The sequence below is a fragment of the Exiguobacterium sp. s7 genome, from assembly GCF_018618195.1.
GTDB lineage: Bacteria > Bacillota > Bacilli > Exiguobacteriales > Exiguobacteriaceae > Exiguobacterium > Exiguobacterium mexicanum_A.
In genome coordinates this window covers 114,392-199,235 of record NZ_JACSLO010000006.1, presented here as the reverse complement: position 1 = coordinate 199,235, position 84,844 = coordinate 114,392, and the positions used below count along the sequence as shown (strand labels likewise).

Sequence of the window (84,844 nt, the reverse complement as noted above, 5' to 3'; positions counted from 1 at the left end):
CCATAAAAAGGAGAAGAGGCCACCTGGCGCGAACGAGTCGCGCCAGGTGGCCTCTTTCTTATAAATCTACTGAGTTATGTCCCAGCCTCATTTCATAGACGCTCGAAATACGGTTTGACGAACAACTCGAACAGCTCTGCGTCGAGCAAATAACGATTCGAGTAGAACGGGTCGTTATCCGGCGTGATCGGATTCGGGCTCAAGATGAACGCCTGTTCGAACCCGAGGTCCTGCACCGTCTCGGTGACGGCGTCGCTCGTGTTGCCGAACGGATAGGCAATCGTCGTGACGCGCGTCCCGAGCTCTGACTCGATGGCGGCGACACTCGTCTCCAAATCTTGCCGGAGCTCATCTTGCATGGCTTCCGGCAAGAACACGGCGCCTCCGTCTTTGACGTAGTGCATGTCATGCGTATGTGTCCCGAAGTCGGCGAGTCCGCTCGCCTGCATGTCCTTCAGTTCAATCCACGGGGCGAGGTCCAAGTTTTGGAACGCCTCGCCAACGTGACCGGTGATGATGAACAGCGTGAACGGGATTTGCTTGTCTTTTAAAATCGGGAACGCGTTTTCATAGACAGTGTGGTCGACGTCGTCGAACGAGATCCAGACGCATTTGTCCGGAATCGGTTCACCGGCGCGATAGCCGAGCAAATCGGCCTGCGTCGCGAAGTGAACGCCCTCCTCTTGGAGCCACGTCATCTGCTGCTCGAACTCGTCGGCGTAGACGTTGTAACGAACAAGTTCGGACGATCCGGTCACGTTCTCGACGAGCTTGTTCCACGTGTTCGGTCGTTTGACCCGATGATAGTTGAGCCCGAGACAGACGTTCTCGGTCGGGAGGAGTGCCGCATCGGGCACATTCTCATGTGTCGTTGAAGATACGTCGTACACTTTCCAGGCGATGCCGCAAATAATCAGAAGAGCGAGAAGCCATTTGACGTAGCGCATTATTTCAACTCTTTCACTGGGTTTTCTGTGAACACGATGACCTTGTCGGATTGAAGCCGGGCGATATCTTCCGGTTCCATCAAGTCGAGTTTAAGCCAATCGTCGAGCGTTGTGTCTGTCGGCATCTGCCGACGGTTGAGCGGGCCGTACTTCCGCTTGTTGTACGTCCGCCACAAGAACAGCAACAGGGCGGCGATGAACGATGAGACGAGCCCGAAGTAGAGCAACTCACGGATATCGGCGTTCGTGACGTTCAAGGCGGTCTTGAGGATGGCGATATAGCGGTCGTTTACGTCGACGACGGCACTCAAGAAGAACCATGTGACGATGAACGTGTAGAACCAAAAAACGACTGTGAGCAACAGCTCAATCCCTTTGCGGAACACGTTCTGTTTCGTCTTGACGAGAATCTCTTGCTCGTAATCGTATAACTCACTTACAGGCTGCTTCTCCGTGTCCCCCGGTCTGGTGAACTCCATGTCGCATAGCCTCCTTTCACACGGGCTCTAATCGCTTTCGGCGTCGCCGCGATGACGACGAACGTGTTGAGCATCCAGTAGATGACCGGATACCAAGCGGCCCAGACATAGTATTTGAACACTTTATCGTAACGGGCGTCGTTCCAGAGCGAGATAATCAGCTGGACGTGGCTGACGAGGACGAGCGCGAACGAGTTGTACGTGAACCAAATCAACATGTCCTGCCACGTATCGGCCGTCGCGAACAGATACACCGTGACGATGAGCCACGCATACGCCCAAAGGACGCTGACGACCTGTTCGATATAGACAGGCCAAATCCGGCGTTGGCGCCAGTCTTTGAAGATGTCGAAGTGACGCAAGACGACCTCTTGCCCGCCTTGCGACCAGCGCACGCGCTGTTTCCAAATGCCGGAGATTGACTCTGGGACGAGCATCCAGCAGAGGGCGCGCGGCTCATAGCGGATGTCCCAGAAGTTCTTCTGGAGCTTCCACGAGACGGCGATGTCCTCGGTGATCATGTCGCGGTCCCAAAGACCGACCGACAGCAATGCTTTCTTCCGGAACATGACGATAACGCCGGAGACGGTCATGATTTTACCCATGACGCGCTGCGTCCGTTTGATGGAGCCGATAATCGACGAGTATTCGACGAGCTGCATTCGGCTAAGGAGCGTGTCGCGGTTGCGGATGCGCGGGTTGCCGGTGACGGCGCCGACGCGTTCGCCGCGATTCAAGAAGTGACGGACGAGGTAGTACGGTGCCTCTTCACTGAGGAAGGCGTCCGAGTCGACGCAAAGCAAGTACTCGGAGCGGGCGGCGTGGGCGGCCATATGTAGCGCGTTCGCCTTGCCTCGGTTCTCATGACAGTCGATGACGCGCAAGCGCTCGTACTCGTCGGCGAGTCCGACGAGAATGTCGCCGGTCTTGTCACGGCTGCCATCGTTGACGGCGATAATCTCAAAATTTGGATAGGTGAGACGGTCCAAGTATTCGATCGTCTCGGCAATCGTCTCTTCTTCGTTATAACAAGGAATCAAGATACTGATGAGCGGCCATTCCCGCTCGTTCAAATCGAGTTCTTCCTCTTTCTCCCGCGTCAAGCTGAATAAGAGAGCGCCTGAAATCCAAAACAGCGCCATGAAGAACGGATACCAAAACACGAATTGGGCCAGTGGTTCGATCCAAGGTGCGATGTCGAGCCCGTAAAAATTCATAATTGTCTCCCCTTATTTTCAAAAAAACCATGTACTGAACGTATGATAGCATCAAAAAATTGTTTTCCCATATTTAGCGAAAAAATTGTACGGAAATTCAAAAAGACATTCGACGTGTGTCAAATGTCTGGGTGCTTGTTCAAGTTCGTCCGTCTGTCTTTGCGCCATTTCCAAACGAACAAACCGATCAGCGCGAGGACAGGGGCCGCAACCCAAGGGCGGGCTTCGATGATGGAGACGAGTTCGAAAATCGAGAGCCATCCGCTGATCATGATGAGAATCAGCAGGAAAGTCTTGAGTCCACCTCGAATAGGAAACCAGTAGAACACGAAGAGCGTAATCAAAAAGAAAGCGAGCAATCCCATGCGGTTATTCCTTTCTAGCCTCATTTTGACTCATTATAGCAGAGAATATTCAGAGAGTGTTAGAGCCTTCCCTTGCACGCCGCTTTTCGGTACTGTTAATAGAAGACTATTGAAGGAGGAACTATCGTGAAATTTGGAATCATCGGCCTTGGCTATGTCGGGCTGGCCACCCTGTGTGGGCTAGCAAAAGCGGGGCATGAGGTCATCGGTGTCGAGAAAGACCAGCCGAGACTGCTCCGTCTCATGAACGGGGACGTCCCGTTCCACGAACCGGGCATGGCAGACGTGTTACGCGATCATCACGGTTCAATCACATTCACGGACTCGATTGCCGATACAGAAACGGTCGACTACCTCGTCCTCGCCGTCGGGACGCCGAGCAAGCAAGACGGAAGCTGTGACTTGACGTTCGTCGACGCGGCCTTGTCCGAGGTCGCGTCGAAACATAAAATCATCATCCGCAGCACGGTGCCGCCGGGGACGACCGACATGTTGTCGGTCATGTACCCAGCCTATACGTTCGCCGTCGTGCCGGAATTTCTTCAAGAGGGGCGTGCCCTCGCCGACGTGTTGAAACCGCACCGCGTCGTCATCGGCAGTAACAACCTCGAGATGTGTGAGGAACTTGCCGGTATCTATGGACGCCTCGGGGTGCCAATCGTCTGTACATCACCGATTGACGCCGAGTTCATCAAATACGCCTCGAACGCGTTCCTCGCCACGAAAATCAGTTTCATCAACGACTTGGCACGTCTCGCCGATAAGGCGGGGGCGGACATCACGACGATCGCCGATGGGATGGGTCTCGACCCGCGCATCGGACGTTCGTTCTTGAACGCCGGCCTCGGTTACGGGGGCTCGTGCTTCCCGAAAGACATGCATGCGCTCTTGAACGTCGCCCACGAGAACGAGCTCGACTTGCCGGTCATCAGCGCCGCCATGCACTCGAACGACGCCCAGATGGGTTACGTCGCCTCGAAAGTCGAGCACAAGAGCGGCCTCAAGGTCGCCTTCCTCGGTCTCGCCTTCAAACCGGGTACGGACGATATGCGTGACGCACCGTCGGTCACGCTCGCTCGCCACTTGGCGTTGCGTGAAATTGACATCATCGGCTATGACCCGCTCGCCAAGTGGGACTATCCACAGGCGATGACGGTCGAGGCGGCGCTCAAAGGAGCGGACGTCGCCATCCTCGTCACGGAATGGGACGAGCTCGTCAACTTGAAGCCGGAAGCGTTCGACGGGATGCGGACAAAACGGTTAATCGACGCTCGTAACGCGTGGAAATATGCATGCGACCCGGGTACTGTCCAATACGAAGGGATTGGCCGGATGCAAAACAAGGCGAATACGCCGTCATCGATGTGACGAAAGGCGAGACCCCGCGGGGCCTCGCCTTTTTTCACGCCTTCATCTGTTCTTTCGTCGGGCCCATGACGCCAGGGACCGTGAGTCCCGCTTGACGGAGGAGCACCGTCATTTGGCCGCGGTGGTGCGTCTGATGGTCGATCATCATGCGCAAGACGGCACCGCGCGGTTGCTTCGCGCCGTGGACGTCGACTTCTTCGAGCAGGTACTCGTCCGAGAACTGTTCGGCCGCCTTCGCGATCTCATCGGCGTAACGCGCATATTGATCGGCGATCAATGCCGCGTCGGTCGGTTGTGTCAAACTCTTCAGGGCCGACAGCCGGAAGCCGAGCAAGTTCGTGAAATAACCGAGCGCGGTCGTCACGTGCCAACCGATCCAGCCGAGTGAGTTATGGCCGGGAACGATTTCCTGGCCGAGCGCCTCGTCGGTGACGGCGCGGAGCACGTCGAGCGTGCCGGTCGATGACTTGGTCCAATCTTGTAGAAAGTCTGCTTTTGTCCGATACATCGAATTCCTCCTTGAGCGTTCTGACTCCAGTATAAGATATCGTCCAAGTCATTGGCACGCCTTATGATTTTGAAACATTTGGTCCGTTTTTCTCGTACACTATAGTAGAAAGGGGGACACCTCTATGTGGGGACTCGTGATTGCAGCACTCATTTTATTCTTGCTCGGATTTGCCGTCCATCGCTTGGGCTGGCATTTCCTCATCTCGGGATATAACACGATGAAGCGTGAGGACAAGGCGCGTGTGGACATCAAGGCGGTGGCACGATTGCTTGGCTTCATGTGTTACGGCATCGCAAGCATCTTTCTCGTCATCGTCGCCATCGACATGTCTGGTCTCGACATCCCGCTCGAGCCGTTCTTCCTGCTCATCGTCTTGCTCGTCGTCGTCACGCTATGGCGCAGCCAAAAGTATGACGGGAATATTTTTGATGAGCGCGGGAAACTTCGTCCCGGCGGCAAAAAACGGCTCATCCCGCTCGTCCTCGTCTTGACGCTCATCTTGGGTTTTGTCGGAGGTCTCTTGTTCTGGTTCAACCAACCGACCGAGGTGACGTTCACCGACTCGGCGCTCGTCATCGAAGGCAGCTACGGCGAGACGGTGCCATACGATGAAATCGAAACCGTCACGTTGACGTATCGGCCGAGCCTCGACCGCCGGACGAACGGTGCCGCCGTCGGCTCACGCTTGACAGGTCACTTCCGGACGACAGGCGGGGAAGATGTGCTCGTCTTCCTTGACCGGGATATCGAGGCCGCCGTTCGCATCGACTGGAGCGGCAAGCCGATCTACGTGAACGTGGAGTCGAACGAAGCGACGGAGGCGTTGTATGAGGAGGTACGATTGAAATGACCCAACCCTGGTACACACGTCATATGCCGTTCTTCTTCTTGACGTTTTTGTTCGCACCGCTGACGTTACTGCTTCTCGTCTGGCGCTGGGAGAAGTTCGAGGGCCATGAGCGAGGCGTCAAGCTGTTCTTCGCCATCGGGATGACGATGTTCATCGTGTTCGGGCTGTTGCCACGCAGTTCGCTGCCCGTCATCTTGCCTGTCATCGGACTGTTGATCGCGTTGAAGCTCGTCTTTAATCTCCTCAAACGAAAAACCGGCTGACATGTGTCAGCCGGTCGAACGGGGCCCTCGCTTAGGCGAGACGGCCTCTTTTTTCATTCACCCACGCCTCGAACGCAATCGTGTCGAGGGCCGGGGCGTAGTAGTAACCTTGGCCAAGCTCGACGCCTTCGGCGAGGATGCGGTCCAAGTCTTGCTTCGTCTCGATTCCCTCGGCGAGCGAGGTCAGTTCTTGTTCGCTCGCGAATCGGGAGACGGCGCGGAGGAACGACGTGCTGTCCTTCGCTTTTCCGCTGACGTACATGCGGTCGATCTTCACTTCTTGGATCGGCAAGTGCCAGATCGCTTCGAACGAGGCGTAGCCGGTACCGAAATCGTCGATCGACAGACAATAACCGAGGTCGGCGATATCTTCGAGCCGCTCGAGTTCGTTCGTATGTGACATGATGTCGGCCGACTCGGTCAGCTCGATCTTCAACCGGTCTGGGAGCCATGGATACGTCTCGACCAAGTCACGTAGCTTTGTGACGATCGACGGGTCGACGGAATGGGCCGACAAGTTATACGACAATGAGATGTCGGTGAACGGGGTATCGCGCCAGGAAACGAGCTGTTGGACGACCAAATCAAGGATCGAGTGCGATAACCAAAGGATTTGATCGGATCGCTCGGCGATGCGGACGAACTCGTTCGGCGGCACGTAGCCGATATCTGGATGCTGCCAGCGCGCGAGCGCCTCGGCCCCGACGACACGGCCCGTCTTCAACTCGACTTGCGGCTGATAGGCGACGGTGATATGGCCTTGTTCGATCGCCTCCGGGAGCGCCTGTTCGATTAAGGCGGCCCATTGGAGCTGGGCGAGGATGCTCGAGTCGTACCAGACGAACGGCGTCCGCGTCTCTTTGGCGTGTTGGAGCGCCTTCGTCGCCTCGAACAGGCAGTCGTTATAGTTCGGCGTCGTATGGGTCGCCCCGATTTGAAGGTGAACGGTCTGGCGTTTCTGGTTGATCAACAGCTCGGTCGGGAACAGCTCCAGCAACTCGGTCTCGTCGACGTTACGGAGCCCTTTCACATACAGCATGAGCGTATCGTCACGGTAGCGGCCGAACAAGTGGTGTGCGTACTTCTCGAGCCGATCCTCGACGTGCCGGGCGAACTCGGTCATGAGCAGGTCGGCATACGTCGGGTCGTACCAGTCGACGAGGTGATGGAAGTCGTTCAGTTTGATCAACAGGAACGTGCCGTCGATGTCTTGTTTCTCCCATGCGCGGAGGAAACCGTACTCGTTATATAGCTCGGTGGCGAGGTCGAAGCGGACGAGCCGGTCGACTTTGCGCTCACGCTCGACACGCTCGGTCTCATCTTCGAGGATGAGGTAATACGTGAGCGTCTCGCCGCGTTTGAGCGGGATGATTTTGACGTTCAAGAAGCGGACGTGCTCACCTTTCAAGTGCAAGATGAACTGGGCACTCGTCCCGTTCTCCGTCACCCCGGCGAGCGCCTCGCGCAACAGGCGGCGTCCCGTGTCGGTGAACAGTTGGTTGATCTCATACAAGTTGCGTTCCCCGAAGAACTGGCGGAACACATCGTTTCGTTCGATGAAGTCGTACGTGTCATCGATCAAGGCGATGGCGAGTCCCGTCTCGGAGAAGAGCGACGACCAGCGCTCGTGATACCGGAGCAGGTCGTCCGATTGTGTCTCGAGCGTGTGCACCGTCGAGTGGACACTGACGGCAATCTCGCGGAGCTCGTCCTCGATGCCGCGGAAGTCATGGTTCGGCGGGAACGATTCCGCGACCGGTTCCGTGCTCGGGTCGATGGCGAGGGCACGGGCCTTCAAGTGCGCCAAGTCGTGGGCATACATCTTGCGTGTGTAGCAGAGGGCGAGCAGAAGACCGGCCGACAACAGAATCGTGAGGAGAAGGGCGGCGATGGCGAGCGTACCGTAACGGTCACGCTCGGCCATGAGCGTGTCATCTGCCGTCGACCGCACGGTTTGAAGGGCAGCGTGTGAGTCCTCATAAAAGCTCGTCCCGTTGACGTAACGGGCCTCGAGCGTCGAATTGGCGGCCGTCACCCGTCCGAGTGCGAGCGCGCTCTCGATCAAGTCTTCGACCGATTTGGTTTTCAGCGACGGATCGGTCGCGACGATGTCTTCGATCAGCCGGGCCTCGTTCGCGATCGTCGAGACCTCGAAGTCGAGCTGGTCTCGGTCCGGCGTCTCGGCGAGCAGGTTCGTCACACCTTCGACGAACGCCATCTGCATCCGCATGACGGCGTCGGTCAATTCATAGGCGGTGTTCGCCTGGGCGGTCCGCTCGAGACCTTGGTAGAGCCAGCGCCGATTGATCGACTCGATGACGTCGAACGGTACGGACTCGAATCGGCTCGACCCGTCTTCGTTCAATGTGTCCTCGAGCTGTTCAGAGAAACGGAGCAGGGCGTCCCGTTCACGCTCATCGACCCCCGTCTCGAAGTCGTCGAGCAATTGAAGATTGTATTGGAGCGCCCGTTCACGGTACGGGGCCGACAACAGGGCGGTCGGTTGCTCGGAGTTCGCCTCGTACAGTTTGGCCGCGTGATGCAAGACGAGGTACGACTCGACCCCGGCCAAGTCAGAGGCATGATTCAAGTCGCGCACCGTTTCATCGACGGCGACGTGCTTTTCTTTCCAGTAATAGCTCAGTCCGAGCCCGAATAACAATACGCCGATGAGACAAGCGACGGCGAGGGCCATCGTGTAAGTTCGGTACGGAATTTTAGCGAATCGATTATTTCCCATCGGACACCTCCTTCTTTCTCTTCCCATTCTATCTTTCGTGTTCGAGTCTTTCGAGGGAAATCCTGCCCCACGAAAAAAAACCCGACAAAGGTCGGGTCTTCCAATGCGCCGAAGGTCACGGTCGTTTGTAGCCGATGACGCGTGATTTCCAATATGGCTCTTTGCTGATCGTGTTGTAGCCGAGTCCGTACGTCCCGGCATGGATGAACGTGTCCGAATCAATCATGATCCCCATGTGTGACGGGCCGGCCGTGTACGTGTTCTCGAAGAAGACGAGATCGCCCGCTTTCGGGACGAACGTCTTGCTGAGCTGTGTCCCGAAATAAGACCCGGACCAATACGTGGCGACGTTCGTGCGGGGCACGCTGTAGCCTGCCTGATTGTAGGCGTAATAGATGAGTCCAGAGCAGTCGAACCCACCGTTGGCCGGGTTCGAGGATGCCCAGATGTAAGGCGTGCCGACATATTTCTTGGCGACCGCGATGGCGGCAAGACTCTTCGCTAGTCCGTCAGACGAGCCTGACGGTGCCGTCGTAGAACCTTTCGGCACCGCTTTGACGTATGAAGCCGCGACAAAACCGGTCGTGTTGCCGATATAGATTTGATGCCAGCCGTTCGACGTTTGGACGACGCGGAGCGTCTGTCCAGCCGTGACGCTGCCGATGACGGCAGAGCTTGTCGAGGCCGAGGCGCGGACGTTGAGCGATGGCGTATTGACGACATAGTCGAACGATTCGTTGCCCGCACCGCCGTCTCCGGCGTTCGGAGTGACCGGCGCGCTCGGTGCCGTCGTCGTCTGTTTCAAGTAACCGGTGCTGACATACCCGCTCTTGCCGTTATACGTGACGTACACCCACGTGCCGCTCTGTTTCGTCGCTTTGACGGTCGTGCCGTTCGGGATGTTCGTGACGAGGGCGTAACCGATCCCTGGGCCTTGACGGACGTTCAAATTCGCCGTCGTGACGTAAGACTGGTTGATGCTCTCTTCTTTGATGGCCGGTTTCGACGGTGCGACCGGTTGGCTCGGCGTCGTCGGAGTAGTCGGTTTGACGGATGAATTCGTCAAGTAGCCGTTATGTACCCAACCGGTCTTCCCGGCATAGCTGACTTTCGTCCAGGCACCGCTCGTTTTGATCGGTGTGAGCGCTTGACCTTTCGGGATGGTGACGAGTACGTCGTGCCACGTCCCTGCGGCGCGGCGCAGGTTCAAGTCGGCTGTCGTCACGGTAGTGTCGCTTGACGTGACCGGTGTGCTCGGTGTGGCTGGAGTCGGTGTGCTCGGTGTGCTCGGTGTGGCCGGTTTGACGGATGCGGTCGTCAAGTAGCCGTTATGTACCCAACCGGTCTTTCCGCCATAGCTGACTTTCGTCCAGGCACCGCTCGTTTTGATCGGCTTGAGCGCCTGGCCTTTCGGGATCGTGACGAGCACTTTATGCCATGTGCCTGCGGCGAGGCGCATGTTCAAGGCGTCTGTCGTCACTTGCGTCGAACTTGACGTCGCCGTTGTAGCGGCGGGTTTTAATGTGCTCGGGGCGCTCCCGCTCAATTTGAGCGTTTGGCCGATGGCGAGACGGTCAGAGCTTAAGTTGTTGCTTGCTTTCAACTGGGCGACCGACACGTTATGTGTTTGGCTGATCGACCAAAGTGTGTCACCGGCACGGACGACGTGTGTGCTGGCTGCTGCGACTTCGTCGGCCTGGGCGATGATGCTTACGGCGGCGATGGCTGCGAATGAGTACATGAGGCCGGACTTAGGGGACATGGGGTCACTTCCTTCTCTTCAATTTCAATTGACAATTATCGACAGGTAAAACGATACAAGTTTATTGTAGGGTTTACACATACGGCAAGCAATGGTGGAAATGGCTCAATCAGTGGATTCCGTTGAAAATAAGGTCAATAATTTTGGGCGTGGACGAAGAAGAAGTACTAAAGAAACAGGGTAATCGAAAATTGACTTTCTGTTGAATTTTGGAAACCTATTTATATATCTTTTCGTGCTATCATGAATGCAAAACGTTTGAACGAGAGTAGGGGACTTATGAACGAGGGGAACAATTCATCACAAACATACCGACAACATCAAGAGAAACTGTTCGAACTCGTCCGGATGCCCGACGTGACGGAGGAAGCGGTGCGACAGACGCTTCATTACATGTGCGAAGTCGTCTCCGATATGCTCAACGTCGATACGGTCTCGATTTGGCACTTTGACGAGACGTACGCATCGATCAGTTGCCAAGTCGCCTATTCGAAAGAGAGTGGCCCGAGTGAACCGGCATTGACGGTCATGCGTGGGGACGCACCGGTCTACTTCGACGCCCTACGGACGAACCGGGTGTTGCCGTTTGAGAACGTCCGGACCCATGAGTGGGTGAAGGACTTGTACCAGCAACATTTCGTGGAAGGGCAGCGGGTCTACTCGATGCTCGACGCGCCGATCTATGCGAACAATCGGGCCAAAGGGGTCATCTGTTGCGAGACGTTTGAGCCGCGGCAATGGACGTTCATCGAGGAATTGATTGTCAGCACGCTGTCCGATTTTATCGCCATCCTTTATCTCCGGCTCGACCGTCAAGAGATCGACGACCATCTCGCCAAGCTCGCCTATACGGATGAACAGACCGGACTCATGAACTTGAACGGCTTCATCGAACGGGTGGACGCGCTCCGGGAACAGACGCCGCATCAGCTCGGGTCATTGATTTATTTGCGGGCGGACGAGTTCCGCTCCGTCGAGACGGCGATCGGTATCCAACGGGCAGACGAGATCGTCATCGAACTGTCAGAACGAATCCAGCAAGTCGTCGATTCGACATTACTCGCGCGCATCTCCCAGTCCGGTTTCCTGCTATGGACGCCTTACGGGGACCGAATCAAAGTCAAAGGATACGCCGATTTGATTTGCGAGACGGTGACGAACGAGCCGTTCGCGGTCGGGGAACTCGATGTCGTCTTGACGATGAGCGCGTTCATCTCGATCGAGGACAAGTCACGTTCGACGCTCGAGATGATGGATACGACTCGGATCACGGCCAATGAGCGTCACGTGCAGCGTGGAGGGATCGCTTTTTACGAAGAAGAGATGAGCGAGAAAGCGACGGCACGCCTGACGCTTGAGATGAACCTCCGTAAAGGGCTCGCCTTGAACGAGTTCACACTCTACTATCAGCCGAAGATCGAAGCGGCGACCGGAAAACTGAATGGATTTGAAGGATTGATGCGTTGGATTCATCCGAAACACGGGTTGATCCCACCGCTCGACTTCATCCCGATCGCCGAGTCGACGGGCGTCATCATCGCCCTCGAGGAATGGGCACTCGCTGAGGCATGCCGTCAGTTGAAAACGTGGCACGCCTCGGGACGGATGTATCAACTCGCACTGAACTTGTCGGCTCGTCATTTTCTATCGGACGGGGTCGTCGAGAAGTTGGGCCAAATCGTCAAAGAGATGGATGTCTGTCCGAACTATTTGACGTTCGAGATCACCGAAAGCGTCGGGATGGAGAATCAACAGCACGTCATCGAACGTTTCATCGCCTTCCGGGAACAAGGTTTCTCGATCTCGATTGACGACTTCGGGACCGGCTTCTCGGCGTTCGTCTATTTGAAGCACTATCCGATTCACGAGATTAAAATCGATCGTCAGTTCATCCAAGTGACGGATAACGACCCGACCGGCAACGTCATCGTCCAGTCAATCATCGAGCTCGCTCGTGGGCTCGAATTGAAGACGGTGTGCGAAGGCATCGAGACGCCGGAACAGCTCGACACGCTCCGTTCGCTCGGCTGTGATGAGATGCAAGGGTATTACTTCTCGCGTCCGCTCCCAATCGACGAACTCGAGATGTGGATCGAAGATTATGAAACGACAAAAAAGGATTCGCTCCGTTGAGCGGATCCTTCTGAATGGACCGTAGACATATCAAATGTCTGCGGTTTTTGTTTGTCCCCCCAGACACGACTCGCTTTTCTGGGGGCAAGCAGGGAGCCGTATTGCGACTTTGTCGCTGCCAGGTATCCCTTTGCTTGCTAATCCCCTAGAAGTCGATTCGTGTCCTTGGTCGGGCTAGCTGTCTGTAATTGATTGTGTCATGCTGGCAACTCGATGCGAATCGTCGTCCCAGACCCGCGTTCACTCGTCACCGTGACGGTGCCGCCGTGCGCTTTGATGATGTCCCGGGAAATGGCCATCCCGAGCCCGCTCCCGAGCGCATCGGTCGTGTTCGTGCCCCGATAGTAGCGCTCAAAGATGTACGGGAGGTCCTTCGCATCGATGCCGGTGCCATCGTCTTGAATCGTGATCGTGTCGTGCGCAACGGTGACACGGACCGCGACCGTCTCGTCGTTATGGAGCAAGGCGTTATACAAGAAGTTGAGCAACGCCCGCTTCATGAAGTGCCGGTCGATGTTCCGCGTGGCCGCATCCGTGCTCGCGAATGAGATGTCACGCTCGGAAAACCGCGCGTCGTTCAACACGTCGATGACGAGCTCACGGACGAACGGCTCGAGTCCGGTCTCGATCGTTTCGAGCGGGAAGTCACCGTGCTGGAGCCGCATCGTCAAGTTGAAGTCGTCGATCAGTTCTTTCATATACAAGGCTTGGCGTTCGATGACCTCGGCGTATTGTCGTCGCTCTGCTTCCTCGAGGTCACGATCGTCGAGCAGCTCGGCGTAGCCTTGGATCGAGGCGAGCGGTGTCTTCAAATCGTGGGAGACGTTGCTCATCCACTCTTTCCGGCGTGTCTCGAGCTCTTCCCGTTCCGACTCGTACGTCGTCAACGTCTCGGACACGTCGTTCAAGTTGGCGAAGACGGGTCGATACATGCCGGGTCGTTTCGGTTCGACGGTCGAGAAATCACGGGCCTTCAACTGGGCAATCCGTTCGGTCAATCGATAGACGGGTTTCGTCAAAATCGAGGTGAAGGCGAGTCCAATCAGTGCGGCGACGGCGAGGTCGACGATGAGCAAGATGAGCCCGGCCTTCGACAAGTAGGCGAGGACGGACTGGGGATCGATCATCGTGACGATGCGGCCCTCGGTCGCCTCGGGGAAGCCGACGAGATAGCTGTAGTCCTCGAACTCGCCGATGAAATAGAGGACGAGGTCGTCGTCCTTATATTTATAGATGTGAATCAATTCGATCGGTGAGTACGCGTCCGGTGCCGTCGCCGGCGCATCAATGTCACTGACGACACGGCCCGACTCATCGAGCACTTGCAGGAACGCGTTGTTCGCCTCGAGCGCGCGCACCCCATCCGGACTGACGACCGGTTCGCCGTCCTCGAGCGTCATATATTGGTTGAACGTGCGTGTGAACGTCTCGCCGGAGCTGCTCTCGACGTCATCAATCCCGGTCCGCTGATTGATGAGGAGTGTCACGAGGATGATGACGTTCAAGATGACGACGATGGCGACGATGGCCAGGATCGATACTAAATAACTGCCGGTCAGTTTCCATTTCATAAGAGACCGCCTCCTATGCCTCGAACTTGTAGCCGAGCCCTTTGACCGTTTTGATGTAGGTCGGTTGGGACGGGTTCGGTTCGATTTTTTCTCGGAGTCGGCGCATGTGTACCATGACCGTGTTGTCGGCGCCATAAAAATCTTCGCCCCACACTTGCGTGAACAGCGTCTCTTTACTGAGGATCCGGTTCGGATTGCGCATGAAGCAGGCGAGCAGGCCGACTTCTTTGGCCGTCAGCTCGAGCCGGACCCCGTCGCGATCCACCTCGGTGCCGTCCGCGTTCAACCGGAACGGGCCGACGACCGTGTCATTAGGGAGCTCGGGCGCATCATAGAGCGACACGCGGCGGAGTTGCGCCTTGACACGGAAGGCGACTTCTTTCGGGCTGAACGGCTTCGTGATATAGTCGTCGCCGCCGATGGCGAGGCCGAGGATCTTGTCGACCTCGTCGGACTTGGCCGACAAAAATAAAATCGGGATGTTCGACGTGTTCCGGATTTGCCGGCACAGCTCGTAACCTTCGCCGTCCGGCAACATGACGTCGAGGATGGCGAGATGGGGTGCGAACGCCGTGAACGTTGCGAGTCCGTCTCGAATCGTGTGGGCCGTCCGAATCTCGCGGAAGCCTTCTTTCTCTAACGCTTTTTGGATGAGCGTACATAAGTCTCTCTCGTCATCGACGATTAAGATACGTGGTTGTTCCATGATCATCACCTCTCGTTCAAGCATAACATTTAAGGATTTCGTAAGGTACGCGTGATTTTCAGTTAAGGTACGGCCTGTATCGTTGTATTCAGAAAGAGGTGCTGAACAATGAATCCATTACTACAAGTTGATGCCATTAAAAAAACATACGTGACCGGGGGCAACGCCTTCCATGCACTCGATGGGGTGTCGTTCACGATCGACCACGGCGAGTTCGTCGGGATCATGGGGCCGTCGGGCGCAGGGAAGTCGACGCTGTTGAACGTGCTCGCGACGATCGATACGCCGACGGACGGGGACATCCTCGTCGACGGCGAGAATATCGCCAAGCTCGAAGAAGAGGCGCTCTCCGACTTCCGGCGCGACCATCTCGGCTTTATTTTCCAAGACTATAACCTGCTCGACTCGCTCACGGTCCGGGAGAACATCTTGCTCCCGCTCGCCGTCACGAAGACACCGGTCGAGGAGACGCGGTCGCGCGTCGATGCGCTCGCAAAACGATTCGGGATCCAAGCGATCCTTGACCAATACCCGTACCAAATCTCAGGCGGTCAGAAACAGCGGACGGCGGTGTGCCGCGCGCTCATCTCCAATCCGAAGTTGATCTTTGCCGACGAGCCGACGGGTGCGCTCGACTCGAAGTCGGCGACGGATCTGCTCCAGACGCTCGCCGGGCTGAACGAGGCCGAGACGACGATCATGATGGTGACGCACGATGCCTACGCCGCGAGTTTCTGTCGCCGGGTCCTCTATATCCAGGATGGACGGTTGTCGAAAGAACTGATTCGCGGCACGACGTCGCGCGACGCCTTCTATCAGACGATTCTCGACGAGCTGAAGGGCGGTGCGTCCGATGACGCTGTTTGATTTAGCGAAGAAGAACGTCGCCCGGAACTTGTCGCGCTATGCACTCTACGTCGGGACGACCATCTTTTCGATCATCATCTATTTCACGTTCGCGACGCTCAAACATAGCGATGAGATCAGCGGCATGGCCGAGACGTCGGGGCAGATCCGCAGCCTGATGAGCGCCTCGACGTTCATTCTGCTCGTCTTCGTCGCCTTGTTCATCGCCTACTCGAACGCCTTCTTTTTAAAAGGACGGAAACGCGAGGTCGGGCTCTATTCGCTGCTCGGGGTGCGCAAGAAACAAATCGGGACGCTTCTTTTGTTCGAGAACCTCGTCATCGGGGCGGTGTCGCTCCTCGTCGGGATCGGACTCGGTCTGCTCGGTTCGAACGCGTTGTTACAGCTGTTGCTCCGCTTGATGAACAGCGATTTGTCGATCGGCTTCACCGTCTCGACGTCGGCGCTCATCGAGACGACGCTCGTGTTCGTGGCGATTTTCTTGTTCACGTCGTTCCAAGGCTACCGGGTCATCTATCGCTTCAAATTGATCGAGCTGTTCCATGCCGACCAGAAAGGAGAGGACGTCCCGGAAGCGAGCCCGTTCATGGCGCTCCTCGGGGTGCTCGTCCTCGGTGCTGCCTATTGGCTCGCCTTGCAAGACTTGGCGACGTCACCGCTTTGGGGATACCTCACAGCAGCGATGCCGCTCCTCATCATCGGTCTCACAATCGTCGGGTCGGGCCTATTGTTCCATAGCGTCCTCATCTTCATCCTCGGCCGCTTGAAAGCGAATGAGCGCTGGGCGTGGCGTCGGCTCAACTTGTTGACGACGTCACAGCTGTTATACCGGATCCGTGGCAACGCGAAGACGCTGACGCTCATCAGCATCATCAGTGCGACGGCGATCACGGCCGGCGGTGCCATCTTCAGCGTCTATTATTACGCCGAGCAACAAGTCACGTCGTACGCCCCGTACACGTTCGCCTGGCAAGGGGAGACACGTGACATCGACGCCGACGTGCTCCATCAGACGACGGTCCTCGAGAAGACGGTTCGTGTCGCTGGAGAGATGGGAGAACGCGAATATGGCGTCATCGACGAGTCGACGTTCCGTGACGTCGCGTCCAATCTGGGCTGGGATACACCTGAAACGCTAGCCTCCGACCAGGTCTACTTGATCGATCCGTTCTATGACGAGCGGTTCTCAGAAAACGTGACCGCGGTCGAGCTTGATGGCGTGACGCATGAAGTCTCCTCCCGCTATGAGGAGACACCGCTCAACGTCATGACGTTCGGCGGCTTGCTGCTCGTCACGCCGGACGACGTGTTCACGGCACTGCCGGGAGAGGCGTTGGCGTATCAGGCTGTCTCGGTCGCCGATTATAAAGAGCAGACCGCCTTATCCGAGTCGTTGTCGATTGAGGCGAACTTCTCGAGCGCGACAGCGTTGTATAGCGAGGCGATGGCCGTGCACGGCGCGCTGTTGTTCGTCGGCAGTTTCCTCGGACTCGTCTTCCTCGTCGCCACCGGTAGCATCATTTATTTCAAGACGATGACCGAGGCCGAGGAGGACCGGGCCAAATACGCGGTGTTGCGGAAAGTCGGCATCTCGAAGCGGGATGTGAAACGGACAATCCGTCAACAGATTGCCGTTGTGTTCCTGGCGCCGTTCTCACTCGGGATTGTGCACGCCTCGGTCGCCCTCGTCGCATTCTCACGATTGCTGGCGATGGATTTCACGGTGCCGGTGCTCGTCTGGATGGGTGTGTACAGCGCAATCTATGCGCTCTATTACGTGCTGACCGTACGTCGGTTCACGAAACAAGTGATATGAAGGAGAGAACATCATGAAAAAAGGAATCATCGCGAGCCTCGCGCTCATCGTCGTCATCATTGGGCTCGTCAATATCGATTGGCAACGGATTGGGAAGGATCATGTCTATGTGCAAGTCGGGGAGGTCACGGAAGTGGAAGAGACGACACTCGACTCGGGTGACGTCGTCCGCCGCTACGTCTACTCGACGGAAGCGTTGACGAAGGACGGGGACTCGCAAGCGGTCACGTTCACGGCGGCGAAAGAACTTCGGAACGGGGCGTACTTGAAGCTGTACGTCAAAAATAAAGATGAGGTTACGTCATACGACGAAGTGTCGGTCGCGGACGTCCCCGAAGCGGCACGAGAGAAGTTATAAAAAATAAAGCACGATGCATAACCCGTCTGTGGGAATTGAGGTGTCGTGCTTTTTCGCATGTGTCATGAATTGGGGCGTCCCATCGAAATCGACTTGCTCTGGGTAACAAGCGTATAATAGAATCACTAACACTTTAAGAAAGGAAGCGGGCTATATGTTTGAGCAACTGACGAATAAAAAAGAGCAACTAGATCAAAGCCGACCGCTGCCGACGTATACGCTTCAAAGTTTGAGAGAAAAACTCTTTTTAGAATGGACATACAACTCGAATGCCATTGAAGGAAATACGTTGACAATCAACGAGACCAAAGTGGTGTTGGAAGGTATAACGGTTGGCGGGAAGACGATGCGAGAACATCTAGAAGTGATCAACCACCAAGATGCCATTTCCTACGTAGAAGAAATTGTTCGACGTGAAGAGCCGCTGACGGAGTGGCAAATTAAAAATTTGCACCGTCTCGTCTTGAAAGGCATTGATGATGCGTATGCAGGCGTCTATCGGGATCAGCAAGTGTTTATTGCCGGAGCCGCTCATGTGCCGCCGCCTCCTTATCTCATTCAAGAACAGATGGAGCAGCTGATAAATTGGTATGAAACAGAGACGAATACGATGCATCCAGTTGAACGGGGTGCTTTATTGCATGCTAAGTTCGTGGGGATTCATCCGTTCATTGATGGAAATGGTCGTACGTCTCGGTTATTGCTCAATTTGGAGTTGATGAAGTCCGGTTATCCGCCTGTCGTCATCAAAGTCGAAAATCGCCTGAGTTATTACAATGCGCTAGATCGGGCGCATACGACAGAAATGTACAACGACTTTATCAATCTGGTCGCTACAGAGGTCGAAACATCGCTTGATTTGTATTTGAGCGCCATCGCCCCTCGTCCATCCAAAAACAGCCCTTCCTGAATCGTCAGGAAGGGCTGTCTCATGTCCGCTCATTCATGCGGCAGTTTGGTTTTTAATTCTAACTGGAGTATGTACGCCAATTCTTTATGGGCCAACTCGGAGAAGTTCGTCTTTTTGACGTGTGTCCGGGGCCGTAGTCCGCATTCCAATGCGATGTCGACGATAGTCCGAATCTGATTTTCCGTATAGAAGCGCTTGCGTCCCATCGTGAACGGGGTCGGTGGCAAGACGCCGTCGGTTTCCCATTTGATCAGCTGTTGCTGGCTACGGGGAATCCCGGCGACATGAAACGCACGGCTCAGTTCTTTTAGTGGATAGACGGTCAATGGGCGTTCGTTGTACAGGAACGGCTTCGCGTTTTCAGGGCGATAATCATCCCAGTCGGTCGCGTAAAACGTCAGGTCGGTATGGTCGAAGTCGAGTTGAGCGGAAGGAATAGAAGTGTTGAGTGCGAAGTCTAAGCTGTTCATCTAGAGTATCTCCTTCTTCAAGTCAAACTGGTCATTTCGAAAATGTCCTCCTCCGTATAGTACCCCATTTTCAAGTAATTAACTGTCAGTTTTTTCAAAGTGGGGAAATGAATTCGTGGGACTTTAGGCGTGTTTTCAAAATTCGGTTGACGCCTATTAAGATACCCTAATTGGTATGTAAATTCAAGGAATAAAGCCGATTTGTGACGATGAATGCGCCTTCATTCAGAATGGGTCTATAGTCGTTACAAAAAGGTTACAAGGAAATATGAGCAAACATTCACCAACTTCGGTTAATAGGGGCGAAGGAGGTGAGACATATGGCAGTGTATCGAGAATACGCAAGCGTCTTTTATCTCGACACGAAGCGGCTCGTTGACGGCAAAGAAAAGCGTCAGCTCGTCCGGTTCGGTCCACTCGGTGCGCGGATGGAGACCGAGGAGATCAAGCAGTTCGGTGATCTGTTGATCCCGCTTCTTGCGGTCGAATCCGCCGCATACGTCGTGTCGCGTGAGTTCCACGTGACGTTCTAATTGGAGGAACCCCTGATGCGTGTATTAAAGCGTTCCGCCGGAGCCTTGTCCGATGAGCGGGTGGGCACATGAGCTGGCCCGAACTCATCTCGAATCTCGGCTTCCCGATCGTCGTCTCGCTCTATCTGCTCCATCGGATTGAGACGCGCCTTGAGCGCATGATTCAATTGCTCGAGCGTCTCGACTCGACCTATCCATCCGAATCGTAATCCATCCCTGAAAGGAGCCATCCCCCATGGCCGTATTGACTGAAAAGAAAGCGACGCTCGTCTTGACGACGCACCATGATTTGAACAGCTTGAAACCGACGAAGAAAACGCAGCGCTTCGGTCCGATCCGGGCGGCGCTCACGGCTGACAACGCCGAGGCGTTCGGCCACCTCATGCTCGACTTGACCGAGCAAGAAGATTTCACCGTGTCGGTCGTTCGCGAATACGATCTCGTCTAATCACACCCACATCCAAGGAGGACTAACCCATGACTGAGACTAAAGTAGAAATCGCATTTTTGGATATGTTCAATAAAGTATCACGCTTCCGTTTGAATAACGTGAAACAACCGGTCGATCCGTTAAAAGTTCAAGCACTCGCCGACTTCATGGTCGCCAACGACCCGCTCGGCAAGAGCGTCGTCAAATGGACAGAAATCAAGATGATTGAAGGCACGCAAACCGTGTTGAACGTCCAATAACGAATCAAGAGATGACTGAGTTTTCAGTCATCTTTTTTTATTTTGGTCAATTTCCTTTAGATTCCTCGACGTCAAGACGATATAGGAAGAAACGTTGCACGCGAGAGGGGAAAATACATATGTCAGTGAAACAGAAGTGGAAGGCGTTGCGGAACCGTTTGAACGTCCGGCGCTTTCAATGGAAACCGAAGTGGCGAAAGTCGAGCACGCGTGAAGGGAAGCGGGTGACCGGCAAGAACCTGACCATCCGTCAAAAGCTGTGGGGACTCGTTATCCTCGCGCTCCTCATGGTCGCAGGGGTCGGCGGCTATTCGCTTTTGTCGCTCGCCGATGCGAACCGGCAAGGCGATGATATCGTCAACAACTGGAGCAAAGGGCTCGACTACGCCCATGAACTGAACACGCTCGCGGCGAACTATCGCGCGCTCGAACTCGAACACATCGTGACCGACGACGCGGCCGCGAAAGAAGAATTGATGACCGAGATGAAAGACATTCGGACGCGCATCAATGAGATCGCCCCGAAATACGAACAGACGGCGACGGGCGAGACAGACAAAGAGCTGTTCGCCAACTTCAGTCGGCAGTGGGAGATGTATCAGCGTGTATCGGACAACATGCTCATCTTCAGCACGTCCGGCAATAACGGCATGGCCCGTTCGTATTATGACGCCCAGTCCCAATCGACATACGATAACTTCACGCAACGCCTGAACGAACTTGTTGCTTATAACTCGGAAGGATCAGAACGCGTCGGCGCCGACATGGAACGCGAGTTCGGGCAGTCGCTCATCGCACTGCTCGTCGTGACGATCGGAGCGTTCGTCCTTCTCTTGTTCCTCGGACTGAGCTTATTGCGTTCCATCATCAAACCGATGCGGGTGCTCCAAGAGAAGTTTGACGAATTGGCCTCACAAGGCGGCGATTTGACGATGGCCATCCCGGTCACGTCGAACGATGAGATCGCTCAAGTGAGCCGCTCGTTCAACACGTTCCTCGCCACGCTACGTGACATCATGGTCGACGTCGACAAGACGGCGAAAGTCGTCCTCGTGTCGTCGAAAGAAGTGGCGACGGAAGTGACACAATTGAGCCGTTATATGGAAGAGACGTCAGGCACGGTCGAAGAATTGACGGCTGGCATGGAAGAGACGGCCGCGTCCTCGCAAGAAATGAGCGCATCAACGATCGAGATGGGCGGTTCGATCGATACGATTGTCGGCCTCTCGAACGATAGTGCGACGACAGCGAGCGAAGTAGAACGTCGGGCCCATACCATGCGTGAGCAGGCCGTCGCCTCGAAGACGGAAGCGAACGCCATCATCGACAAGAAGCGCATCGAGCTCGACGACGCCATCAAAGGGGCGCAGTCGGTCGAACAGATCCGTGTCTTGACGAGCGCCATCTTGACCATCGCCGACCAGACGAACTTGCTCGCCTTGAACGCATCGATCGAGGCGGCCCGGGCCGGGGATGCCGGTCGCGGCTTCGCCGTCGTCGCCTCGGAGATTCGTAAGCTCGCCGAGAACTCGCGCCAGACGGTGAACGAGATTCAAGCGGTATCGCATACGGTCATCGACTCGGTCGCCCGGCTCAACACGAGCTCGGCGGATATGTTGACGTTCCTCGATACGAAAGTGCTCGCCGATTACGACCGGCTCGAGGAGTCGGCCACGCAATACGAAGCGGATGCGACCGTATTTGGGGAGACGGCAGAGACGTTCGAGACGAACGCGCTCCAACTTCGTCATATGACCGATAGCATCCTCCACGTCATCCAAGAAGTCGCGACGACCGTGACCGAAGGGGCGGACGGGACGCAATCGATCTCGGAGAAGGTCCAGCTGTCCGTCGAACGATTCAGTGACGTCCAAACACGGATGCAGGAGACCGAACAACGCGCGGTCGAACTGTCGAACCGAGTGTCACAATTCAAGTTATGAATTAGACCGTAGCCACTGGCTATGGTCTTTTTTTGTGACAAAAAATCGAACAAATAACTGTTAATAAAGGTCAATAAACTGTCTAACTTTTCATTTTTGGTAAAAATTCTGTTAAGTGTTCCGATGAAGAGTGTAGAAACAACATATTAATAAAGAAAGAGCGGTGGAAGAGGACGTGTTCCTCAAAAAAAAATGAAACGATTTAGAAGATTGTCATTAACCCAAAAGTTATTTAGTGGAATCGGATTGATTCTTCTATTTGTTATTACAGGAATGGGTTATAACCTACTAACTTTAGAAGACGCGACCAGTCGCTATGAGGAAATGATTTCCAAAGACGTCATGAAAATGAAAGCAGCAGATGATTTGTCTCTCGGGGTGGTCCGCCAAGCGTATGGACTACGCGGCTATATCCTTCAACAAGACGAGTCACTGCTGGATGCCGAGCGCCGTGGTTCGGAAGAAAAGAAAGCGGCGATTGAAACCCTGCTGAAGTTATCCGAGTCAGAAGAGGAAACAAAAGACTTAGAGAATCTCTTATCCGTCGCGACCGAATATGACGATTTGGCTCAACAGTTGATTCAAGCGACCGATGCAAAGGATGAAGAAAACATTGATCGGATCGCCTTACGTGTTATGCCGCCTATAACCGCTTCCATCATCGAATCTGGAGAAACGATGCAGCAAGAGACGGAAGCGCACATACTGACAAAGCAACAGCACTTGAAACATCGGGCAAATAGTGCCTTTCTTTCCTCCGCGATTATTGCCGGGGTGATCCTCATGCTCACACTCGGGGTCGGCTATATGCTCCAGCGCACGGTGAAGGCACCGCTCCGCCAACTATCTGACGAGGTCGGCATCGTCGCTGACGGCGATTTGACGCGCGCCGACCTTCAAGCGCTGACACGTGATGAAATCGGCCAACTCATCATTGGGTTCAATGGGATGAAGCGAAATCTTCGTGAACTGATCGACGAAGTGAGCCGGAACGCTCAAGAAATCACGGCCCAGTCGGAAGAATTGTACGCGAGCACGGAAGAAATGTCCTCACAGACAGAGGAGACGACGCGGATGATTGAACAAGTCGTCGGTAAAACGGTCAACCAGGCGGCAGCGGCTTCGAAGAGCGGGCAGGCTGTCGCGGCGGCCGATGAAGGCGTCGAACGAATCGCCACCTCGATCGGGACGATCAGCCAAGACGTCCAGACGAGTCTAGCGCTCGCCGAACGCGGCGAACAGACGATTCAACAGGCGAAACAAGAAGTGCTCGCGCTCGAATCGGAGACGGTCACGACCGGACAATCGATCACAGCGTTGAAACAGCAGTCGGACGAGATCGCGCTCATCACCGAGGTCATCCAGTCAATCACCGACCAGACGAACTTGCTCGCCTTGAACGCGGCCATCGAAGCGGCCCGGGCCGGGGAGCAAGGGAAAGGGTTCGCCGTCGTTGCCGAGGAAGTGCGGAAGCTCGCGGAACAGTCGAAACAATCGGCTTCCCAAATCGCCGGCTTGATCGAATCGATTCAAGCGCAGTCGAACGCGGTGCTCGAGCGTCACGCTATCAGCGCCCGCCGCGTCGAGACGAACACGGCGCTGCTCGAAGAAGCAACCGCCTCGTTCCAACAGATCGTCGGGCAATTGCACGCCTCGGTCGACAACACGGAACAAATCCGGGTCGCTTCGAATGAAATCGCCACGACGACGAAACAAGTCGCGACCGCAACGATTCATATGGCGAGTGATAGTGAAGGCATGGCCGAGACGATGCGCAGCGTCGGCGAGACGGCCGACGCCCAGCTCGCGATGATTCAAGAATTGAACGGAGTCGCCGAGTCACTCGGCAATATGACCGGAGATCTGCAGACACTCATCGGTCGTTTCAAAACATAAGACGGACCGTCCTTTCCCGTTCAGGGGAGGACGGTTTTTGCGTGTTCCAAGGATTGAGGGGACGGCGTTACGGGAATTGCCGAAGAGAGATATCGATCTCGATTACAGTGAAAAGGGGACACATCATGAAATATACCGTCATCACCGGGGCAAGTTCAGGCATTGGCTATGAAACGGCGAAAGTGCTCGCCAAGCAAGGGAAGTCACTCGTGCTCGTGGCACGCCGCCACGACGAGCTCGAGAAGTTACGGAGCGAAATCAAGGCAATCGCACCGAAAATCGATGTCATCATCAAGGCGAAAGACTTGTCATACAGCGAGAACGTATACGGGCTGTATGAGTCGCTCGCCGATCTCGACATCGAGACGTGGATCAACAACGCCGGGTTCGGTGACTCGAATCTCGTGAAGGACGTCGAGGTCGGGAAAATCGAGAACATGATCCGCTTGAACGTCGAGGCGTTGACGGTATTGTCGAGCCTATACGTCCGCGACTATCACAACGTCGAAGGGGCGACGCTTGTGAACGTCGCGTCCGTCGTCGGCTATCACATCGCCAAAAAAGGTGTCACGTACAGCGCGTCGAAATTCTTTGTCAGTGCGTACACGGAAGGACTCGCCCGAGAGCTCATGAACGACGGGGACAAACTGCGGGCGAAAGTGCTCGCACCGGCCGCGACGGAGACCGGCTTTGCGAGCCGTGCCCGCGAAGAAGAGGACTTTGATTATAGCCAAAACGTCGAGAAGTATCATACGGCCGAAGAGATGGCCGAGTTTTTGCTGCAGTTGCTTGAAAGCGACCAGGTCGTCGGCATCGTCAACCACGAGGACTACTCGTTCGAGTTGCGCGGACCGATTCATCCGTATATGTAATAAATGATTGGTTAGGTTTGAGTGCAAAAACGAGTTAAATCTGTTACATTTAATACATACAGTATGTATTGTAAGTATTTAATGTGGAGGTGTTTTTGTGCAAAAACTAAAAAGTAGTGAAAGAAAGTTAGTGAAACACGGAAATTCTGTTCATGTCTCAATTCCTATAAGTGAATTGCGGCATCTGAATTTAGAAGTGGGCGATACAGTTTCCGTAACTACGACAGATGACGGCATTTTAATCAAACCGACTAATAAGATTGAAATTCCTCCTAACATGGATATCGCTCCGAACTTCTTTAAAGAAATGGAGCAAATTATGAGTCAGCACGATGAAACATTTAAAGGATTAGTAGATCGTTGATTCAGTATGTAACGGAAACAGAAGTGATTGCTATCAATCGTTTAATGATACTGAGGTATTCACCTGAAGAACCAATTGGTATAAAAGACAGAGGTTTATTAAGCTCGTCTGTTCAAAGAATGAACCACTCTGCGTTTGGTGAAGATGCTTATATTACTGTATTTGAAAAGGCGGCTGCCTTATTCCACTCATTGATTAACAACCATTGTTTTATTAATGCCAACAAACGCACTGCTTATGGAGCACTTCAATTGTTTTTAGCCCGTAACGGATTTGCGCTCGTATTAGAGTCGTCTCTTGCAATCGAATTATGTGTTCGAGTAGCGACAGAGCAAATGGATATTCAACAGTTGGCCAATAATATAGAAATTAACTCATCACCACTTTGATTAATTTGACGACAGCAAACAGCCCGAACTCTTTCAAAAAGTTCGGGCTGTTTGTTTACGTTTACGACGAACGCATCGAGTCCCCGTAACCCCCGGTCAAGCGGTGCGTGAGCCGATGGTACCAGTAGCGAAGACGTAAGCGATATACATACAGTCTGGACGTGTTCGGCAAGACGACGTTGTCGATATAATCGGCGAACATGGCGCGGAACATATGGTCCTCACTGTCGTCATATGTCGCACTCCACATGCCGTGCTCTTCGACCTCGAGCAGCATCGCAATCGTCTCGTCATCGAGCTGATGATTGTCTTCCGGCAACCGCTTGACGAGCATCTCGACCCGATGGCTGCAAATCGACGCATAGAGCGAGTGGGCGCGCGGGTTGTGCGGGTTCGCGTTCAAGTACCCGATGGCCACCTTGAGCAGTTCATCATTCATCTCGAGCGGAATCTCATCGAACGCTTGGAAGAATTCGAGCAGCATCGGCACGGTCTCTTCGTTGAACCCGGCGAGCCGGACGTAATGCATCAAGTGGAGGCCGGCCTCCCCGTAAAACTTGCGGTTGAAGTAATGGACGGCAATCGCGCGCTGGACCATCGGCACGTCCGGATAGCGCTCGACGGCACGGAGGAAATGCTGCTCGGCCTCGAACGTGAAATTCGTATCATCGCTCAAGAGGCCATGGAGGCAGTGGATCATGTAATGGTCACCTTTTTCGCCCGCTGCTTCGAGCACGGCGCGGGCCCGGCCGAACTCGCCTTCGCGGATGAGCGGATACGCCCGCATCGCCGGGAAGAACGGGTCCTCGGGAAAGTGCGTCTCGCCGCGGACGATGAGCGACTCGACGGACTCGGCGTTATAATCGTCAATCAGTTCTTCAAGGAGCATCATCTCGAGGAAGGTGCGTTGAAAGTCTGGATGGTGTAAATCGATGGTGTGTTTCATGAGGGTCCCTCCCAAGTTCATGAGTGTGGCTTCATTATACCGAGCAATCGGACGGACGAGTAGATTTTTTTCAAGAAATGGGAAAAGAAAAGGAAAGGATTTCCGAAGAAATGGAGGAATGGAGATGGTCACGTTCACAGGGTATATCGTCGAGCTCGAGCCAACGCGGATTCGAGTCGCGCCGAACTTGGATGCCGAGCCGTTCGATGGGATCGTATTTCACTGGGAGGAGCCGTTGCGAGAGGACGAGACACCGCTCGCCGTCGGTCAACAGGTGCGCGTCGAGCATGATGAGAAGATGACCCGTTCGCTGCCGCCCCAGGCGACGGCGCATCGAATCGATGTGCTATGATGGTGTCGAGGTGAATTGAATGGGACAGTCGAATTTCTTATGGATGGGCGTCGTCATCGCCATCAGTGCGCTGATCGTCTGGTTGTTGCAGGACGTGATGCCGTTTTGGATGTTGTCGATCATCCTGCTGTTGTTCGGGGCCGCGGTCGGCAACGTGCAGCGACGCTCTAGAAAAGACACATGAAAAAGCACGTCATCATTCAGATGGCGTGCTTTCTTCGTCTTCTGCCGGCTCGTCCGGGACATCCTCGGTCGCGTCAGTTGCGTCCGGGTTCTCCTCGGTGACGGGCGGTGACGTCGGTTTGTCGTTCTTGTCTTGTTTCGGTTTTGTGTCGGGCTGATCTGCCTTTGGTTTTGTGTTCGGTTTGTCTTGCTTTTTGACCGGTGCCGGTGCTTCCGCTTCTTTCTCCTGAACGGCTGGCTTCTCTGGCTCGACCGGTTCCGCCGGTTCAGTCACTGGGACGTCAGGCTCGGTCGGTTGCTCCGTGACGGGAGGCGTCTCAGGTTCTTCGGTCGGTTGTTCCGGCTCAGCTGGCGCTTCCTCTTCGACCAGATCCGGTTCTTCTGCTGGCTCCTCGGTTTCAGTTGGAGCTTCGGGAGCAGCTTCTGGTTCCGGTGTCGGTTCCGGTTCTGGAGCCGGAGCGGGTTCTGCCGGGTCCTCTCGTTTCGGGATCGGTGTGATCGGTGCGACCGGAGCCAGTTCAGCGGCCGGCGTACTGCGTTTTTTCGTCGGTGGCGGTGCCGGCGTGTCAGACTCGAGGAACGACAACACGTCTTGTTCGAACAAGGCGACCGGGAGCGTCTTCGTCACCAAATGGATGCCGAGCACCCGGCCATTGACCGTGACGATCGGGCTGCCGACGGCGCGGTTCGGTAAATCGAATTCCCGCTTATAGCTGTCTTCTTCGAACGTGAGCGTTCCTTCGATCTGCTCATCCGGCGCGAGCGTTAACACCGGCTCGTCCGGTCCGACAATCGCGTGGCTGAACGAGAACGGTGTCGCCTTCACTTTCTCGATGCGGATGACGGCGATGGCGTCGGTCCGACCGACGACGGTACCGTTCACGGTCTCGTCACCTTGTTTCAATGTGACGCGAGTGATGCCGGCGACGTTATGGGCCGCTGTCAACACGTCTTGCGGGCTAATCAAAAAGCCGGAGCCCGTTCCAATCGTATATAAGCTATCTTGCAACGTCTCGAGGTCGACGGTGTTAGCCCCGTTAGCCGAGACCGTATCTTCGGTGATGTTCAAATCGACTTTGTCGGCGAGCGATTCACTCGAGCGCGGAGTGTCGGTGAGATAGGCGTTCGTCAAAAACGAGACGAACGCGATGAGTGCGATGACGATGGGGACAGCAATCCATTTCAAGCGACGTGGGCGATGGCCACACGTCGGACAAACAGTGGTTTTCGAGCGGGTCTTCGCTCCGCAGCGTGGACAAGTCACGGGATGACACCTTCCTTTATAAACATAGATGATATGCCTATTCCTCATATGAGTCAGGGGTAAACAAATATTTGTCGGGGGCACATATGAAACAGGTAGGTGGACTGAACTTATTCAAAACGGGAAAGAACTAATTTGACACTCCCACGATTGAAACCGTGGGATTCTGAAGTGCTTGTGCGAGCGCAGTCCATTTCTGTTTTGCTCAAGCCTTCAGTTGAGGGTGTGTCACCACCCCTCCTGAGACAGACCCTATAGGTTCTCAGGCTGATAGACTGTTACCATCCACCACAGGTCGTTGCAGGTGTGTCCACCAGATGTTTTAGCGTCTTTTACGTGACGACAGGCATCGTTTTACCGGTCACATGTTTTCGTGACCGAACCGGATACGATTCTCAAGGAGCGATGGACACGGGCGTTTTAGAGACTTGTACTTGTCTATGGGATATATATACCCGAATGTCGGATGTTTTTCACATCCGAACTCACTTCATCCCATGCCTAAAGGCGGGCTATGCCCGGTATGGGCTTTCCCGCTCGTAAAATCTGTAATAACAGGATGTTGACATGCGTCCTATGCCATCACAAAACCCTGCTCAGAGGTTTGATGGTGAAAGTCTAATGGAAAAGGGTTAGTCTCCTATACTTTCGAGTGTCGTTGGAAGCCCTTGTACTTTAGACCCTTACCACCTAGTGGTTAGAGTGTCAGAATAAAGGAAGAAGGATTCTATAAATCTACGGCAGGATGTCACAAGAGAGAATTTTAGATAGTAATTCCAAAAAAAGTATTGTCTAGAATCAGTAGCAAATATTATGCAGAGACGAGAAAATTTCTAAGAGTATGAGTTGTGAAAGTAATTTGGTGTCAGTCGGACGGCTTAACAAGTGCACTCAATCAGATGACGGCGAAGGGTACTCATCCCTCAGTGAGGACTTGGCGCGTTTGATATTTAGGGAAAAACCGACAGATATAATCGTATACGCCGTGTTTCTATATCGAGACGGTGACCGAGGACGCCTCGGGACGTACGATTGAATATTCACGGTCCTACTTTAGAGGGGATAAGACGAGCTTCGCCATCGAGCGAAGCTATTCATGAACACGCCACAATCGGGCGTGTTTTTTTTGTATGGATTAAAGGGGTTTCGCATCCGGCAGTCATGGATACGTCTCATTCATTCATTGAAACGAGAAGATATGTTGCGTACAGTTAGAAGTAGAAAGGTGGGGGTAGGATGTTATTCAAAAAGAAAATAGCAGAAGAAGCGGCAGGATCGAAACGGTTTCACGTCAAGTTGACGGAACAACTGCCGGAACTTGGACAAATCACCATCCTCGTCGATACGGACACCGGCGTGAACTATATCCAGACGTGGGTCGGGACAGGTGGAGGCATCACTCCGCTACTCGATGCGAATGGTGATGTTGTGGTCGAGGAAGGGTACCGATCGTGATGTCACTCAGCACCAATCGGCTGACGTTACGGCGGGTGACAGCGGACGATGCGCCACACCTGTTGGCATATTTATCGAAACCTGAGGTCGTCCGCCATATGGGACTCGACCCGTTCACGTCGTTAGAGGATGCGTTAGAAGAGATTGCCTGGTACGATTCGATTCTCGAGGAAGGGACAGGTGTCCGCTGGGGAATCACGTTGACCGGGCAAGACGAGGTCATCGGCAGTTGCGGATTTTTGAACGTGTCAGCGAAGCACCAGCGAGCCGAAATCGGGTTTGAGCTCAGCTCGAATCATTGGGGAAGAGGCATTGCCGGTGAGGCGCTCCGCGCGGTCGTTCGTCATGGGTTCACACAACTCGGCTTCCATCGTATCGAGGCGCTCGTCGAGCCGGCGAATACCGCGTCACAACAGCTCCTCGAGCGGGTCGGATTTACGCGAGAAGGGTTGCTGAGGGGTATGAGTTCACACGTGGTAAGTACGACGATTTATATATGTATTCATTGCTTGAGACAGACAGCATGACATGATGGGAGGCGACGCCGATGCAGATTATTGAATTCAAGAACGTGAGTCATGGAGACATTTTACATAACGTGACGGGTTATTTTCGGGAAGGACGGATCACGACGTTCGTCGGTCCGAGCGGTGCCGGCAAGACGACGTGCCTGAAGCACATCAACGGCCTGTTATCGCCGGACGCCGGCGCGATTTATTTTAAAGGGGAGAACATCGATTCGATTGATGTCATCGAGTTGCGCCAACGTGTCGGTATGGCGTTCCAAAGTGCGCCGATGATTGATGGGACGGTGTACGACAACATGAACCTGCCGAAAGCCATCTTCGGCGAGACGCTCGAACGGGAGCGGGCGGCGGACCTGTTGCAGAAAGTCGACTTGGGCGGCATCTCGCTCGACCAACCGATCAAGACGTTGTCGGGCGGGGAACGGAGTCGGGTCGCCATCGCCCGGACGCTCGTCAACAAACCGGACGTGCTGTTATTGGACGAGATCACGGCGAGCCTCGACTATCGGACTGTTAAAGAGATTGAGCGATTGATTGTGAGACTGCAAAAAGACTTCGGGGTCACCGTCGTCTGGATTACGCACGACCTCGATCAAGCCCGTCGTGTCAGTGATGACATGTGGTTTTTGCGAAACGGGGAACTGATTGAGTTCGGCGACGCGACGTTCATCGACGAGTCGGACAACCCGATGATCGGTCGTTTCGTGAGGGGGGAAGAACTATGACGTTCATCGAACTGATGACCTCGTTGGTTTTCGTCGCCATCCCGCTCGGTTTGGCGCTGTTCTTAAAACTCGGACTCGAGCGCGACATCTTGATTGCGACGGTGCGGTCGATTGTTCAGTTGCTCATCATCGGCTATATTTTGACGTTCGTCTTCGAGAGCGACAGCCCGGTGTTCATGTTGCTCATGATCCTGCTCATGATCGGGGCGGCGACACAGAACATCATCAAGAAAGGGGACGGCATCCCCGGCATCACATGGATGATTCTGCTCACGCTTGTCACGGTCGAGACGTTGACGATGGGTCTCATGCTCGGACTCGGCATCATCCCGTTCGAGCCGGAGAAAGTCATCCCAATTAGCGGCATGGTCATCGGGAACTGTATGGTATTGTCGCTCCTGTTCTTGAACAAGTTTAAAGACGAGGTCGAGCGGAGCGATGAAGTGATTGAACTCATCTTGTCGTTCGGCGGCACACCGAAAGCAGCGATTGAGCGCAGTTTGAAGAGCGCCATCCGCACGAGCATGATTCCGACCGTCGAGGCGCAGAAGACGATGGGGCTCGTCCAACTCCCGGGTATGATGAGCGGACTCATCATCGGCGGGGCCGACCCGATGGAGGCGGTGCTCTATCAATTACTCATCTTGTTCCTCATCTTGACGACCGCGTCGATCTCGGCGGTCATGGTCGGTTATCTCGCGTATCCGCGCCTGTTCAACCAAAAGCTTCAGTTCGTCGGGTTGACGTATCGAAAGGGGAAAACGACATGATTCAAGGCATCCATCACGTGCAAATCACGATTCCGAAAGGCGAGGAAGCCCGTGCCCGTTCGTTTTATTGCGGCGTGCTCGGTCTTCCAGAAATCGAGAAACCGGCGTCGCTTCAAGGGCGGGGCGGCTTTTGGCTCGAGGTCGGCGACCGTAGCGTTCACGTCGGTACCGAGGACGGGGTTGACCGGCTGCCGACGAAAGGACACGTCGCCTATGCCGTGACCGATTTAGCGGAATGGGGACAGAAACTTGAGGCGGAAGGAATCGAGCGGCTCACGGGCATCCCGATTCCCGGATTCGACCGGTTCGAGTTCCGCGACCCGTTCGGCAATCGAGTCGAGATGATTCAAGCCCTCTGAATGGAGAGTGCCCATAGTGGGTGCTCTTTTTTCGTTCAAGAGATGCCGAACAGTTCGATGACAGCTTTCCAATTGGAAGGATAGGCGTTGCTGCCACTATGCTGGTGCAACAGTTTGCCGTGACGGTTCACGGTGAAGTTCCATTGCGTCCCGTCCATCGTGAAGCATCCTTTCTCTTCGAACACTTCAGGCCAGCGATGGGAGACGAGCGACACGAATCGCTCATGGACGCGGAAGGCATCTGTTTCGTTGTACCAACCGGATTTGGGGATCGCCGTGCTCAAGTCGAACTCTTCGCGCCAGATGATTTCCCGTTTGACCGCGCCATCTTCAAAAAACGTGAAGGTGGACTCGTTATGGACGCCGAAGCCCCCGACCGTGAACGTGACGGTGACGGTCGGTCGTTTTTTACGGATGGCATCGAGCGGGATGGTCGGCTCGAACGTCAATTTCGTTTCACGCGACGCTTTGAGGGCCAGTTGTTCTTCTACGGAACGCCTCGGACGAACGGATTGAAGCCATTGCGGTTGTTTGTGTTGACTCATGTTCATCTTCCTTTCATCTCATCGGATGGCTTGATTATAAGTAAAATGAACATGAGGGGTATGTACAAAAATGAACCAGGTATGATGAAAGGGAGTGTCGATTGGGACACTCCCTTTTGAGGTGACGTATTTAGTGTCAAGAAGGCGGAACGATTGTCCCTTGATGGAAACGCATCTTCCACTGGCCATCAACGTTCACCCAAATCGAACTGCGCAAGGCGATGCATCCAGTGGAGTGGTCTTCGGTCCGATACGTGGCCAGGATGATGTCGTCTTGAACGCTATCCAGTGAGAAGTCGGATAAGGTGATGTGAATCTCGCCGAGGTCCATCGTGGCGGCAGATGCCGTCCGATATAACATGCGCCCCGAACTGCCGATTTCAAAAAAATCATCCGTGAGTAGACGGTGCAAGTGCTCAGGCGATGTGCGCACTTCGGTCGTCAGTAACGCCCGTTCCTGTTGTTCGATCAAGTCAGCCAGCATGTGGTTGCTCCTCCCGTTTTCCAAGATTCATGACGATGACGCCGAGCACGATGACGATCAGGCCGATGCTGTTCAAGGTCGACAGCACTTCCCCATACACGAACACTCCGATCAGCCCGGTCGCGACCGTGCCGAGTCCGGCCCAGACGCTATAGGCAATGCTGAGGGGGATGCTCTTCAAGACGATGCCCATCAACGTGAACGAGATGGCGAAGCTGATTAAGAGAACGAGACTCGGGAACAGATTGGTGAATCCGTCCGACAGCTTCAACATCGACGTCCCGAGCACTTCGAACGCAATCGATAACAGTAAGATTCCATAGGATTTCATGATTTCCCTCCTCATAGTTTCATCAAGACGAGCCCGACGATGACAAGCCCGATGCCGACAACGGTCTGAACTCGGACTTGTTCCTTGAAGACAAGAAAACCGATCAGCGCCGTCGCGGCCGTGCCGACCCCGCTCCAAAACGCATAAGCGAAACTGAGCGGGATGGAAAGGAGGGCGAGCGACAACAAGTAAAATGCCGTCATGTAACCGAAGGCGACACCGAGAACGGGCAGGCGGCTCGTTGTCGTCGCGTTCAGCTTCAGCATGCTCGAACCGAACAGTTCAGAGACGATGGCACCGACGAGATAGACGAAGCCCATGTTACGATTCTCCTTTTGACAGCGCGTCGCACTTTTGTCGGATGATGCGGGCAGCCCGATCTTTGAACGCAGCGCTATAGTCATATGTCAACGCGAACCAAAACCCGTCACAGAGCAGTCGAAGCTCGAGCACGCGATCAGCGTCAGGACCATCCGCGGCGAACTGTTTATCCCAACGTTTGGCGGCGTCGTTCCAAAGCTTTCCGCTCGCATCTTCTTGTGATGAGATGAAGACGGCAATCAAGTCGGCATCACCATCGCTATAATCGAGCGTCGCGAGGGCGTAGGCGCGTGTGAACGGATAAGGACCATCTAACCCGGTTTGATGATGGACGATCCGATTTTCAAATTCATCGAGCGCCATTCTATTCATCTGCTGCAACAGGTTGGCCTTGCTTTCAAAGTGGTATAAGACGCCACCTTTCGTGATACCGGCGCGTTTGGCTAAGTGGTCCATCGACAGTTGTTGAATGCCCTCGGTTTGAATGATTTGTGCGGCGGTCCGCAGTAACAATTGTTTTTTACTCATGTGTGTCCTCCTCACTATACTGAACGGTCAGTATAGTGAGCGTATCAGACTAGAGTTGGCTTGTCGAGATGAATACATGAATGGGATAATTAGGAAAAGGGGGGAGAGATGATGGGTTCACATTTGATGCATCTCGTCATCGGGAATGAGGTGTTGGCGCATTTGACAGATGTCGATCGCACGGCTTTTTTGTTGGGAAATCTTGCGCCCGATGCGACGACGTCTAAACAAAACACCCACTATTACGCGGGACGGCATGAGGATATGACAAGACGGCTCGATCTTGATCAATATTGGGTGGACAGTGCGGACGAGAATCAATCGTTCCGCCTCGGCTATTATTGCCATCTCGTCGCGGACGAGATTTGGTTGCAGGGGTTTTATAAAGCCTGGCTCAAGCAAGTCATTACGAAAGACCCAGAAAAGCAGGCGATGTATTATGCCGATTTTGATTCATATAACGCTCGTTTAGTGCAGCGATTGGACGCCTTCGATTTCGACGTGTTAACCAATGCCGCACAAGGCGATCTGCTGGCACTCATCCTCAAAATCAAGCAAGATGCGAAGGCGACAGAGGAAGGGACGTATAAGATGTTTTTGCCGCACCAGCTCGATGGATACGTCGAGACGTGCATCCTTCGTTGCCGACAGATGGTGCAACAGAAAAGTGAGGTGACCACATGACACAACGCCGCTATGCGCCGCTCTACGTGACGTTTGGACTCTCGTTACTGACCATCTTGGCGCTGTTCACCTTGAACGGCCGCTTCTTTCCGAATCTGGATTTGATGACGGCCGTTTGGGTCTACATTGCCTTAGACGTCGCCCTCGTGGCCACATTGATTTGGGGCCTATTCTCGAAAGAGAAGACGGTGCGCGTGTTCAGTCTCGTCGGGAATTTGGGATTGATCGTGCCGCTATCGATTTGGATCTTTTTGTTGCTACTCGCCAACGGCATTTCGGAAGCATAGGGGAGGGGGAGTCCTATGAAAGAAACCGAACCTAAATTACCATTTCTCATGCGTCCGGTCCCATTCTTTATCTTGTTCGCCTTATGTGGACCGCTCGCGCTTATCCTCGTCTTGATTTATTGGCGGGACTTGCCAGAAGACAGGCGAGGTCCCCATCTCATGATTTCAATCTTGTTCTCACTCCTATTCATTTCAAAAATTCTTCCGGACGGATGGTTGCGAATCCTCGTCTTTTCATTCACGTACACACTCATTCTATTTCTCACCTACAGCATATGGGGTCGGAAAAGAAAAAGAGAGAAAGAATAGCATAACCATTTGGAAAGCAGCCATATCAACTGCTTTCTTTTTTATTGGCGTTATATAGAAAGAATAATATTTCCATTTCCAATTTGAAAATTTGGCATTGCGCAACCTATTTTTGTTTGTTATGCTTCTCAATGAAAACGACAATGATAATCATTATCAGTTAGAAAGCATCAGTATTCCTTACATAGAGCAGAAACGTGGACTAGTCGCGGACTCACTGAGAAGGTCGTCATTCAAAAACAGATACATAGGGAGATGGAAAGAATGGGGAAATGGAAAGCAGCAGTTATGCTCACATCACTCGTCTTCACGCTAGCCGCATGCGGTAGCACGGACGAAACGAAAGACGAAGGAAGTGCGGAAGCCGAGACGGCACCGAAGACAGTTGAAATCACGGACGCACATGGAACAATCGACGTACCGGTCAATCCGGAGAAGGTCGTCGCGCTCGACAACCGAACGTTCGAGACGCTCTCAGATTGGGGAATCGACTTGGTCGCGGCACCAATCGGATTGATTCCAGCGGACTTGCCTTATAAAAATGATAAAGACATCGTAGACGTCGGGATGCACAATGAGCCGAACCTAGAAGCGATCGCCGGTGTGGATCCGGATGTCGTCATCGTCGGACAACGATTCGCCGACTACTACGAAGACATTAAAAAATTGGTCCCAGAAGCAGCCGTCATCAACTTGGACATCGAACTTCCCGAAGATGCGGGCACGCCAGGAGAAATTTTGGTCGAAGGCTTTGAGACGACGACACGTTCACTCGGCCAAATCTTTGAAAAAGAAACGGAAGCTGATGAACTCATCGCCAGCTTCGAAGCATCGATCGACAGTGTGAAAGAGGCATACGATAGTGAGGACAAGGTGATGTCAGTCATCGTTTCAGGCGGCGATATCGGCTTCTCGGCGCCGAACACAGGTCGTGTCTTCGGACCGATGTATGACATCTTTGACTGGACACCTGCCCTCGAAGTAGCGAAAACGACAGGTGACCACCAAGGGGATGAGGTTTCGGTCGAAGCGATTGCTGAGAGTGACCCGGACTGGTTGCTCGTCCTCGACCGTGATGCGGCCATTTCAAGCATGGAAGACGCTGTACCTGCAGCGGACGTGATTGATAACGCACCGGCACTCCAAAAAACGAAAGCCGTGACAGACGAAAAAATCGTGTATGCGCCGAACGATACGTACATCAACGAGTCGATTCAAACTTATTCTGAACTATTCAACGACATCGCAGCCGCGCTTTCGAAATAAGGGAGTCACGTTGTGCAAAAACCAATGACAGCAAGGGTTGAGACATTGTCTCAGCCCTCCTTTTCTAACATTTGGACGAAGTCCTTTATCGTAGCAATGCTCGTGGTGTTCATATTGGCGGGCCTTTCGCTCGTGACCGGCGTCTATGACATTCGTCAAGAAGGCGGGTCGGACATGTTTTGGATCACCCGCGTTCCGCGCACGGTCGCCATCATGTTGACCGGTGCCGCCATGGCGATGTCGGGGCTCGTCATGCAACTGATCACACAGAACCGTCTCGTCGAACCGACGACGACAGGTACACTCGAATGGGCGGGGCTCGGCCTGCTCGCTGTGTATCTGCTCGTCCCGGCTCCGACGCTCATGATGCGGATGACGGGGGCAATCGTCTTTTCATTCATCGGAACGATGGTCTTCTTCTGGTTTCTGCGTTCGGTCAAACTCCGCTCGTCGTTGATTGTCCCGATTATCGGACTCATGCTCGGGGCGGTCGTCTCGGCCGTGTCGACGTTTCTCGGTCTATTCTTTCAAGCCAGCCAGACAATCGAAGGTTGGTTCGTCGGGTCGTTCGCATCAGTTCAGGTCGGACGGTATGAATACTTGTGGCTCATCATCCTCGTCACGTTCTTCATCTTCATCCTCGCGAACCGCTTGACGCTCGCTGGTCTCGGCGAGGACATCGCGACGAGCTTAGGCGTCAATTACAATCGTCTCATCTTGATTGCGACGGGATTGATCGCGCTCGCGGTCGGGGTCGTGGCGACGGTCATCGGTAATCTGCCGTTTCTCGGGCTGATCGTCCCGAACATCGTCTCGATGTTTCGCGGGGACGACCTCCGCAGCAACTTGCCGTGGGTATGCGTCATCGGGATGGGAACGGTCCTCGTCAGCGATTTGATTTCGCGGACGATCATCATGCCGTTCGAATTGCCGGTATCGCTCATTCTCGGTACGGTCGGGTCAATCGTATTTATCGTAATTCTCTTGAGACAACGGAAGACGGGAGGGGTACGATGAGCACACTTATTGAAAATAAGACGAAGCATCGGGAAGCATACGATGTTGATGGTCGGTCCGTGCATACAGACGATCGGTGTGCGACGGCGTTCCGTTCGAAACGAGAACAGCGCCGCTATTGGTTGTTCCTGGCCTTCTTTATCGTCGGGGGACTGCTCTGTGCGTTCGGGTTACTCGTCTTTAACAATCCGGTCCCGTTCGACTCACCGTCGTTCGTCCCGGTCGTCGAGCGTCGGGTCGTCGCCGTCATCACGATGGCGATTGCCGCGCTCTGTCAAAGCTTGGCGACGGTCGCGTTTCATTCGGTGACGAACAACCGCATCATCACACCATCCTTGCTCGGGTTCGACGCGCTCTACTCGACGATTCAGACGAGTATGATCTTCTTCTTCGGGGCGGGTGCGCTAATCGGCTTTTCGGGAACCGGTGCCTTTTTGACCCAGGTTGGCCTCATGGTGCTCATGAGTCTGCTCTTGTACGGCTGGCTCTTGTCCGGGAAATACGGCAACCTGCAACTGATGCTTCTCGTCGGGATTATCATCGGGACGGGATTGAATTCGGTGTCCTCGTTCATGCGACGCATGCTCGCGCCGTCCGAGTTCGACGTCCTGCAGGCCCGTCTGTTCGGATCGGTCATGCATGCCGATGCGGCCTACTTCCCGATCGTCATTCCGATTGTGATTGTCGTCGGGACGTTGTTGTATAGTTTCTCGAATCGCTTGAACGTCGTCGCACTCGGCAAAGACGTGGCGACTTCGTTCGGGGTGAACCATCGCCGGAGCGTCATCTTTACGCTCGTCTTGATCTCGCTTCTTATGTCGGTATCGACGGCGCTGATTGGACCGTTGACGTTCTTTGGATTCTTGGTGGCGACGCTCAGCTATCAAGTGGCAGCGACGTACGATCATAAATACGTGTTTCCGATGGCGTTCGCGCTTGGGTTCTTCGTGTTGACGAGCGCGTATTTCTTTATGTATCACATTCTCAATACGCCGAGTGTCGTGTCCGTCATCATTGAACTGTTCGGCGGCATCATTTTCTTGGCAGTTATCTTAAGGAGAAAATCGCTATGATTCAATTGGAACAAGTACAAAAATCGTATTCGGATAATGTCCAAATCGGACCAATCAATCTCGACATCCCGAAGGCCGGGTTCACGTCGTTGATCGGACCGAACGGGGCTGGGAAATCGACGACGCTCATGATGATCGGCCGTTTGCTCGATTTAGACGCGGGTCAAATCCAAGTCGCCGGGATGGACGTGTCGAGCACGAAATCGAAAGATTTGGCGAAAATCGTCACGATTTTACGGCAAGAGAATCATTTCGTGACGCGTCTCACCGTCCGTCAGCTCGCGGGTTTTGGACGTTTCCCGTACTCAAAAGGGCGGTTGACGCAAGAGGATGAACGGATCATCTCGAAATATATCGACTTCCTCGACTTGACGTCGCTCGAGCATCGCTATCTCGATGAATTGTCGGGCGGACAGCGCCAACGGGCGTACGTCGCGATGGTGCTCTGTCAGGAGACGGAATACGTGCTCCTCGACGAGCCGCTCAACAACCTCGATATCGCTCGCTCGGTCCAGATGATGGAATACTTGCGGCACGTCGCCGACGAGTTTGGACGGACGATTGTCACGGTGCTCCATGACATCAACTTCGCGGCGAAATATTCGGACCGCATCTGTGCGATGAAAGACGGGAACATCGCCGCCTTTGGTACGGTCGAAGAGATTATGGACGCCGACATCCTATCTGACATTTTTGAGACGAAACTGGAGATCATTCAAGGACCGTATGGACCGATCGCGGTCTATTAATAGAAGGAGGGGATCAGCATGCAGATTTATTGGACACCAATTCAACAAGTCGTGCAGGAAGCGCGAGACACCTACACGTTCAAACTGGATCTGCCCGAGGGCTTCACGTGGGAAGAAGGGGCGCACACGCACTTCGCGCTCGAAGGATTTAACAAGGAAGATCGACCGAACCGGACGTTGATTCGGCACATGTCGATCTCGACGTTGCCGCATGAAGGCGCGATCGGTATCACGACTCGGGTCAAACCGGAATGTTCGACGTTTAAATCAATCTTGCGTGACATGAACATCGGGGACAAGGTCGCCATCTTCAAGACGCATTCGAACGTGCCATTGAAGCGGGAAGGGAAGAACGTCTATCTGTTATCGTGCGGGGTCGGCATTGCGACGTTCCGCCCGCTCGTACTCGCGTATTTGGCGAACGGGGAAGGTGTGCCGCACCTCCACTCGTTGAACGTCGACTCGTCGAAAGAATATTTGTTTAACGATGTGTTCGCGTCAACGAATGGATTCACGGCCGAGTTCGTCGACAATCGTCCGGACTATTACCAGCTGGTCGAGACGCTCGCCGCAGACAAAGACGGACTGTTTTACCTTGTCGGCAGCGATGACTTCTTGCATGAGACGATTGCCAAATTGCGTCAAAATGGCGTGACGCCGGACCAAATCATGCTCGACAAACATGACTTCCAAATGGAAGATTTCTTGAAGGCCTGACGCTCAGACCGAGGACGCGTTCCTCGGTCTTTTTGCATGGCACAAGTCGACGAAGCGCTTGAACACGTCACGTCCGTTTGGCGTTCCAATCGATTCGGGATGGAACTGGACACCATATGTCGGGTGCTCGGGATGTTCGAGCGCCATGATGACCTCGTCATGCGTGCGAGCGGTCACGACGAGGTCCGTCTCCAAGACGACGAGCGAATGGTAGCGCATGACCTCACTCGGACTCCCGTCGAACAAGACGCCCGGGGTCGTCTCGATCACGGACGTCTTCCCATGCATGACCTGTTCGGCCCGACCGACCGTGCCACCGAACGCCTCGGCGATGACTTGATGTCCGAGACAGACGCCGAGGATGGGGATGGTGCCGGACAAGGTGCGGACGACATCGAGCGAGACACCGGCATCCAGCGGGCCACCTGGACCTGGGGAGATGATGATTCCAGCCGGATTGAGGTCGCGAATCGCGTCGATTGTCAGTTCGTCATTGCGGACGACCAAGACGTCGCTGAACCGGGCGACATCTTGATACACGTTATACGTGAACGAGTCGTAGTTATCGATGAGTAGAATCATGCGAACACCTCCAAGAGTGATTTGGCTTTATGCAACGTCTCTTCATATTCTGACACCGGGTCCGAGTCGTAGACGATGCCGGCACCGGCTTGGACATAGGCCGTGTCACCTTGAACGACCATCGTCCGAATGGCGAGGGCGAAATCATAGCCGCCCCGGACGTCGAGATAGCCGACGGCCCCGGCATATACTTCGCGCTTCACCGTTTCCAATTCGTCAATCAGCTGCATCGCTCGAATCTTTGGGGCGCCCGAGACGGTACCGGCCGGGAGACAGGCCCGCAGCGCGTCAATCGGATTCAAGTCGTCGCGCAGTTCACCTTCGACCTCGGAGACGAGATGCATGACGTTTTTGAAGCGCTCGACTTCCATCTGTTTCGGTATCGTGACCGAGCCGACTTTGGCGACCCGGCCGATGTCGTTGCGACCGAGGTCGAGGAGCATCCGGTGCTCGGCGAGTTCTTTCTCGTCTTGAATGAGATCAGCGGCGTGACGCACGTCTTCTTCGATTGTCTTGCCACGGGGGCGGGTGCCGGCGATCGGGTTCGTCGAGACGCGATTTCCCTCGACGCGGACGAGACTCTCCGGGGACGCCCCGAGGACGATCGCCTCGCCGAGGTCGATATAGAACAAGTACGGACTCGGGTTCTGTTTCCGGAGCGTCCGATAGAAATGGAACGGGTCGCCGGTGAACGTCGCATCGATTCGTTGGGATAAGACGAGTTGGAACACCTCTCCGGCGAGGATGGCTTCTTTCGCTTTTAGGACGCGTTCGACAAATTCATCCTTGCCAGTCAACACCCGTTCACTCGTGCGGACGACGGGGGCAAGTTCGTGTGTCTTCGCCGTCTCGAGAGCCTGTTTGACGTGGTGGAGTCGCTTCTCAGCATCATCATCCCCGGTGTCGATTACGATGACCTGCTCCTCGACATGATCATAGAGAACGACCGTCTCATATCGTTGGAACAAGGCGTCCGGCAAACCACGCGTCTCGCTCGGGGTATTCGGGATCGGTTCATAGACGCGCTGCATGTCATAGCCGATATAGCCGACGGCACCGCCGATGAACGGATAGGGGGCGTCCGGTGTGTCCCGCGCAACCAGTTCCGACAACAAGGCGAGCGGATCTTCTGTGTGCATCGTGCCGGATGCGTCGGTCACTTCGTTGCCGTCGGCGCGAATCGTCTCGACCGGGTTCGAAGCGATGATCGAGTAGCGGCCGTGCTTGCCTTCGGCGCGACTCTCGAGCAACACTTTCCGTTCTCCTTCTAATCGATGAAAGATTGCCACCGGTGTCAGTTCGTCGCCGTTGATGATGAGTTGTTTCATATCGATAACCTCCTTATAATTTGAGAGAAAAGGGGAAACTATGATGCACATCTTAAAACCGAATCAATTCTCAGGAGATGCGCTCACTGAGCACATCGAGCTAGAAGAAGAATTAAGTCCGTTTCTCGATCAATCGGATGAGTTGAATCAAGCGTATTTCGATGCCGTGATACGAAAAGCGAAGGGGTTGTTCGACACCTTGTTTCCGAACGGTGAGGGCTTCACGCTCGTGTATCATGTTTATGGTGATCACCCGGGCAACACCGGTATGTTTCGATTGATTCGCGACAAATCGCTCCGCTTTCAGACGGCGTTGATTCGTTCCGAAGAAGAGGAGGAGACGCTCTGGACGTATATCGTGCCGATTGCTGATCGAGACCAGATCCGGATGTCTCGTTTGTTGGAGGCGATTTGTCACCAAGACTTTCAACCATTGAGACCACGACTGCGTGGCTGGGCCATGTCGTATCCTGCCGTTCAGTTCATTCATCAGGAAGCAGGACATGTACTATTTGTTTATGATGACCGTGGTGCCTATATCCGCGGGACATCACCCGAACACCTCCAAGCAATCAAACAAAAAATCTCCCCGCCCCTCATGCCCGATCGGACATGAAGGACGAGGAGATTTCCCCGTGTTGCCACCTTCGTTGAGAGACTTCGCGCCTCCCCACTCATCGCGAACCATCATTCGCTGTCCTCGGTAACGGGAGGACCCGTCAGAGCCTACGTATCGGTCTGAACGCTCAAAAGCCCATTCACGTGCAACACGTCACCGGTTCACATCGACCACCGGCTTTCTGGAGACGTATCTTCACGCTACTCTTCTTTCTCATCGCGAGTTCGTATGAATGTTATCGTTACTTTAACGGGCTGAAGTCAGAATGTCAATATCGAAACTGTCAGAATGATTAGGGCTCAGGAATGTTTTTCTATCTGGCGCTCGGTCTTCCGTTTACTGAGAAACGTATAGGCGATGAGAAACGTGGGAATCGGGAAAAGCCAATTCCAAGACGATGGAGAAGTGAGCGTCCCATAGTACACGAGGCCCATCGTCATTTCAATTGCGAGATTGAGCACCAACGTGATGAGCGGGGCGATATAAGCCTTGTCGAATCGTAACGCGATGAGGACACCGGTCCCGATGGTGAGGATAGGGACGATGACGAGTTGTCAGATGAACGGGTCGATCAAATCCATGAGCATCGTCCTTTCTAAATGGGATAAATTGTATATTGCTAAGTACACAGGGAATAGGGGATAAGAAACAGAATAGTACCGATGTGGTTACGTACAATCAAACAATTGAGACGACCATTACGAGTGGGACGACTCGAGCATACGAGTATGTTATGATGGACGCGAAAGGTAGGTACATCAATGGAAACAATCAACTTAAAACAACTTTCTGACGAACGGGCCGCGCTTCAAGTCAAGGGCGACCTGGACGCGATGCGCGGCATCATGCACGACGAGTTTCGTTACGTCGACTCGAGCGGACGTCAGTTCGATAAAGAAACATTTTTAGACCAGTTCGTCGACCCAGCGTCGGTCCAGTGGATCACGCAGGAGACCGTCACGTTCGACGAGACGGTAGCAGGCGAGATCGCCCTCGTGCAACTATTGCTTGAAGAGCGTTTCATCCTCGGAACGAACGCCTACGAAGGTCGGTTCTGGGTGCTGCATGTCTATGTGAAAGAGAACGACACGTGGCTTTGGCAAGGCGGCCAGGCGACGATGATTCATGAAGTATGAGAGGGAGGACTGCTTTGGTACATCCAAAGCAGTTTTTTTTTATGAAATCATTCACCTGATGTTTAAAAAAACGAACTTTTTATTAGAGATGTTATTACAATAAAATAGGGAAACCAACCAAAATAATGATAAACCTAGATAATGGAGGAAAGTCATGAATCATTCATCGTATTTAAAGTTTTTCTTAGCCGGTTCGCTCATCGTCTCGCCACTCTTGCCGCTTCAAGCACAAGCAGAAGGCTCGACGACAGAAGAGCCACCGGTCGTCGAGACGGTCGACGTCACGGCGCCACTTGCACCGGTCGTCTCGATACCGCTCCACACGTCGAAATCAATCGTCATCGAAGGTGAGGCCGGTACGACAGCTTTGATTGGCATCAACAGCAAAGTGTATACGCGCGTCGTCACAGAGGCAGGAACGGCTCAATTCAACATGAGCCCGCAGTCGGTCGGAAAAGTCATCTCGGTCAGTTTGCGTGACGCTGCCGGAAACGTCAGCGAGACGACACAAGTCGTCGTCGCGGTCGATCCGGCCGCACGTCCGGCGACGCCGAAAATCGGCACAGTCAACAGCACGGCCCGTCACATCGTCGTGACCGGCACACCGGGTGCAAAATTGACGCTTCAAGTCGGGAACGCGACGTACACGGCACGTTATGACGCGAAAGGCGTCTATCGCCGCACGACAGCGGTCCTTCCAATCGGCACGGTCATCCGGGCGACGACAGTCGACGCGAAGGGGGCGACGAGCCTCACGCGCTCGACGAAAGTCATCAAAGACGGTCGTGCCCCGATGCGTCCACGCGTTACGCAGAGCGTGACGACGACCGCAACGGCAATCACTGGTACGGCCGAAGCGTATGCAACTGTCTATGCGAAGATTGGGACGAAGACGTATAAAGCCCCAGTCATGTCGACCGGGAAGTTTGCCATCAAGATCCCGAAACAAAAACTCGGACAACCGATTGAGTTGTATGTAGTAGACGGAGCCGGCAATAAAGGCGGCGCCCTCAAGCTCGGCGTGCAACATGCGCTATACAACAAGTTCTATCGTTTGCCTGGCCAAATCACGCTTCATAAAGAAGTGTTCGATAGCGAAGGGGACGTCCGCTACGCTGAGACGTTTGCGCCTGTCTTCTTCGGGAAGCCATCAAAAGCGAATATGGCGTTTCTCGTCGACATCGAATCAGACGAAGGTTACCTCGATATGGAGACGCTCCGCATCCAAGTCGGCAGCAAGTCATACAAAGTGAACATTGACCCGGAAGAGGTCGAGTACATGGAGTATGAGGATGGTTCGGTTGGGGAGTGGTACATCTTTGAGCCGGATGCAAAACTCATTCAGTTCATCAAAACGAACGTCCGTCCACAGAACCGGATCATCGTCACGGTGGAAGGCAGCGAAGGTGTCGTCAAATGGCCGCTCTACGCTGGCGAGAAACGCGCCTTCATCGAATCACTCAGCTACGCTGGATATTAAAAAGCAATACTTCAGATCGCCCTTCTCAGGAAGGGCGATTTTTGTGTGTGATCATTTAGCAAAATGACAATACAAGAACCGTACTCCGATTTCTCGATAACCATTTACTGGATATTTTCTGTCGTATTGAAGAAAAAACGTCTCACCGGCTATGAATCGTCCATATTCATCTGACCCAAAAGTCCTATTCGAAAAGCGTAATTCGTGTCGGACGAATCAGTAGAAGTTCTTAATTGGTAATGAATTGGTTTATTAAAAAACATTACTCACATAATTAAATGGTAATTAAAGGTAATATAGGTTTATTAAATGTAAAATCCAAAACGGAAACTGGAAATTATATTTTAAGTGTTCATTTCATAAAAATCGAATCCGATGACAGAAGTCTGATCTTGATTAAAAACGTTGATAGCGCTTACTTTGTTGATTTTATGCGATTTTAATCACACTGGTAATTCTAGATTGGCATCTTGAATATTCTAAATAAAAATACGAAAATGCATTATCATTTCCCTTTTTCGATAAAAAGTCGCTTGTTTCAATTGGAAACGTTATGTATATTATGGATGTAAGCAATCTGGGACGATGCATAGGCTAAAAGTCAATGTATGGTTTTAGATACCTGTTTTTGTATGACCCAAGTCCTATCGATGCTATACATAACTCATGGCAGTAAGGGTGCCTTGAGGCGTGATCGAGAGGACGAGGGGGAGTCGAAGACGCAGAAATCGCATTTTACCAAAGGGAGGATTTAAACAAGATGGCAAACAAAAAACAATTTGTCACGGCAGCGGCAGCGTTTGCAGTGACAGCGGCAGCGGTCGCACCAGCAATGTCAGCTTCAGCGGCAATGCCTGTCGTCAAGCTCAGCTCGGACTATGTACGTCAAGGGAACTTGGATGCAGCGCTTGACAAGACGTATCACGGATCAGAGATTCACTGGTACAAGTCTTCAGTCAACATGAACAAGCTCGGTGTCTTCCAAACGGCGGTAGGTTTCGTCAAAGGGAAGGGCATCAAAGTTGAGAAGCGCGTTCGCGTTTTGAACTACGCTCAAGAAGTGATCGGACCGAAAGAAATGCTCGTCTTCGAAAAAGGACAAGCCGTCTCAGGTATCCGCTCACAGCCGGTCAAATTTGCAGACCGCGTCTACATGAAGCCGGGTTCATGGTCTGGTATCGACACGTCGCAAGTCGGCGAGTTCACTGCGACGTTCACTTACTCGAACAAAGCGTATGGAACGGTTTCGAAATCGTTCAAGTATAAAGTCGTCGAGTCAGCACCGATGGTATCAAGCGTCGAGTTGCTCAACGCCAAAGAACTTCAAATCAACTTCTCGAAACCGGTTGACGCGAGCACACTTCTTTATAACGGCATGCTCAAAGATGGAACGGTCGAAATCGATCACATCCCAGATGCGCAACGCCTTAAAGGACTGCGCGGCACACTCTCGAAAGACGGCAAAACGCTCGTCGTTCGCGCCGAGAAGACATTCGACGGCCGTTACGCCGTGCTTGCCAGCTCGAAGATCAAAGGTCTTGACGGCAAAGATCTCGTACCGTTCAAAGGAATCTACACGCTCACAGATAACGTGCGCCCAGTCCTTAACGATCCTGAGTACCTTGAAAACAACCGCGTGAAGTTCACGTTCTCTGAGCCGGTCAACGTTGACTCAGAAGAAGCGCTTGAGAAGAAACTTGAGTTGACAGACGCTTCTGGCGCTGGCTACAAAGTTGATGTCGACAAGCTCTCGTGGGACGGTAAGTCGTTCATCCTTGACTTGTCAGACGCTCAGTTCGTCGCAGGAAAAGATTACAAGTTGACGCTCGTCGGTCTCCGTGACTTCGCTGGCAACTTCATCACACCAAACCCAGTGACGAAGGTCGTTCAGAAGAAAGTCGTTGACGGTGTAGCACCTGCAGTCGTCGGCATGTCGTCTTCGAAACCGGGCTACCTCACAGTGACATTCTCTGAGGCTGTCTATGTGGATCGTTACAACCATGTTGCGAAAATCACGCTTACAAACGGTGACATCGAAGCTGACCTTGACGACAACGCATGGCTCGACGAGTCAGGCAAAGTCCTCACTGTCCGTGACAGCACGTTCATCGGTCAAATCGACGTGAAAGTTTCTGAGTTCCGCGACCTCGCTGGCAACTACGGCGCAGCGTCAACGAAACTCGTCAACTTCACAAACGATGCGACTGCACCGACTGTGACTGGAGCAGAAGTGAAAGTCATCGACGGCAAGAACCACCTCGTCCTCACGTTCTCTGAAGAAGTGAACGCGCTCTACGATGGTGAGATGGTCGGTTCGTACATCACGCCGAACGGTGTCGAGAAGAAAGTCAAAGCATGGACAGACGCTTCGTACTACTCGAAGAACCAAATCAAGACGCCGATCTCGGATCTTGAACTTGGAAACTACTCGGTCACGCTTCCGAAGAACCTCGTAGAGGATGTCGTCGGCAACGCGAGCGCGGCTCAATCAATCAAGTTCTCAATCACATCGAGCCCAATCGAGAAAGAGAAGCCGACGTTCGATGGCTACTACTTCCAAGAGAAGGACAACAGCACACTTTACCTCAAGTTCAGCGAGAAACTTGACCCATCATCACTCTACTTGGGCAACTTCTTGATCGAAGGCAAAGCGATCGCTGAGAAAGCCGTCTTCACGAACGAGAAACGTGACGTCATCAAGTTGACGCTCAAAGAAGGCGCGATCCAGACATCTGGTAAATACGCGTTCACAATCCAAAACGTTAAAGACGTGGCGGGCAACGTCATGGATACACTCGCCTTGAACGAGAAGTTCGCTGAAAACGACCTTCCAGGTCTCACTTCGGCAGTTCTCACGTCGAACAACGTGTCAGGCGACTACGCGATCATCACGCTCACGTTCGATGAGTCGATCGCAGACTACTCAATCGAGGACGGCTATGAAGACTTCAAACTCTTCGTCGGCGACCAAGACCTCGCGAAATCTGCGAAAGTCTCAGAAGTCATGGGATCGCAGTCGAACCAAGTCAAAATCACGGTTGACCGTGTGTTGACTCCGGCTGAGACGGCTCAAACGCTCACGCTCAAACCAGGTGCTGCGTTCGAAGTCCTCGACCTCGCGAACAACAAACACCCATTGTTCACTTCGGTGAACATCGCTAAGTAATTAGCGCTGACATTTATTGACCCTCCCTTAGGGTTAAATAGAGCAAAGCCTTCGGGCGGAGCCATCTTGAAACCGGTAGCGTTTGACGCTGCCGGTTTTACTATGTAGTAAACTGAAAAAAATACATATTAATCCCAATAAATTATGGAAATTTAAAACAAATAAGGTATTATTATATTGGTTCTATTTTCTTTAGGAATAATATATAATTTGGAGGGGTATTATGAGTCGTGCACAACGGAAACAGAGACGAAAGTTCCAATTTCTCGTCAGGACGTTCGTCTTGGTCTGTCTGATTTTATCTGGCGTCATCTATCAACAAAACCAAGAAGCCGAGGCGAAAGTGAAGCTTCATGCGTCTACCTTGGGAAACGATTTGCGATTTAGCGGGATGGCGCTACGGTTAGATGCGAAAGGCCTATACATACACTCGAACAGCAGTCATAAACCGATGGGCTTCACAGGGGCCCAAATCGACCCGAAACGTGGGACGATCATCGTCCGTCGTGATCGCGGCGATTCGGTCGTCTCTATCATTGCCGAACCGGACGAGACGCTCACGAAACGAGGCATCACGATCGGGGCTTCTGGTGGCGGGAGAGTGACCCATTTGTATTTATATCAAAACGGTGTTCAGCTCAATTTGGCTAAACCGGCTGACTATGCAAAAGCAGCGGGTTCTACCTCTAATATTTGGATGACCATCATCAGTCAATCTCGATGAGTTACCGGCACGTCCGGTGCTCATCTTTTTTCGAGTCGAGGCAAGAATTTACTATAGAATGAGGGAAAACGATGCAAGCTTATCAACGTGGATTTTTAATGACGCCGACACAGACCACACGTGACGGGTGGGATATGGTCACTTTGCCGAACGGTGACTTCTTTTACTATGACCCAATCACTCAGGTCGACTTGATTCAAAATGGAAATCGGTGGATGCTCGCTATGGGGGATGTCATTGACATCCGAGCGATGAAGCGTGACCGGATGAACTTGCTTGCGCGACTGAGCGCAGAAACGACGGAAGCGTTTCATGAGTCACTCGACTTCATGGGCGGTCGTTATGTGCTCATTCGTGGCGACGAGGCATCCGTCCGGCTCTACCACGATGCGACAGGGATGCGCGGCGTCTACTTCACGACAGAAGCGCCGCTCCGGGCCGCCAGTCATTTAGAGCTGTTGCAAGAAGACGTCCAGTCCGCACCGCACCCGCTCTGTTCAAGCGAGTTGCGTCAACACAACCATTACCACTTGCCGGGTCACTTCACGATCTATGAGACGATCCGGATTCTCGTTCCGAACCATTTCGTCGATGGGTCATGTGTGATGACCCGTTATTATCCACGGCGTCCGCTTGAATCGCTACCAGTCGAGGCGGCGATCGAACCGCTCCGGACCTGGTTCGACAACCAGTTGCATCAGCTGTTCGAGACAGACGAACGCATCATCTTCTCCCTCACGGCCGGGATCGACAGCCGTCTGTCGCTCGCGCTCCTGAAACCGTTCCTCGCAAACATCGAGGCGTTCACTTACCAAAACGTGGCGCACGTCGAGTCGCTCGATATCGATGCGGAAGTCGCCACGATGATGGCGCGCGACCTCGGATTCGCCCATCGTATCATCCCGGTCGACGGCCGAGCGTTCGAACAAGCGGACGAGACAAAACCGTTTCGCGATATGATGCGCCAAAGTGTGACGTCAAATCACGGTCATGCCCACGCCTATGAATATATGAAGCTGTACAACGACCGGCCGACGCGACATCTACGGTCGAACATCCTCGAGATCGGTCGTGCCTTTTACCGGAAAAACCGTACCCTCCCGGCCGAGTTCACCGTCGAAGGCGCGATTCGTTGCTATTCATGGAAGTCGCGGGAAGATGACCGTGTCGTCGCGTTATGGACGTCTTACGTTGAAGCGGTCGGGTTGACCGAGGCGACGCTCCACGGCTATGACCCGTACGACTTGTTATATTGGGAGTACCGGATGGGCATGTGGCACCAGCAAGTGCTCGCCGAGAGCGACGTCGCTTTCGAGACGTACATTCCGTTCAACGCCCGGGCCATCCTCGAGTTGTTCCTCGCGCCTGAATATGGGGACCGTCTATACGCAAAGCTGTTCTATGAAGTGATCGGTCATGAGTGGCCGGTGCTCGCGTTCTGGGGCGTGAATAAACGAGACACGATGCGCGATTATCTGCATCCGACGCTCGACCAAGACTGGATGCCGCTGAACGGGGTCATCACGAGCGGACGGTTGGACGAGTCGACGATCCCACTGAACGTACGTCGCTTGACGACGAACGTGTCGTATCATCTTGAGGCGAACGCGATGAAAAAAGGCGATCACATGGTCTACACGCAAATTCTACCGACGAAATCAGGACAGACGTATCGCTTGAACTTGAACGTGCTCAACCCGTTCGAGAAACGGTCGTCCCTTGGCTTAGGACGGATGCGCTACGAGATTTGGGTCGACGGGGTCTTGTACTTGTCCGAGGATATCGCGGCCTGGGGCGGCCCGAACCAAGTATGGGTCGAGTTCGATGCGACGGCTGAGACGACCGAGTTCATGGTCCGGACGGTCGCCCTCCGTGACTGTGGACCGAACAAATGGGGCGCGGCCTCAAAGATGCAACTTGAGGCGCTGCGTCTTCAAGAAATCGAGCACGGTCATTTGAAGGCTGGGGCATCGAGTCCGTTCACACAAGTTCATGAGTTGATTGAAGCGGAGTAAGGCTTTTTGCCTAACGTGTTTCAATTTCCAAGGAATCCCTCGATGTTGCAGTCGGGGGATTTTTTGGAAAAGATACACGGAATTAACGAAAAATTAATTGTATTTACTAGTGGAATTGGATATGTTTAGAGAGGAGAGTGGTCTCTGAAACGATAGGTCTGAAGACGGAATAGGGAGCAAGGCCAATTGTACTCCGTCAGACATTGTAAGCGCTATCATTCGTTTTAGTTCTGCTTCACCACATTTGAAAGGGGAAAATCAAATGCTCACACGTAAAACGAACAAGTTGTACGCTTCACTCGCTGTGGCGGCCATCACCGCTTCATCGATCGTTCCGGCAGCGACAGCTGACGCGGCACCGAAAGCGAAGACGGTCAAACTGAAAACGGACTTCGTCCGCGGAGGGGACCTCGACGCGTCACTCGACAAGACATACAAAGGGGCCAAGATTCACTGGTACAAGTCTTCGGTCAAGATGAACAAACTCGGTACATATCAAACGGCGAAAGGAATCGTTCTCGGCAAGGGGTTGAAAGTCGAGAAGCGCGTCCGCGTTTTGAACTATCCGGTCGCCATCGAGCCGGCTGAAGCACTCTCGTTCAAACAAGGGGAAAACGTGCCGAGCGCACTTCGTCTCGATGTTCGCTTTGCGAACGGTACAGTCGAGCGTCTCGTCCGCGTCCATGGCATCGATACGTCAAAAATCGGATCGTTCACGGCACATGCGAAGTTCACGAGCAACGGCCGCACAATCGAAGCTGAGCTTCCATATTCGGTCGGTGGGAATACAGTATCATTCATGCACACGAACGACACGCACGCTTCACTCGACTTGGCGCCGAAACGCGCGACAGCCGTTAAGCAAGTTCGTGCCGAGAAGCCGAACGCTCTCTTGATCGATGCGGGGGACGTATTCTCAGGTTCGCTCTACTTCAACAAGTTTGAAGGTATGGCTGACTTGAAACTCATGAACTACATGAAATACGATTTGATGACGCTCGGAAACCACGAGTTCGACCTCGGCGGCGACGAAGACGGCAACGCAGAGCTTGCCAAGTTCATCCGCTATGCGAACTTCCCGTTCGTCAGTTCGAACCTCGACTTCTCAGCTGATGCGAACTTGAAATCGCTCTACCGCGATGCGGTGACGGACAAGCCATACAACGGTCGTCTCTATGAAGGTGTCATCAAAGAAGTGGACGGCGTCAAAGTCGGATTCTTCGGTCTCACAACAGAAGAGACGGCTGACATCGCCAGCCCAGGCGACACGCAATTCCAAGACTACATCGCGGAAGCAAAAGCAGCCGTGGCAGCGTTCGAGGCAGCTGGCGTCAACAACATCGTCGCGGTCACGCACTTAGGCTATGATGACAATCCAGCGGTCGACAACGATCAAATCCTTGCGGAAGAAGTTGAAGGGATCGACGTCATCATCGGCGGACACTCGCACTCGTTGCTTACGAAACCGGTCGTGAAGAACGCGGATTCGGATAACCCGACCATCATCGTCCAAGCGTACCAGTACAGCCAATACCTCGGCACACTCGACGTCACGTTCGACCATGACGGTAAAGTCGTCGCACATGAAGGTTCGGTCATCGACGTGTCGAAACTTGAAGCAGACGCGAAAGCGACGCAACTCCTCGCGCCGTTCAAAGAAGATGTCGACGCCTTGAAAAACCAACCGACCGGCGCTACAGCGACGGCAGCGCTCACGAACCCGCGTACGAGCGACATCGGTAACACGACAGGTGAGAGCGTCCGTAAAAACGAGACGGCGCTTGGTAACTTGATCACAGACGGTATGCTCGCGAAAGCGAAGACGTTCAACGCGGACGTCATCGGCGCGATGCAAAACGGCGGCGGCATCCGTGCAGCCATCGATGAAGGGGAAATCACGATCGGCGAAGTGCTCACGACGCTTCCGTTCGGCAACACGCTCGCCATCGCTGACCTCACTGGGACAGAGATTTACCAAACGTTCGAGCGCAGCGTCGGACCACTTCCGAGCGAAAACGGCGGTTTCCTTCACGTGGCTGGCTTGAAAGTGACGTACGATAGCTCGAAACCGTCAGGCGAACGCGTGACAAAAATCGAGTACTTGAAAGACGACGCATACGTCCTCGTTGCGAACGACACGACGACATATAAAGTCGCGACGAACGCCTTCACGGCGAAAGGCGGCGACGGCTTCGAAGAACTCGGCAAAGCTTATACAGAAGGACGCGTTCAAGACCTCGGTCTCTCGGACTGGGAAAACTTGCGTGACCATGTGGCCGGTCTCAAAACCGTTGAGCCGAAAGTGGAAGGTCGCATCGTCGACACAGCAGCAAACTAAGCAGTTTCACTCTCCTGATTTTTTCAGGGGAGTGTTTTTTTGTTAATGGTCGTGAAAGTCGGGTATACGACAAGAGGGACGGGTCAATGGATTGTCATCTGACTGAAATTGCTTGCCTATCTGATATTTGATACTATGACAGAGGGTGTAGGTGTGAAGCCTACGATACGACATGATGAAAGAATGAGGCGAATTTAATGGATGTAAGACGATTATTGTCCGACGTTCAAGCGCACACGAAATGGGTACGTGCCGAACGGGAACGGATTTCACAAAAAGAACCACTAGATGAAGGCGATGTCGTTCTCATCAACGACTTGCCGTCTTTGACGAAGAAAGCCCAGCTCCCGTATTGGGACGACGCCAAACTCGAAGCCTACCACACGGCTCTCGAACAAGAATGGGACACGGCGTCCGAGCGATTCCCGAGCGACGTGGCTTCATTCCCGTCGTCGAACGGAACCGCGTATTACTATAAGAAGAAACTCATCGACGTGGCGTTCGTCGGACCGGTCGAACGGGCCGAGACGTGGCGTAACGTCTGCAACATTCATACGTTCAGTACGGTCACCGAGTTTTTAGAGCTCGTCAATTCAAACGTAAATATCGAGTTCCTGATGATCAGCCCGATTCTTCCAGGAGAAGCGGCGACAAGTTTTGATCATATGAGCACACCACGATCGCACTCGCGTGAATGGCTCGAAAAACTGATCAAACAAGCGAACTATCGGGACATCCCGACCGTGTTCCATACCGAGGTCGATACGAACCATTACGCTCGTTTTGCATCACTCGCGGCAAAATGTGATGTCGTCTTTACGGCCAACGAAGAACGGGTTCAAGATTACACGGAACTGTGCAACCATGACCGTGTCTTCGTCATCAAGCCGTTCGTCAACCAATTGCTTCACAATCCGATCGGGATGACGCGCCCGCGTCTGAACGATGTCCTCGTCACGAACGAGTTCCCGATGCGCAACGTGTTCATGGACGACGTCAACAAATTGATGGACGGTGTGTTAGAGACGGACCATCAACTCTTTGTGACGAAGTCGAACCGTGATCAACATACAGAAGTCGGCGAGGCGTATCGTCCATATCTCGTCGCCAGCGAGACGAACATGGATGACTTGAAAAAATCGGTCGACTGGATTCTTCATGTCAACGAAGTGAAGAACAGTCCGACTTACTGCGCCCAAGAGATCTATGATGCACAGGCGCGCGGCAACCTTGTCTTGACGAACTATAATATCGCCGTCAACAACGATTTCCCGAACGTGTTCATCGCGACGGGTCGTTTGGACGCAAAACAAATCTTGAACATGTTCAAGACAGAAGACGAGATGGTCCGCCAGCAACTGTCTGGTGTTCGCACGGTTATGGGCGGCCATACGCTACACGACCGGTTTGAAGAGATGTTGTTCGCGCTCGGACTCGAGACGGAGACGCTCGGGGCACGCCCTGTCCTCGTCGTCGGCTCGGGTGACGAGTCGCGTCTCCAAGCGATGATCGACGCACAGACTTATGCGAGCGTCCGTTTCCGCATGGCGGACGCCGTGACCGAGACAGATTTACAAGAAGCGGCGTTCGTCGCGTTCTTTGACTCGGCCTATACGTATGAGGCGTACTACTTGGAAGACATGATTAACGCCTTCAAATACACGGACGTCTCGTTCGTGACGAAAACGGCCTACTTCGACGGCGAGACGTTCGTCTCGGGCCCGGAACATGACTATGTGACGGACGTGACCGACGTCCACCGTTCGGTGTTCGTCGCCGAACAGTTGTCGCTCAAAGAAGTCGCGACGCGGACGCTCAAAACGCGCACGTTACCAGGTTATGCGATTGACCGATACGAGCTCGTCAAAGGCGAGGTCGTCGTGACGCCGAACGCACCGCGTGACTATAAACTGTCTGTCGTCGTGCCGGTATATAACAACGGCCGTTACTTGTATAACAAATGCTTCTTCAGTTTGAAGCGGAGCTCGATGTTTGACGACATGGAAATCTGGCTCGTCGACGATGGTTCGACCGACAACGAGACGGCTCGTTACGTCGAGCGCTTGGTACGTGAGCACGCGAACGTCTACACGTACTCGTTCGCGGATGGCGGCAGCGGTAGTGCCTCACGCCCCCGCAATAAGGGCGTCGAGCTCGCGACGACTCCGTATATCGCGTTCCTCGACCCGGATAACGAGGCGGTCAACGACGGCTATCATGAGCTGTATCAGTTGATGACACGCGAACCGGGACTCGACCTCGCCGTCGGCAGCATGTTGAAGCTGTCGAACCGTGAGGCGATGATTGAACTCGAAGGGCTTGAAAAAGATGGCATTCGCATGATCGAAGATCCGCGCGCCTACTTGCTCGAGCACAACTTCAAAGTCCAAAGCATCCAAGCGATGGTCATCCGCCGCGACTTCATCGTCGAGAACGGATTGAAGCAAGTGATCGGTGCGGTCGGTCAAGACTCGCTCTTCTTCCAAGAGATGTTCTTGTCGGCAGAACGGGTCGCACTCGTCGATTTGACGATCCACGATTATTACGCGGCCGTGGCCGGGTCGACCGTCAACACGATCACACGCCGTTACTTCGAGAAGTGTCTCTTGCGTGAGACGGCCCGAGCGAAAGCGTTCGAACGTGAAGGTGTGCTCGACGTTTATCGCGAGACGCGCTTTGAACGGTTCTTCGAGCTATGGTATCTCCAGTTCATTCGCCGGTCGCGGGAAGAGGACTTCCTCGGCAATGCGGACCTGTTATATGCCATCTATGAGCAGTTCAAGCCGCTCGAACCGAGAAGCCCGCGCTTCAAACAGTTCATCGATCTGTACGAGAGCGGTCAAAAAAATGAATTGAAACGTCTATATTTCGACGTATTCCGTTGAGGTGACAACCATGAGTGAACAATTGAAACAAGAAAAGAACCTTCTCGAGATGCAGCTCGCTGAACAAATCGAGGAGAACAAACGACTTCAACGTGAATACCGGATCAGGGGTCAACAATACCAACGTCTCTTGCATCGTTATGCCGAACTGCTCTATACGGTAGAGTGGATCTCGAAAGAAGTCGAGAAGGCCGATAAACGCTATCACCAAATGAGTCGGAAATTTACTCAAATCAATCGTAAATATCAAAGTTTGACACAGTCTAAAGTCGGCAAAGTACTCCTTAAAGTGCGGGCCATCCGAAGCCGCGTCGGCAAAATCGTCAAACGAAAATGACCAACCGGGAGCGACATGTGATATGTCGCTTCCTTATTAGTGAAATCGAGGGGAACATCCCCGCAGTTTGGAGGAAAGACATATGGGTTGGCAAACGAAAGCACGTCGTGCGGCACATCTTGGTTTACAGCGCTCACGTCGCGTCGGGAAACGAATCATCAATAAGACGCGCAATCGCGTGATTTCCCGTAAAGGGGGACCGATCGTCCCGAATTGGTATACCGCATCGAATGCGGTGCACTTAGAAGGAGCGGACGTCATCGTCTCACGGCCGGAAGCGGTCGCACTCGCGTACCGAGCAGATGGGAAAGAAGAGGCGCTTGACCTCAAGCAAATGTTCTCAAAATCAACTCGTCATCTGCACGTCCAGTTTCGGGCGAAGGCGACAGGAGACGTCAATCCCGTCGTCAAAGTGTCGCTCTACCAACGGAACAAGCACTCGCGTGACGTGTTCGTCTACAATCAGGCACCGACCGACATCGCCTTGCTCGCGAACGAGACGCGAGTCCGCTTCGCCATCGAGACGGAAGGGAAAGGCTCTTATAGCGTCATCGAGTTGAACGTCAACGGTGTCTCGCTCTGGGACGTCGAAGGTATGGCTTACCATATGCAAGACGCTGATTTCGAATATCGCATCGATTTGACACCAAAACAGCTCGAGTTGATCTCGGCGATCAACCGCGTCGTCGACTTCGAAGACGATAAACTGTTGCTTCACGGCGTCGGCAGCCAGTACGTCCATTTCGGCGTCGGCGAGTCGGCGCTCCCGCACGTGAACACGAAACGTGCCATCGATTTCCCGCTCGGGGACATGGACGATGACGTCTATCGTTTCTATTTAAAAGGGACGGTGACCGGCACGGCGAACGCTTCCCTGTTCGTCGTCACGTACACGGCGGACGGCCAAGACCAGATGATCGAGGTCCCGCTCGGGCTGAGTGGCATTATCCGCCTGACACCGAGCCATACAACGGTCCGCTATTTCGTCCGTTTCTCAGGTCACGGTGAGCTCCATGGATTGAAGCTCGGCATGGTCCGCGAGAAGAGCGTCCGGCGCGAAGAAATTTTGTCGCTCAAACCGTCGATGTGGACGGTGCCTACGCCGGATACGATCAAACTGAAACATAAGCACGACCAGCTCGTCGTCAAATTGAAGACCGGGGAAGGCAATCGCCGTTACATCTCGTATGCCGAGACGAACAACAGCTTCAAACTGTTGCCGGTCGATTTCTTGTTCGACGTCAAATCGAACAGTCGTTACCGGGTCACGGTCGATGGGGAGATGGGCGAAGGGACGAACGTCGTCCTCTATATCATCACGTATTCGACGGAAGGCCGCTTGAATATGCAGCAAGTCCAACTCGGTTCAGAGAAAATCTTCGAGTTCGAGAAAGAGGCGCGTCGCCTCCGTTTCGCGCTTCGTGTCGACGGCGACGGGGAAGCGGTCATCGACCGGATTCGTGTCACCGAGGAAATTATCAGCGACCGGACGCGCAGCCCGGAATGGCTCGACGTGCGTGAAGCCCGTCTTTTCCGTGCCGTGCCGCGTGAGCTACACGAACTGAAAGTCGCGGCCATCTTCGATGAGTTCACGACCGCATCGTACCGTCCGGAATGTGATTTGATTACGTTCACACCGGACAACTGGACGGCTGTCCTTGCCGATGAACAACCTGACTTCTTGATGGTCGAGTCGGCGTGGAAAGGGAACGCCGGGGCGTGGGAGAAGAAAATCGTCAAATACGGCACGAACACGTGGGAAGAACTCGACGGCCTGCTCGAATGGTGCCGTCATAACAACATCCCGACCGTGTTCTGGAACAAGGAAGACCCGATCCACTACGATCGCTTCATCGAGACGGCCAAACGGTTTGACTACGTCTACACGACCGATGAGAACCGGGTCGAGGATTATATCCGCGACTGCGGTCACGACCGCGTCGGCGCGCTCCCGTTCGCCGCGCAACCGAAAGAGCACAACCCGATTCGCTTGCCGGGTACGCGTGAACCGTACGCGTCGTTCGCGGGCTCGTATTACGCGAACCGCCATGAGTCGCGCCGTCAAGATATGGACCGTCTGTTCGCCGCGGCGAACCGTTACGGCCTCGTCATCTATGACCGCAACTATGAGATGAACCAACGCGGCGAGACGGACCAGCTCCAATTCCCGGAGCAGTTCCGTGACTCGATTCGCGGCAGTTTGAAATATAACCAGATCGCGAAAGCATACAAAGGCTTCAAAGTCATGCTGAACGTCAACTCGGTCAACGATTCGCCGACGATGTTCTCGCGTCGTGTGTTCGAAGGACTCGCCTGTGCGACACCGGTCGTCAGCACGCGTTCGATTGGCGTCAAGCAGATGCTCGGCGATTACGTCTTCCTCGATGAGGGCGATGCCATGCTCGACGAGACGTTCAAGAAGCTGTTGACGGATGACGCGTTCTATGAGGACGTCGCCATGCGCGGGATGCGTCACGTGTTGACGTATCACACGTACACGCAACGACTCGCCCAAGTCGTCGGTGCGATTGGCATCCCGTATCGGGTCGATCACGCCAAAGTCGCCATGGTCGCCATCGTCCGCTCGAAAGAAGAGATGGAGCGGGTCGTGTCGATCTATCAAGCGCAAGACTATGCCCATACGCATCTCGTCGTGTTCCTCGACAAGTTCGACGGTTACATCGACGTCTATAACGAGTACAACACCGAGGAGATCTCGACGTTCATGCTCAGCTATTTGACGCAGTACAACGCCTTGTCCGAGATTTTGGACGGCTTCGAATGGATGGCGTACGTCAACCGGGAAGACTACTACGGCCCGTCGTACGTGTCCGACTATATCTTGGCGGCGCGTTATGCCGACGCCAACATCTTGACGAAAGGCGACCATTACACGTTTGACGGGACGCTCGAGAAACAAGACACAGATGCGAGCTATCGCTACGTGTTCGACGCTCTGCCGACACGTTCGCTCGTCAAACCGGCGGCACTCCGCTTCTATAGTGTGAAAGAGGCGCTCGACGTGTTGACGAAAGATGCGTCACTCCAAGAACTGGCCCAGTCCGGGGAGCGCATTTTCAGCATCGACCCGTATCAATACGTCAAAGGCGGAGCTAATCTCTCCGACGCAATGGTCCAGGAGGTAACGTTATGACGAAAGCACCGCTCCGCGTCCTCGTCTATGGGGACGTGAACTTGAACTTGATCGACGGGTCGGCCATTTGGCTGACATCCGTCGTTCATATGTTGAAACAAGACCCGTCGATTCACGTCGATATCTTATTGAAACGCTCGATCGTGAAACCGGAAGTGACGGCGTCGATTCGTGAGTTGCCGAACGTCCGTTTCCTCGACGTGTTCAGCGAGACGTCGCCGAAGAAGGACGAACCTTATTACGAGAAGAAAGTGCTTGAACCGTCTGAAGCGGCCCAGCTCATCCATGAGCTCATGATGAGCGGGTCGTACGACTTGGCGTTCATCCGCGGCTTCCAGCTCGCCTACAACTTGTCAGCATATGAAGACACGATGGCGAAGACGTGGACGTATATCACGGATTTCACGCACGACCATACGCAGGCGTCGGACGAAGAATTGGCCCGCTTGAAACAAATCGCCTCGCGCTCGGCCCGCATGCTTTGCCAGACGTCGGCGATGAAAGATTATTTTGAGACGTTCCTTCCGACAGAGCGTCCGTTCCTCATCTTGAATCCGATGATTCCGAACGTGAAAGAGGCGACGCCATCGTTCACGAAACCGAACGACCGCCTCGTCTATACCGGCAAATTCGCCCCGCTCTGGTATTCGAGCGAGATTTTGACGGCGTTCGCGAAACTGCGCGCCGCGCATCCGGCGGCCGAGCTTCACGTCGCCGGGGACAAGTTCAATCAAGACCCGAACAACCCGAACTTCCGCAAAGACGTGACACACCGGCTCGGTCACGACCCGGGTGTGACGTGGTTGAAAGGTATCCCGCGCCGCGACGTCGAGACGTTAATCGAGTCGAGTGCGGTCGGCGTATCTTGGCGCCATCCGGAACTCGACGCCTCGCTCGAGCTGTCGACGAAGCTGCTCGAATACGGGGCGCTCGGAAAACCGGTACTGCTCAACCGTAACCCGATGCACGAGCTCATTCTCGGGGCGGACTATCCGCTCTTCGTCAACTCGGAGACGGAGTTCATCGACAAGGCACGCCTCGCACTCACGGACGCAGGCATCTACCGTGAGGCAGCCAAGCGTCTATACGACATGGCCCAGTACTACACGTTCACGAACACGTACGCGCGTCTGCGCGACGAGTTGTGGGCGATGAAGAAGTTGACGATCGTTTTCGCCGGTCATGACTTGAAGTTCTTGAAGCTGTTCATGAAGCAGTTCTCGGAGAACCCGCGCTTCAACGTGCTCGTCGACCAATGGGATGGCCATAAGATTCACAACGTCAACCATAGTAAGGCATGTCTTGAGCAGGCCGACATCATCTTCTGTGAGTGGGGACTCGGCAACGCCGTCTGGTACTCGGAGCATAAGCTGCCGCACCAGAAGCTGATTGTGCGGATTCACCGTCAAGAGAAAGAGACGCCATTCCCGCGCCAATACAACTTGCACAATATCGACAAAATCATCCTCGTCTCGCCGTATATGCTCGAAGAGATGTACCGTCTGTTCCGCATTCCGCGCCATAAGATGACGATGATTTATAACGCCGTCGACGGCGAGCGTTTGGCGCAGCCGAAAGTGAAACAAGATTTGACGTTCCACCTCGGTATGATCGGCGTCAACCCGAAACTGAAACGGCTCGATTTGGCGCTCGATTTGCTCGAGCAACTGTTACAACAAGACAGCCGCTATAAACTCTTCATTAAAGGACATCATCCGAACGAGATCTACTGGATCAATAAGCGGGAAGAGGAGCGGGCGTATTACGACAAGTTGCTCGCCCGTCTCGAAGAGCCGCAATTCCAATCGAGCGTCCAGTTCGACGGCCACGGCGACGACGTGCCGGAATGGTTGCAAAAGATCGGTTTCGTCCTCTCGATGAGCGATCTCGAGAGCTTCCATTTGGCTCCGGCCGAAGCGATGACGTCGGGGACGTATCCGCTCATCCGTCACTGGACGGGAAGTGAGACGATCTATCCGGACGACGTATTGCTCGAAAATGTGTCCGACGCCGTCGACATCATTCGCTCGTACGCCGACGATTCAGACCGTTTGCTCGAAGCTGCAAAACCGCTTCAAGCCTATGCGTTTGAGCACTTCGCGGTCGAAACACTTGCTAAAAAGCTGGAACAGCTTATACTAGAGGCGTTGTCCGAAACGGAAAAACATTGATTTGTCATTAAAATGTAATTGCTCGGCTGATTTGTTCAAGAGTATAATGAGTATTGTTTTATTGTCGAAACTGAAATAAAATGATGGACATGCTCGCACTGAGAAATCGCAGGGCACACACACACTTGGAGGTTACTACAAATGAAAGTATGTACAGTAGGTCTTGGGTATATTGGTTTGCCGACATCGGCAGTCTTCGCTAAATACGGCGTCGACGTCGTTGGGGTAGATATCTCTCAAAACGTCGTAGATAAATTGAACCGTGGCGAAATCCACATCGAAGAGCCAGGTCTTGGCGAAGTCGTAGCCGACGTCGTCGCAAAAGGTAAATTCCGTGCGTCACTCTCACCGGAGAAAGCGGACGCCTTCATCATCGCCGTACCGACACCAAACAATGATGACGAGCACAAGTCGTGCGACCTCACTTACGTTTTGGACGCGACACGTAAAGTCCTTCCATTCGTCGAGAAAGGGAACGTCATCATCGTCGAGTCGACAATCGCGCCACGTACGATGGACGATTTCGTCAAGCCGATCGTTGAAGAAGCTGGATTCGTCGTCGGCGAAGACATCTTCCTCGTTCACTGCCCAGAGCGTGTCCTTCCAGGACAAATCTTGCATGAGCTCGTGCACAACAACCGTATCGTCGGCGGCATCACGCCTGCCTGTGCGGAAGCTGGCGCACGTGTCTACGGCACATTCGTCGAAGGCGAAATCGTCAAGACGGATGCGAAGACGGCTGAAATGTCGAAACTCATGGAGAACACGTTCCGCGACGTCAACATCGCCCTCGCGAACGAACTCGCTAAAGTGTGTAACGACCTCGACATCAACGTCCTCGACGTCATCGAGATGGCAAACAAACACCCGCGCGTCAACTTGCATAGCCCAGGTCCTGGCGTCGGTGGTCACTGCCTCGCGGTCGACCCGTACTTCATCGTCGCGAAGTCACCTGACCTTGCTCAAATCATCAACTTGTCGCGTGAGACGAACGTCTCGATGCCAGCTTACGTGGCCGACAACGTCGAGAAGCTCGTTGCGGGCATCGAAGACGCGAAAGTCGCTGTCTTCGGCGTGACGTACAAAGGAAACGTCGACGACATGCGTGAAAGCCCAGCCGTCGACATCTGTGAGCTCTTGCTCGACCGCGGCGTGAACATCTCGGTTCATGACGGTCACGTCGAGAAGTCGACATCGAGCCGCTTCGACCTCGTATCGAAAGAAGAAGCGATTCAAGATGCGGACCTCGTCCTCGTCCTCGTCGACCACAACGAATTCAAGACACTCGATTTCGCTGAACTTAGCGGAGCGATGCGTCGTCCGATGATCTTTGACACGCGCAACATCGTGAAGCCAGCTGGCGACGATGTGGCTGTCGTAAACTACGGCAACTTGTACAAATTTACAAAGGAAACGAATCTCGTACGTTGATTCAAGGTGAATTCACATGTTTAAATCCGCGAAAGCTATTCTTTCAGAACTGCAATCGAGTAAGTATCTGATCATGCGTCTCGCGACGTATGAGACGAAGAGCAACTATTCAATGCAGTACCTCGGATTTTTATGGGAATTCGTCACGCCATTGCTGCAAATCGCAGTCTATTGGTTTGTATTTGGATTTGGTATTCGAAGCGGCAGGCCGATTGATGGCGTGCCGTTTCTGCCATGGCTCGTTGCGGGGATTGTCGTCTGGTTCTTTATTGCCGCGGCAATCACTTCCACGGCTCGGTCTGTCTATTCGAAGATTGGGTTAGTTTCTAAGATGAGCTTTCCAATCTCAACGATTCCTGCGTACGTCCTGTTATCGTTGTTTTATCGCCATGCCATTTTAGTGGCGGTATCCTACGTGTTAATGTGGGCGTTCGGCTATCCGATGGGGCTGCATTCGCTTTGGTTCATTTACTTGGCGATCAGTGCTCTTGCCTTACTTTACTCGCTAGCGTTAATCACGTCCGCACTGACGACCATAGTGCGCGACTTACAAAACTTATTGCAATCGCTCATGCGAATGCTCATGTACTTGACGCCGATTTTTTGGGTTCCGACCGGCCGTCTCGCAGATATTCTTCAAGTCAACCCATTGTATTACTTGATTGAAGGCTATCGTTCGATGTTCCTCGGTACCGATTGGCTCGCGAACAACTGGGCGTATGGTCTCTACTACTGGGCGATCGTGCTCGTCCTCTTCTTTGTTGGTTCGATGATCCATATGCGCTTCCGTCGATATTTCATCGATTACATTTGAGGAGGCTATCATGTATCAAGTTAAATTTGAAAACGTGTCAAAACGTTATACGTTATACAACAAGCCGACCGACAAATTGAAGGAGATTTTCCTCAATAAAACGAACGGGAAGCAATTCTATGCGCTCCGGAACGTCACGTTTGAAGTGCCGCCGGGCGAAGTCGTCGGCATCATCGGCATCAACGGGTCAGGGAAATCGACGATGTCGAACCTGCTCGCGGATGTGATGCCGCCCACCCACGGTCAAATCCAGTTAAAAGGCAAGACGGCGCTCATCGCGATCTCGTCTGGCTTGAACGGGAACTTGAGCGGGATGGAGAATATCGAATTGAAAGGGCTCATGCTCGGGATGACGAAACAACAAATCGCCGAGCTGACGCCACAGATTGTCGAGTTCGCCGATATCGGTGACTTCATCTATCAACCCGTCAAGACATACTCGAGCGGGATGAAGTCGCGTCTCGGATTTGCGATTTCGATCAATATCGACCCTGACATCCTCGTCATCGATGAGGCGCTCTCGGTCGGTGACCAAACGTTCACCGACAAGTGTCTCACGAAGATGAACGAGTTCAAGGATCAAGGCAAGACGATTTTCTTCATCAGCCACTCCGTGTCACAAGTCCGGCAGTTCTGTACGCTCGGACTTTGGCTCGAGTTCGGCGAGGTCCGCGAATACGGACCGGTCGAAGAAGTCGCACGTGAATACAACAAGTTTTTAAGATGGTTCCGTAACTTATCGAAAGACCAACAAGACGCGTTTAAAGCGGATAAGTTGAAACGCCGGACAACCGTTGTCGAATCTACAGAGCTCGGCGAGACGTATATCTTGCCGCCGCTCACAGAAGAGGAGTTAGCGAATCGATGAAAAAAGTAATGACTGTCTTCGGGACACGCCCGGAAGCGATTAAAATGGCACCACTCGTCCTCGAGTTGAAGAAACGTGAAGGGGTCGAACCGATCGTCGTCGTCACGGCGCAACATCGTCAAATGCTCGACCAAGTGCTCGAGTTGTTTGAAATCAAGCCAGACTACGACTTGGATATCATGAAAGACAAACAAACGTTGTATGACGTGACGTCACGCGTGCTCAAAGGCATGGGTGAAGTCATCGCTGAAACGAAACCGGATATCGTCCTCGTCCATGGTGACACGACGACGACGTTCGCGGCATCGCTCGCGGCGTTCTATAACCAAGTCGCGGTCGGACACGTCGAAGCGGGTCTTCGCACGTACAACAAGTACTCACCGTTCCCGGAAGAGATGAACCGTCAGCTCACAGGCGTGATGGCCGACCTTCATTTCGCACCGACGGAAACGTCGAAAGAGAACTTGCTTCGTGAAAACAAACCGGAAGACAAGATTTTCGTCACGGGCAACACGGCCATCGACGCACTCAAAACGACGGTCCGTGAAGACTACACGAACGAGTTGCTCGACTCAATCCGTGAATCAGGCCGCCGTCTCGTCTTGCTCACGGCCCACCGTCGCGAGAACCTCGGCGAGCCGATGCGCAACATGTTCCGCGCCGTCCGTCGTTTGATCGAGAAATATGACGATATCGAAGTCGTCTATCCGGTCCATATGAACCCGGTCGTCCGTGAACTCGCTAACGAGATTTTGCACGACATCGACCGTGTTCACTTGATTGAGCCGCTCGACGTCTTCGATTTCCACAACTATGCGTCAATCTCGCACTTGATCCTCACGGATTCAGGCGGCGTGCAAGAAGAAGCACCGTCACTCGGTGTTCCGGTCCTCGTCCTTCGTGATACGACGGAACGTCCGGAAGGCGTGGCCGCTGGTACGTTGAAACTCGCTGGTGTCGAGGAAGAAGTCATCTTCGGTCTCGCTGATGAGCTTCTTTCGGATGCAACGGCTTACGAGAAGATGTCGAAAGCCTCGAACCCTTACGGTGACGGGGAAGCGTCACGACGCATCGTCGACGCCATTTTGGCAACGGATTTCTAATAACTTAATGTAAAAGAATAAGAGTTGTCTCGTACATGCGTACGGCGACTCTTTTCTTATAAACGGAGGAAACGATATGGCAGTCAAACGAATTCGCCCTGCGATTTATCATTATTATCCGCGCGGCTTTCAAAAAGACCATTTACGGATGCGTGAAGAAGGGTATAAGACAGAAGTTACGTTCATGCCGGAGAGTGAGTCCGACTCAATTTATGTGCAACTGTTCGATTTGAAATTTGAAATCCCGCCGTCACAAATGTTTTTACCCGACGCCAAGATGGACCCTTGTAAGACAATTGGCCTCGATACACAGATTCACGTGCTCAGCGATGCGACCGTGAAGCTCGAGATGTATTTCATGCAATATAAAGATAAGGAACGTGTCTCGAACAAACGCTTCAAGTTGACGCTCAACCCGGGCGTCAACCAGATCGAGGAGTCGATTCCTCAAGTCGAAGGTGCGGAGTATTTCAAACTCTCTTACAAGTATGTGATTGAGACGACGGAGCCCCGGACCATTCGACTCGACGATTTATATCTCTCGTTTGAGGAGTAATCTTGTAGGAAGGGACTAACTCAGATGCTATTTAGTTCAACCGTCTTTTTATTCTATTTCTTGCCGATCGTCATCGGTTTGTACTTCATCTCGCCGCGTCCCGTCAAAAATATGATTTTGCTTGCCGCGAGTCTGTTTTTCTATGCATGGGGCGAACCGCGATTCGTCTTGATCATGCTCGCGTCGATCGTGATGAACTACGTCTTCGGACGGCTCGTCGATCGTGACCGACAACATGAAAAGAAAATCAAGTTATGGATGACACTCATGGTGCTCGGGAACTTAGGGATGCTCGGGGTGTTCAAATATGCGAGCTTCTTCGTCGAGAACGTCAACAGCGTCCTCGGCTTCTCGCTGAACGACCCGGAAATCCCGCTCCCGCTCGGCATCTCGTTCTTCACGTTCCAAGCGATGAGTTATGTCATCGATGTGTATCGCAAAGACGGTCAAGTCCAGCGCAACATTTTCGACTTGGCACTTTACGTCTCGTTCTTCCCGCAATTGATTGCCGGACCGATCGTCCGCTATCAGACGGTCGCCGATGAGATTGTCGACCGGCGTGAGACGATTGATGACTTCGTGTCTGGGATTCAGCGCTTCGTCATCGGTCTCGGAAAGAAGATGATTTTAGCGAACAGTGCCGGCTACGTCGCCGACCAGATTTTCGGCATGCCGGCCGGCGAGATGTCGACGACACTCGCCTGGATCGGGGTCATCGCCTATTCGCTCCAAATTTACTTCGATTTCTCAGGTTATTCGGATATGGCCATCGGGCTAGGGCGCATGTTTGGGTTCCACTTCTTAGAGAACTTTAACTACCCGTATATCTCACGTTCCGTTTCGGAGTTTTGGCGCAGATGGCACATGTCTCTCGGAAGCTGGTTCCGAGACTACGTCTACATCCCACTCGGCGGAAATCGCCAAGGCGAGTGGAAGACGTATCGTAACTTGGCCATCGTCTGGCTCTTGACCGGTGTATGGCACGGGGCGAGCTGGACGTTCATCGCCTGGGGTGTATACTATGGAGTATTCATCATGCTCGAACGTGCATTTCTTGGGAAATGGTTGAAAGCGATGCCGTCTTGGCTATCGCTATCGTTCACGCTGTTCGTCGTCATCATCGGTTGGGTGTTCTTCCGAGCCGACGATTTCCCATATGCGATCAGTTATTTACAGGCGATGTTCGGTCTTCACGGCGGTCCGCTGTTCGACCAACAAGCGCTCTATTACTTGGTTCAATACGGTGTCGTCCTCACGATCGCCATCATAGGGGCAACGCCAATCCCGCGCATCGTCGTCGGGAAACTATTGAGCCAAGAACTCGATGAGACGAAATCGATGACGACTCGTCGCATCGTCGGACTCGTCCGTGTGACGGGCGTGACCGTGCTCTTCTTCTTATCGATTTCGTATATCGTGTCGAGCACGTTCAATCCATTTATCTACTTCCGCTTCTAAAGAGAAAGGAGCAATACGATGCAGAAGCCGTTAGATTCTCGAAAGCCTGGTCCACGCCCGATCAAAGAAAAACCGAAAGGGCTCGAAAAGTCCTGGTTCGCTGACTTTCTATTGCTCGGTGTGTTTCTAGGCGTACTTTTTCTCGGTCTGGCCACGTATTGGTTCGGTCAAGATCGGGAAGTGTCCGTGTTAGAAGGGCGTGAACTCGCACAACAACCGGAAGCATCGGTCAAGGCCGTGCGCGATGGCTCCTATATGGAAGCGTTTGAAACCTATTCGAGTGACCAAGTGTTCCAACGAGACCGTTGGATGGGGCTCCAGGCCGGTTTCCAAAAGAACGTTTTCCGACAACAAGTCAATAACGGGGTGCTCGCCCTCGATAATGATGTGCTCGTCAGTCCGGACGAACCGGTGCGCGGGTTTGACAACATGAAGCGCCTGTTCCCGGAATTCGGGGCGGCGATGCAAGAACAGGACGTCCCGGTCTACTTCGCCTCAGCTCCAAGTAAGCCGGCTTTCGCCTCTAAAAATGAGTTGATTCCGGATTACGTCATGAGCGGGGACTTGGAGAGCCGCGGCAATCTACATGACGCGGTCGAAGGGGCCGAGTTCGAACTCATCGACCTCGGCGAGACAATCTTCAATCAACCGATGGAAGACATCTATTTCTACAACGACCACCATTGGAACGTCCACGGGGCTTTCCTTGGGTATCAACAAATCATCGAGCGGCTCCAAGAAGACTATAAGGATGTACCGAAACTTGAGGCGTCCGATATGGAGACGTACAAGATCGACCAACCGTACTTCGGCTCGCACGCCCGTGAAATCTCACTCCCGTACGTCGAGAGACTCGACTACTTGGAATGGTTGGAACCGAAAGACGGCTTCACGACCGAGGTCTGCCGGAACGGTGATGACTGCGGCCACTCTGTCATCGCCCGCGAAGAAGCCGAAGAGACGGCACGGTTCTCTGACTTCTATAAAGTGTTCATGAAGGACAACTATGGACAGCTGCGCATCGAGCAGAAAGATCCAGTCAACGACTTGCACGTGCTCGTCTTGAAGGATTCGTACGCCAACCCGGTGCTCGGCTTCCTCGGTGAATCGTTCGGGACGGTGTCGGCGATTGACGTCCGCTACGCGGAAGGCAAAGTCGATATCACGGACTACGTCGAAGAGAACGATGTCGACCTCGTCTTGTTCATGCATAACGACCGCATCTCCGGGATGTCTGGGGATTACGAAGATTCGTTCTAAGCTGTATATCACACGAAATTGAGAAGGGATCAATCAAATGAGGATTCTGTTACCTGTATTTTTCCACTCGGCGATGGGTGGGCTGCACCTTCACATTTTAGCGTCGGTCCGCCATTTACGTAAACATGGACACGATATCACGGTCGTCTCGAAACCAGGTCCGTTTGCGGATGAGATTCGCTCGCTCGGCGGGACCGTCATCGAGACGGACTATACGAACGAGAATGTCAAAGACGTGATCGAGCAGTTGATTGAATTGCCGTTCGACGTCGTCTATGCCCACCCGTTCAACTCGCGCCAACTCGGTGTAGCGGTGGCGGAGGCAAAGAATATTCCGTTCGTGCTCGTCATTCATGGGATGTATCACGATGACATCGATCAGTACCATACGAGTATCTCAAAAGTCATTGCCGTGTCTGATAAAATCGCGGAGTATTTGGTGGAGCATTGTCCACAGATTGCCCCGAAAGTAGAAGTCATCTTGAACGGGGTATCGGATTTGTTCCAACCGAAAAAACCAGCGCGTAAGAAAGAACGTCTCGTCGGAATGTTCTCATCCCGCATTGACCCAGATAAGCTGTTTATTTTAGACGTCTTTTTAGACGGTTTGAAAGATGAGCGCGTCCAACAAATGCCGATTGATTGGTATGTGATTGGAGACGGGACTCAGCGCGAGAAGTACGAGGCTCGGTATAAAGAGACCGTTGAAGGGACGAACCAAAAAATCGAATGGCTCGGCTGGCTCAGTCAGGAAGAGCTTCCAGAGACGATGAGCGAAGCCGACTTTATTATCGCTCCAGGTCGAGCGGCACTCGAAGCCATGGCTGTCGGAAAGCCAACGATTGCCGTCGGCAGTAAAGGCTACCACGGCTTGATCACTCCAGAGTCATGGCGTGACGCTGCTAAAATTAACTTTGGCGGTATCGGGAAAAAGTATGACGGCTATAAGAGCGGCTCGATTGGTGATGAAATCAAGCGCCTACAGGACGAGTCGTACCGGGCTGAACTCTCGACATTCTCAGCCGAGTTGGTCGACCAAGAATTCCGAGACGTGGTCCCCCAAACTCGTCTGGAGCAATTGCTTCAAGAAGTGATCGCCGATGGCGGGCCTGCTGTCGAAGTGGAGGCGGTGTATCCGTACAGCCGTTACGAACAGCTCAACTATTACCGGGCGGCCCAGTTGTTAGAAGGGAAGCTCGATAAGAAAGAAGCGCTTCGGAAACAGACGAAAGAAGAACGAGACCAAGCCCGTAAGAACACGAACCAAGTAAAACGTGACTTGATTGCGGCGAACCGTTCGAATCGTGACAAGGACAAGCAAGTGTCCACCCTTGAAACGACGGTGAAGCAACTTGAATCTGAGAAAGAAGGTTTGGCTAAAGAAATCGAGACGTTGAAGCAACAACTCGACAAAGCGAAATCACATCCGATTGGTAAGTTCTTTATGTGACTTGGCGGCTATAACGAAGGACCGGTGGAAATTCCATCGGTCCTTCGTTGTCCCTCGATTTTAAAAAGATTGCTATAATCATCCCGAGGCAGGTGAGAGAGATGGCACAAAGAAACGCTGACGGCACGTATCGCTACGTCCTCGTCCTCGGTGCAAAAGTGAACGGGATTCAACCGTCCCGTGCCTTGTTGCACCGGATTGAAGCGGCGGCTGAATACGCGAATCAATATCCGCACGTCGAACTCATCGCTTCTGGGGGACAAGGACCTGATGAAGGGATGGCGGAGGCCCGCGTCATTGCCCGGGAGTTGACGGCACGTGGCATTGATGCGGCGCGAATCCATATCGAAGCGGAGTCGACGTCGACGTATGAGAACTTTCTGTTCAGCCGTTCGATTTGGAGTGGAGAGTCTGGTCTGACCGTCGTCACGAACGACTTTCATGTGAGGCGGGCCCGGCTCGTCGGACGCCTGTACTTTGGGCTCTCGACCGACGCACTGTATGCGAGAACGCCGACGGCCACAAAACTGAAGTACGTCGTCCGTGAACAGTTGGCGTACGTGAAGCTGTTCATCAACTATATGCGCTGGAAATGGCGGCCATGACAAAAGGGACTTCGCGAAGAAGTCCCTTTTTCGTGTTATAACGTGCCGATGATCATCCCGCCGATGACCCCGCCGATGACGAGCGCCCAAGGCGGCATCTTCCAATACGCGATCATGGCGAACAAGAAAGCAGCGAAGACGAAGTCGACCGCACCGTTCACCGTGCTCGTGAAGATCGGCTGATAGAAGGCGGCGATCAAAATCCCGACGACGGCAGCGTTGACACCGATGAGCGCACCGGCGACTTTTGGGTTGCGACGGAGTGCATCCCAAAACGGCAAGGCGCCGAGGATCAACAGGAACGCCGGCAAGAAGATGGCAAGCGTGGCGAGCAGACCTCCCGGCACGCCATTGATGACCGTCCCGAGATAAGACGCGAATGTGAAGAGCGGTCCCGGTACGGCTTGGGCGGCCCCGTAACCAGCGAGGAACGCCTCTTCACTTAAGAAACCGGCCGGTACGAGTTCGCGCTCGAGGAGCGGCAAGACGACGTGGCCGCCGCCGAAGACGAGGGCCCCCGCGCGGTAGAAGCTATCGAATATGGCGACCGATTGACTCTCGATCGTCTCCCGTAAGATCGGCAAGATGACGAGGAGCGCCCCGAACAGACCGAGAAGCGTCGCCCCGAGTCGTTTCGAGAGCGGGAACGAGGCCGACTTGACGTCGAGGTTTTGCGGTTTGAACAGCAAGAACCCGGCAAGTCCGGCGAGCAAGATGACGAGCACTTGGCTATAGGTCGTCTGCCATAACAGGACTCCGGCGAGTGCGAAGAACGCGATCGTCCGCGTCTTCGCGTCCGGCGTCAATTTACCGGCCATCCCGAGAATGGCATGGGCGACGATGGCGACGGCGACGACTTTCAATCCATAAAGCCAGCCCGCGTCTGAGACGTCGAGTCCCGATACCAATAGGGCGAATAAGATGAGGGCGATGACGGACGGGGCCGTGAACCCGATGAACGACGTGATCCCGCCGAGGATGCCGCCACGGACGATCCCGATGCCGATGCCGACCTGGCTGCTCGCCGGACCCGGCAAGAACTGACAGAGAGCGACGAGGTCGGCATAGGCGCGTTCGTCCATCCATTTGCGACGGCGGACGTACTCCTCATGGAAATAGCCGAGGTGGGCGACCGGTCCGCCGAACGATGTCAGGCCGAGCCGGGTCGATACGAATAAAATCTCAAGTAACGTTTTGAACGTTACGCGTTGGTTGGGCATGTGCTTCACTCCTTAATTTCTTTGAATAGTTCATACGCTTTTTGACGGGCTTCCGCCAAGACGACGAGGCCTTTTTCGGTCGTCGTGTAATTCTTCCGGATATGACCCTCGACGAGCTCGTTCGTCCGGACGAGCAGCCCGTCTTCTTCCATCGAGTGCAAAATCGGATAGAGCGTGCCGGCGCTAATCGAGTAGCCGTGCTCACGGAGCTCCTCGACCATCCAAGCTCCGTACACCGGGTGCTCAGAGGCGTGGTGCAAGATATGGATATGGATGAAACCGAGAAACAGTTTTCGAAGAACGCGGTCTTCCACGTGCATCATCTCCTTAATATCGGTTTTCGATATCGGTTTTCGTAATCATACTAACAATCGAGATGGGGAGGTGCAAGCCGAGAGGTGTCATTTACAAAAACTTAATGTGCGCATATTGGCGAGAATCGATTCGGAAAATATAGGGAATTTGTAAGAAATGAGGTAAACTGAAAAGTAGAATTGAACGGAGGAGGGACCGACGTGGCAGACTTAGACCAGACCAAATTTCAATCCTTGTTGCGCCATATGCCCCAAGGCTACGTCGAGTTTAAAGTGCTCTACGATGAGGCGGGGGAGCCCGTCGATTACGAGTTTCATGAAGTGAACGAAGCGTTCGAGCGCATCATGAAAGCAAAGCGCGAACAGTTTCTCGGTGGACGGATCACCGACAAGTTGAAAGATTTTGAATACAGCGAACGGGAATGGATCGTCCAAGTCGCGCGGGCCGTCGGCAGTGGCGAAGCCATCACGTTCGAACATTTCTCACGTCGCAACAAGGCCTGGTATGAACTGTCTGTCTTTAGCGAGCGTCCGGGTCATGTGTCGACGCTGTTCCACGACATCACACCGCACGTCCAAGAGAACAATGCGCTGAAACAACTCGTCAACGTGTCGCACCGCTTCGTGACGACCGGACGAGAATTGTTGATGAACCAACATTTCCTCGACCAGATTCGAGGGTTCACCGGTGCCAAGGCCGTGACGCTCAATTTAGTCGACGATGATGGACAGACGTACTCGACCGTGGCGCTCTCGGGCATTGATGAACTGCTCGAGCGCAGCCTCGATGTGCTAGGCTTCCATCCGGTCGGACGCAAATGGCCGATGAGCCCGAAACGGTCCAAGTTACTCGAGGCACCGAGCCCAATCGTGTTCGACGACATTTTACCGCTCGTCGACGGGGTGTTGCCGAAACGACTGATCAAAAATATTTTACGGATTTTTAACCTTGGCCAAGTCGTCTTGTTTAAAATCGAGAAGGACGGTGTCTTTTACGGGGATTTGACGATTGTCATGCAAGGAAATAAAGAGGCGAGCCGCCTTGGGCTCGTCGAATTGTATATCGTGCACATCCTCGAACAGATGACGAAAGCGGACCGGCAAATCGGGGATGCGAAGGAGTCGATGTTCGAAGGGTTCGCGACCGTCGACTTGGAGTGCATCATGTCCCTGACCAATCATGAGATTTTCCATTTGAACGTGGCGTGGGAGCGTGTGCTCGGGTTTCCGCTCGAAGAACTCGAGAACATGGACTTCACGAGCCTGATTCATCCCGATGACGTCGAGAAGACGAATGAAGCGTTCGCCTTGCTCGAAGAAGGGAAGGACATCTTTCGTTTCGTCAACCGATACCGGACGATCGATGGAGACTATCGATCAATCGAGTGGCATTCAAAAGTCCAAGGCAACTATATTTACGCAGTCGCCAAAGACGTGACGGAACGCGTCCAGCTCGAGGAAGAACTCGCCGAGCGGGACCGATTGCTCACGAAGCTGTCCGATCAAGTGCCCGGTGCCATCTATCAGTTCGAGCGGCGCCCGGACGGCAGCTTCCACTTCCCATTCTTTAGCCGGGGGTTCGAGGTGCTGACCGGTATTACGTTCGAGGAGATGAAACAAGACCCGGGTCTCGTATTCTCAAAAATCCATCCCGAAGATTATCCGAACGTGATGGCAAGCATCGAGACGTCGTACGAGAACTTGACGATTTGGGATGCGGAGTTTCGCGTCCTGACGCCCGACGGTCGGACGACGTGGATCTTGGGATCGTCGCGTCCAGAGAAGCTCGATGAAGGGCACGTCCTTTGGCACGGCTATATCGGTGACGTGACCGAGAAGAAGAAATATGAGATGGAAATCGAGTATTTGAGTTATCACGACCAATTGACCGGGGTGAAGAATCGCCGTTACTTCGATGAGGCGCTCATCACGTACGATGAGCCGGACTATTATCCGCTCGCCTTAATCGTCGTCGACGTCAACGGGTTGAAGCTGACGAACGACGCGTTCGGTCATCTCGTCGGGGATCGCTTGTTGATTGAGGCGACGATGACGCTCAAACGTGAGATTCGAGGGAAGGATACGGTCGCTCGAATCGGTGGGGATGAGTTTGTCATCATCATGCCGAATACGTCACTTGAAGAGGCGAACCGCTTGTCCGATCGCCTGAGCCAACTGTTCCTCGCCAAATCGATCGAAGGGCTGCCGATTTCGGCATCGTTCGGCGAAGCGGTAAAGGAAGATGACGCGCTCTCCATCGCGGAAGTGTTCAATTTGGCCGAGGACCGGATGTATCACCATAAAGTGTCGGAGAAACAAAGCCGACGCCATCATTCGATTCAGCTCATCATGCGAACGCTCTACGAGAAAATCCCGCGCGAAGAAGCACATTCGCAACGCGTCGCCGAGCTGTCGCGGCAACTCGGACAGGCGATGGGGTTCACGAGTGCTGATGTGAACGAACTCGTCACGGCGGCGACACTGCATGATATCGGCAAGGTTGCAATCAGCAATGAGATTTTAGATAAGGAAGGAACGTTGACGGAGTCCGAATGGCGTGAAATCAAACGTCATCCCGAAGTGAGCTATAACATCTTGAGTACGGTGCCGGAGTATGGGCCGCTGTCCGAAATTGTACTCGCCCACCATGAACGATGGGACGGGAACGGTTATCCGAAAGGCATCAGCGGCGAGCAGATCCCGCTCGCGTCACGCATCATCTCGATTGCGGACACGTTCGACGTCATGATGACGGGACGCCCATACCGGAAAGCGAAGACGCTCGACGAAGCGCTCGCGGTCATCGCAGAAGAAGCAGGCCGACAGTTCGACCCCGAACTCGTCGAGGTGTTCTTCAAGAAAGTCGTGCCGACGTTGCAGAGGTGATTGAAGCATTATAAAAAGGAGAGCCGTCGCGGCTCTCCTTTTTCATGTGAGCGGCCGTTTCTTCAACGTCCAGGCGCTGAGGAGGAAGATGACGAGCGCCATCCCGAGCATGATGAGGACAGATTGGAGTGGGAAATTGTCCTCGTACATTTGGGCGACCCCGTAATTGAACCAGTACGTCGGCAAGAAGCGTCCGACGACCTGGAGCGTATCAGGCAGCCACGTCAGACTGATGAAGGCGCCGCCGGTGATGGCAGCGGCCATCGTGACGGACGTCTGCCAAATGTTCGCTTTCTCCCGGTTCGTCGCCAGGATGGCGATGAGCGATCCGATGGCGAGACAGACGAATAAATAGACGATAAACAACAGCGTGAGGACAGGTAGGTGCGCGAGTATGTCCTGTCGATAGAGGACAGCGCTGAAGGCGAGCAACATGAGCACGTAGAGCAGCCCGACCGCGCAAAACGACACGAACAGCGAACCGATGTAACGCCGGGGCGTGACCGGGGCCGCAAATAAGCGCGAATAAATCTTCTCGTCCCGGTCGTCGGCGACGAACAGCGGGATGAACTGAAGGAACGCCGACATCATGACGAACGACAAGAGGCCGAGGAACGCCTGCGTCCGCGCCGTCGTCGCCACGCTCTGTTGGAACGGCTCACTCGAGAGGGTATAGCCGTTTTCCGTCTCACGTTCGGCGAGCTCGGTGAACCGTTCCTCGTCAAACTCACTTGCGATCAATAGTTGTCGCTCACGGGACAAGTGTGAATTGAGCGCTTGTTCAATCAATGCGGCATCACTCCCTTCGGTCGCACTGAACGACAATCGCGGCGTCTCGCCATCCAAGAGCGCCTCGCTGAATCCGTCCGGAATCACTAAGACGATATCTTGTCCTTGTAGCAACGCCTCGTCGGTCTCATCCGTCTCAAGCGGTGTCACCTCTCCGAACCGTCCCGCTTCTTCAATCACGCGACCGGCGAGTGTTCCGCCGTCGCGGTCGAGAATGCCAATCGAGGCGTTCAAGGCGGACGTCGAACTGAGGAACGACAGGATGAGGGCGAACCCGAACACGGAGACGAACGTGAACACCCATAGCCCTTTTTTCCGAAGCATACGCTTGGCGACATGTCTAAATAGCACCACGGCGGTTCACCCCTTTCCATAGCAGCAGGCTGATCCCGGCAAAGACGAATAGATGGATGGCGAGCCAACCGAGACTTTGCCAAAACACGGACGTGTCTCCACCGCGCAAGAGCACCTGAAGCATCCCTTCCCGCATGAAGATCGGCATGAAGACGTACTTAGCCCACGGCACGACGCTCAGCGTCACTTGGTCGAAACCAGGGACATAGCCGCCAGAGAGTATCATGATGATAGCGACGAACCCGTTGACGATCGCGTCTTTCGTCGCGCGCGAGAGACGGGGTAAGCTTGAGATGAAGAAACCGAACGCGGTACCGTATAAAGCGAGGGCGAGCCAAGAGATGAACAATAGACTGAAGTGAACGTAGTCGAGCGAGAAGCTGCGATAGACGAAGTGACTGAACCAAAACACGAGCACAAGTTGCAAAAAGATGAGCGTGTAACGGCTCAAACTGCGGGCCAGGCGATACTCGATTCGTTTGACGGGAGCGGCTTGGATCCGAAGATAGCTCCCCGTCATCGGTTGCTCCTCACTGAGCATGCCCGTGATGTAGAAGGCACCGAACAGCGCTGTCATGATGGAAATCGTGACGGTGAAATATTCGAGTGACGTCGGGTTCCGGCCCGACAAGTCGACGCTCTCGCTGTCGATGAACGACTCAGGCGTAAACGGGGCGGAGACGCCCGCCTCAGCGAGTGTGATTTGCTGATTGGCGACGTCCGTATATTGCCGGAGCACGGCCTCGAGCACATCGAACTCGATCGTCGACGGTTCCTCGTACAGTAAGCGCACGTCAGGACCGTCCAAGTGGAGAATGACGTCGGCATCACCGTCGTTCACGCCGGTCTCGGCCGCGGCCAGACTGTCATACGGGACGAGACGGATAAACTCTTTTATGTCATCGTCGGCGAGGAACGTCTCGAGCGGTACTCGATAGTCGTCGGTCGACTGTTCGACGTAGGCGACGTCTGTGACCGGGAGCGAGAAGTTGCTGTTGAAGATGGCCGACAGCATCGTGCCGAGCCCGAAGATGAGAATGATTGGGAAGATGAGCATCCAAAAGATGGTCGAGCGATCACGCAGTTGCTGTTTGACATCGTATTTGATGAACGTCCATAGTTTCATCGGACTCACTCCCTAAGTGTCTTGCCGGTCAGGGCCAGAAAGACGGTATTCAAGGACGGACGGTCGACGGTGATCGAGGTGAAACGGACCCGTTCGTCATGGAGCACGTCAAGGAGCGGGGCGAGCGGTGTGTCTTTCTCGAGTGACACTTCGAGGAACGGTTCCTCGTAATCGACTTTCTTCACTCGCTCGAGCGATTCGAGACGTTCGAGGAGGCCAGGGGTGAGAGCGTCGACTTTGATGCGGGCCGTCTCGAGCGTCATGACTTGGTCTTTCAGTTCGTCTTGCGTCCCTTCGGCGATAATCCGCCCTTCATCGACGATGGCGACGCGGTCGCAGAGCATCTCGACTTCTTCCATATAGTGGGACGTATAGATGATCGTCGCCCCGCGTCGATTCAACTCGCGGATGTTCTCGAGGATGGTGTTGCGCGACTGTGGATCGATGGCGACGGTCGGTTCATCCATGAAGATGAGTTCGGGCTCGTGCACGATGCCGCAGGCGATGTTGAGACGACGAAGGAGCCCCCCGGACAGTTCCGGCGGACGTTTCTTTTGGTGCGCGGTCAATTCGACGAAGTCGAGGGCAGCCTCGGTCTTTTGTTTCGCTTCAGACGGCTTGAAGCCATATAGCTCAGCGAAAAATTGGATGTTTTCAAAGACGGTCAGCTGATCGTACACGGAGACGTGCTGCGGCACGATGCCGACGCGCCGTTTGATCGTCAGTTCGTCCTTCGGCATCGCGTGATCGAAGATTTTGATTGAACCGCTGTCGGCCGGATATAGGTTGAGCATGACCGAGATGGCGGTCGTCTTGCCGGCCCCGTTCGGTCCGAGCAGGCCGAACAGTTCGCCGGCCTCGACGTGAAGTGAAAAGTCGTTCAAGGCAATCGTCTCACCGAACCGTTTTGTGACGTGATCGAGGGCGATGATGGACACGTGGACGCAACTCCTTTCAACTCCAGAACGTGAAATAGCGTACAAGGTTTTGTTCCCGTTTGCAGGAACTTCCGAACCCGTTGCCGAATGAAATATAATAGTTGAATTATTCAGACAATTAATGGAAGTCGAAGTGAGGGATCGCGATGAAAAAGTGGCAGTTCAATAAAGAAGAGTCGAGTGAGAAGTTTCCGGACGAGATGGCGTGGGCGTTGTTTTGTACGGTCGAGCCGAAACGGATGGACACGACACTCCCGTTTTATTACGACGAGTCGGTGTTCCGTTTCTCGAACGGGGCAGAGTCGTTCTACTTCAAAATCTCACCAAGTTATCACGAGTTCGAGGTGAACGTGAAAGACGCGACGGGGGAGTTGCTCTATTATCAGCTCCTCCGCACGGTCGGGAAAGTCGAGGTGCTTGAGGATCGGCGCGACCACGGCGAGCTGTTGATCGTCATGAACGAGGATCGGAACCGCACGGTGACGACGATCGAGCTGACCGTTCGACCGCGTTTCCGGGTGCTCGTCAAAGAGCATTATGTTTGAGTTTTTCTCACAGTGGTACATGAATTAGACATGATATCACGAGGAGGAGATTCACATGAAAGACGGACTTAACAAAAAAGTCGATGGCTTAATCGATAAGGCGGCAGGCAAAGCGAAAGAAGCGGTCGGCAAAGCGTCGGACAATCAATCGCTCAAACGTGAAGGACAAAAAGACCAGGTGAAAGGGACGGCCAAAGAGAAGACGGGCCAGGCCCAACAAAACCTTGAAAGCCTGAAAGACGAACGCCGCTAAAAAAACCGGGAAATCGCGATCAATGCGACTTCCCGGTTTTTCATTTCGTCAAAAAGACTTGGACGTGAATCGTCGACCCTTGTGCGTTCTTGGCGGCGCCGACACCGAGGTGGGTGAAGTTTCCGTTCAAGATGTTGGCGCGATGACCTGTCGAGTTCATCCAGGCACTGACGGCTTGCGTGGGGTCGCTCGATCCCATGTAGATGTTCTCACCCCAACTGCGATAGCTGACGTTGTAGGCGTCGAGCGTATTCCCTGGGCTTCCGTTCTCACGGAGCTGGTGCGAGAACTGTCCCGTCCGTGCCATCTCGTCGGCCCGGACTTGGGCGACGCGGTTCGCCTCGCTCGACGCGGAGAGCGCTGACAAACCGGCCGCCTGGCGCTCTTCATTCGTCTCGGCCAAGACCCCGCTCGCCGGTGCTCTAAACGTGATGTGCTTCGCTAAGATATAACCCGTCTTCGTCCCGACGCGTACTTTATACCAGCGCGTCGTGCCCGTGTACCGATACGAGATCGTCTCGAGCTTCATCCCTTGGCGGAGGAACACGACGTTCGGCGAGGTCGTGAGCGGACGCGACTTCAAGTAGACGCTCGACGGGGCGACGTACGTTGTCTTCGTGAACGCGACTTCGGCTGTCGATAGCTTGACGTATGCGGCCGGAACGTATGCGTAACCTGTGCCCCATTGGATCTTGTACCATCGGGCCCCGTTCGTCGTGAACGACGTCCGGACCATCATCGTGCCGTTCCGATCAAGTTTACCTAAACTTGTCGCTGAGCTTGATGGTGTTTTCCGGACGTTGATTTGACTGATTCCCGTGACGGAACCTTTCGTATTGACGGCCGTCTCACGATAAGACGCCTCGACCGTCGTCGGATTGACGGTGAGCGGTGTCGGCGGGGTAAATGTGAACGCAGTCGCCAAGGCGGCAGCGAGCAAGACTGAGGCAGGTTTTTTCAAAATGGGAAGCTCCTTTTTCGATAATATAACCATATAATATATTGAATAGGGCGATGATGGGTATTACCATTTGATTACAAAAAGAGGCAGACTCCGTTGAGCCTGCCTAGTTGTCATTTGTACAGCAAATACTCTTTCCGAATCGGCAAGAACGCATCGCGCTCGGCGTCGACTTTGTCCATGATCGCCTCGAGCGACTCACCGGCGAGGATCATGTCTTTCACGTAGGCGTTCCCAGTCAGTTTCGTGATGAAGTCGTTGGCGAGGAACTCGAAGTCGTCCGGATACAGGTCGTGCGCCGTCTTGACCATGGCGATGCCGGTCTTGACCGCTTCAAACTTCGATGGCTCGGTGACATACACTTCGACGCCGTGCGACAGTTTGCCCGCGTTCTTCGAGAACGTCGGCGTGAACGAGGCAGCGCGGAACGTAACGCCCGGAAGCTCGAGTTCGTTCAACGTCTTGGCGTAGTCATGCGCCTTCACGTAAGGGGCACCAATCAACTGGAACGGCTTCGTCGTGCCGCGTCCTTCCGACAAGTTCGTCCCTTCGAACAAACCGGTCGCCGGATAGACGTTGACCGTATCCGTCGTCGGCATATTCGGGGACGGCATGACGAACGGAAGTCCCGTATCTTCATATAGCATCGAGCGCTTCCAGCCCTTCATCTTGACGACTTCGAGGTCGGCCTGAAGCTGATATTCTTTGTTGAACAAGCGTGCCAGCTCACCGACGGTCATGCCGTGCTTGAGTGGAATCGGATAGAGGCCGATGAAGCTCGAATAGGCCGGGTCGAGCACCGGTCCTTCGACGCGGAGCCCGCCTTGCGGGTTCGGCCGGTCAAGGACGACGAACGGGATGTCATTCTCGGCCGCGGCTTCCATCGCATACGCCATCGTGTAGATGTACGTGTAGAAGCGGGTGCCGACGTCTTGAATGTCAAAGACGAGCACATCGACGTCTTTGAGCATCTCGGCCGTCGGTTTCTTCGTCGCGCCGTACAGGCTATACACCGGAAGCCCCGTCACTTCATCGATGTATGAGCTGATCGTCGATCCGGCTTGTGCATCACCGCGGACGCCGTGCTCCGGTCCGTACAGTGCCGTCAGTTCGAAATCATCGGAGTTGTGGAACAAGTCGACGATGCTCGTCATGTTGGCATCGACCCCGGTCGGATTCGTGATCAGTCCGACTCGTTTACCCGCCAAGATTTCAGGATTGTCCATCAACCGGTCGACCCCGAGCTCGACTTTCGGCTTTTTCGGGACAGACTTGGCATCGGCATCGAGCAATACGACTGATGACGTGACGAGCGTGAGGGCGGCGAGACCGCCAATCCATTTCTTCATAACAGTTCCTCCTCTAAAATGTAAGCGCTTCACTACTTACTCGAAAGTGTACCATTTTGTATTTTTAATTCAATGATATGTAACATAAATAGGAAATTATATTTCTTAATTTGATTCATTGTACCTAAAAAGCCATCGGAATTTTCCGATGGCTTTCACATGATGCTTGCAACTCAAGATGAACGGCTGATGAATAAGAGCCGTCTCGAGGCGATGAACAACGTGGCGGCGATTAATAAGATGCCGCTGACAATCGGCCAAACGAGTAAGCTCTCGCCCATGAGCACTTCGGCCGATAACGAGCCGAGCCGCCATGGCATCCAATCCCATTCGAGCCAGCCGAGGAGGAGCGACATGATGAAGTGGAGACCGAGCGTGATGACGAGGGCGACGAGTCCGCTCTCGAGCAACGCCGCAAGCATGAAGAAAATCGACAGCTGGACGACGAAATGGAGCATGAGCAGTCCGGTCGCGAGCAAGAAGTCGGTGACATCGAACGAATCGAACAAGACGATCGTGTAGTAGGCGGCACTCAGTTGGGCAAGTCCGATCGCGACGACGGCGAGTAGCGAGTAATGTCCCCATTTGCTGAGGACGATTCGCGTGGCTGGGATTTTCAGTGATTTGAGCCAGGCGAGCGTTCCGAGCGACCGTTCGTGGCTGAACGTATGCATGGCGGACAAGAGGACGACGAGCAGTCCGATTTGCCGCAACTGTTCGCTCGCCGACATGAGCACTTCTTCCGGTGACGGGGTCGGGATCTCGATGACCGCACCGTCCGGCAAGTTGCCGCCCGAGGCCAAGATGTCCGGGAGGAAATAGAGCGTGAGCGGTTGCATCGCCGCAAGCAACATCAAGGCGATCGGTACCCAAATCATCCGTTTATTGCGCCATGACTCTTTCCACTCTTGTTTGAAGATGGCCAGTTTCATCAGGCGTTCACCTCCAAAAAGAGTGACTCGAGCGATGGATGCCCGACATGGAGCGATTGGAGTCTTAGACCGCGCTCCAGCAGCAGCTGCAGCATCGCTCGTTCCGTCACGTCTTTCGCGTCCGTCTCCAGTTCCCATGTCGTCCCGGAGCGGGTGACGTGACTGACACCGGGGAGCGTCCGCCATTCCTCTTCCGTCAAGACGTCGTTGAACAGACGGACTTGGATCGAGGACTTCGAACCGAGCAAATCGGTCACCGTCCCTTCCATGAGCAGGCGCCCTTGCCGGAGCAGGAGCACCCAGTCACTCGCTTCCTCGGCGTCAGGGAGCACGTGCGTCGAATAGAGAATCATCCGCTCCTGCTTCAAGTCGCTCAATAAGTCGAGTACTTCCCGACGGCCGCGCGGGTCGAGCGCCGACACCGGCTCATCGAGCAGTAACAACTCCGGGTCATGTACGAGTGCCTGGGCGATGCCGAGCCGTTGCCGCATCCCGCCGGACAAGTGGGCTGCTGGCCGATCGACGGGCTCGAGTCCGACCCGTTTCAGCAGATGGACCGGGTCGACACCCGTTACCCCGGTCAACTCGGCCGCATAACGGATCGTCTCGACCGGGGTGAGCGATGGATAGAGCGCTGGCCGCTGCGGCAAATAACCGATGCGAATGGCGTCGTGGCCGACGATTTGACCCGACGTCGGTGTCGTCACGCGGGCGATCATGTTGAGCAATGTCGTCTTTCCGGCCCCGTTCTCACCGAGGAGCGACGTGCAACCCGGTCGGAGCGA

81 protein-coding genes, 3 pseudogenes and 1 other annotated feature (1 of these 85 only partly in view) are annotated in these 84,844 nt (G+C 53.8%); of the genes and pseudogenes, 56 read left to right on the top strand and 28 right to left on the bottom strand.

The annotated features are described in order from the left end of the window. Positions 1-92: 92 nt before the first annotated feature. The 4 genes from KNP79_RS09860 to KNP79_RS09845 all read right to left on the bottom strand — a co-directional run bounded on the left by KNP79_RS09860 (position 93) and on the right by KNP79_RS09845 (position 2,915). Entirely contained in the window at positions 93-947 is an 855-nt protein-coding gene (locus KNP79_RS09860) for a polysaccharide deacetylase family protein (RefSeq protein ID WP_215192225.1), read from the bottom strand. Continuing rightward, positions 947-1,426, bottom strand: a complete 480-nt coding sequence (pgaD, locus tag KNP79_RS09855; protein WP_215192223.1) for a poly-beta-1,6-N-acetyl-D-glucosamine biosynthesis protein PgaD — start codon at positions 1,424-1,426, stop codon at positions 947-949. Before pgaD ends, KNP79_RS09860 begins: the two co-directional genes overlap by 1 nt. Then, positions 1,384-2,643, bottom strand: a complete 1,260-nt coding sequence (pgaC, locus tag KNP79_RS09850; protein ID WP_214751406.1) for a poly-beta-1,6-N-acetyl-D-glucosamine synthase — start codon at positions 2,641-2,643, stop codon at positions 1,384-1,386. The genes pgaD and pgaC overlap by 43 nt, the downstream gene beginning before the upstream one ends. Before the next feature lie 119 nt (positions 2,644-2,762). Continuing rightward, positions 2,763-2,915, bottom strand: coding sequence for a hypothetical protein (locus KNP79_RS09845; RefSeq protein ID WP_165571738.1), 153 nt, complete (start codon positions 2,913-2,915; stop codon positions 2,763-2,765). 219 nt (positions 2,916-3,134) lie between these two features. On the opposite strand from KNP79_RS09845, the gene KNP79_RS09840 reads away from it, so the two are divergent. After that, entirely contained in the window at positions 3,135-4,376 is a 1,242-nt protein-coding gene (locus KNP79_RS09840; RefSeq protein WP_215192221.1) for a UDP-glucose dehydrogenase family protein, read from the top strand. Between the two features lie 34 nt (positions 4,377-4,410). Here the strand turns inward: KNP79_RS09840 and KNP79_RS09835 are convergent, their stop codons facing one another. Further along, the gene (locus KNP79_RS09835) at positions 4,411-4,884 is read right to left on the bottom strand and encodes a DinB family protein (protein ID WP_058764471.1); all 474 of its coding nucleotides are present in this window, start codon (positions 4,882-4,884) and stop codon (positions 4,411-4,413) included. Positions 4,885-5,008: 124 nt separating this feature from the next. On the opposite strand from KNP79_RS09835, the gene KNP79_RS09830 reads away from it, so the two are divergent. Both KNP79_RS09830 and KNP79_RS09825 read left to right on the top strand, forming a co-directional pair. Continuing rightward, positions 5,009-5,737 carry a DUF3784 domain-containing protein gene (locus KNP79_RS09830; RefSeq protein ID WP_215192219.1) on the top strand — a complete coding sequence of 243 codons (729 nt, stop codon included), beginning with the start codon at positions 5,009-5,011 and terminating at the stop codon, positions 5,735-5,737. Beyond that, the gene (locus KNP79_RS09825; protein ID WP_215192217.1) at positions 5,734-6,000 is read left to right on the top strand and encodes a hypothetical protein; all 267 of its coding nucleotides are present in this window, start codon (positions 5,734-5,736) and stop codon (positions 5,998-6,000) included. Before KNP79_RS09830 ends, KNP79_RS09825 begins: the two co-directional genes overlap by 4 nt. A gap of 31 nt (positions 6,001-6,031) precedes the next feature. Here the strand turns inward: KNP79_RS09825 and KNP79_RS09820 are convergent, their stop codons facing one another. Both KNP79_RS09820 and KNP79_RS09815 read right to left on the bottom strand, forming a co-directional pair. After that, entirely contained in the window at positions 6,032-8,740 is a 2,709-nt protein-coding gene (locus KNP79_RS09820; protein ID WP_215192215.1) for an EAL domain-containing protein, read from the bottom strand. A 115-nt stretch (positions 8,741-8,855) separates the two neighbouring features. Next, the gene (locus KNP79_RS09815) at positions 8,856-10,502 is read right to left on the bottom strand and encodes a C40 family peptidase (protein WP_251132937.1); all 1,647 of its coding nucleotides are present in this window, start codon (positions 10,500-10,502) and stop codon (positions 8,856-8,858) included. Positions 10,503-10,781: 279 nt separating this feature from the next. On the opposite strand from KNP79_RS09815, the gene KNP79_RS09810 reads away from it, so the two are divergent. Then, a complete protein-coding gene (locus KNP79_RS09810) occupies positions 10,782-12,635 on the top strand; it encodes a sensor domain-containing phosphodiesterase (RefSeq protein ID WP_215192213.1) in 1,854 nt (617 codons plus the stop codon). A 197-nt stretch (positions 12,636-12,832) separates the two neighbouring features. Here the strand turns inward: KNP79_RS09810 and KNP79_RS09805 are convergent, their stop codons facing one another. Then, positions 12,833-14,206, bottom strand: coding sequence for a sensor histidine kinase (locus tag KNP79_RS09805; RefSeq protein ID WP_215192211.1), 1,374 nt, complete (start codon positions 14,204-14,206; stop codon positions 12,833-12,835). Between the two features lie 13 nt (positions 14,207-14,219). Continuing rightward, entirely contained in the window at positions 14,220-14,912 is a 693-nt protein-coding gene (locus KNP79_RS09800; protein ID WP_215192209.1) for a response regulator transcription factor, read from the bottom strand. Positions 14,913-15,020: 108 nt separating this feature from the next. Between KNP79_RS09800 and KNP79_RS09795 the strand changes: the two genes are divergently transcribed. The 4 genes from KNP79_RS09795 to KNP79_RS09780 all read left to right on the top strand — a co-directional run bounded on the left by KNP79_RS09795 (position 15,021) and on the right by KNP79_RS09780 (position 18,863). Beyond that, a complete protein-coding gene (locus KNP79_RS09795) occupies positions 15,021-15,779 on the top strand; it encodes an ABC transporter ATP-binding protein (protein ID WP_214796842.1) in 759 nt (252 codons plus the stop codon). Continuing rightward, the gene (locus tag KNP79_RS09790) at positions 15,766-17,595 is read left to right on the top strand and encodes an ABC transporter permease (protein ID WP_215192207.1); all 1,830 of its coding nucleotides are present in this window, start codon (positions 15,766-15,768) and stop codon (positions 17,593-17,595) included. The genes KNP79_RS09795 and KNP79_RS09790 overlap by 14 nt, the downstream gene beginning before the upstream one ends. 13 nt (positions 17,596-17,608) lie before the next feature. Next, the gene (locus KNP79_RS09785; protein WP_214754127.1) at positions 17,609-17,953 is read left to right on the top strand and encodes a YxeA family protein; all 345 of its coding nucleotides are present in this window, start codon (positions 17,609-17,611) and stop codon (positions 17,951-17,953) included. 154 nt (positions 17,954-18,107) lie between these two features. Beyond that, a complete protein-coding gene (locus tag KNP79_RS09780) occupies positions 18,108-18,863 on the top strand; it encodes a Fic family protein (protein ID WP_215192205.1) in 756 nt (251 codons plus the stop codon). A gap of 29 nt (positions 18,864-18,892) precedes the next feature. Here the strand turns inward: KNP79_RS09780 and KNP79_RS09775 are convergent, their stop codons facing one another. Continuing rightward, positions 18,893-19,333 carry a MerR family transcriptional regulator gene (locus KNP79_RS09775; protein ID WP_034778934.1) on the bottom strand — a complete coding sequence of 147 codons (441 nt, stop codon included), beginning with the start codon at positions 19,331-19,333 and terminating at the stop codon, positions 18,893-18,895. A 320-nt stretch (positions 19,334-19,653) separates the two neighbouring features. Between KNP79_RS09775 and KNP79_RS09770 the strand changes: the two genes are divergently transcribed. The 9 genes from KNP79_RS09770 to KNP79_RS09730 all read left to right on the top strand — a co-directional run bounded on the left by KNP79_RS09770 (position 19,654) and on the right by KNP79_RS09730 (position 26,020). Then, the gene (locus KNP79_RS09770) at positions 19,654-19,866 is read left to right on the top strand and encodes a hypothetical protein (protein WP_029594867.1); all 213 of its coding nucleotides are present in this window, start codon (positions 19,654-19,656) and stop codon (positions 19,864-19,866) included. 68 nt (positions 19,867-19,934) lie between these two features. Next, positions 19,935-20,075 (top strand): YvrJ family protein, encoded by a 141-nt coding sequence (locus tag KNP79_RS09765; RefSeq protein ID WP_016510821.1) that lies wholly within the window; start codon positions 19,935-19,937, stop codon positions 20,073-20,075. A gap of 26 nt (positions 20,076-20,101) precedes the next feature. After that, positions 20,102-20,314, top strand: a complete 213-nt coding sequence (locus KNP79_RS09760) for a hypothetical protein (RefSeq protein ID WP_058764453.1) — start codon at positions 20,102-20,104, stop codon at positions 20,312-20,314. Positions 20,315-20,343: 29 nt separating this feature from the next. After that, positions 20,344-20,556, top strand: a complete 213-nt coding sequence (locus KNP79_RS09755; RefSeq protein WP_034778930.1) for a DUF2922 domain-containing protein — start codon at positions 20,344-20,346, stop codon at positions 20,554-20,556. A gap of 119 nt (positions 20,557-20,675) precedes the next feature. Further along, positions 20,676-22,499, top strand: coding sequence for a methyl-accepting chemotaxis protein (locus KNP79_RS09750; RefSeq protein WP_215192203.1), 1,824 nt, complete (start codon positions 20,676-20,678; stop codon positions 22,497-22,499). A gap of 192 nt (positions 22,500-22,691) precedes the next feature. Beyond that, positions 22,692-24,395 carry a methyl-accepting chemotaxis protein gene (locus KNP79_RS09745; RefSeq protein ID WP_215192201.1) on the top strand — a complete coding sequence of 568 codons (1,704 nt, stop codon included), beginning with the start codon at positions 22,692-22,694 and terminating at the stop codon, positions 24,393-24,395. A gap of 125 nt (positions 24,396-24,520) precedes the next feature. Beyond that, positions 24,521-25,267 (top strand): SDR family NAD(P)-dependent oxidoreductase, encoded by a 747-nt coding sequence (locus KNP79_RS09740; RefSeq protein ID WP_215192199.1) that lies wholly within the window; start codon positions 24,521-24,523, stop codon positions 25,265-25,267. A gap of 97 nt (positions 25,268-25,364) precedes the next feature. Further along, positions 25,365-25,631 carry an AbrB/MazE/SpoVT family DNA-binding domain-containing protein gene (locus KNP79_RS09735; protein ID WP_058764447.1) on the top strand — a complete coding sequence of 89 codons (267 nt, stop codon included), beginning with the start codon at positions 25,365-25,367 and terminating at the stop codon, positions 25,629-25,631. After that, a complete protein-coding gene (locus KNP79_RS09730; protein ID WP_236355712.1) occupies positions 25,628-26,020 on the top strand; it encodes a type II toxin-antitoxin system death-on-curing family toxin in 393 nt (130 codons plus the stop codon). The genes KNP79_RS09735 and KNP79_RS09730 overlap by 4 nt, the downstream gene beginning before the upstream one ends. A 61-nt stretch (positions 26,021-26,081) precedes the next feature. Here the strand turns inward: KNP79_RS09730 and KNP79_RS09725 are convergent, their stop codons facing one another. Beyond that, positions 26,082-26,966 carry a tetratricopeptide repeat protein gene (locus KNP79_RS09725; RefSeq protein WP_236355711.1) on the bottom strand — a complete coding sequence of 295 codons (885 nt, stop codon included), beginning with the start codon at positions 26,964-26,966 and terminating at the stop codon, positions 26,082-26,084. A gap of 124 nt (positions 26,967-27,090) precedes the next feature. Between KNP79_RS09725 and KNP79_RS09720 the strand changes: the two genes are divergently transcribed. Beyond that, the gene (locus tag KNP79_RS09720; RefSeq protein ID WP_058764445.1) at positions 27,091-27,318 is read left to right on the top strand and encodes a DUF3221 domain-containing protein; all 228 of its coding nucleotides are present in this window, start codon (positions 27,091-27,093) and stop codon (positions 27,316-27,318) included. A 19-nt stretch (positions 27,319-27,337) separates the two neighbouring features. Further along, the gene (locus tag KNP79_RS09715; protein ID WP_034778922.1) at positions 27,338-27,502 is read left to right on the top strand and encodes a hypothetical protein; all 165 of its coding nucleotides are present in this window, start codon (positions 27,338-27,340) and stop codon (positions 27,500-27,502) included. 12 nt (positions 27,503-27,514) lie between these two features. Here KNP79_RS09715 and KNP79_RS09710 read toward each other — a convergent pair whose 3' ends face one another. Further along, the gene (locus tag KNP79_RS09710) at positions 27,515-28,765 is read right to left on the bottom strand and encodes a hypothetical protein (RefSeq protein WP_215192197.1); all 1,251 of its coding nucleotides are present in this window, start codon (positions 28,763-28,765) and stop codon (positions 27,515-27,517) included. A gap of 983 nt (positions 28,766-29,748) precedes the next feature. Here KNP79_RS09710 and KNP79_RS09705 point away from each other — a divergent pair. From KNP79_RS09705 to KNP79_RS09680, 6 genes and pseudogenes are all read left to right on the top strand, one after another. After that, positions 29,749-29,865 (top strand): annotated as a pseudogene (locus KNP79_RS09705) (UTRA domain-containing protein); the annotation flags it as partial. Between the two features lie 136 nt (positions 29,866-30,001). After that, entirely contained in the window at positions 30,002-30,220 is a 219-nt protein-coding gene (locus KNP79_RS09700) for a DUF6440 family protein (RefSeq protein WP_058764442.1), read from the top strand. After that, positions 30,220-30,752: pseudogene (locus KNP79_RS09695) on the top strand (GNAT family N-acetyltransferase). Before KNP79_RS09700 ends, KNP79_RS09695 begins: the two are co-directional and overlap by 1 nt. 15 nt (positions 30,753-30,767) lie before the next feature. Next, positions 30,768-31,472: an ABC transporter ATP-binding protein gene (locus KNP79_RS09690; RefSeq protein WP_138858930.1), complete on the top strand. Its 705-nt coding sequence runs from the start codon at positions 30,768-30,770 to the stop codon at positions 31,470-31,472. Further along, a complete protein-coding gene (locus tag KNP79_RS09685) occupies positions 31,469-32,242 on the top strand; it encodes an ABC transporter permease (RefSeq protein WP_034778899.1) in 774 nt (257 codons plus the stop codon). Before KNP79_RS09690 ends, KNP79_RS09685 begins: the two co-directional genes overlap by 4 nt. Further along, positions 32,239-32,601, top strand: coding sequence for a VOC family protein (locus KNP79_RS09680; RefSeq protein ID WP_215192195.1), 363 nt, complete (start codon positions 32,239-32,241; stop codon positions 32,599-32,601). The genes KNP79_RS09685 and KNP79_RS09680 overlap by 4 nt, the downstream gene beginning before the upstream one ends. Positions 32,602-32,636: 35 nt before the next feature. On the opposite strand, the gene KNP79_RS09675 is transcribed toward KNP79_RS09680, so the two are convergent. The 5 genes from KNP79_RS09675 to KNP79_RS09655 all read right to left on the bottom strand — a co-directional run bounded on the left by KNP79_RS09675 (position 32,637) and on the right by KNP79_RS09655 (position 34,810). Continuing rightward, positions 32,637-33,146, bottom strand: coding sequence for a hypothetical protein (locus tag KNP79_RS09675; RefSeq protein WP_215192193.1), 510 nt, complete (start codon positions 33,144-33,146; stop codon positions 32,637-32,639). Positions 33,147-33,282: 136 nt separating this feature from the next. Beyond that, positions 33,283-33,630, bottom strand: coding sequence for a nuclear transport factor 2 family protein (locus KNP79_RS09670; RefSeq protein ID WP_215192192.1), 348 nt, complete (start codon positions 33,628-33,630; stop codon positions 33,283-33,285). Further along, the gene (locus KNP79_RS09665; RefSeq protein ID WP_215192190.1) at positions 33,620-33,961 is read right to left on the bottom strand and encodes a DMT family transporter; all 342 of its coding nucleotides are present in this window, start codon (positions 33,959-33,961) and stop codon (positions 33,620-33,622) included. The genes KNP79_RS09670 and KNP79_RS09665 overlap by 11 nt, the downstream gene beginning before the upstream one ends. 11 nt (positions 33,962-33,972) lie before the next feature. Beyond that, entirely contained in the window at positions 33,973-34,281 is a 309-nt protein-coding gene (locus tag KNP79_RS09660) for a DMT family transporter (protein WP_215192189.1), read from the bottom strand. 1 nt (position 34,282) lies between these two features. Then, positions 34,283-34,810 carry a TetR/AcrR family transcriptional regulator gene (locus KNP79_RS09655; protein ID WP_215192187.1) on the bottom strand — a complete coding sequence of 176 codons (528 nt, stop codon included), beginning with the start codon at positions 34,808-34,810 and terminating at the stop codon, positions 34,283-34,285. Between the two features lie 111 nt (positions 34,811-34,921). Between KNP79_RS09655 and KNP79_RS09650 the strand changes: the two genes are divergently transcribed. From KNP79_RS09650 to KNP79_RS09615, 8 genes are all read left to right on the top strand, one after another. Further along, positions 34,922-35,494, top strand: a complete 573-nt coding sequence (locus tag KNP79_RS09650) for a zinc dependent phospholipase C family protein (protein ID WP_215192185.1) — start codon at positions 34,922-34,924, stop codon at positions 35,492-35,494. Then, positions 35,491-35,781, top strand: a complete 291-nt coding sequence (locus KNP79_RS09645) for a hypothetical protein (RefSeq protein WP_215192183.1) — start codon at positions 35,491-35,493, stop codon at positions 35,779-35,781. Before KNP79_RS09650 ends, KNP79_RS09645 begins: the two co-directional genes overlap by 4 nt. A 15-nt stretch (positions 35,782-35,796) precedes the next feature. After that, positions 35,797-36,090 carry a hypothetical protein gene (locus KNP79_RS09640; protein ID WP_215192181.1) on the top strand — a complete coding sequence of 98 codons (294 nt, stop codon included), beginning with the start codon at positions 35,797-35,799 and terminating at the stop codon, positions 36,088-36,090. 264 nt (positions 36,091-36,354) lie between these two features. After that, positions 36,355-37,356 (top strand): siderophore ABC transporter substrate-binding protein, encoded by a 1,002-nt coding sequence (locus tag KNP79_RS09635; RefSeq protein WP_215192179.1) that lies wholly within the window; start codon positions 36,355-36,357, stop codon positions 37,354-37,356. Positions 37,357-37,380: 24 nt separating this feature from the next. Further along, positions 37,381-38,373 carry an ABC transporter permease gene (locus tag KNP79_RS09630; protein WP_251128268.1) on the top strand — a complete coding sequence of 331 codons (993 nt, stop codon included), beginning with the start codon at positions 37,381-37,383 and terminating at the stop codon, positions 38,371-38,373. Beyond that, positions 38,370-39,446 carry an iron chelate uptake ABC transporter family permease subunit gene (locus KNP79_RS09625; protein ID WP_215192177.1) on the top strand — a complete coding sequence of 359 codons (1,077 nt, stop codon included), beginning with the start codon at positions 38,370-38,372 and terminating at the stop codon, positions 39,444-39,446. The genes KNP79_RS09630 and KNP79_RS09625 overlap by 4 nt, the downstream gene beginning before the upstream one ends. After that, positions 39,443-40,195, top strand: coding sequence for an iron ABC transporter ATP-binding protein (locus tag KNP79_RS09620; RefSeq protein WP_058764412.1), 753 nt, complete (start codon positions 39,443-39,445; stop codon positions 40,193-40,195). Before KNP79_RS09625 ends, KNP79_RS09620 begins: the two co-directional genes overlap by 4 nt. 18 nt (positions 40,196-40,213) lie before the next feature. After that, positions 40,214-40,912 (top strand): ferredoxin--NADP reductase, encoded by a 699-nt coding sequence (locus tag KNP79_RS09615; protein ID WP_215192175.1) that lies wholly within the window; start codon positions 40,214-40,216, stop codon positions 40,910-40,912. A 3-nt stretch (positions 40,913-40,915) separates the two neighbouring features. Here KNP79_RS09615 and KNP79_RS09610 read toward each other — a convergent pair whose 3' ends face one another. Next, a complete protein-coding gene (locus KNP79_RS09610) occupies positions 40,916-41,494 on the bottom strand; it encodes an anthranilate synthase component II (protein WP_034778872.1) in 579 nt (192 codons plus the stop codon). Then, positions 41,491-42,822 (bottom strand): anthranilate synthase component I, encoded by a 1,332-nt coding sequence (gene trpE / locus KNP79_RS09605; RefSeq protein ID WP_215189778.1) that lies wholly within the window; start codon positions 42,820-42,822, stop codon positions 41,491-41,493. Before trpE ends, KNP79_RS09610 begins: the two co-directional genes overlap by 4 nt. Positions 42,823-42,865: 43 nt before the next feature. Here trpE and KNP79_RS09600 point away from each other — a divergent pair, with 43 nt between their 5' ends. The 20 genes and pseudogenes from KNP79_RS09600 (at position 42,866) to KNP79_RS09505 (ending at position 72,392) form a co-directional block, all read left to right on the top strand. Next, positions 42,866-43,438, top strand: coding sequence for a DUF3885 domain-containing protein (locus tag KNP79_RS09600; RefSeq protein WP_214754088.1), 573 nt, complete (start codon positions 42,866-42,868; stop codon positions 43,436-43,438). Further along, positions 43,435-43,667: a binding site (T-box leader), on the bottom strand. It overlaps the preceding gene by 4 nt. A 535-nt stretch (positions 43,668-44,202) precedes the next feature. Continuing rightward, positions 44,203-44,577, top strand: coding sequence for a nuclear transport factor 2 family protein (locus KNP79_RS09595; protein ID WP_034778866.1), 375 nt, complete (start codon positions 44,203-44,205; stop codon positions 44,575-44,577). A 154-nt stretch (positions 44,578-44,731) separates the two neighbouring features. Beyond that, a complete protein-coding gene (locus KNP79_RS09590) occupies positions 44,732-46,057 on the top strand; it encodes an Ig-like domain-containing protein (protein WP_215192173.1) in 1,326 nt (441 codons plus the stop codon). Positions 46,058-46,817: 760 nt separating this feature from the next. Next, entirely contained in the window at positions 46,818-49,223 is a 2,406-nt protein-coding gene (locus tag KNP79_RS09585) for an Ig-like domain-containing domain (RefSeq protein ID WP_214763491.1), read from the top strand. 223 nt (positions 49,224-49,446) lie between these two features. Continuing rightward, entirely contained in the window at positions 49,447-49,947 is a 501-nt protein-coding gene (locus KNP79_RS09580; protein WP_214796870.1) for a hypothetical protein, read from the top strand. Positions 49,948-50,018: 71 nt separating this feature from the next. Further along, positions 50,019-51,962, top strand: coding sequence for an asparagine synthetase B family protein (locus KNP79_RS09575; protein WP_214796871.1), 1,944 nt, complete (start codon positions 50,019-50,021; stop codon positions 51,960-51,962). A 262-nt stretch (positions 51,963-52,224) separates the two neighbouring features. Beyond that, the gene (locus tag KNP79_RS09570) at positions 52,225-54,300 is read left to right on the top strand and encodes a bifunctional metallophosphatase/5'-nucleotidase (protein WP_214796872.1); all 2,076 of its coding nucleotides are present in this window, start codon (positions 52,225-52,227) and stop codon (positions 54,298-54,300) included. Positions 54,301-54,497: 197 nt separating this feature from the next. Beyond that, positions 54,498-57,185 (top strand): glycosyltransferase, encoded by a 2,688-nt coding sequence (locus KNP79_RS09565; protein WP_215192171.1) that lies wholly within the window; start codon positions 54,498-54,500, stop codon positions 57,183-57,185. A 10-nt stretch (positions 57,186-57,195) separates the two neighbouring features. Next, positions 57,196-57,522 carry a hypothetical protein gene (locus KNP79_RS09560; RefSeq protein WP_034778855.1) on the top strand — a complete coding sequence of 109 codons (327 nt, stop codon included), beginning with the start codon at positions 57,196-57,198 and terminating at the stop codon, positions 57,520-57,522. A gap of 82 nt (positions 57,523-57,604) precedes the next feature. Further along, complete coding sequence (locus KNP79_RS09555) at positions 57,605-60,676, top strand: CgeB family protein (RefSeq protein WP_215192169.1); 3,072 nt, start codon at positions 57,605-57,607, stop codon at positions 60,674-60,676. Continuing rightward, the gene (locus KNP79_RS09550) at positions 60,673-62,847 is read left to right on the top strand and encodes a glycosyltransferase (RefSeq protein ID WP_215192167.1); all 2,175 of its coding nucleotides are present in this window, start codon (positions 60,673-60,675) and stop codon (positions 62,845-62,847) included. The genes KNP79_RS09555 and KNP79_RS09550 overlap by 4 nt, the downstream gene beginning before the upstream one ends. Before the next feature lie 141 nt (positions 62,848-62,988). Further along, positions 62,989-64,278 carry a nucleotide sugar dehydrogenase gene (locus KNP79_RS09545; protein WP_214754072.1) on the top strand — a complete coding sequence of 430 codons (1,290 nt, stop codon included), beginning with the start codon at positions 62,989-62,991 and terminating at the stop codon, positions 64,276-64,278. 16 nt (positions 64,279-64,294) lie between these two features. Beyond that, positions 64,295-65,092, top strand: coding sequence for an ABC transporter permease (locus KNP79_RS09540; RefSeq protein ID WP_034778846.1), 798 nt, complete (start codon positions 64,295-64,297; stop codon positions 65,090-65,092). Positions 65,093-65,099: 7 nt separating this feature from the next. Beyond that, positions 65,100-65,876: pseudogene (tagH, locus tag KNP79_RS09535) on the top strand (teichoic acids export ABC transporter ATP-binding subunit TagH); the annotation flags it as partial. An 80-nt stretch (positions 65,877-65,956) separates the two neighbouring features. After that, a complete protein-coding gene (gene wecB / locus KNP79_RS09530) occupies positions 65,957-67,063 on the top strand; it encodes a non-hydrolyzing UDP-N-acetylglucosamine 2-epimerase (RefSeq protein ID WP_034778842.1) in 1,107 nt (368 codons plus the stop codon). 76 nt (positions 67,064-67,139) lie between these two features. Beyond that, on the top strand, positions 67,140-67,619 hold the full coding sequence (locus KNP79_RS09525) for a hypothetical protein (RefSeq protein WP_034778840.1): 480 nt from the start codon (positions 67,140-67,142) through the stop codon (positions 67,617-67,619). Between the two features lie 24 nt (positions 67,620-67,643). Then, positions 67,644-69,077 carry an MBOAT family O-acyltransferase gene (locus KNP79_RS09520; protein ID WP_034778837.1) on the top strand — a complete coding sequence of 478 codons (1,434 nt, stop codon included), beginning with the start codon at positions 67,644-67,646 and terminating at the stop codon, positions 69,075-69,077. Positions 69,078-69,095: 18 nt separating this feature from the next. Next, positions 69,096-70,337: a DHHW family protein gene (locus KNP79_RS09515; RefSeq protein WP_215192165.1), complete on the top strand. Its 1,242-nt coding sequence runs from the start codon at positions 69,096-69,098 to the stop codon at positions 70,335-70,337. A gap of 37 nt (positions 70,338-70,374) precedes the next feature. After that, the gene (locus KNP79_RS09510) at positions 70,375-71,787 is read left to right on the top strand and encodes a glycosyltransferase (RefSeq protein WP_034778835.1); all 1,413 of its coding nucleotides are present in this window, start codon (positions 70,375-70,377) and stop codon (positions 71,785-71,787) included. A gap of 101 nt (positions 71,788-71,888) precedes the next feature. Then, positions 71,889-72,392 (top strand): YdcF family protein, encoded by a 504-nt coding sequence (locus tag KNP79_RS09505; protein ID WP_052090156.1) that lies wholly within the window; start codon positions 71,889-71,891, stop codon positions 72,390-72,392. Positions 72,393-72,427: 35 nt separating this feature from the next. Here KNP79_RS09505 and chrA read toward each other — a convergent pair whose 3' ends face one another. Next, complete coding sequence (gene chrA / locus KNP79_RS09500) at positions 72,428-73,612, bottom strand: chromate efflux transporter (protein WP_215192163.1); 1,185 nt, start codon at positions 73,610-73,612, stop codon at positions 72,428-72,430. Positions 73,613-73,617: 5 nt separating this feature from the next. After that, positions 73,618-73,926 carry a PadR family transcriptional regulator gene (locus KNP79_RS09495; RefSeq protein ID WP_215192161.1) on the bottom strand — a complete coding sequence of 103 codons (309 nt, stop codon included), beginning with the start codon at positions 73,924-73,926 and terminating at the stop codon, positions 73,618-73,620. A gap of 201 nt (positions 73,927-74,127) precedes the next feature. Between KNP79_RS09495 and KNP79_RS09490 the strand changes: the two genes are divergently transcribed. Then, positions 74,128-76,812, top strand: coding sequence for an HD domain-containing phosphohydrolase (locus tag KNP79_RS09490; RefSeq protein ID WP_371743428.1), 2,685 nt, complete (start codon positions 74,128-74,130; stop codon positions 76,810-76,812). 42 nt (positions 76,813-76,854) lie between these two features. Here the strand turns inward: KNP79_RS09490 and KNP79_RS09485 are convergent, their stop codons facing one another. Genes KNP79_RS09485 through KNP79_RS09475 form a run of 3 tightly spaced genes read right to left on the bottom strand, consistent with a single transcriptional unit; the run spans position 76,855 to position 80,019 of the window. Further along, a complete protein-coding gene (locus KNP79_RS09485) occupies positions 76,855-77,955 on the bottom strand; it encodes an ABC transporter permease (protein WP_215192159.1) in 1,101 nt (366 codons plus the stop codon). Next, positions 77,942-79,081 carry an ABC transporter permease gene (locus KNP79_RS09480; RefSeq protein WP_251132935.1) on the bottom strand — a complete coding sequence of 380 codons (1,140 nt, stop codon included), beginning with the start codon at positions 79,079-79,081 and terminating at the stop codon, positions 77,942-77,944. The genes KNP79_RS09485 and KNP79_RS09480 overlap by 14 nt, the downstream gene beginning before the upstream one ends. Before the next feature lie 5 nt (positions 79,082-79,086). Next, on the bottom strand, positions 79,087-80,019 hold the full coding sequence (locus KNP79_RS09475; RefSeq protein WP_034778822.1) for an ABC transporter ATP-binding protein: 933 nt from the start codon (positions 80,017-80,019) through the stop codon (positions 79,087-79,089). Between the two features lie 146 nt (positions 80,020-80,165). Here KNP79_RS09475 and KNP79_RS09470 point away from each other — a divergent pair, with 146 nt between their 5' ends. Both KNP79_RS09470 and KNP79_RS09465 read left to right on the top strand, forming a co-directional pair. Next, positions 80,166-80,564: a hypothetical protein gene (locus KNP79_RS09470; protein ID WP_058764353.1), complete on the top strand. Its 399-nt coding sequence runs from the start codon at positions 80,166-80,168 to the stop codon at positions 80,562-80,564. 55 nt (positions 80,565-80,619) lie between these two features. Further along, positions 80,620-80,817 (top strand): CsbD family protein, encoded by a 198-nt coding sequence (locus KNP79_RS09465; RefSeq protein ID WP_034778818.1) that lies wholly within the window; start codon positions 80,620-80,622, stop codon positions 80,815-80,817. A gap of 40 nt (positions 80,818-80,857) precedes the next feature. On the opposite strand, the gene KNP79_RS09460 is transcribed toward KNP79_RS09465, so the two are convergent. The 4 genes from KNP79_RS09460 to KNP79_RS09445 all read right to left on the bottom strand — a co-directional run. Then, a complete protein-coding gene (locus tag KNP79_RS09460; RefSeq protein ID WP_215192155.1) occupies positions 80,858-81,778 on the bottom strand; it encodes a CAP domain-containing protein in 921 nt (306 codons plus the stop codon). 113 nt (positions 81,779-81,891) lie between these two features. After that, entirely contained in the window at positions 81,892-83,127 is a 1,236-nt protein-coding gene (locus KNP79_RS09455) for an exo-beta-N-acetylmuramidase NamZ family protein (protein ID WP_215192153.1), read from the bottom strand. A 173-nt stretch (positions 83,128-83,300) separates the two neighbouring features. Further along, the gene (locus KNP79_RS09450; protein WP_214754048.1) at positions 83,301-84,059 is read right to left on the bottom strand and encodes an ABC transporter permease; all 759 of its coding nucleotides are present in this window, start codon (positions 84,057-84,059) and stop codon (positions 83,301-83,303) included. Continuing rightward, positions 84,059-84,844, bottom strand: partial view of an ABC transporter ATP-binding protein gene (locus tag KNP79_RS09445; RefSeq protein WP_215192150.1) — the 3' portion only. 63 nt of this gene lie beyond the right edge of the window; the window shows 786 of its 849 coding nt (coding positions 64-849); the start codon falls outside the window, past its right edge; its stop codon occupies positions 84,059-84,061. Before KNP79_RS09445 ends, KNP79_RS09450 begins: the two co-directional genes overlap by 1 nt.

What these genes read in the sequence shown, in the direction of transcription:
- KNP79_RS09845 (WP_165571738.1), bottom strand. Translation starts at nt 2,915, where the DNA reads ATGATCAGCGGATGGCTCTCGATTTTCGAACTCGTCTCCATCATCGAA.
- KNP79_RS09775 (WP_034778934.1), bottom strand. Translation starts at nt 19,333, where the DNA reads ATGAACAGCTTAGACTTCGCACTCAACACTTCTATTCCTTCCGCTCAA.
- KNP79_RS09465 (WP_034778818.1), top strand. Translation starts at nt 80,620, where the DNA reads ATGAAAGACGGACTTAACAAAAAAGTCGATGGCTTAATCGATAAGGCG.
- KNP79_RS09560 (WP_034778855.1), top strand. Translation starts at nt 57,196, where the DNA reads ATGAGTGAACAATTGAAACAAGAAAAGAACCTTCTCGAGATGCAGCTC.
- KNP79_RS09505 (WP_052090156.1), top strand. Translation starts at nt 71,889, where the DNA reads ATGGCACAAAGAAACGCTGACGGCACGTATCGCTACGTCCTCGTCCTC.
- KNP79_RS09745 (WP_215192201.1), top strand. Translation starts at nt 22,692, where the DNA reads ATGAAACGATTTAGAAGATTGTCATTAACCCAAAAGTTATTTAGTGGA.
- chrA (WP_215192163.1), bottom strand. Translation starts at nt 73,612, where the DNA reads ATGCCCAACCAACGCGTAACGTTCAAAACGTTACTTGAGATTTTATTC.
- wecB (WP_034778842.1), top strand. Translation starts at nt 65,957, where the DNA reads ATGAAAAAAGTAATGACTGTCTTCGGGACACGCCCGGAAGCGATTAAA.
- KNP79_RS09640 (WP_215192181.1), top strand. Translation starts at nt 35,797, where the DNA reads ATGAAAGAAACCGAACCTAAATTACCATTTCTCATGCGTCCGGTCCCA.
- KNP79_RS09585 (WP_214763491.1), top strand. Translation starts at nt 46,818, where the DNA reads ATGGCAAACAAAAAACAATTTGTCACGGCAGCGGCAGCGTTTGCAGTG.
- KNP79_RS09700 (WP_058764442.1), top strand. Translation starts at nt 30,002, where the DNA reads ATGTTATTCAAAAAGAAAATAGCAGAAGAAGCGGCAGGATCGAAACGG.
- KNP79_RS09810 (WP_215192213.1), top strand. Translation starts at nt 10,782, where the DNA reads ATGAACGAGGGGAACAATTCATCACAAACATACCGACAACATCAAGAG.
- KNP79_RS09600 (WP_214754088.1), top strand. Translation starts at nt 42,866, where the DNA reads ATGCACATCTTAAAACCGAATCAATTCTCAGGAGATGCGCTCACTGAG.
- KNP79_RS09525 (WP_034778840.1), top strand. Translation starts at nt 67,140, where the DNA reads ATGGCAGTCAAACGAATTCGCCCTGCGATTTATCATTATTATCCGCGC.
- KNP79_RS09820 (WP_215192215.1), bottom strand. Translation starts at nt 8,740, where the DNA reads ATGGGAAATAATCGATTCGCTAAAATTCCGTACCGAACTTACACGATG.
- KNP79_RS09515 (WP_215192165.1), top strand. Translation starts at nt 69,096, where the DNA reads ATGCAGAAGCCGTTAGATTCTCGAAAGCCTGGTCCACGCCCGATCAAA.
- KNP79_RS09635 (WP_215192179.1), top strand. Translation starts at nt 36,355, where the DNA reads ATGGGGAAATGGAAAGCAGCAGTTATGCTCACATCACTCGTCTTCACG.
- KNP79_RS09610 (WP_034778872.1), bottom strand. Translation starts at nt 41,494, where the DNA reads ATGATTCTACTCATCGATAACTACGACTCGTTCACGTATAACGTGTAT.
- KNP79_RS09625 (WP_215192177.1), top strand. Translation starts at nt 38,370, where the DNA reads ATGAGCACACTTATTGAAAATAAGACGAAGCATCGGGAAGCATACGAT.
- KNP79_RS09645 (WP_215192183.1), top strand. Translation starts at nt 35,491, where the DNA reads ATGACACAACGCCGCTATGCGCCGCTCTACGTGACGTTTGGACTCTCG.
- KNP79_RS09555 (WP_215192169.1), top strand. Translation starts at nt 57,605, where the DNA reads ATGGGTTGGCAAACGAAAGCACGTCGTGCGGCACATCTTGGTTTACAG.
- KNP79_RS09860 (WP_215192225.1), bottom strand. Translation starts at nt 947, where the DNA reads ATGCGCTACGTCAAATGGCTTCTCGCTCTTCTGATTATTTGCGGCATC.
- KNP79_RS09690 (WP_138858930.1), top strand. Translation starts at nt 30,768, where the DNA reads ATGCAGATTATTGAATTCAAGAACGTGAGTCATGGAGACATTTTACAT.
- KNP79_RS09520 (WP_034778837.1), top strand. Translation starts at nt 67,644, where the DNA reads ATGCTATTTAGTTCAACCGTCTTTTTATTCTATTTCTTGCCGATCGTC.
- KNP79_RS09450 (WP_214754048.1), bottom strand. Translation starts at nt 84,059, where the DNA reads ATGAAACTGGCCATCTTCAAACAAGAGTGGAAAGAGTCATGGCGCAAT.
- KNP79_RS09780 (WP_215192205.1), top strand. Translation starts at nt 18,108, where the DNA reads ATGTTTGAGCAACTGACGAATAAAAAAGAGCAACTAGATCAAAGCCGA.
- KNP79_RS09470 (WP_058764353.1), top strand. Translation starts at nt 80,166, where the DNA reads ATGAAAAAGTGGCAGTTCAATAAAGAAGAGTCGAGTGAGAAGTTTCCG.
- KNP79_RS09790 (WP_215192207.1), top strand. Translation starts at nt 15,766, where the DNA reads ATGACGCTGTTTGATTTAGCGAAGAAGAACGTCGCCCGGAACTTGTCG.
- KNP79_RS09750 (WP_215192203.1), top strand. Translation starts at nt 20,676, where the DNA reads ATGTCAGTGAAACAGAAGTGGAAGGCGTTGCGGAACCGTTTGAACGTC.
- KNP79_RS09815 (WP_251132937.1), bottom strand. Translation starts at nt 10,502, where the DNA reads ATGTCCCCTAAGTCCGGCCTCATGTACTCATTCGCAGCCATCGCCGCC.
- KNP79_RS09825 (WP_215192217.1), top strand. Translation starts at nt 5,734, where the DNA reads ATGACCCAACCCTGGTACACACGTCATATGCCGTTCTTCTTCTTGACG.
- KNP79_RS09740 (WP_215192199.1), top strand. Translation starts at nt 24,521, where the DNA reads ATGAAATATACCGTCATCACCGGGGCAAGTTCAGGCATTGGCTATGAA.
- trpE (WP_215189778.1), bottom strand. Translation starts at nt 42,822, where the DNA reads ATGAAACAACTCATCATCAACGGCGACGAACTGACACCGGTGGCAATC.
- KNP79_RS09545 (WP_214754072.1), top strand. Translation starts at nt 62,989, where the DNA reads ATGAAAGTATGTACAGTAGGTCTTGGGTATATTGGTTTGCCGACATCG.
- KNP79_RS09795 (WP_214796842.1), top strand. Translation starts at nt 15,021, where the DNA reads ATGAATCCATTACTACAAGTTGATGCCATTAAAAAAACATACGTGACC.
- KNP79_RS09725 (WP_236355711.1), bottom strand. Translation starts at nt 26,966, where the DNA reads ATGAAACACACCATCGATTTACACCATCCAGACTTTCAACGCACCTTC.
- KNP79_RS09550 (WP_215192167.1), top strand. Translation starts at nt 60,673, where the DNA reads ATGACGAAAGCACCGCTCCGCGTCCTCGTCTATGGGGACGTGAACTTG.
- KNP79_RS09595 (WP_034778866.1), top strand. Translation starts at nt 44,203, where the DNA reads ATGGAAACAATCAACTTAAAACAACTTTCTGACGAACGGGCCGCGCTT.
- KNP79_RS09665 (WP_215192190.1), bottom strand. Translation starts at nt 33,961, where the DNA reads ATGAAATCCTATGGAATCTTACTGTTATCGATTGCGTTCGAAGTGCTC.
- KNP79_RS09590 (WP_215192173.1), top strand. Translation starts at nt 44,732, where the DNA reads ATGAATCATTCATCGTATTTAAAGTTTTTCTTAGCCGGTTCGCTCATC.
- KNP79_RS09510 (WP_034778835.1), top strand. Translation starts at nt 70,375, where the DNA reads ATGAGGATTCTGTTACCTGTATTTTTCCACTCGGCGATGGGTGGGCTG.
- KNP79_RS09830 (WP_215192219.1), top strand. Translation starts at nt 5,009, where the DNA reads ATGTGGGGACTCGTGATTGCAGCACTCATTTTATTCTTGCTCGGATTT.
- KNP79_RS09800 (WP_215192209.1), bottom strand. Translation starts at nt 14,912, where the DNA reads ATGGAACAACCACGTATCTTAATCGTCGATGACGAGAGAGACTTATGT.
- KNP79_RS09615 (WP_215192175.1), top strand. Translation starts at nt 40,214, where the DNA reads ATGCAGATTTATTGGACACCAATTCAACAAGTCGTGCAGGAAGCGCGA.
- KNP79_RS09660 (WP_215192189.1), bottom strand. Translation starts at nt 34,281, where the DNA reads ATGGGCTTCGTCTATCTCGTCGGTGCCATCGTCTCTGAACTGTTCGGT.
- KNP79_RS09785 (WP_214754127.1), top strand. Translation starts at nt 17,609, where the DNA reads ATGAAAAAAGGAATCATCGCGAGCCTCGCGCTCATCGTCGTCATCATT.
- KNP79_RS09675 (WP_215192193.1), bottom strand. Translation starts at nt 33,146, where the DNA reads ATGAGTCAACACAAACAACCGCAATGGCTTCAATCCGTTCGTCCGAGG.
- KNP79_RS09720 (WP_058764445.1), top strand. Translation starts at nt 27,091, where the DNA reads ATGGTCACGTTCACAGGGTATATCGTCGAGCTCGAGCCAACGCGGATT.
- KNP79_RS09480 (WP_251132935.1), bottom strand. Translation starts at nt 79,081, where the DNA reads ATGAAACTATGGACGTTCATCAAATACGATGTCAAACAGCAACTGCGT.
- KNP79_RS09685 (WP_034778899.1), top strand. Translation starts at nt 31,469, where the DNA reads ATGACGTTCATCGAACTGATGACCTCGTTGGTTTTCGTCGCCATCCCG.
- KNP79_RS09835 (WP_058764471.1), bottom strand. Translation starts at nt 4,884, where the DNA reads ATGTATCGGACAAAAGCAGACTTTCTACAAGATTGGACCAAGTCATCG.
- KNP79_RS09650 (WP_215192185.1), top strand. Translation starts at nt 34,922, where the DNA reads ATGGGTTCACATTTGATGCATCTCGTCATCGGGAATGAGGTGTTGGCG.
- pgaC (WP_214751406.1), bottom strand. Translation starts at nt 2,643, where the DNA reads ATGAATTTTTACGGGCTCGACATCGCACCTTGGATCGAACCACTGGCC.
- KNP79_RS09805 (WP_215192211.1), bottom strand. Translation starts at nt 14,206, where the DNA reads ATGAAATGGAAACTGACCGGCAGTTATTTAGTATCGATCCTGGCCATC.
- KNP79_RS09680 (WP_215192195.1), top strand. Translation starts at nt 32,239, where the DNA reads ATGATTCAAGGCATCCATCACGTGCAAATCACGATTCCGAAAGGCGAG.
- KNP79_RS09580 (WP_214796870.1), top strand. Translation starts at nt 49,447, where the DNA reads ATGAGTCGTGCACAACGGAAACAGAGACGAAAGTTCCAATTTCTCGTC.
- KNP79_RS09770 (WP_029594867.1), top strand. Translation starts at nt 19,654, where the DNA reads ATGGCAGTGTATCGAGAATACGCAAGCGTCTTTTATCTCGACACGAAG.
- KNP79_RS09540 (WP_034778846.1), top strand. Translation starts at nt 64,295, where the DNA reads ATGTTTAAATCCGCGAAAGCTATTCTTTCAGAACTGCAATCGAGTAAG.
- KNP79_RS09570 (WP_214796872.1), top strand. Translation starts at nt 52,225, where the DNA reads ATGCTCACACGTAAAACGAACAAGTTGTACGCTTCACTCGCTGTGGCG.
- KNP79_RS09620 (WP_058764412.1), top strand. Translation starts at nt 39,443, where the DNA reads ATGATTCAATTGGAACAAGTACAAAAATCGTATTCGGATAATGTCCAA.
- KNP79_RS09655 (WP_215192187.1), bottom strand. Translation starts at nt 34,810, where the DNA reads ATGAGTAAAAAACAATTGTTACTGCGGACCGCCGCACAAATCATTCAA.
- pgaD (WP_215192223.1), bottom strand. Translation starts at nt 1,426, where the DNA reads ATGGAGTTCACCAGACCGGGGGACACGGAGAAGCAGCCTGTAAGTGAG.
- KNP79_RS09455 (WP_215192153.1), bottom strand. Translation starts at nt 83,127, where the DNA reads ATGAAGAAATGGATTGGCGGTCTCGCCGCCCTCACGCTCGTCACGTCA.
- KNP79_RS09670 (WP_215192192.1), bottom strand. Translation starts at nt 33,630, where the DNA reads ATGCTGGCTGACTTGATCGAACAACAGGAACGGGCGTTACTGACGACC.
- KNP79_RS09765 (WP_016510821.1), top strand. Translation starts at nt 19,935, where the DNA reads ATGAGCTGGCCCGAACTCATCTCGAATCTCGGCTTCCCGATCGTCGTC.
- KNP79_RS09755 (WP_034778930.1), top strand. Translation starts at nt 20,344, where the DNA reads ATGACTGAGACTAAAGTAGAAATCGCATTTTTGGATATGTTCAATAAA.
- KNP79_RS09575 (WP_214796871.1), top strand. Translation starts at nt 50,019, where the DNA reads ATGCAAGCTTATCAACGTGGATTTTTAATGACGCCGACACAGACCACA.
- KNP79_RS09715 (WP_034778922.1), top strand. Translation starts at nt 27,338, where the DNA reads ATGGGACAGTCGAATTTCTTATGGATGGGCGTCGTCATCGCCATCAGT.
- KNP79_RS09630 (WP_251128268.1), top strand. Translation starts at nt 37,381, where the DNA reads ATGACAGCAAGGGTTGAGACATTGTCTCAGCCCTCCTTTTCTAACATT.
- KNP79_RS09565 (WP_215192171.1), top strand. Translation starts at nt 54,498, where the DNA reads ATGGATGTAAGACGATTATTGTCCGACGTTCAAGCGCACACGAAATGG.
- KNP79_RS09760 (WP_058764453.1), top strand. Translation starts at nt 20,102, where the DNA reads ATGGCCGTATTGACTGAAAAGAAAGCGACGCTCGTCTTGACGACGCAC.